General features: G+C 66.6%; 110 protein-coding genes (1 of these 110 cut by a window edge). 52 read left to right on the top strand and 58 right to left on the bottom strand.

The window, feature by feature from the left end:
• A protein-coding gene (locus ACO2Q5_RS03280) for an SCO family protein (RefSeq protein WP_423288163.1) crosses the window boundary here: on the bottom strand, positions 1-186 show its 5' portion. Its footprint begins 441 nt before the window's first position; 186 of the gene's 627 nt are visible here — the first part of the coding sequence; its start codon is at positions 184-186; its stop codon lies beyond the left edge, outside the window.
• A gap of 102 nt (positions 187-288) precedes the next feature.
• On the opposite strand from ACO2Q5_RS03280, the gene regB reads away from it, so the two are divergent.
• From regB to ACO2Q5_RS03225, 11 genes are all read left to right on the top strand, one after another.
• Entirely contained in the window at positions 289-1,674 is a 1,386-nt protein-coding gene (regB, locus tag ACO2Q5_RS03275; RefSeq protein WP_423288162.1) for a sensor histidine kinase RegB, read from the top strand.
• A gap of 117 nt (positions 1,675-1,791) precedes the next feature.
• The gene (locus ACO2Q5_RS03270) at positions 1,792-3,360 is read left to right on the top strand and encodes a PAS-domain containing protein (protein ID WP_423288161.1); all 1,569 of its coding nucleotides are present in this window, start codon (positions 1,792-1,794) and stop codon (positions 3,358-3,360) included.
• Positions 3,361-3,617: 257 nt separating this feature from the next.
• Entirely contained in the window at positions 3,618-4,097 is a 480-nt protein-coding gene (tsaE, locus tag ACO2Q5_RS03265; RefSeq protein ID WP_423288160.1) for a tRNA (adenosine(37)-N6)-threonylcarbamoyltransferase complex ATPase subunit type 1 TsaE, read from the top strand.
• Positions 4,094-5,110 (top strand): aminoglycoside phosphotransferase family protein, encoded by a 1,017-nt coding sequence (locus ACO2Q5_RS03260; RefSeq protein ID WP_423288159.1) that lies wholly within the window; start codon positions 4,094-4,096, stop codon positions 5,108-5,110. The genes tsaE and ACO2Q5_RS03260 overlap by 4 nt, the downstream gene beginning before the upstream one ends.
• Positions 5,086-5,790, top strand: coding sequence for a nucleotidyltransferase family protein (locus ACO2Q5_RS03255; protein ID WP_423288158.1), 705 nt, complete (start codon positions 5,086-5,088; stop codon positions 5,788-5,790). Before ACO2Q5_RS03260 ends, ACO2Q5_RS03255 begins: the two co-directional genes overlap by 25 nt.
• Positions 5,787-8,711, top strand: a complete 2,925-nt coding sequence (gene addB / locus ACO2Q5_RS03250) for a double-strand break repair protein AddB (RefSeq protein WP_423288157.1) — start codon at positions 5,787-5,789, stop codon at positions 8,709-8,711. Before ACO2Q5_RS03255 ends, addB begins: the two co-directional genes overlap by 4 nt.
• Positions 8,708-12,031: a double-strand break repair helicase AddA gene (addA, locus tag ACO2Q5_RS03245; protein WP_423288156.1), complete on the top strand. Its 3,324-nt coding sequence runs from the start codon at positions 8,708-8,710 to the stop codon at positions 12,029-12,031. Before addB ends, addA begins: the two co-directional genes overlap by 4 nt.
• Positions 12,032-12,087: 56 nt before the next feature.
• A complete protein-coding gene (gene trxA / locus ACO2Q5_RS03240) occupies positions 12,088-12,414 on the top strand; it encodes a thioredoxin (RefSeq protein WP_423288155.1) in 327 nt (108 codons plus the stop codon).
• Between the two features lie 102 nt (positions 12,415-12,516).
• A complete protein-coding gene (locus ACO2Q5_RS03235) occupies positions 12,517-13,074 on the top strand; it encodes a DinB family protein (protein ID WP_423288154.1) in 558 nt (185 codons plus the stop codon).
• Positions 13,075-13,159: 85 nt separating this feature from the next.
• Positions 13,160-15,193, top strand: coding sequence for a 3-hydroxyacyl-CoA dehydrogenase NAD-binding domain-containing protein (locus ACO2Q5_RS03230; RefSeq protein ID WP_423288153.1), 2,034 nt, complete (start codon positions 13,160-13,162; stop codon positions 15,191-15,193).
• Between the two features lie 131 nt (positions 15,194-15,324).
• Positions 15,325-17,292 carry a TonB-dependent receptor plug domain-containing protein gene (locus ACO2Q5_RS03225; RefSeq protein ID WP_423288152.1) on the top strand — a complete coding sequence of 656 codons (1,968 nt, stop codon included), beginning with the start codon at positions 15,325-15,327 and terminating at the stop codon, positions 17,290-17,292.
• Between the two features lie 60 nt (positions 17,293-17,352).
• Here ACO2Q5_RS03225 and ACO2Q5_RS03220 read toward each other — a convergent pair whose 3' ends face one another.
• Positions 17,353-17,838: a MarR family winged helix-turn-helix transcriptional regulator gene (locus tag ACO2Q5_RS03220; protein ID WP_423288151.1), complete on the bottom strand. Its 486-nt coding sequence runs from the start codon at positions 17,836-17,838 to the stop codon at positions 17,353-17,355.
• A gap of 133 nt (positions 17,839-17,971) precedes the next feature.
• On the opposite strand from ACO2Q5_RS03220, the gene hslV reads away from it, so the two are divergent.
• Complete coding sequence (hslV, locus tag ACO2Q5_RS03215; protein ID WP_423288150.1) at positions 17,972-18,529, top strand: ATP-dependent protease subunit HslV; 558 nt, start codon at positions 17,972-17,974, stop codon at positions 18,527-18,529.
• Positions 18,526-19,611, top strand: coding sequence for a hypothetical protein (locus ACO2Q5_RS03210; protein WP_423288149.1), 1,086 nt, complete (start codon positions 18,526-18,528; stop codon positions 19,609-19,611). The genes hslV and ACO2Q5_RS03210 overlap by 4 nt, the downstream gene beginning before the upstream one ends.
• A 22-nt stretch (positions 19,612-19,633) precedes the next feature.
• Here ACO2Q5_RS03210 and ACO2Q5_RS03205 read toward each other — a convergent pair whose 3' ends face one another.
• Positions 19,634-20,119 carry a pyridoxamine 5'-phosphate oxidase family protein gene (locus tag ACO2Q5_RS03205; RefSeq protein WP_423288148.1) on the bottom strand — a complete coding sequence of 162 codons (486 nt, stop codon included), beginning with the start codon at positions 20,117-20,119 and terminating at the stop codon, positions 19,634-19,636.
• 153 nt (positions 20,120-20,272) lie between these two features.
• On the opposite strand from ACO2Q5_RS03205, the gene hslU reads away from it, so the two are divergent.
• Positions 20,273-21,571 (top strand): ATP-dependent protease ATPase subunit HslU, encoded by a 1,299-nt coding sequence (gene hslU, locus ACO2Q5_RS03200; RefSeq protein WP_423288147.1) that lies wholly within the window; start codon positions 20,273-20,275, stop codon positions 21,569-21,571.
• A gap of 3 nt (positions 21,572-21,574) precedes the next feature.
• On the opposite strand, the gene ACO2Q5_RS03195 is transcribed toward hslU, so the two are convergent.
• The gene (locus ACO2Q5_RS03195; protein ID WP_423288146.1) at positions 21,575-22,336 is read right to left on the bottom strand and encodes an SDR family NAD(P)-dependent oxidoreductase; all 762 of its coding nucleotides are present in this window, start codon (positions 22,334-22,336) and stop codon (positions 21,575-21,577) included.
• 143 nt (positions 22,337-22,479) lie between these two features.
• Here ACO2Q5_RS03195 and ACO2Q5_RS03190 point away from each other — a divergent pair, with 143 nt between their 5' ends.
• Positions 22,480-23,604 (top strand): alpha/beta hydrolase, encoded by a 1,125-nt coding sequence (locus tag ACO2Q5_RS03190; protein ID WP_423288145.1) that lies wholly within the window; start codon positions 22,480-22,482, stop codon positions 23,602-23,604.
• A 254-nt stretch (positions 23,605-23,858) separates the two neighbouring features.
• Here ACO2Q5_RS03190 and ACO2Q5_RS03185 read toward each other — a convergent pair whose 3' ends face one another.
• Both ACO2Q5_RS03185 and ACO2Q5_RS03180 read right to left on the bottom strand, forming a co-directional pair.
• Complete coding sequence (locus ACO2Q5_RS03185; RefSeq protein WP_423288144.1) at positions 23,859-25,112, bottom strand: DNA polymerase IV; 1,254 nt, start codon at positions 25,110-25,112, stop codon at positions 23,859-23,861.
• 32 nt (positions 25,113-25,144) lie between these two features.
• On the bottom strand, positions 25,145-26,809 hold the full coding sequence (locus tag ACO2Q5_RS03180) for a thiamine pyrophosphate-binding protein (protein WP_423288143.1): 1,665 nt from the start codon (positions 26,807-26,809) through the stop codon (positions 25,145-25,147).
• A gap of 170 nt (positions 26,810-26,979) precedes the next feature.
• Here ACO2Q5_RS03180 and ACO2Q5_RS03175 point away from each other — a divergent pair, with 170 nt between their 5' ends.
• The 11 genes from ACO2Q5_RS03175 to ACO2Q5_RS03125 all read left to right on the top strand — a co-directional run bounded on the left by ACO2Q5_RS03175 (position 26,980) and on the right by ACO2Q5_RS03125 (position 37,648).
• On the top strand, positions 26,980-27,516 hold the full coding sequence (locus tag ACO2Q5_RS03175; protein ID WP_423288142.1) for a carboxymuconolactone decarboxylase family protein: 537 nt from the start codon (positions 26,980-26,982) through the stop codon (positions 27,514-27,516).
• Positions 27,517-27,535: 19 nt separating this feature from the next.
• Positions 27,536-28,324 carry a DNA-binding transcriptional regulator gene (locus tag ACO2Q5_RS03170; protein ID WP_423288141.1) on the top strand — a complete coding sequence of 263 codons (789 nt, stop codon included), beginning with the start codon at positions 27,536-27,538 and terminating at the stop codon, positions 28,322-28,324.
• A 43-nt stretch (positions 28,325-28,367) separates the two neighbouring features.
• Entirely contained in the window at positions 28,368-28,964 is a 597-nt protein-coding gene (locus ACO2Q5_RS03165) for a glutathione S-transferase family protein (RefSeq protein WP_423288140.1), read from the top strand.
• A 170-nt stretch (positions 28,965-29,134) separates the two neighbouring features.
• Positions 29,135-29,614, top strand: coding sequence for a TRAP transporter small permease (locus tag ACO2Q5_RS03160; protein WP_423288139.1), 480 nt, complete (start codon positions 29,135-29,137; stop codon positions 29,612-29,614).
• Positions 29,614-30,921: a TRAP transporter large permease gene (locus ACO2Q5_RS03155; RefSeq protein WP_423288138.1), complete on the top strand. Its 1,308-nt coding sequence runs from the start codon at positions 29,614-29,616 to the stop codon at positions 30,919-30,921. Before ACO2Q5_RS03160 ends, ACO2Q5_RS03155 begins: the two co-directional genes overlap by 1 nt.
• A 16-nt stretch (positions 30,922-30,937) precedes the next feature.
• Positions 30,938-31,939 (top strand): TRAP transporter substrate-binding protein, encoded by a 1,002-nt coding sequence (locus ACO2Q5_RS03150; protein WP_423288137.1) that lies wholly within the window; start codon positions 30,938-30,940, stop codon positions 31,937-31,939.
• 104 nt (positions 31,940-32,043) lie between these two features.
• Complete coding sequence (locus tag ACO2Q5_RS03145) at positions 32,044-33,024, top strand: VOC family protein (protein WP_423288136.1); 981 nt, start codon at positions 32,044-32,046, stop codon at positions 33,022-33,024.
• Positions 33,025-33,026: 2 nt separating this feature from the next.
• Complete coding sequence (locus tag ACO2Q5_RS03140) at positions 33,027-34,523, top strand: bifunctional 3-(3-hydroxy-phenyl)propionate/3-hydroxycinnamic acid hydroxylase (RefSeq protein WP_423288135.1); 1,497 nt, start codon at positions 33,027-33,029, stop codon at positions 34,521-34,523.
• 2 nt (positions 34,524-34,525) lie between these two features.
• Positions 34,526-35,368: a fumarylacetoacetate hydrolase family protein gene (locus tag ACO2Q5_RS03135; protein WP_423288134.1), complete on the top strand. Its 843-nt coding sequence runs from the start codon at positions 34,526-34,528 to the stop codon at positions 35,366-35,368.
• A 174-nt stretch (positions 35,369-35,542) separates the two neighbouring features.
• Positions 35,543-36,928: an FAD/NAD(P)-binding protein gene (locus ACO2Q5_RS03130; protein WP_423288133.1), complete on the top strand. Its 1,386-nt coding sequence runs from the start codon at positions 35,543-35,545 to the stop codon at positions 36,926-36,928.
• A 276-nt stretch (positions 36,929-37,204) separates the two neighbouring features.
• The gene (locus tag ACO2Q5_RS03125; RefSeq protein ID WP_423288132.1) at positions 37,205-37,648 is read left to right on the top strand and encodes a GNAT family N-acetyltransferase; all 444 of its coding nucleotides are present in this window, start codon (positions 37,205-37,207) and stop codon (positions 37,646-37,648) included.
• Between the two features lie 12 nt (positions 37,649-37,660).
• On the opposite strand, the gene ACO2Q5_RS03120 is transcribed toward ACO2Q5_RS03125, so the two are convergent.
• Genes ACO2Q5_RS03120 through ACO2Q5_RS03110 form a run of 3 tightly spaced genes read right to left on the bottom strand, consistent with a single transcriptional unit; the run spans position 37,661 to position 40,451 of the window.
• Positions 37,661-38,452, bottom strand: coding sequence for an HpcH/HpaI aldolase/citrate lyase family protein (locus ACO2Q5_RS03120; protein ID WP_423288131.1), 792 nt, complete (start codon positions 38,450-38,452; stop codon positions 37,661-37,663).
• Positions 38,446-39,282: an FAS1-like dehydratase domain-containing protein gene (locus tag ACO2Q5_RS03115; protein ID WP_423288130.1), complete on the bottom strand. Its 837-nt coding sequence runs from the start codon at positions 39,280-39,282 to the stop codon at positions 38,446-38,448. Before ACO2Q5_RS03115 ends, ACO2Q5_RS03120 begins: the two co-directional genes overlap by 7 nt.
• A gap of 8 nt (positions 39,283-39,290) precedes the next feature.
• On the bottom strand, positions 39,291-40,451 hold the full coding sequence (locus ACO2Q5_RS03110) for an acyl-CoA dehydrogenase family protein (RefSeq protein ID WP_423288129.1): 1,161 nt from the start codon (positions 40,449-40,451) through the stop codon (positions 39,291-39,293).
• 104 nt (positions 40,452-40,555) lie between these two features.
• On the opposite strand from ACO2Q5_RS03110, the gene ACO2Q5_RS03105 reads away from it, so the two are divergent.
• On the top strand, positions 40,556-41,503 hold the full coding sequence (locus tag ACO2Q5_RS03105) for a LysR family transcriptional regulator (protein ID WP_423288128.1): 948 nt from the start codon (positions 40,556-40,558) through the stop codon (positions 41,501-41,503).
• Between the two features lie 306 nt (positions 41,504-41,809).
• On the opposite strand, the gene ACO2Q5_RS03100 is transcribed toward ACO2Q5_RS03105, so the two are convergent.
• The 7 genes from ACO2Q5_RS03100 to ACO2Q5_RS03070 are packed head-to-tail and all read right to left on the bottom strand — an operon-like array spanning position 41,810 to position 47,657.
• The gene (locus ACO2Q5_RS03100; RefSeq protein ID WP_423288127.1) at positions 41,810-42,448 is read right to left on the bottom strand and encodes a glutathione S-transferase N-terminal domain-containing protein; all 639 of its coding nucleotides are present in this window, start codon (positions 42,446-42,448) and stop codon (positions 41,810-41,812) included.
• An 11-nt stretch (positions 42,449-42,459) separates the two neighbouring features.
• Complete coding sequence (locus tag ACO2Q5_RS03095) at positions 42,460-43,686, bottom strand: acetyl-CoA hydrolase/transferase family protein (RefSeq protein ID WP_423288126.1); 1,227 nt, start codon at positions 43,684-43,686, stop codon at positions 42,460-42,462.
• Entirely contained in the window at positions 43,683-44,885 is a 1,203-nt protein-coding gene (locus ACO2Q5_RS03090) for an acetyl-CoA C-acetyltransferase (protein WP_423288125.1), read from the bottom strand. The genes ACO2Q5_RS03095 and ACO2Q5_RS03090 overlap by 4 nt, the downstream gene beginning before the upstream one ends.
• On the bottom strand, positions 44,882-45,796 hold the full coding sequence (locus ACO2Q5_RS03085) for an MBL fold metallo-hydrolase (protein ID WP_423288124.1): 915 nt from the start codon (positions 45,794-45,796) through the stop codon (positions 44,882-44,884). Before ACO2Q5_RS03085 ends, ACO2Q5_RS03090 begins: the two co-directional genes overlap by 4 nt.
• 11 nt (positions 45,797-45,807) lie before the next feature.
• Complete coding sequence (locus ACO2Q5_RS03080; protein ID WP_423288123.1) at positions 45,808-46,290, bottom strand: nuclear transport factor 2 family protein; 483 nt, start codon at positions 46,288-46,290, stop codon at positions 45,808-45,810.
• Between the two features lie 22 nt (positions 46,291-46,312).
• Positions 46,313-46,960 (bottom strand): 3-oxoacid CoA-transferase subunit B, encoded by a 648-nt coding sequence (locus ACO2Q5_RS03075; RefSeq protein WP_423288122.1) that lies wholly within the window; start codon positions 46,958-46,960, stop codon positions 46,313-46,315.
• Between the two features lie 16 nt (positions 46,961-46,976).
• On the bottom strand, positions 46,977-47,657 hold the full coding sequence (locus ACO2Q5_RS03070; protein ID WP_423288121.1) for a 3-oxoacid CoA-transferase subunit A: 681 nt from the start codon (positions 47,655-47,657) through the stop codon (positions 46,977-46,979).
• Between the two features lie 181 nt (positions 47,658-47,838).
• Between ACO2Q5_RS03070 and ACO2Q5_RS03065 the strand changes: the two genes are divergently transcribed.
• From ACO2Q5_RS03065 to ACO2Q5_RS03045, 5 genes are all read left to right on the top strand, one after another.
• Positions 47,839-48,654 carry an IclR family transcriptional regulator domain-containing protein gene (locus ACO2Q5_RS03065; RefSeq protein WP_423288120.1) on the top strand — a complete coding sequence of 272 codons (816 nt, stop codon included), beginning with the start codon at positions 47,839-47,841 and terminating at the stop codon, positions 48,652-48,654.
• A gap of 359 nt (positions 48,655-49,013) precedes the next feature.
• Entirely contained in the window at positions 49,014-50,177 is a 1,164-nt protein-coding gene (locus ACO2Q5_RS03060; RefSeq protein ID WP_423288119.1) for an ABC transporter substrate-binding protein, read from the top strand.
• A gap of 72 nt (positions 50,178-50,249) precedes the next feature.
• Entirely contained in the window at positions 50,250-51,116 is an 867-nt protein-coding gene (locus tag ACO2Q5_RS03055; protein ID WP_423288118.1) for a branched-chain amino acid ABC transporter permease, read from the top strand.
• A 10-nt stretch (positions 51,117-51,126) separates the two neighbouring features.
• Positions 51,127-52,830 carry an ABC transporter permease subunit gene (locus ACO2Q5_RS03050; protein ID WP_423288117.1) on the top strand — a complete coding sequence of 568 codons (1,704 nt, stop codon included), beginning with the start codon at positions 51,127-51,129 and terminating at the stop codon, positions 52,828-52,830.
• Positions 52,827-53,537: an ABC transporter ATP-binding protein gene (locus ACO2Q5_RS03045; RefSeq protein ID WP_423288116.1), complete on the top strand. Its 711-nt coding sequence runs from the start codon at positions 52,827-52,829 to the stop codon at positions 53,535-53,537. Before ACO2Q5_RS03050 ends, ACO2Q5_RS03045 begins: the two co-directional genes overlap by 4 nt.
• Before the next feature lie 40 nt (positions 53,538-53,577).
• Here the strand turns inward: ACO2Q5_RS03045 and pcaF are convergent, their stop codons facing one another.
• Genes pcaF through ACO2Q5_RS03030 form a run of 3 tightly spaced genes read right to left on the bottom strand, consistent with a single transcriptional unit; the run spans position 53,578 to position 56,182 of the window.
• A complete protein-coding gene (gene pcaF, locus ACO2Q5_RS03040) occupies positions 53,578-54,777 on the bottom strand; it encodes a 3-oxoadipyl-CoA thiolase (protein WP_423288115.1) in 1,200 nt (399 codons plus the stop codon).
• A gap of 2 nt (positions 54,778-54,779) precedes the next feature.
• Positions 54,780-55,448 (bottom strand): 3-oxoacid CoA-transferase subunit B, encoded by a 669-nt coding sequence (locus ACO2Q5_RS03035; RefSeq protein WP_423288114.1) that lies wholly within the window; start codon positions 55,446-55,448, stop codon positions 54,780-54,782.
• Positions 55,448-56,182 carry a 3-oxoacid CoA-transferase subunit A gene (locus tag ACO2Q5_RS03030; protein ID WP_423288113.1) on the bottom strand — a complete coding sequence of 245 codons (735 nt, stop codon included), beginning with the start codon at positions 56,180-56,182 and terminating at the stop codon, positions 55,448-55,450. The genes ACO2Q5_RS03035 and ACO2Q5_RS03030 overlap by 1 nt, the downstream gene beginning before the upstream one ends.
• A 108-nt stretch (positions 56,183-56,290) precedes the next feature.
• Between ACO2Q5_RS03030 and ACO2Q5_RS03025 the strand changes: the two genes are divergently transcribed.
• A complete protein-coding gene (locus ACO2Q5_RS03025; protein WP_423288112.1) occupies positions 56,291-57,055 on the top strand; it encodes an IclR family transcriptional regulator domain-containing protein in 765 nt (254 codons plus the stop codon).
• Positions 57,056-57,128: 73 nt separating this feature from the next.
• Here the strand turns inward: ACO2Q5_RS03025 and ACO2Q5_RS03020 are convergent, their stop codons facing one another.
• Positions 57,129-59,444, bottom strand: a complete 2,316-nt coding sequence (locus ACO2Q5_RS03020; RefSeq protein ID WP_423288455.1) for a transketolase — start codon at positions 59,442-59,444, stop codon at positions 57,129-57,131.
• Between the two features lie 171 nt (positions 59,445-59,615).
• Here ACO2Q5_RS03020 and ACO2Q5_RS03015 point away from each other — a divergent pair, with 171 nt between their 5' ends.
• Positions 59,616-60,086, top strand: a complete 471-nt coding sequence (locus ACO2Q5_RS03015; protein WP_423288111.1) for an Lrp/AsnC family transcriptional regulator — start codon at positions 59,616-59,618, stop codon at positions 60,084-60,086.
• 9 nt (positions 60,087-60,095) lie between these two features.
• Here ACO2Q5_RS03015 and ACO2Q5_RS03010 read toward each other — a convergent pair whose 3' ends face one another.
• From ACO2Q5_RS03010 to cysQ, 6 genes are all read right to left on the bottom strand, one after another.
• The gene (locus ACO2Q5_RS03010; protein ID WP_423288110.1) at positions 60,096-61,505 is read right to left on the bottom strand and encodes a nodulation protein NodH; all 1,410 of its coding nucleotides are present in this window, start codon (positions 61,503-61,505) and stop codon (positions 60,096-60,098) included.
• 7 nt (positions 61,506-61,512) lie between these two features.
• Positions 61,513-63,210, bottom strand: a complete 1,698-nt coding sequence (locus tag ACO2Q5_RS03005) for a beta-1,6-N-acetylglucosaminyltransferase (protein WP_423288109.1) — start codon at positions 63,208-63,210, stop codon at positions 61,513-61,515.
• Entirely contained in the window at positions 63,207-64,208 is a 1,002-nt protein-coding gene (locus tag ACO2Q5_RS03000) for a glycosyltransferase family 2 protein (RefSeq protein WP_423288108.1), read from the bottom strand. The genes ACO2Q5_RS03005 and ACO2Q5_RS03000 overlap by 4 nt, the downstream gene beginning before the upstream one ends.
• 214 nt (positions 64,209-64,422) lie before the next feature.
• Positions 64,423-65,505 (bottom strand): glycosyltransferase family 2 protein, encoded by a 1,083-nt coding sequence (locus ACO2Q5_RS02995; RefSeq protein ID WP_423288107.1) that lies wholly within the window; start codon positions 65,503-65,505, stop codon positions 64,423-64,425.
• 4 nt (positions 65,506-65,509) lie between these two features.
• Positions 65,510-66,406 carry a UTP--glucose-1-phosphate uridylyltransferase GalU gene (gene galU / locus ACO2Q5_RS02990; RefSeq protein ID WP_423288106.1) on the bottom strand — a complete coding sequence of 299 codons (897 nt, stop codon included), beginning with the start codon at positions 66,404-66,406 and terminating at the stop codon, positions 65,510-65,512.
• Positions 66,407-66,577: 171 nt separating this feature from the next.
• Positions 66,578-67,369, bottom strand: coding sequence for a 3'(2'),5'-bisphosphate nucleotidase CysQ (cysQ, locus tag ACO2Q5_RS02985; protein WP_423288105.1), 792 nt, complete (start codon positions 67,367-67,369; stop codon positions 66,578-66,580).
• A 155-nt stretch (positions 67,370-67,524) separates the two neighbouring features.
• On the opposite strand from cysQ, the gene ACO2Q5_RS02980 reads away from it, so the two are divergent.
• Both ACO2Q5_RS02980 and ACO2Q5_RS02975 read left to right on the top strand, forming a co-directional pair.
• Positions 67,525-68,349: an ABC transporter permease gene (locus ACO2Q5_RS02980; protein WP_423288104.1), complete on the top strand. Its 825-nt coding sequence runs from the start codon at positions 67,525-67,527 to the stop codon at positions 68,347-68,349.
• Entirely contained in the window at positions 68,346-68,948 is a 603-nt protein-coding gene (locus ACO2Q5_RS02975) for a COG3650 family protein (RefSeq protein WP_423288103.1), read from the top strand. The genes ACO2Q5_RS02980 and ACO2Q5_RS02975 overlap by 4 nt, the downstream gene beginning before the upstream one ends.
• A gap of 9 nt (positions 68,949-68,957) precedes the next feature.
• On the opposite strand, the gene nrdF is transcribed toward ACO2Q5_RS02975, so the two are convergent.
• The 4 genes from nrdF to nrdH all read right to left on the bottom strand — a co-directional run bounded on the left by nrdF (position 68,958) and on the right by nrdH (position 72,784).
• Positions 68,958-69,932, bottom strand: coding sequence for a class 1b ribonucleoside-diphosphate reductase subunit beta (nrdF, locus tag ACO2Q5_RS02970; protein WP_423288102.1), 975 nt, complete (start codon positions 69,930-69,932; stop codon positions 68,958-68,960).
• Between the two features lie 76 nt (positions 69,933-70,008).
• Entirely contained in the window at positions 70,009-72,150 is a 2,142-nt protein-coding gene (gene nrdE / locus ACO2Q5_RS02965; RefSeq protein ID WP_423288101.1) for a class 1b ribonucleoside-diphosphate reductase subunit alpha, read from the bottom strand.
• Positions 72,132-72,548, bottom strand: coding sequence for a class Ib ribonucleoside-diphosphate reductase assembly flavoprotein NrdI (gene nrdI, locus ACO2Q5_RS02960; protein WP_423288100.1), 417 nt, complete (start codon positions 72,546-72,548; stop codon positions 72,132-72,134). The genes nrdE and nrdI overlap by 19 nt, the downstream gene beginning before the upstream one ends.
• Before the next feature lie 14 nt (positions 72,549-72,562).
• Positions 72,563-72,784, bottom strand: a complete 222-nt coding sequence (gene nrdH / locus ACO2Q5_RS02955) for a glutaredoxin-like protein NrdH (RefSeq protein WP_423288099.1) — start codon at positions 72,782-72,784, stop codon at positions 72,563-72,565.
• Positions 72,785-73,247: 463 nt separating this feature from the next.
• Between nrdH and ACO2Q5_RS02950 the strand changes: the two genes are divergently transcribed.
• Positions 73,248-73,772, top strand: coding sequence for a hypothetical protein (locus ACO2Q5_RS02950; RefSeq protein ID WP_423288098.1), 525 nt, complete (start codon positions 73,248-73,250; stop codon positions 73,770-73,772).
• Between the two features lie 3 nt (positions 73,773-73,775).
• Here the strand turns inward: ACO2Q5_RS02950 and ACO2Q5_RS02945 are convergent, their stop codons facing one another.
• Genes ACO2Q5_RS02945 through ACO2Q5_RS02930 form a run of 4 tightly spaced genes read right to left on the bottom strand, consistent with a single transcriptional unit; the run spans position 73,776 to position 77,316 of the window.
• Positions 73,776-74,531 (bottom strand): ABC transporter ATP-binding protein, encoded by a 756-nt coding sequence (locus ACO2Q5_RS02945; RefSeq protein ID WP_423288097.1) that lies wholly within the window; start codon positions 74,529-74,531, stop codon positions 73,776-73,778.
• Entirely contained in the window at positions 74,528-75,469 is a 942-nt protein-coding gene (locus ACO2Q5_RS02940) for an iron chelate uptake ABC transporter family permease subunit (RefSeq protein ID WP_423288096.1), read from the bottom strand. Before ACO2Q5_RS02940 ends, ACO2Q5_RS02945 begins: the two co-directional genes overlap by 4 nt.
• Positions 75,462-76,412 carry an ABC transporter permease gene (locus tag ACO2Q5_RS02935; protein ID WP_423288095.1) on the bottom strand — a complete coding sequence of 317 codons (951 nt, stop codon included), beginning with the start codon at positions 76,410-76,412 and terminating at the stop codon, positions 75,462-75,464. The genes ACO2Q5_RS02940 and ACO2Q5_RS02935 overlap by 8 nt, the downstream gene beginning before the upstream one ends.
• Before the next feature lie 4 nt (positions 76,413-76,416).
• Positions 76,417-77,316 (bottom strand): siderophore ABC transporter substrate-binding protein, encoded by a 900-nt coding sequence (locus ACO2Q5_RS02930; protein WP_423288094.1) that lies wholly within the window; start codon positions 77,314-77,316, stop codon positions 76,417-76,419.
• 126 nt (positions 77,317-77,442) lie between these two features.
• Between ACO2Q5_RS02930 and ACO2Q5_RS02925 the strand changes: the two genes are divergently transcribed.
• A complete protein-coding gene (locus tag ACO2Q5_RS02925; protein WP_423288093.1) occupies positions 77,443-77,733 on the top strand; it encodes a DUF2218 domain-containing protein in 291 nt (96 codons plus the stop codon).
• 4 nt (positions 77,734-77,737) lie between these two features.
• Here the strand turns inward: ACO2Q5_RS02925 and ACO2Q5_RS02920 are convergent, their stop codons facing one another.
• The 11 genes from ACO2Q5_RS02920 to ACO2Q5_RS02870 form a co-directional block, all read right to left on the bottom strand.
• Positions 77,738-78,820 carry a sn-glycerol-3-phosphate import ATP-binding protein UgpC gene (locus ACO2Q5_RS02920; RefSeq protein ID WP_423288092.1) on the bottom strand — a complete coding sequence of 361 codons (1,083 nt, stop codon included), beginning with the start codon at positions 78,818-78,820 and terminating at the stop codon, positions 77,738-77,740.
• 1 nt (position 78,821) lies between these two features.
• Positions 78,822-79,664: a sn-glycerol-3-phosphate ABC transporter permease UgpE gene (gene ugpE / locus ACO2Q5_RS02915; protein WP_423288091.1), complete on the bottom strand. Its 843-nt coding sequence runs from the start codon at positions 79,662-79,664 to the stop codon at positions 78,822-78,824.
• A gap of 4 nt (positions 79,665-79,668) precedes the next feature.
• Positions 79,669-80,625, bottom strand: a complete 957-nt coding sequence (locus ACO2Q5_RS02910) for an ABC transporter permease subunit (RefSeq protein WP_423288090.1) — start codon at positions 80,623-80,625, stop codon at positions 79,669-79,671.
• A gap of 66 nt (positions 80,626-80,691) precedes the next feature.
• Positions 80,692-81,990 carry an extracellular solute-binding protein gene (locus ACO2Q5_RS02905; protein ID WP_423288089.1) on the bottom strand — a complete coding sequence of 433 codons (1,299 nt, stop codon included), beginning with the start codon at positions 81,988-81,990 and terminating at the stop codon, positions 80,692-80,694.
• A 112-nt stretch (positions 81,991-82,102) separates the two neighbouring features.
• A complete protein-coding gene (locus tag ACO2Q5_RS02900) occupies positions 82,103-82,567 on the bottom strand; it encodes a PTS sugar transporter subunit IIA (RefSeq protein ID WP_423288088.1) in 465 nt (154 codons plus the stop codon).
• Positions 82,568-82,601: 34 nt separating this feature from the next.
• Positions 82,602-83,177 carry a ribosome hibernation-promoting factor, HPF/YfiA family gene (gene hpf / locus ACO2Q5_RS02895; RefSeq protein ID WP_423288087.1) on the bottom strand — a complete coding sequence of 192 codons (576 nt, stop codon included), beginning with the start codon at positions 83,175-83,177 and terminating at the stop codon, positions 82,602-82,604.
• Between the two features lie 212 nt (positions 83,178-83,389).
• On the bottom strand, positions 83,390-84,151 hold the full coding sequence (gene lptB / locus ACO2Q5_RS02890) for an LPS export ABC transporter ATP-binding protein (RefSeq protein ID WP_423288086.1): 762 nt from the start codon (positions 84,149-84,151) through the stop codon (positions 83,390-83,392).
• On the bottom strand, positions 84,151-84,630 hold the full coding sequence (locus tag ACO2Q5_RS02885; protein ID WP_423288085.1) for an LptA/OstA family protein: 480 nt from the start codon (positions 84,628-84,630) through the stop codon (positions 84,151-84,153). The genes lptB and ACO2Q5_RS02885 overlap by 1 nt, the downstream gene beginning before the upstream one ends.
• Positions 84,627-85,298, bottom strand: coding sequence for an LPS export ABC transporter periplasmic protein LptC (gene lptC, locus ACO2Q5_RS02880; RefSeq protein ID WP_423288084.1), 672 nt, complete (start codon positions 85,296-85,298; stop codon positions 84,627-84,629). Before lptC ends, ACO2Q5_RS02885 begins: the two co-directional genes overlap by 4 nt.
• A gap of 4 nt (positions 85,299-85,302) precedes the next feature.
• A complete protein-coding gene (locus ACO2Q5_RS02875; protein ID WP_423288083.1) occupies positions 85,303-85,917 on the bottom strand; it encodes a ribonuclease D in 615 nt (204 codons plus the stop codon).
• A gap of 119 nt (positions 85,918-86,036) precedes the next feature.
• Positions 86,037-87,344 carry a FliI/YscN family ATPase gene (locus ACO2Q5_RS02870; RefSeq protein WP_423288082.1) on the bottom strand — a complete coding sequence of 436 codons (1,308 nt, stop codon included), beginning with the start codon at positions 87,342-87,344 and terminating at the stop codon, positions 86,037-86,039.
• A gap of 82 nt (positions 87,345-87,426) precedes the next feature.
• Between ACO2Q5_RS02870 and ACO2Q5_RS02865 the strand changes: the two genes are divergently transcribed.
• From ACO2Q5_RS02865 to ACO2Q5_RS02825, 9 genes are read left to right on the top strand one after another with little or no spacing between them, the layout of a single operon-like run.
• Positions 87,427-87,798 carry a FlgB family protein gene (locus ACO2Q5_RS02865; RefSeq protein WP_423288081.1) on the top strand — a complete coding sequence of 124 codons (372 nt, stop codon included), beginning with the start codon at positions 87,427-87,429 and terminating at the stop codon, positions 87,796-87,798.
• Positions 87,799-87,806: 8 nt separating this feature from the next.
• Positions 87,807-88,187, top strand: coding sequence for a flagellar basal body rod protein FlgC (gene flgC / locus ACO2Q5_RS02860; RefSeq protein ID WP_423288080.1), 381 nt, complete (start codon positions 87,807-87,809; stop codon positions 88,185-88,187).
• Between the two features lie 11 nt (positions 88,188-88,198).
• Positions 88,199-88,486, top strand: a complete 288-nt coding sequence (gene fliE, locus ACO2Q5_RS02855) for a flagellar hook-basal body complex protein FliE (protein ID WP_423288079.1) — start codon at positions 88,199-88,201, stop codon at positions 88,484-88,486.
• A complete protein-coding gene (locus ACO2Q5_RS02850; RefSeq protein ID WP_423288078.1) occupies positions 88,483-88,749 on the top strand; it encodes a flagellar biosynthetic protein FliQ in 267 nt (88 codons plus the stop codon). The genes fliE and ACO2Q5_RS02850 overlap by 4 nt, the downstream gene beginning before the upstream one ends.
• Position 88,750: 1 nt before the next feature.
• Complete coding sequence (locus tag ACO2Q5_RS02845; protein ID WP_423288077.1) at positions 88,751-89,458, top strand: flagellar hook-basal body complex protein; 708 nt, start codon at positions 88,751-88,753, stop codon at positions 89,456-89,458.
• A 2-nt stretch (positions 89,459-89,460) separates the two neighbouring features.
• The gene (flgG, locus tag ACO2Q5_RS02840) at positions 89,461-90,246 is read left to right on the top strand and encodes a flagellar basal-body rod protein FlgG (RefSeq protein ID WP_423288076.1); all 786 of its coding nucleotides are present in this window, start codon (positions 89,461-89,463) and stop codon (positions 90,244-90,246) included.
• A complete protein-coding gene (flgA, locus tag ACO2Q5_RS02835; protein WP_423288075.1) occupies positions 90,246-90,662 on the top strand; it encodes a flagellar basal body P-ring formation chaperone FlgA in 417 nt (138 codons plus the stop codon). The genes flgG and flgA overlap by 1 nt, the downstream gene beginning before the upstream one ends.
• Positions 90,659-91,387 carry a flagellar basal body L-ring protein FlgH gene (gene flgH / locus ACO2Q5_RS02830; RefSeq protein ID WP_423288074.1) on the top strand — a complete coding sequence of 243 codons (729 nt, stop codon included), beginning with the start codon at positions 90,659-90,661 and terminating at the stop codon, positions 91,385-91,387. Before flgA ends, flgH begins: the two co-directional genes overlap by 4 nt.
• A gap of 3 nt (positions 91,388-91,390) precedes the next feature.
• The gene (locus tag ACO2Q5_RS02825) at positions 91,391-91,861 is read left to right on the top strand and encodes a flagellar basal body-associated FliL family protein (RefSeq protein ID WP_423288073.1); all 471 of its coding nucleotides are present in this window, start codon (positions 91,391-91,393) and stop codon (positions 91,859-91,861) included.
• Here the strand turns inward: ACO2Q5_RS02825 and ACO2Q5_RS02820 are convergent.
• From ACO2Q5_RS02820 to ACO2Q5_RS02775, 10 genes are all read right to left on the bottom strand, one after another.
• Positions 91,858-92,208 carry a hypothetical protein gene (locus tag ACO2Q5_RS02820; protein WP_423288072.1) on the bottom strand — a complete coding sequence of 117 codons (351 nt, stop codon included), beginning with the start codon at positions 92,206-92,208 and terminating at the stop codon, positions 91,858-91,860. The two genes, ACO2Q5_RS02825 and ACO2Q5_RS02820, sit on opposite strands and share 4 nt — an antisense overlap.
• Complete coding sequence (locus tag ACO2Q5_RS02815) at positions 92,195-93,280, bottom strand: EscU/YscU/HrcU family type III secretion system export apparatus switch protein (protein ID WP_423288071.1); 1,086 nt, start codon at positions 93,278-93,280, stop codon at positions 92,195-92,197. The genes ACO2Q5_RS02820 and ACO2Q5_RS02815 overlap by 14 nt, the downstream gene beginning before the upstream one ends.
• A 2-nt stretch (positions 93,281-93,282) precedes the next feature.
• A complete protein-coding gene (locus tag ACO2Q5_RS02810) occupies positions 93,283-94,044 on the bottom strand; it encodes a flagellar biosynthetic protein FliR (protein WP_423288070.1) in 762 nt (253 codons plus the stop codon).
• Complete coding sequence (gene flhA / locus ACO2Q5_RS02805) at positions 94,041-96,092, bottom strand: flagellar biosynthesis protein FlhA (protein ID WP_423288069.1); 2,052 nt, start codon at positions 96,090-96,092, stop codon at positions 94,041-94,043. Before flhA ends, ACO2Q5_RS02810 begins: the two co-directional genes overlap by 4 nt.
• Positions 96,092-96,748, bottom strand: coding sequence for a lytic transglycosylase domain-containing protein (locus ACO2Q5_RS02800; protein ID WP_423288068.1), 657 nt, complete (start codon positions 96,746-96,748; stop codon positions 96,092-96,094). Before ACO2Q5_RS02800 ends, flhA begins: the two co-directional genes overlap by 1 nt.
• Positions 96,749-96,817: 69 nt before the next feature.
• Positions 96,818-98,956 carry a hypothetical protein gene (locus ACO2Q5_RS02795; protein WP_423288067.1) on the bottom strand — a complete coding sequence of 713 codons (2,139 nt, stop codon included), beginning with the start codon at positions 98,954-98,956 and terminating at the stop codon, positions 96,818-96,820.
• A complete protein-coding gene (motA, locus tag ACO2Q5_RS02790; RefSeq protein WP_423288066.1) occupies positions 98,956-99,825 on the bottom strand; it encodes a flagellar motor stator protein MotA in 870 nt (289 codons plus the stop codon). The genes ACO2Q5_RS02795 and motA overlap by 1 nt, the downstream gene beginning before the upstream one ends.
• A 63-nt stretch (positions 99,826-99,888) precedes the next feature.
• The gene (locus ACO2Q5_RS02785; RefSeq protein ID WP_423288065.1) at positions 99,889-100,440 is read right to left on the bottom strand and encodes a MotE family protein; all 552 of its coding nucleotides are present in this window, start codon (positions 100,438-100,440) and stop codon (positions 99,889-99,891) included.
• On the bottom strand, positions 100,437-100,826 hold the full coding sequence (locus ACO2Q5_RS02780) for a DUF6468 domain-containing protein (protein WP_423288064.1): 390 nt from the start codon (positions 100,824-100,826) through the stop codon (positions 100,437-100,439). Before ACO2Q5_RS02780 ends, ACO2Q5_RS02785 begins: the two co-directional genes overlap by 4 nt.
• An 8-nt stretch (positions 100,827-100,834) precedes the next feature.
• Positions 100,835-101,311, bottom strand: a complete 477-nt coding sequence (locus ACO2Q5_RS02775) for a flagellar basal body-associated FliL family protein (RefSeq protein WP_423288063.1) — start codon at positions 101,309-101,311, stop codon at positions 100,835-100,837.
• 114 nt (positions 101,312-101,425) lie between these two features.
• Between ACO2Q5_RS02775 and fliF the strand changes: the two genes are divergently transcribed.
• From fliF to speB, 5 genes are read left to right on the top strand one after another with little or no spacing between them, the layout of a single operon-like run.
• Positions 101,426-103,006, top strand: coding sequence for a flagellar basal-body MS-ring/collar protein FliF (fliF, locus tag ACO2Q5_RS02770; protein ID WP_423288062.1), 1,581 nt, complete (start codon positions 101,426-101,428; stop codon positions 103,004-103,006).
• On the top strand, positions 103,006-103,608 hold the full coding sequence (locus ACO2Q5_RS02765) for a flagellar biosynthesis protein (RefSeq protein ID WP_423288061.1): 603 nt from the start codon (positions 103,006-103,008) through the stop codon (positions 103,606-103,608). The genes fliF and ACO2Q5_RS02765 overlap by 1 nt, the downstream gene beginning before the upstream one ends.
• Positions 103,601-103,870 carry a FliM/FliN family flagellar motor switch protein gene (locus ACO2Q5_RS02760; RefSeq protein WP_423288060.1) on the top strand — a complete coding sequence of 90 codons (270 nt, stop codon included), beginning with the start codon at positions 103,601-103,603 and terminating at the stop codon, positions 103,868-103,870. The genes ACO2Q5_RS02765 and ACO2Q5_RS02760 overlap by 8 nt, the downstream gene beginning before the upstream one ends.
• Positions 103,867-104,586 carry a flagellar type III secretion system pore protein FliP gene (gene fliP / locus ACO2Q5_RS02755; RefSeq protein ID WP_423288059.1) on the top strand — a complete coding sequence of 240 codons (720 nt, stop codon included), beginning with the start codon at positions 103,867-103,869 and terminating at the stop codon, positions 104,584-104,586. The genes ACO2Q5_RS02760 and fliP overlap by 4 nt, the downstream gene beginning before the upstream one ends.
• Before the next feature lie 51 nt (positions 104,587-104,637).
• Positions 104,638-105,597, top strand: coding sequence for an agmatinase (gene speB / locus ACO2Q5_RS02750; RefSeq protein ID WP_423288058.1), 960 nt, complete (start codon positions 104,638-104,640; stop codon positions 105,595-105,597).
• Here the strand turns inward: speB and ACO2Q5_RS02745 are convergent.
• The 3 genes from ACO2Q5_RS02745 to ACO2Q5_RS02735 all read right to left on the bottom strand — a co-directional run bounded on the left by ACO2Q5_RS02745 (position 105,594) and on the right by ACO2Q5_RS02735 (position 109,001).
• Entirely contained in the window at positions 105,594-106,646 is a 1,053-nt protein-coding gene (locus ACO2Q5_RS02745; protein ID WP_423288057.1) for a Gfo/Idh/MocA family protein, read from the bottom strand. The two genes, speB and ACO2Q5_RS02745, sit on opposite strands and share 4 nt — an antisense overlap.
• The gene (locus tag ACO2Q5_RS02740; protein ID WP_423288056.1) at positions 106,643-107,431 is read right to left on the bottom strand and encodes a ThuA domain-containing protein; all 789 of its coding nucleotides are present in this window, start codon (positions 107,429-107,431) and stop codon (positions 106,643-106,645) included. Before ACO2Q5_RS02740 ends, ACO2Q5_RS02745 begins: the two co-directional genes overlap by 4 nt.
• Positions 107,432-107,516: 85 nt before the next feature.
• Complete coding sequence (locus ACO2Q5_RS02735; RefSeq protein ID WP_423288055.1) at positions 107,517-109,001, bottom strand: acetyl-CoA hydrolase/transferase family protein; 1,485 nt, start codon at positions 108,999-109,001, stop codon at positions 107,517-107,519.
• Positions 109,002-109,053 lie beyond the last annotated feature (52 nt).

Below are 109,053 nucleotides of genomic sequence, written 5' to 3'. Positions count from 1 at the left end.
GACGGTTGCCCCGTCCTTGTTGACCAGTGTGAACGGCCCGCCGATATCGGCCCCGCCGACCTGGCCCGTGCGGCACTGGGCCAGCACATCGCCGTTCGATTTTCCGCCGAAGAACGCATAGCCGGCCATGCCGGCCAGTGCCACGACCGCCACCGCCGCCGCAGACAGCGCATAGACTTTGCTCATCCCGAATTCCTTTCGCATCGCAGACCGCGGGTGCCGGCCGGGATTGAACCCGGGCGCGCCGACCCTTAACACGTCAGATGACGGGCAGGGAACCCGGAGGCAATGCGGCAGATCGGCAGGGACGGCATCTTCGGGGCAGGGCGTGCGGGCGGGGCGATCCGTCTGCGCACGCTGATCCTGTCGCGCTGGCTTGCCATCGGCGGGCAGCTGGCCGCGCTTACCGTGGCAGAGCGCTGGTTCGGCCTGCGGCTGGAGCTGGGGCTGTGCTATTTGGCCGTGGGCGCCTCGATCATCGTCAACCTCGTCTCGGTCTTCATCTACCCCGAGAACAAGCATCTGTCCGAGCGGGAGGCGCAGCTGATGCTGCAGTTCGACCTTGCGCAGCTGTGCTTTCTGATCTTCGCCTCGGGCGGGCTTACCAATCCCTTCGCGCTCTTGATCCTGGCGCCGGTTACCATTTCGGCCAGCACGCTTGGCCTTCGCTCCACGCTGGTGCTTGGCGCCTCGGCGATCATGATGATCTCGGTGATCGGGCGGTTCGCCTATCCCATCCTGCTGGCGGACGGCACCCCGCTGACGGTGCCGCCGCTGTTCGAATTCGGCTATTGGCTGGCGATCGTCACCGGGCTGGTGTTCCTTGGCGTCTATGCGCATCGCGTGGCGACGGAGACGCGCGCCATGTCCGATGCGCTTCTGGCCACGCAGATGGCCTTGGCGCGGGAACAGAAGCTGACCGATCTGGGCGGCGTGGTGGCCGCCGCCGCGCATGAGCTGGGCACGCCCCTGGCCACGATCAAGCTGGTCAGCGCCGAGCTGATGAGCGAGCTTGAGGACCAGCCCGAGCTTCTGGAGGATGCCCGGCTGATCCGCGATCAGGCGGATCGCTGCCGCGATATCCTGCGTGGCATGGGGCGGGCCGGAAAGGACGATCTGCACATGCAGCAGGCGCCCCTTGGCACGCTGCTGCATGAGGCGGCCGAACCGCATCTCTCACGCGGCAAAGAGGTGATCTTCACCCTGACCCCCGGTCCCGGCGCCGAAGAGAAACAGCCCGTGGTGCTGCGCCGCCCCGAGATCGTGCATGGCTTGCGCAATCTGGTGCAGAATGCGGTGGATTTCGCGCAGGCCCGGGTCTGGGTCGATGCCGAATGGACGCGCACGGGGGTGACGGTGCGGATCGTCGATGACGGAGAGGGCTATCCCGCCAGCGTGATCGGCCGCATCGGCGATCCTTTCGTGCGCGCCCGCCGCGGCGATCAGGACCGCCGCCCGGAATATGAAGGCATGGGCCTTGGCCTTTTCATCGCCAAGACGCTGCTGGAACGCACCGGCGCGACGCTGACCTTTGCCAATGCCGCAGATCCGTTTCTGGCCCCGGACGAACGGCCCGAACGGCGCGGCGCCGTGGTGCAGGCCATCTGGCCTGCCAAGGAGATTCTGGCGCCTGCAGATTTGACAGCGGGGCCGAACAGGCTGATTCAGGACTGACCGGCGGCGACTGATTGGCAGCGACTGACCGGCGGCGACGGACAGACGGCCGGAATTAACGTCGCATTAACGATGCGTTCCCTAAGCTTTACCCAAAGCAAAGCCCCGGGGGACGGGATGGTGTTTGACTGGACGCTGGCCGTGGGGCTGGTGATCACTGCCACGCTGATCGCAATGGCCAGCCTTGCCGCGATTTCCGCGCTGGCGCTGCGGCAGGCGCCGACGCCGGTCTCGGTCTTTTCCGGTCCTGTGACGGGCACCGTCTTTCTTTTCGACGGTGAGGCGCTGGTTGATGCCACACCGGAAGGGCGGGCGCTTCTTGCCGGCGCGCTGGCCTCCGGCGGGCCGTGGTTCCGGTTGCTTGCGCGGCTGGAGCCCCTGTTCCCCGGCCTGACCCCCCGGCTGGACGGGCTGGGGCGGGAGGGCGGCTTTCTCCTGTCCTCGGCGCCGCAGGTGGACCCGCCGCTGCTGATCCGCGCAGAATCCCTGGGCGGGCTGACGCGGCTTACATTGCTGGAGGGGGGTGACAGGGGGGCCGCGCAGGTCGCGGCGGCGGCGCAGCTTGCGGTGGAGGCGGAGCTGGCTCTGCTGCGCCAGATCGTGAACCATGCGCCGGTCCCGGTCTGGCGCACCTCTGCCGGAGGCGAGGTGATCTGGGCTAATGCCCCCTATCTGGATGCCGCCGCCGCGCTGCTGCCGCCGGGCCGGGAACTGCCATGGCCGCTGCCCCGCCTGTTCGATACCGCGGGCCTGCAGCCGGTCCGGACGGCCGAGCGGCGTCTGCTGCGGCTGCCCGATGCTTTGCACTGGTATGACGTGATCTCGTATCCGGACGGGCCGGATCAGCTGCATTACGCTCTTCCGGCCGACCGGCTGGTTCAGGCCGAAACCAGCCTGCGCGATTTCATGCAGACGCTGACCAAGACCTTTGCGCAATTGCCCATCGGTCTGGCGATCTTCGACCGCAACCGCGTGCTGCAGATGTTCAACCCCGCGCTGATCGACCTGACCGGCGCGCCCGCGGAATTCCTGATCGCGCGGCCCACATTGGCGCTGATGCTGGATCACATGCGCGAAGGCGCGATGATCCCCGAACCGCGCGATTACCGCAGCTGGCGCCGTCAGATCGTCGAAATGGAAGAGGCTGCGGCCTCCGGCCTGTTCGAGGAGACATGGAGCCTGCCGTCAGGGCGCACCTATCGTGTGACCGGCCGGCCGCATCCGAACGGGGCACTGGCCTTCATGATCGAGGATATCTCGACCGAGGTGTCCCGCACCCGCCGCTACCGGGCCGATCTGGAACTGGGTCAGGCGGTCATCGACGCCATGGCCGATGCGGTGGTGGTCTTTGCCCAGGACGGGGCGGTGGCCATGACGAACACCGGAGCGCGGCGGCTGTGGGGCGATGAGATTGCCACCACATTCTCGGAGCGGGGTGAGCCTGCGGCCGTATCCCTCTGGCGGCAGATGACGGCGCCCACGCTGTTATGGAACGATCTGGCGGTGTTCATCGGCAGCTTCGCCCCGCGCGAGCCGTGGGAGGGAGAGGTCCGCCTGACCGATGGCCGCCTGCTGGAATGCCGGGTGTCGCCGCTGCCGCAGGGGTCGACGCTGGTGGTGTTCCGCAGCCCCGTTCCGCGCGGGGTCGCAGCGGGGGGCGAAGAGCAGGCCATCATGATCGCCTGATGCCGACGGCTACCTGTTGCCGCCGCTGCGGTCCGGCGACTGCCGATCCGGGTGATCGCACCGGGGCTGCGGCGCACGGGCCTGCCCGTCCTGCCCTGCGTCAAGGTCCTGACCCATGGCCCATGCCGGTCTTCCCCGCCCCGCAAGACAGGCGTTGTCTGCCCCGGTCCCGTGTCATTTCGGCGGGCCGGAGGGAAGGGCCGTCGCGGGGCCCCCGGCGGCTTGCGCCTGCGGATGCAGCGGCTAGACTCGGTATCATGTCCGCCAGCCCTACCCCTCCGGTCCTTGACCTCGTCCTGCCTGATGAAGAGGCTGCCCGCATCTTCGGTGCGCGTCTCGGGCTTTGCCTGCGGGCCGGGGATACGGTCCTGCTGTCCGGCCCGGTCGGGGCGGGCAAGTCACATCTGGCCCGCGCCGCGATCCGCGCCCGTGCCGGGGCCGAGATTGACGTGCCCTCGCCCAGCTTCACGCTGGTGCAGACCTATGACACCCCGGGTGCCGAGGTCTGGCATGCCGATCTCTACCGTCTGACCCATCCTTCCGAGGTTGAGGAACTTGGCCTGACCGAGGCCATGACCGCCGCCATCGTGCTGATCGAATGGCCGGATCGTCTGGGCGCCGCAACGCCGCCTTCTGCCATCCGGCTGGAGCTGAGCGTTGAGGGGGAGGGGCGGCGCCTGCGGCTTTGCGGTCCCGCGCGGCTGCTGGACTGTCTCAGGGCCGGGGCCTTGGCATGACCGCGGCGCGTGCGGCGCAGATTACCGCTTTTCTGGCGGCTGCTGGTTGGGGCAATGCGGCGCGCAGCCATCTGGCGGGCGATGCCTCGGCCCGGCGGTATGAGCGTCTGGCCCGCAACGGTGCCCGGGCGGTGCTGATGGATGCTCCGCCCGGCTGCGGCGATGATGTGGCGGATTTCGACCGCATCTCGCGCCATCTGGCGGGGCTGGGCCTGTCGCCGCCGGTGACCTTTGCCGTCGATCCGGCGGCAGGGCTGATGCTGCTGGAAGATCTGGGCGATGATCTTTTCACCGATGTGGTGGCGCGGGATCCGGCCGCCGAAGCGCCGCTTTATCTTGCCGCGGGTGAGGTGCTGCTGACCCTGCAGGCCGCCCCCCCGCCACTGCCGCTGCCCGATCTGTCGGCGGAAGACTGGGCCAGAAGTGCGTCTCTGGCCCCGGAATTCTATGCCCGCGCCGTCACCGGCACCGCACCGGAGGGGCACGGGCTGGAACAGGCGCTGGCCGCCGCGCTGCGCGCCCATGCCGACGGGCCGCGGGTTCTGATCCTGCGGGATTATCACGCGGGCAATCTGCTGTGGCTGCCGGAACGCCGGGGTGCGGCGCGTGTGGGGCTTTTGGATTTCCAGCTGGGTCAGCTGGGCCAGCCGGAATATGATCTCGTCTCGCTGTTGCAGGATGCCCGCCGCGATGTGGCGCCCGCGACCGAGGCTGCGGTGATGCAGCGCTTTGCTGCCGCGCGGGGGCAGACGGTGGAGGCGATTGCCCCGGCCTGTGCCGCGCTTGGTGCGCTCAGGGCGCTGCGCATTCTGGGGATCTTCGCGCGGCTGTGCCTCGTGGCCGGAAAAGACCGCTATCTGGTGCATCTGCCGCGGGTCTGGGATCAGCTGCAGCGCAACCTCTCCCATCCTGCGCTGGCGGATCTGCGGCAGGAATGCGCGATCCTGCCGCCGCCCAGTCCCGAAAACATCGAAAGAATCCGGTCCAGATGCGGCAGCGAACCTTCCCTCTGATGCTGTTCGCCGCCGGGTTCGGAACCCGGATGGGCGCACTGACGCAGACCCGGCCGAAGCCGCTGATCCCGGTCGCGGGGCGTCCGCTCCTGGACCGGGCGCTGGATCTGGCCGGGGAGGCCGGGGCCGCGCCGGTGGTGGTGAACGTCCACTACCTTGGCGCGCAGATCATGGACCATCTGGCGCCGCGGGCGGAGGTGCGGATCAGCGACGAAAGCGCGGAGATTCTGGAAACCGGCGGTGGCTTGCGCACGGCCCTGCCGCTTTTGGGTCAGGGGCCGGTGATGACGCTGAACCCCGATGTGGTCTGGCGCGGCCCCAACCCGCTGTCCCTTCTGGCCGAAGCCTGGGAGCCGGAGCGGATGGATGCGCTTTTGCTGGTGAAAGACCGGGCGGGTCTGCCCGGACGCCGCGGCAATGCCGATTTCACCTTGGCCGATGGCCACATCAGCCGCGCCACCGGAGAAGAGGGCGTGGTCTATCTGGGCGCACAGATTCTGCGGCCCGGTGGGCTTGCCGATATTCCGCAGCGGGTCTTCTCGCTCAACCTCCTTTGGGACCGGATGATCGCCGCGGGCCGGGCGTTCGCGCTGATCTATCCCGGGGACTGGTGCGATGTGGGCAGCCCCGAGGGGTTGGCCGAGGCCGAGACGATGCTGGCCCCGGGACCAACAGCATGAGGTTGGGCCCTGCGGATATGCGGCTGTTCGGCCTGCCGCCCGGCGCGGATTTTCCCGAGCGGCTGGCGACCGGGCTGCTGGAGCGGCTGTCGGGCACACCGCCCGAAGCGCTGGCCCGGGTGACGTTGTTCCTGAACACCCAGCGTCTTCGCCGCCGTTTGCGCACGGCCTTCATGGCGGGCGGGGCCACGCTGCTGCCCCGGATGCGGCTGGTGTCGGAGCTGGGGGCCGATCCGCTGGTGGCGCCTGCCGGGCCTTCGGTCTCGTCCCTTGGGCGGCGGCTGGAGCTGGCGGTGCTGATCGGCCGCCTGCTGGAGGCCGAGCCGGACCTTGCGCCGCGGTTCGCGCTATATGATCTGGGCGATTCCCTTGCCGCGCTGATGGATGAGATGCGCGCCGAGGATGTCCCGCCCGAGCGGCTGATGCAGATGAACCTTGAGGCACATGCCGCGCATTGGTCGCGGACGCGGCGGTTCATCGAACTGGTCGAACGGTTTTTCGGCACCTCGGCCGCCCCTGATGCCGAGGCACGGCAGCGGTTGGCCACGCTGGCGCAGATCGCGCGCTGGCGGGCAGCACCCCCCGCCGATCCGGTGATCGTGGCCGGCTCCACCGGGTCGCGCGGGACGACCGCGCTTCTGATGCGGGCGGTGGCGGGGCTGCCGCAGGGCGCATTGGTGGTGCCGGGCTATGATTTCGACCTGCCTGCCGCGGTCTGGGACAGTATGGATGCCGGGCCGGGAGCCGAGGATCATCCGCAGTTCCGCTATCGCAGGTTGATGCAGGCGCTGGATCTGGCGCCCGGTCAGGTGCTGCCGTGGCAGGATGCGCCGCCGCCCGATCCGCTGCGCAACCGGCTGGTCTCTCTGGCGTTGCGCCCTGCGCCCGTCACCGATCAATGGATCGCCGAAGGGCCGGGTCTGGGTGATCTGACACCGCTGGCCGACAGGGTCACGCTGGTCGAGGCGCCCGATCCCCGCAGCGAGGCGGGTGCCCTGGCCCTGTGCCTGCGGCAGGCGGTGGGGCAGGGGCGGCGCGTCGCGCTGATTTCGCCCGATCGCGATCTTGTCCGCCGCGTCACCGCCGCGCTGGACCGCTGGGGGATCCGGCCCGACGATTCCGGCGGACAACCGCTGCGGCATTCCGCGCCGGGGCGTCTGTTGCGGCTGGTGATGCGGGCCATGGGCACGCGGCCGATGGCGGATGAGCTGCTGGTTCTGTTGAAGCATCCATTGGCCTTTCGCGGCGGCGCCCGGGGGGAGCATCTGCTTCTGACGCGCAAGCTAGAACTGGAACTGCGCAGCAAAGGCCCGGCCTTTCCGGATCCGGCCTTTCTGCAAAGCTGGGCTGCGACCCAGCCCGAGGCGGATGCCGCCCTTTGGGGAGAGCGTCTGGGCCACTGGCTGGAGGATCTGGCGGCGACCGGCCCCGCCCCGCTGGCCGATCTGTCCGCCCGCCACCGCCGCCTGGCCGAGGCGCTGGTCCGCGGCACCGGAACCGAATCGGCGGCTTTGTGGGACCGTGCGGCCGGGCAGGATGCGCAGGCGGCGATGACGGAACTGGCGGAGCAGGCGCCTGCGTCGCTGGAACTGACGCCAGCGGCCTATGCCGAACTCTTCGATGCCATCCTCTCGCGCCGGCAGGTGCGCGAGGCGGTGACGGTGGATTCCAGGGTTGAGGTTCTGGGGGCGCAGGAAGCGCGGGTGCAGGGCGCCGATCTGGTGATCCTGTCCGGGCTGACCGAAGGCATCTGGCCCGCGCAGCCCGCGCCGGACCCGTGGCTGAACCGCAGGATGCGGATGGAGGCGGGGCTTTTGCTGCCCGAACGCCGGATCGGCCTGTCGGCGCATGATTTCCAGATGGCGATGGCGGCGCCCGAAATCGTGATCTCGCGTGCGGCGCGGGATGCCGAGGCGGAGACCGTGCCCTCGCGCTGGCTGAACCGGCTGACAAACCTGCTGGACGGGCTGTCCTCCAATGGCGGGCAGGCGGCGCTTGCGGGAATGCGGGCGAAGGGTCGGGCGCTTCTGGAACAGGCCGCTGCGCTGGAGCGACCGCTGCCTCTGCCGCGCGCGGGGCGCCCCGCGCCGCGCCCGCCTTTGGCCGACCGGCCGCAGCGTCTGTCGCTGACCGAGGTGGAGCGGCTGGTCCGCGACCCCTATGCGATCTATGCCCGCCATGTGCTGCGCCTGCGCCCGTTGTCGCCGGTGCGGCCCTTGGCCGATGCGCGGCTGCGGGGCGAGGTGCTGCACCGCGTGCCCGAGGCGTTCCTGCGCGGTGCCGTGCCTGCCGATCCCGCCGCGGCGGCGGACCGGCTGATGCAGATCACCGATGAGGTGCTGGCCGAAGCGGTGGCCTGGCCTGCCATGCGCGCGGTCTGGCGGGCGCGGATGGCGGACCTTGCGCTGCCCTTTGCCGAAAGCGTGCTTCAGGCCGGCCGGGTGCCCGTCGCGCTGGAGCGGAAGTATGAGATCGACATCCCGGGCCTGGATTTCCGGCTGGTGGGCAAGCCCGACCGGATCGACATGGGCGACGACGGCACCTTGCATATCGTCGATTACAAGACCGGCACCCCCCCCTCGCCCGAGCAACAGAAGAACTTTGCCAAGCAGCTGCATCTGGCCGCGGTGATGGCGCTTCTGGGTGCCTTCCCCGAAGTGGGGCCGCATGACCGGGTGGCCATCGCCTATGTGCAGCTGAAGCGGGACCTGAAGACCGTGGCCGCCACGCTGGAGGCGGAGGATCTGGCCCATGTGCTGGAGGAATTCCGGGCCCTGATCACCGCATGGCGCAATCCGCGCCGCGGCTATACCTCGCGCCGGGCGATGTTCGAAACCCGCGATCAGGGCGATTATGACGATCTGGCGCGCTATGGCGAATGGGATGTGACCGACGATCCCGCGCCCGAGGATGTGCCATGACCGCCGTTCCGCCCCCCGATCCCGCCAGCGCCGCGCAGATGGCGGCGGCTGACCCGTCGGCCAATGTCTGGCTGGTGGCCAATGCCGGATCGGGCAAGACCAAGGTGCTGACCGACCGGGTGGCGCGGCTTCTGCTGCGCGGCACCGATCCGCAGAACATCCTGTGCCTGACCTATACCAAGGCCGCCGCGGCCGAGATGCAGAACCGCCTCTTCCGCCGTCTGGGCGAATGGGCCATGGCCAGCGATGCCGCATTACGCGGCCATCTGGCCAAGCTGGGAGAGGGCAGGGCGCTGGCGCCCGAGGCGCTGGCGCTGGCGCGGCAACTGTTCGCCCGCGCCATCGAAACGCCCGGCGGCATCCGCATTCAGACCATCCACAGCTTCTGCGCAGGCCTTCTGCGCCGCTTTCCGCTGGAGGCGGGGGTCAGCCCTGCCTTTACCGAACTGGACGACCGTTCTGCCGCCCTGTTGCGCAGCGAGATTCTGGAGGAGATGAGCGAAGGTCCCGAGGCCCGGCTGTTCGAAGCGATCCTGTCCGAGGCGGGAGAGCGGGTGGATGACCTTCTGTCCCGCATCACCGCGCGCCGTGCCGATCTGCTGCAGGTGCCCGATGCGGGCGCGTTGCAGGCGGCCTTCGGCGTCCCGCAGGGGCTGGGGGCTGCGGGCCTTCTTGATCAGACCTTCGCGCCCGGCGATGCGCCCGCGCTGGCGGCGCTGATCCCGGCGCTGCGCGGCTCTTCCAAATCCACCGACCAGAAGGCCGGGGCGGTGCTGGCCGGGCTTGCCCCCCCCTGGGACATGGCGGATCTGGCCGTGATGGAGGGCGTTTTCCTGACCGGGGCCAGCGCGAAGGAGCCCTTCACCGCCAAGATCGGCAGTTTCCCGACCAAGGACACCCGCAACGGACTTGGCCCGGTGATGGACCAGATCGAGGGGCTGATGACCCGGATCGAGACGGCGCGTCCGCTGCGGCTGGCCTTGGCCGCGCAGGGCAAGGCACTGGCGCTGCACCGTTTTGCCGCAGCCTTCCTGCGCCGGTATGAGGCCGCAAAGGCCGTGCGCGGCTGGCTGGATTTCGACGATTTCATCAGCCATGCCACCGCGCTTCTGACCGATCCTTCGGTGGCGCCGTGGATCCTGTATCGGCTGGACGGCTCCATCGACCATGTGCTGGTGGATGAGGCGCAGGACACCAGCCCGCAGCAATGGCGGATCATCGCGGCGCTGACCGAGGAATTCACCGCAGGCGAAGGGGCGCGCGACGGGGACCGTTCGCTGTTCGTGGTGGGAGACAAGAAACAGTCGATCTATTCGTTTCAGGGCGCCGATGTGGTCGCCTTTGACGGCTGGAAAAGCCGCTTCGCCGGGGCTTTCGCGGGGGCTGGCCGTCCCTTGCAGGAAGAGCGGCTGGAATTCAGCTTCCGCTCCTCTTCGGCCATCCTTGATCTGGTGGACCGCAGCTTTGAAGGTCCGATGGAGACGGCTCTGGGCGGGGCTTTCCGGCACCGCCCCTTTCACAGCGCCATGCCCGGCCGGGTGGAAATCTGGCCGCCGGTGCCGAAGCCGGACAAGCCCGATCCCGCCGAATGGTTCGACCCCATCGACCTGCGGGGTGAGACGGATGCCGCCGTGGTGCTGGCGGGCCGGGTGGCGGACCGGATTGCCGGGCTGATCGCCGCGGGGGCGCAGATTCCCGATCCTGCCGCGCCGGGTGGGTTCCGCGCAGTCCGCGCCGGGGATTTCCTGATCCTTGTGCAGCGGCGCGGGGCGGTGTTTCAGGCGGTGATCCGCGCCTGCAAGGCCGCCGGTCTGCCGATTGCCGGGCCGGACCGGCTGTCCCTGACCGGGGAACTGGCGGTGCGGGATATCCTCGCGCTGCTGGCCTTCCTCGACACGCCCGAGGATGACCTGTCGCTGGCAACCGCCCTGCGCTCTCCGCTGTTCGGCTGGAGCGAGGCCGCGCTTTACCGGCTGGCCCGCCCGCGCCGCGGCTATCTGTGGGAGGCTTTGCGTCAGGCCGGCCCGTCCGAAACTTTGTCCGTGCTGGAGGACCTGCGCGACCACAGCGACTTTCTGCGGCCCTATGAGCTGATCGACCGGCTGCTTCTGCGTCACGGCGGGCGGGCGCGGCTTCTGGGCCGGATGGGCGAAGAGGTGGCCGATGCGATCGACGAGCTTTCGCAGCAGGCACTGGCCTATGAACGCACCGAAGTGCCCAGCCTGACCGGCTTTCTGGTCTGGATGTCGGCCGGCGATGTCGAGGTGAAGCGACAGGCCGAGGGCGAGGGGCAGGTGATCCGGGTGATGACCGTGCATGGATCGAAGGGGCTGGAGGCGCCGGTGGTCATCCTGCCCGAAACCGCCGACCGGCGGCTGGACGAGAAGGATACGATCCTGCCCCTTGCCCCCGGCGTCGTGACATGGGCCGGACGCAAGGCCGAAGACACCGGCGCGGTGGCCGAGATGAAGGCCACCCGCGCCGCCGCGCGCGAGGCCGAGAATCTGCGGCTGCTCTATGTTGCGATGACCCGGGCGAAATGCTGGCTGATGTTCGCGGGGGCGGGTGACTGCGGCGAAGGATCGTGGCATGGGATCATTACCCGTGGGGCGCTGGCTTTGGGCGCTGTGCCGGATGAGACGGGTGTGCTGCGGCATGAAACCGGCCTCTGGCCGGCCGACAGGCCCGCGGTAGAGCGGCCCGTGGCAGGAACCGCTGTGCCGGCTTTTGCCCTGACCCCGCCACCGCCTGATCCGGGGCCGCTGAAGGTGCATCTGCCCTCAGGCCTTGGCGGGGCGGCGGTGCTGGAAGGGGCGCTGCTGGGCCTGCCGGAAGAGGAGGATGCGCTGGACCGCGGCACGGCGCTGCATCTTCTTTTGCAGCACATGCCGGACCTGCCCGCGGAGGAATGGCCTGCGCTGGCTCTGCGTCTGGGGGCTTCGGAGGCGGTCCTTCTGGAGGCGCGCGCCCTGATCACCGCGCCGGATCTGGCGTGGATCTTCGGCCCCGGCAGCCTGCCCGAGGTGGAACTTTCGGTGCCCTGGGGCGGGGGGGTGCTGGCCGGGGCCGCCGACCGTCTGGTCGTGACAGCGGAGGTTGTCACGGTCATCGACTTCAAGTCGAACCGCAGCCTGCCCCCCACCCCCGAAGCCGTGCCCGAGGCTTATCTGCGTCAGCTGGGCGCCTATGCCCATGCGCTGGCGGCGATCTACCCCGGACGCAGGATCGAGGCCGCCATCCTCTGGACCCGCAGCGCGGTTCTGATGCCGCTTCCTCCCGCAATCGTGAGCGCGGCACTGGCGCGGGCCGCCATCGCTTGACGCGGCCGGGGGGCGTGCCTACCTTTCTGCCACTGCATCCCCACAGGAGAATGATCATGGGCGAGGCCACCGTCGCCGTCAGCGACGCCACCTTCGACGCGGAAGTCCGCCAGTCGGATATCCCCGTTGTCGTCGATTTCTGGGCCGAATGGTGCGGTCCGTGCCGCCAGATCGGTCCCGCGCTGGAAGAGCTTGCCGCCGAATATGCGGGCAAGGTCAAGATCGTGAAGGTCAATGTGGACGAAAACCCCGAAAGCCCTGCCGCCCTTGGCGTGCGCGGCATTCCGGCGCTGTTCATGTTCAAGGACGGCGCAGTGGTGTCCAACAAGGTGGGCGCCGCGCCGAAGGCCGCGCTGGCCAACTGGATCCGCAGCGCGATCTGATCTGCCATCCCCAAGCGGATGAAACGGGCCCTGCGGGGCCCGTTTGCAATTCGTCCGGTCTGTGCTTGGCTGCAATCGTCGATATCGGATCCGGAGGCCCAGATGACCGACCCCCTGCGCATCTTCCGCAAGCTGGCCCTGATGAACCGGCTGGCCAATGCCCGGCTGCACCGGGCCTGTGCCGCCCTGCCATCCGGCGCATATGAGGCGGAGCGGCCCTCCTTCTTCGGCTCTATCCGGGCGACGCTGAACCACATCCTCTTGGTAGACCGCTTCTATCTCAACGCGCTGGAAGGGCGGGGGCTGGATCGTGCCGATCTGGAGGAAGCACGGAATTGCCCGGATCTGCCGCAACTGGCGCTGTGGCAGGCGCAGTCCGATGACCGGCTGATTGCCTTTGTCGAGGGTCTGTCGCCGCCCGCGCTGGAGCGTATCGTCACCGTGGACCGCGGCACGCGCGCGCAGCATGACCGCTGTGACGATCTCTTGTCCCATGTCTTTCAACACCAGACCCATCACCGCGGGCAGGCGCATGGCCTTTTGTCGATGACGCCGGTTCCGCCGCCACAGCTGGACGAATTCATCGTGGGCGATGACGCTGCGGCCCGCGCTGCGGATATGGCGGCGCTGGGCTGGGACGAGGCCCGGCTGATGCAATAAGCCTTGCCTTCAGGCCCGCCCTGACGCAGCCTGCGCCGCAAAATCCTGCCGGGGCGAAGGTCTGGCCATATATTTGAGGTTTGAAATGTCTTCTCCTGTTTCCTTCACCCGGCGGGGCAACCTTGGGATCATCCTGATCGACAATCCCCCGCTGAATGTGACATCGCAGGCGGTTCGTGCCGGGCTTGAGACGGCGCTGGATGCCGCTTTGGCGGCGGGGGTCAGCCGGGTCGTGCTGACCGGGGCGGGGCGGACATTCGTGGCCGGGGCGGATGCGCGGGAGTTCGACGCCCCGCCGCAGCCGCCGCATCTGCCCGGGATTGCAGCGCGGATCGAGGGGTTTCCCGTGCCGGTGGTGGCCGCGATCAACGGGGCCGCTCTGGGCGGGGGGCTGGAGCTTGCGCTGGCCTGTGCGGCGCGGGTGGCGGCGCCCGGCGCGGTTCTGGGTCTGCCGGAAACGACTTTGGGCCTTGTGCCCGGCGCGGGCGGCACGCAGCGGCTGCCGCGGTTGATCGGCCTTGCCGCCGCGCTGGATCTGATCCCCGAGGGGCGCAGGATCCCGGCGGATGAGGCGCTGCGGCTGGGCCTTGTCGATGCGGTGGAGGCGGATGCCGTCGCCGCCGCTGCCGCTTTGGTCCTGCCGGCCCGGGCCGCCAGCGGGGCCCTTCCGCCGCCCGCGCCGGACGCTGCAAGGATCGAGGCCGCGCGCAAGGCCATTGCAAAGCGTCTGCCGGGCCAGACCGCCCCGCAGCGCGCCATCGACCTGATCGAAGCTGCCTGCACCCTGCCTCTGGCCGAAGGGCTGGCGCAGGAGCGGGCGGTGTTTCTGGAGCTGAAGGCCGGCGACCAGTCCGCGGCCCTGCGACATTTGTTCTTTGCCGAACGTGCCGCCATGGGACAGGGCCGCACTGGCGGGGCAGAGACCTGCACCGCGGTGGTGGTGGGTGGCGGCACCATGGGGGCGGGCATCGGCTATGCGCTGGCGCAGGCGGAGATTGTGGTCACGCTGGTCGAGACGGACGAAGCGGCGGTCGCCCGCGCCCGGGGCAATGTCCGCGGGCTGTACGATCAGGCGGTTGCCCGTGGCAAGGCCACAGCCGAAGCGGCGGCGCAGGAGATGGAAGCGCGCTTCACCTTCCGCGCGGGCTATGAGGACCTGCCACCCGCCGATCTGGCGATCGAGGCGGTGTTCGAGGACCTCGACGTCAAGCGCCGGGTCTTTGCCGCGCTGGATGCGGCTTTGCCCGAGACGACGATTCTGGCCACCAACACCTCCTATCTCGATCCGAACCGCATTGCCGAAGGATTGCGCAGCCCCGCCCGTTTTCTGGGTCTGCATTTCTTCAGCCCTGCCCATGTGATGAAACTGGTCGAGGTGATCCGCGCGCGCGACACCGCGCCGGAAACGCTGGCCACGGCGCTGCGGCTGGCGGGGCGTCTGGGCAAGATCCCGGTGGCGGCCGGTGTCTGCGACGGGTTCATCGGCAACCGCATCCTGACGCGCTATCGCCAGTGCTGCGATGTGATGCTGCTGGAGGGCGCGCTTCCGGCGCAGGTCGATGCCGCTATGCGCGGTTTCGGCATGGCGATGGGGCCTTATGAGGTGCAGGACCTGTCCGGTCTGGACATCGCCTATGCCAATCGCAAGCGGCTGGGATGGAAGACGAAGCCGGGGTTTCGGTATATCCCCATCGCCGACCGCATCGTCGAGGAAACCGGCCGTCTGGGCCGCAAGACCGGCGCGGGCTGGTATGATTACGGCGGGGGCAAACCTGTGCCCTCGGCGCGGATCGAGAAGATCGTGACCGAGGAATCCCTTCGCGCCGGAATTGCCCGGCGTGCCTTTTCCGATCAGGAAATCGTGGAGCGCGCCACGGCCGCCATGGTGGAAGAAAGCCTGCGCATTCTGGACGAAGGCATCGCCGCCGAAGGCGCGGACATCGACCTCGTGCTGGTCCACGGCTATGGCTTTCCCCGCTGGCGCGGTGGTCCCGTCCATTGGGCCAACCGGCTTGGCCTTCAGGTTCTGCGGCAGCGTATCGAGGCCTATGCCAAAGAAGATCCGTTGTCCTGGAGCCTGCCGGAGCGGTTGAAAGGCGCGGCACCTTGGGGCGCCTGATCGCGGTGCAGCGGAATCCTTAACATGCAGTTGCATGTTTAAGGCGGCCATGTTACCTGCCGCAAAAAGCCAGGCCCCACTCTTCCGGGTGATCGACCCAGCAATCCCCTCTTCCTTTCCGGAGATTGCCCATGGCCGCCCCGCTGCCCCGCCTTGCCCTGCTTCTGTCCGGCGCCGCTTTTGCCGCGATGCCCCTTCCGGTTCTGGCGCAGGAGCCGGTGCTGCTGGGGACCATCCTGCTGAACCCGGCCCACAGCCGGGCGCAGGATCCGGACGGCAATGCCGCGGACCGCGGCAACAGCCAGTATGTGGCCGAGGCGGAACTGGACCGGGCCCGGATGGGCGATCTGAAAGACCTGTTTGCAGGCATCGCCTCGGTCTCGGTCGGGGGGGCGATCCCGGTCGCGCAGAAAATTTTCGTCAATGGCGTGGACATGCTGAACCTTGCGGTGACGGTGGACGGCGTCAGCCAGAACAACCGGCTGTTCCACCACGTTTCGGCCAATGCCTTTGACCCGGGCCTGATGAAATTCGTCCGTGTCGACTCCGGGGCCGCGCCCGCCGATGCGGGTCCGCATGCCATGGCGGGCGCTGTGGTGATGGAGACGGTGGACACGGGCGACATTCTGGACGAGGGGCAGACCATCGGCGGCAATGCGCGGCTGTCCTATGGCGACAACGGCAATACGTTCGGCCGGTCGGCCACATTGGCCGGCCGCGCCGGCGGGTTCGAATGGCTGGCCTATGGCAAGCGGATGACCGGCGACGATTACCAGACCGGCGCCGGCACCACGATTGCGGGCAGCGCCGCCGATCTGACCACCGCGCTGCTGAAGCTGGCCTATGAGACGCCGGACGGCCACCGGTTCGAGCTTTCGGGCCAGCAGATGAACGACGACGCGCTGCGCCCCTATCGCGCCAATTTCGTCAGCGACGGCCGCCCCTTCCCTTTGCGCCGCTATGATACCGAGCGGCAGACCTGGGCCTTCAGCTATGAAAACACCAAGGCCGCGGGCCTGTGGGACCCGCGCTTTACCCTTGGGCATTCCAGTGTGGATCTGGGTGTGGATCAGCCGCTGACCCCCGCGCTTGGGGTCAGCCGGGGCAAGACCGACACCCTGTCCGGCAAGATCGAGAACCGCTTCCACCTGTCGGGCGAGAACACCGTCACCGTGGGTCTGGACTGGTATGATCGCGAAAGCCGCTACAGCGATGCCTCCACCTCCGGCATCACGGAAAGGGCACGGAACACCGGGCTGTTCGTCCAGGCCCGGATCGAACCGACCGAGACGCTGTCGCTGTCCACCGGCCTGCGCTGGGACCGGCAGGATTTCACCGGCACGAATGGCTGGAGCGATACCTTCTCGGGCTTCAGCGGCAATCTCTCCGCGGCCTGGCAGGTGACAGAAGCCGTGACCCTGCGCGGCGGTGTGTCCTCGGTTTTCGGCGGGGTGACCATTGAAGACAATTTCATCTTCAATCCGGCATGGGATTACAGCGCACTGACCGCCTCCCGGTCCGAGAACTATACCCTCGGCCTCGACTACGAAGCCGGTGATTTCAGTCTGGACGCCGAACTGTTCCTGACCCGGCTGAATGATGTGCGGCTGGCCAGTTTCCGGGTGAACGGCACCGGAGATGCCGAAAGCCGCGGCTATAATCTGGGTCTGGGCTACGGCTGGGACGGCGGCTATCTGCGGGCCAGCTATTCGCACAGCAAGATCAAGGTCAACGGCAGCGCCTCTGACAGCTATGCTGCGGTGGACCTGGGGGCGCCCCTCGGCGGGGTGCTGTCGCTGGAGGTGCAGCACACGCCCGACGGCAGCGCCTTCACCTTCGGCGGCAGCATCGACGCTGCCACCGGCTATGACGAACAGGCGGTCAATGCCGATCAGGGTCTGCCGGGCTATGCCGTGCTGAACCTCTTCGCCGAATGGGCGGCCCCGCAGATCGAAGGGCTGACGATCCGGGCCGAAGTCAACAACGTCTTCGACAAGCAATATGCCGACCGGGCGACCTATGGCGCGGATTATTCCAGCGTGACGCCGTTCTATGAACCCGGGCGCACGGTGCAGATCGTTGCCGCGATGAAGTTCTGATCTCCTCTCGGATCAGAGGTAAAGGGGCGGGCGCGGGGCAACCCGGCCCGTCCTTTGCGTTCATCCGTAAAGCCGGTTCAGCACCCGCAACAGGCCATAGGCCTCGTCCGTGGACAGCCGCGGACCAAAGGCATGCTGGATGCGGTCGTTATAAACCTTCCAGACCTTGGCATGCAGGCCCTGCGCGGCCGGGGTCAGGAACACCCTTTGCGCCCGCCCCGCCCCGGCCTGTGCTTCGCGGCGGATCAGCCCGGCCTTCTCCATCCGGGCAATATGGCGCGACAGCGTGTATTGCGGCAGGAACAGCCGTTTCTGCAACACCAGCATCTGGATACCCGCCTCGCCCGCCTCTTCCGCGGCAAGCAGGATTTCATACCAGACCGGATCGGCCAGCCCGAGCGCGCGAAGCTCTTTCTCGATTTCGGGCAAGGTGGTGCGCTGGATGCGCAACAGCGCAAAGAACACCCGGTTGTAGGCCGTCCGTGCATCGTCATCGCCGAATTGCGGCGGGCCGGGTGGCGGGTCCGGAAAGGGGCTGGCGGGCATAAAGATCCTGCGGCGGCTCTGGCCCGGCCTTGATAGGCGATCACGGCGCCGGGGGGGAGGGGTGGCTTTGCCCGCCTTGTGCCGCTGCGGCCCGGGCGCCATATAGGGCGGAACGGAATCCAGGGGGCGATCCATGGCCGAAGACAAATTCCCGGGCTGGCACGGCACGACCATTCTGGCCGTGCGCAAGGGCGGCCGCGTGGTGGTGGCAGGGGACGGTCAGGTCAGCCTGGGCCAGACCGTCATCAAGGGCACCGCGCGCAAGGTGCGGCGCCTGTCGCCGGGCGGGCGCGATGTCGTCTGCGGCTTTGCCGGGTCCACCGCCGATGCCTTCACCCTGCTGGAGCGGCTGGAGAAGAAGCTGGAATCCGCGCCCGGGCAATTGGCGCGGGCCTGTGTCGATCTGGCCAAGGACTGGCGCATGGACAAATACCTGCGCAATCTTGAGGCCATGCTGATCGTCACCGACGGGACCGATCTCTTCGTCATCACCGGCGCGGGCGACGTGCTGGAGCCGGAGCATGACGTGGCGGCCATCGGCTCGGGCGGGAATTACGCGCTGGCCGCCGCGCGCGGGCTGATGGAGACGGACCTGCCCGCCGAGGCGGTGGCCCGCAAGGCCATGGCCATCGCGGCGGATATCTGCGTCTATACCAACGGCAATCTGACGGTGGAGAGCATTCCGAAATGACTGCGCCCGAGCTGATGCCCGAAGACCTGCGCGCCGCCGTTCAGGCCGGCATCGTGACCGAGGCGCAGGCCGCCAGCCTGAAGGCACTGATCGACGGCCGCGCCGGGCGCCGCGCCCAGATGCCCGCCGAGGATGAGCCGTTCGAATTCTTCCGTGGCTTCTCGGAAATCTTCATCTCGCTGGGGCTGATCCTGCTGATGGCGGGGATCGTGGGCATTCTGGTGCTTGCCGGCGGGGCGGTGGTCCTGATCGCCCTGCCGCTGATCGTGGCGGCCATCGCCTTCTGGTGGGCCTTCTATTTCACGCGCAAACGGCGGATGAACCTGCCGTCCATGGTGCTGGCCATCGCCTATGGCAGCGGTGTCTGGCTGGGGATCTTCGCGATCCTCCTGTCGATGGATCTGCAATCCCGCGCGGTTGTTCTGGTGCCCTCGGTCGTTGCGGTGCTGGCGATGGCGGTCTGGTATCGCGTCTTCCGCCTGCCGTTCAGTGCCTTCATTCTGGGGCTGTTCGCGCTTGCGGCGGTCTATACGGCCACGGCCTCGGTCGATGCCTTGGGCGGGTTCATCGAAGGCAGCCGCACCGGGTTTGGCGGGTTCTTCGACCTGCGCGAAAGCCCGGCCTTCGCGTTGGCAACGCTGGGCTTTGGCCTGGCTGCCTTTGTCGCGGGCATGTGGTTCGACCTGAAGGACCCGCACCGGCTGGGCCGTCATGCGGCCACCGGCTTCTGGCTGCATATGCTGGCCGCGCCCGCGCTGGTGAACACTATTGCGCTCACGCTCTATAACACGGGCGGCGGTCTGGGGATCGCGCTGCTGGCCGGGGCGCTGGTGGCGATCACGCTTCTGGCGCTGATCATCGACCGCCGGTCGTTCCTGACCGCGGCCATCGGCTATATCGCCATCGTGATCACATGGCTGCTGGGGGGAGAGGATCTGGACACCTGGGTGGCTATCCTGATCCTGCTGGGCGCCTTCATCACGGCCATCGGCACATGGTGGGTGCAGTTGCGGGCGGCGCTGCTGCGGGCGCTACCCGACTTCCCCGGCAAGCGGCGCCTGCCGCCCTGGGCGGCCGCCTGAGCGGCGACCGCCGGGCGCGCGGTTACGACAGGCGGACCTCTGCCACGTTGTCACGGTAGCTTTGCTTCGGGTCGACCCCAAGGATGGCCTTGATTCCCGCCATCAGGCTGGACCCGTCGCGCCAAATCTGTGCCTCTTCCGGGTCGAACCGCAGCAGGGCCAGCGTCGGATCTTCCTTGCCGCCTTCATACCATGCGGCGATGAAGGGGTTCCACAGCCGCTCGATCACGGCGCGGTCGTTGTCCAGCACCAGACGGCCGTGGATGCAGGCAAACAGCTTGTGTCCCTTGTCCGCGAAGGTCGCCACGGCGCGGCTGTCCTGCCGGACCTGCTGCACCAGTTCGGTTTGGGTCGAGCTGAAGAACCAGATCGGCCCATGGTCCCCTTCGGTCAGGGCGGTCATCGGGCGGGTATGCGCCTCATCGACACCGGCCAGACCCAGCATCGTGGTGCGGTCGGACTTTACGGCTTTCCAGAGTTCACGGGTCAGGTCTTCGGGCGTCGGCATGGCGGCGGCTCCTTTGGGGTGAAACTGCCGGATCAACGGCCTGTCGCGGCAGAAGTTCCCCGCGCCGCGGCGCCCGCGGGCCGCATCGGTTGAAACCCGCCGGTCCGCGCAATAGGTATGGGGCTGCCGCAACGGCCAACCGAAGGGCCCCGCATGACCGACCTGACCCCCCGCGAGATTGTCTCGGAACTGGACCGTTTCATCATCGGCCAGCGTGATGCCAAGCGCGCCGTCGCCGTGGCCCTGCGCAACCGCTGGCGGCGCAAGCGTCTGGCGGATGATCTGCGCGATGAGGTTTACCCGAAGAACATCCTGATGATCGGCCCCACCGGCGTGGGCAAGACCGAGATCAGCCGCCGTCTGGCCAAGCTGGCCCGCGCGCCCTTCCTGAAGGTCGAGGCGACGAAATTCACTGAAGTGGGCTATGTCGGCCGCGATGTGGACAGCATCATCCGCGATCTGGTGGATGCCGCCATCGTCGACACCCGCGCCCATATGCGCGAGGAGGTCCGCGAAAAGGCCCGCCGCGCCGCCGAGGAACGGGTGATCGACGCCATCGCCGGCAAGGACAGCCGCGACCAGACGCGCGAGATGTTCCGCAAGAAGCTCCGCTCGGGCGAGCTGGACCAGACCATGATCGAGATCGAGGTCAGCGAACCCGGCCCCGCATTGCCGATGATGGGCGGCATGCCCGGCATGGAAAGCCAGATGCAGGGCCTGCAGGACCTGTTCGGCAAGGCATTCCAGCGCACGAGCCGCAAGAAGGTGACCGTGGCCGACAGCTATGAGCTTTTGATGGGGCAGGAGGCGGACAAGCTTCTGGAGGATGAGGCGGTGAAGCTCGCGGCGCTGACGGCCGTGCAGGAAAACGGCATCGTCTTTCTGGACGAGATCGACAAGATCTGCGCCCGCGCCGATGCCCGCGGTGCCGATGTCAGCCGCGAAGGCGTGCAGCGTGACCTTCTGCCGCTGATCGAGGGGACGACGGTTTCCACCAAATACGGCCCGGTGAAGACCGACCATATCCTCTTCATCGCCTCGGGCGCGTTCCATGTGGCCAAGCCGTCGGATCTGCTGCCCGAGTTGCAGGGCCGCTTGCCGATCCGGGTGGAACTGGGTGCGCTGACCGAGGATGACTTCGTCCGCATCCTGACCGAGACCGACAATGCCCTGACCCGGCAATATGCCGGGCTGATGGCCACCGAAGAGGTGGCGGTGACCTTCACCGAAGACGGGATTGCCGCCATTGCCCGCATCGCCGCCGAGGTGAACCGCAGTGTCGAAAACATCGGCGCCCGGCGGCTTTACACCGTGATCGAGCGGGTGTTCGAGGATCTGTCCTTCACCGCGCCCGACCAATCGGGCATGGCGGTGGTGGTGGATGCGGAATTCGTCGAACGGAACGTGGGTCAGCTGGCCCGCTCTGCCGATATTTCGCGCTACGTGCTCTGACGCTCAGGTCAGCGGCGGCAGCCCCGCCGCTTCCCTCAGGGCGGGGGTGCGCACATCCAGCTCCTGCCCGATCAGCCCATCGGCCGCAGCCGTGCACAGCCAGGCCACCATCTGCGCGGGCTGTTCCGCGGGGGCCAGCGCCGACCGCGGCATCTGCGACACCGGATTGATCCCCGAAGCCCGGATCTGCCCCTGCATTCCGGTGTCGATGGTTCCGGGTGCCAGACCGAAAACGCGGATGCCCTGCGCGCCATATTCATGGTGCACCGATTTCGTCAGCATCGCCAGCGCGGCCTTCCCCGCGCAATAGGCGGCCCAGCCCTCTTGCGGGCGATGCGCCGCGCCCGAGGAGATGTTGACAATGCTGCCCCGTCCCCGCGCCAGCATGGCGGGCAGCGCCAGCCGGATGGCGTCGAATTGTGCGGTGACATTGGTATCAAGGCTGGCGGCAAAATCCTCGGTCGACAGATCGGTGATCCGGCCGATGGGCGTGACGACTGCGGCATTGTTTACAAGGATGTCAAAGCCCGCCGACAGGACCTCTGCCAGCCCCGGCCGGTCGGTGATGTCGCAGACCACGGCCCGGGCGCCGGTGTCCGCCAGATCGGTCAGCGCCTTGTCCCGGCTTTCCGGTGTCCGCACGGTAAAGGTCACCTGGACGCCAAGCGCGCTCAGCGCCCTGACACAGGCCAGACCCAGCCCGCGGGCCCCGCCGGTGACAAGCGCGGTCTGGCCGGAAAGCGGCCCGGAAGAGGGGGTGTTCATCATATGATCCTGTATTTTCCGTCCGGGTTTAGCCCGCCTCTGGGCAAAGGTCACCTGTTTTGCCGCGGGGATGTTTCAGCCGCGTGATCGCCGCCGCGCAGCCCGGGCTTGACCCGGGACCGAAGCCCGGCAATGCAGGAGGCATGAAGTGGCTGGTCAAGATTCTTCTGGTGCTGTCCCTTGCCGCCTGCGCGCCGCGCGGCAGCTTTGTCAATGTCGCTGACCTGGCCCCCGACGTGGCCGCCCGCGCCGTGGAGACCGGGGTGCCGGAACAGATCTTCGTCGGAACCTCGCGCAAAGAGGATGCCGGGGCCTTCGGCTATGGCCGCTCGGATATGGCCAGCTTCCTGCGCTATGACATTCTGGTGCCTCAGGATCGCAAACTGGGCGAGGTGACCTGGCCGCGCAACGCGAAGCGGGCCGATCCGTCAAAGGACTTTCTGACGCTTGCGGATCAGGAATATGCCAATGCCGCCGCCTTCCGCAGCGACCTGCGCGCCGCGATGACCCGGCGTGGTCAGCGCGAGGTGGTCGTCTATGTCCATGGCTTCAACAACACCATGGCCGAAAGCGTCTATCGCGTGGCCCAGATGCACCACGACCTGAAGGTGCCGGGCGTTGCGGTGCATTACGCCTGGCCCTCGCGCGGCTCGGCGCTGGCCTATGTCTATGACCGCGATTCCGCCCTGTTCGGCCGTGACGGGCTGGAACAGCTGCTGTCCGAAGTGGCGGCCGCAGGTGCGACCCGCATCTTCATCGTGGCCCATTCCATGGGCGGCGCCCTGACGATGGAGACGTTGCGGCAGGCGTCGATCCGGGGGGATCGCCGGGTGATCGACCGTCTGGGCGGTGTCATCCTGATCTCGCCCGATCTTGACGTGGACCTGTTCCGGTCGCAGGCGCGGGCCATGGGCAAGCTGCCGCAGCCTTTCCTGATTTTCGGCAATACCAAGGACACCGTGCTGAACCTGTCCTCCAAACTGTCGGGCCAGCCCGACCGGCTGGGCAATCTGAAGGATCTGACCCCGCTGGCGGATCTGGAGGTCACCTATCTGGACACCGCCGCCTATTCTCAGGGGTCGGGGCATTTCAATCTGGGCACGTCGCCCGCGCTGATCCAGCTTTTGGGCGGTATTTCCAATATCGACGCGGCCTTCCGGGCCGAGGCTGCCGCCCGTGTGGGGCTTTTGCCCGGGGTTGTGCTGACGGTACGCAACGCCACGGCGATCGTCCTCGCCCCGGTCGAGGCGGTTGCCACCGGGAACTGATCCTCCCGCCGCGCCTGCGGCGGCTGGAGGCGCCTCCGGCGGGGATATTTGGACCAGTATGAAAAGCTGACCCTCCGCTTCGGGCCGGGCGTCGCGCGCCACCCGGGGGAAGCGGAGGGCCTTTCACACTGGACGGTCATCGGCGTCCCCGCCTGTACCGTGCAGGAAGGCTCTGCGATTCGTCTTTCATACTGGTTAAAATATCCCGGGGGTGAGGCGCTTTGCGCCGAGGGGGCAGCGCCCCCTTTCGCCGGTCAGCGCAAGGCGCGGCCCTTGATGATGGCATCCTTGCCGAACTTTTCGCGGATCGCATCCGTCGCCCGTTCGGCGGCGGCGCGGCGCCCGGCCTGCGGGTCCAGCAGGTCGCCGCCGCGGTCGGCCTCCGCCTCGGGCGCAAGGTCCGAGATGCCGACACCGATCAGTCGGAACGGTCCCTGCGTTCCGGCCTGATCCAGCATCGCCCGGGCCGCGCGATAGATGCGGTCGGCCAGCTGGGTGGGATCGTCCAGCGCGTGGCGCCGGGTGATCAGCCGGAAATCGCCGCGTTTCAGCTTCAGCGTGACGGTGCGCCCGGCCAGAGCCTTGGCCTTCGCGCGATCCGCCACCTGCTCCGACAGCCGCCACAGATGGCCGTCCAGCAGGTCGGGGTCGGAGGTGTCCTCAAAGAACGTCGTCTCTTTCGAGATCGACTTCAGCGCGGCATCCCTGCTCACGCGACGCCGGTCTTCGCCCCGCGCCAGATGCCACAACCGTTCCCCCATCTGGCCGAAGCGGGCGGTCAGGTCGGGCTTTTCCCAGCGGCGCAGGTCGGCGATGGTGCGGATGCCTGCACCTTCCAGCGCCGATTGCATCGCGGTGCCCACGCCCCAGATGATCCGCACCGGGCGGGGCATCAGAAAAGCCTCGGTCTCGGCACGGCCGATCACCGAAAACCCCCGCGGCTTGTCGAGATCCGAGGCGATCTTGGCGAGAAACTTGTTGTGGCTGAGCCCGATGGAGCCGGTGACGCCGATCTCCTCCTCCATCCGCTTCGTCAGCTGCGCCAGCAGGACGGCGGGCGGCGCGCCATGCAGGCGTTCGGTGCCGGACAGGTCCAGAAACGCCTCATCCAGCGACAGGGGCTCGATGGCGGGGGTCAGCCCCTCCATCAGCGCGCGGATCTGGCGGCTGACCTCGACATAGACCTGCATCCGCGGCTTCACCACCACCGCCTCGGGGCAGAGTTTCAGCGCCTGAAACATCGGCATGGCCGAGCGCACGCCCTTGATCCGCGCCAGATAGCAGCAGGTCGAGACCACGCCCCGCTGCCCGCCGCCCACGATCAGCGGCTGGTCCCGCAGCGCCGGATTGTCGCGCTTTTCCACGCTGGCATAGAAGGCATCGCAATCCATATGCGCGATGGACAGGCTGTTCAGCTCGGCATGTGCCACCACACGCGGCGACCGGCAGCCCGGGCAGCGGGTGCCGGTGTCGAAACGGGTCAGGCAATCGCGGCAGAGGCTGGGCATGGGGCCATCATACGCCTGCGCCGCGCGGGTGCCTAGCGGGCTGCGGCCTCGGCGGCGGCGCGGATCTCGCTCAACGTGGCGGAGGCGGTCAGCGCTTCGGGGTCCAGCCGCAGTTCGATGACGGCGGGCAGACCGGAGGCCCGGGCCCGGGCGAAAGCCTCGGCGAAACCGGCCGTTTCGGTCACCGTCTCGCCATGGCCGCCATAGGCGCGGGCCAGCGCGGCGAAATCCGGGTTCGCCAGGATCGTGCCGGAGGTGCGGCCGGGATAATGCCGTTCCTGATGCATGCGGATGGTGCCGTAATGGCCGTTGTTCGCCACCACCACGATGGGCGTGGCGCCATGCTGCACGGCGGTGGACATCTCGTTCAGCGTCATCTGGAAACAGCCGTCCCCCGCAAGGCAGACCACCACCCGGCCCGGCGACAGAAGCGAGGCCGAGACGGCGGCGGGAAAGCCGTAGCCCATGCTGCCCGAGGTGGGCGCCGCCTGCGTGGCCCAGCCCTTGAAGCGGAAATAGCGGTGCAGGAAGGCCGCGTAATTCCCGGCGCCGTTGGTCAGCACGGCATCTTCGGGCAGGTTCTCGGACAGCCAGCGGATCACCTGTTCCATCTGCACCGCGCCGGGGGTGGGACGGGGGGTCTGCCACGCCTCATATTCGGCACGGGCGGCGGCGGTCCATGCTTGCCAGCGCGCCTTGGTGTCCGCGGACGGGGCGGCGGCCAGCGCGGCGGCCATCTGGGCCGCGGGGACGGCGATCCCCAGATCGGGACGCCAGACGCGGCCCAGCTCATCCGCGTCGGGGTGGATGTGGATGATCCGGCGACCGGGGGCGGCGGGCGTCATCAGCTCATAGCTGCGGGTCATGCTGTCCGAGATGCGGCAGCCAAGCGCGATGAGCAGGTCACAGTCCTGCAACCGCCGGCCCAGTGCGGGGTTCATGCCGACGCCAAGATCGCCGGCATAGGCCGGGTGACGGTTGTCGAAATGCCCCTGCCGCCGGAAGGACACCGCGACCGGCAGGCCCCAGCTTTCGGCGAAGCGTTGCAGATCGGCAGCCGCTTCGGCCGACCAAAGACTGCCACCCACCACCAGAAGCGGGCGTTCGGCGGTGGCCAGCATATCGGTCACCGCCTGCACCTGCGCAGCCGAGACGGCGGGCGGCACCGGGGCGGGCGGCGGCAGGTCCGCCACATCGGCGCGGGAGGACAGCATATCCTCGGGCAGGGCCAGCACCACCGGGCCGGGGCGGCCCGAGGTGGCGATGTGGAAGGCGCGGCTGATGTATTCCGGCAGGCGGGCGATGTCGTCGACCTCCGCCGCCCATTTCGCCAGCGGGCCGAACATCGCGCGGTAGTCCACCTCCTGAAACGCCTCGCGGTCGCGGTGGCTGCGGTCGATCTGTCCGACGAAGAGGATCATCGGCGTCGAATCCTGCCGTGCCACATGCACCCCGGCCGAGGCATTGGTGGCCCCCGGCCCGCGGGTGACAAAGCAGATGCCGGGCTGCCCGGTCAGCTTGCCCGCCGCTTCGGCCATCATCGCGGCGCCGCCTTCGTGGCGGCAGACCACGTTTTCAATGCCGGAGGCATAAAGCCCGTCCAGCGCGGCCAGAAAGCTTTCCCCGGGAACCGAGAAGACGCGCGTGACCCCATAGGCCTTCAGGTGATCGACCAGAATCTGTCCGCCATGCCGCATCTGCCTGCTCCCTCTCCGGACGCCGTTCTCCCATGGCTATCGCCAACGGCAGGCGGGGTGAAGGGGGATCTGCCCGCAGGCTGTCCGGCAAGCGGACACCCCGGTCACTGCGGCCTTCGCCCGGCCCGGCAGACGTGCAAGGGTGCGGGACAGCGCGACAGGAGAAAACCATGCTGGACCCGATTCCGCCCGAGGGTTGGCCCGAAGATCTGGCGGATCTGCGGCAAGGCTTTGCCGGACGGCTGAATGTCTACGGGCTGATGGCGCATCACCCGGCGCTGCTGCGGGGCTGGGCAGGGTTCCGGGCGCATGTGGTGGTGGAGACGGCGCTGACCCCGCAGCACAGCGAGGTGGTGATCCTGCGCTGCGGGCATCGGCTGGGGTCCGATTACGAATGGGCCCATCATGTCAGCCGCGGGCGCAAGGTGGGGCTGACCGATGCCCGGATTCTCTCGCTTCGGGGTCCGGTGGAGGCGATGGCAGAGGATGACCGCATCCTGTGCATCGCGGTGGATCAGCTCTTCGACCGCCGCGGACTGGACCCGGCCACGCAGCAGGCGCTGGCCGCGCTGACGGGTGTGCGGGGGATGCTGGACCTGATGGCCACGGTGGCGCATTACAGCCTTCTGGGGTTCCTGCTGAACAGCTTCGGTGCCCCCCTTGATGCCGATGTGGCCGCGGAACTGGCGGCCAATCCCATCGGCTGACCGCCGGGGAGGGCGCGGCATGGCAAAGACGGGCGAAGGCGGGCAGGGATCGGACGGCGTGCGCGCGCTTCTGCGCGGGCTGGAGATCCTGCGCCATGTCAACGCCCTGGGCGCCGCCCGGCCCGGAGAGATTGCCCGTGCGTTGAACATCCCGCGGCCCACCGTCTATCGCCTGCTGCAGACGCTGGAGGAGGCGGGCTATGTCGCCTTTTCCGCCAGTTCCAATCTGGCCCGGGTGACGCGGCTGGCGGCATCCTTGGGCGAAGGCACCGCCATGGACAGCGAATTGTGCCGGGTGGCCGCGCCGCTTCTGGCGGAATATGCCGCGCGGCTGGTCTGGCCGCTGGACCTGACGGTCTATGACAATGCCGCCATGGTCATTCAGGAAACCACCCATGGCCGGTCGCCGCTGTCCATCGACCGGGCGATGATCGGCTACCGGCTTCCGGTGCTGCGCACCTCTGCGGGGCGGGCGTATCTGGCCTTCTGCCCCGAGGCCGAACGCGCGCTGATCGTGGATCATCTGCGCCGTCTGGGTGATCCTGCCGACATGTTCTTTCTGGAGGGCAGCTGGCTGGACCGCATGATGGCCGAGACCCGCGCCCGCGGCTATGCCCTGCGCGATGCCGGGGAATTCCGGGCCCAGACCGCCTCGCTTGCGGTGCCGGTGCGGGCGGGCGGGGCTGTGCTGGGCTGCGTATCCCTTATCTGGATCCGCACGGCCCTGAAAACCGCCAAGGCCGTCGAGACGGCTGCCGAACCTCTGGCCGAGCTTGCCAACCGGATTGCGGCCGCGCTGGAGGCATGATGTTCTGATGCGGTGCTGCGGCGCCCCCCATCCGGAGAAGACGATGAAACTCTTCCATTCCCCCGGCTCTTGCTCGCTCGGGATCCGTATCCTGCTGGAACTGGCAGAGGTGCCGTTCGAGACGGTCACCGTCTCCATCGCGCAGGGTGCGCATCGGGCGCCGGAGTATCTGGCGCTGAACCCCAAGGGCAAGGTGCCTGCGCTGTTGCGGCCGGATGGCACGCTGCTGACAGAATTTCCGGTGATCGCGCTGTGGATCGTCCGCACTTTCCCCGAGGCGGGGCTGCTGCCCGGTGGCGATGATGAATATCGCGCGCTGGAGATTGTGGAATATGTCGTCTCGACCGTGCATATGCGCGGCGCCACGCTGGCCATGCGGCCCGAGAAATTCGCCGCGGATCCGGCCGCCCAGAAGGAAGTCCGCGCCCACGGTCTTGCCGTGGTGGCCGAGGGGCTGGAGGCTCTTTCGGCCCGGCTGGACGGACGCGACTGGTTCTTCGACCGGCCGGGGCTTGCCGATGCGGCCGTGTTCTACCTGCTGAACTGGAAAGACCGGATGGGTGTGACGCTGCCCGCCAATCTGGCGGAATTCCATCAGCGGATGGCCGCTTTGCCCGCGGTGGCGCGCGCGCTGGCCTGACCAGAACTGTCCGTCACGCGGACAGATTCGTCGCCCGTCTGGCCGCGGCCTGCCGGCCTTCCTAAAGCTTTGCCCGGGAGTTGGAATTTACCGGGGGAAGCCATGCGCGCATCAGCGGCACAGCATTTTGACCTGCGCGCGCGCCGCCGCAGGACCGGGGGGCACGGTTGATGGCCGCCCGCATTCTGCCGCGGCTTCAGTCGCTGCTTCTGGGGGCTGCCGCCTCGTGCTTTCTGGCCGGGGCAGGGGTGACGGTGGCGGATGTCGCGGCGCGCGGCCTGTTCGGTGCCAATGTGCCCGCCGCGATAGAGGTGACCTCGTTCCTGATCGGTTTCGGCGCGCTGTTGTCTATGCCGGTCTGCTATGAGCGGCGCAGCCATGTCTGCGCGCGCCTGCTGTCCGAAGTGAACCCGGACCGATTTCTGCGCCCGCTCGGGATGCTGGGGGCCGTGGCCTCTGTCCTGTTCGCCGGGCTGATGGTCTGGATCCTGTTGGCCAACACGCTGGGCAAGATCGAATCACCCGAGACGACGCGGGATCTGGGCCTGCCGATGGTCGCCCTGCTTTGGATCGTCACCGGAACGCTGGTTCTGGCGCTGCTGGGCGCAATCGTCGGCCTCTGGCGCCAGTTCAGCGGGAGGGAAAGCTGATGGAGGGTCTTCTGCTGGGCGGTCTGGGCTTTGCCGCAACGCTGGTGCTGATCCTTCTGGAAGTGCCGGTCGGCGTGGCCATGGGGCTGGTGGGCATCCTTGGCGTCCTTTTCATCCTTGGCCCCGAAGCCATGGTGGCGATGAGCGCCACCTCGGTCTGGGAGTCGGTCACCAATTATACCCTGACCATGCTGCCGCTGTTCGTGCTGATGGGGAACCTTGCGGTTCAGACCGGGCTTTCGACGCGCCTTTTCCGGTCGATGACGGTGCTGATCGGGCACCGGCGCGGCGGGCTGGCACTGGCCACCATCGGTGCCAGCGCGGGCTTCGGGATGATCGCGGGATCGTCGCTAGCGACCACCGCCACCATGGGCCGTATCGCTTTGCCCGAGATGGAGCGGGCGGGTTATCCCCGCAAGGTGGCCGCGGGGACCGTGGCGGCAGGCGGCACGCTGGGCATTCTGATCCCGCCCTCCACCATCCTTGTGATCTATGCCTTTCTGGCCGAGCAGTCGATCCGCCAGCTGATGCTGGCCACGGCGGGGCCGGTCGTGCTGGCCATCGTGCTTTACGGCCTTGCCGTCTGGCTGCCGCTGGTCTTTGGCAAGTCCGGCTTTTCCGGCATCAGCCGCGACAAGGCGAACGGGGCCGAAAAGCGCGCCGCCATTCTGGACATGTCCCCGGCGATCTTTGTCTTCGGGCTGGTGATGGGCGGGCTTTACACCGGCATCTTCACCGCGAACGAGACGGCCGCCGTGGGCGCCGCGGTGATGCTGGCCTATGGCATCCTGTCCCGGCGGCTGAGCGTGAAGGATTTCATCGCCGCCGCACTGGACACCGCCACCACCTGCGGTGCGCTGTATCTGGTCCTGATCGCAGCCAATCTGTTCAACGGTTTCCTTGCGCTGACCGGGCTGCCCTTCCTGCTGACAGGCCTGTTTTCCGGCATCATGGACAGCCCGTTTCTGGTGATCCTGATGATGACTGCGGTCTATTTCGTCCTTGGCATGCTGATGGACGAACTGGCCATGCTTCTGCTGACCATCCCCTTGTTCGTGCCGATCTGCCAGATGGCGGGCGTGGATCTGGTCTGGTTCGGCATCTATGCCGTGGTCATCGTGGAACTGGGCCTGATCACACCCCCGGGCGGCATGAACCTGTTCGTGCTGAAGACCACCAATCCCGAATACACCATGCTGGAGCTGTGGAAGGGCGTCGTCCCCTTCATCATCGCCGACCTGATCCGTCTGGCGCTGCTGGTGGCCTTCCCGGCCATCGTGCTCTGGCTTCCCCATACCGCTTTCTGATTTCTGGGAGGATATCATGATGCTGAAGACCCTTCTGCGCAGCGCCGCCGTGGCCCTTGCCTTCGCTGCCCCCGTGGCCGAGGCGCGCGAACTTCGGGTGTCGTCGTTCGAACCGCCGCAGGGCTTCTACTCGGCCAAGATCCTGCAGGCCTGGATTGACGAGGTCAGCCCGAAGCTGACCGGTGGCACCACGTTGCGGCTGTATCCCGGCGCCATTCTGGGGGCGCCGCCCGCGCAGGCCGAGCTGGTCAAGGCGGGCGTGGCCGATATCGCGCTGGTGGTGCCGACCTACACGCCGGGCCTGTTCCCGCTGTCCGGCGTGGTCGAGGTGCCGGGGCTGGTCCAGACCTCGGCCGAGGGGACGGCGGTGCTGAACGCCCTGTCCGAAGGGGGCATGCTGGACGCCGAATATGCCGGTTACAAGGTGCTGGCCCTGTTCACAACGCCCGGCTACCGTTTTCTGATGACGGGCGACGGGGTGACGAAACCGGCCGATCTGGCGCGCCTGAAACTGCGCACGCCGTCGCCCTTCGGATCGGAACTCCTGGCGATGCTGGGCGCCTCGGGCGTGGCGATCCCGGCGCCGCAGGTCTACGAAAATCTGGAACGCCGCGTGGTCTCCGGTGCGGTCTGGGTGATGGATGCCTACAAGACCTTCCGTCTGGATGAGGTGGCACCCACCGTCACCTCGCTGCGGTTCACCTCGCAGCCGATGGCGATCCTGATGAACAAATCCACCTGGGACAGCTTGCCTGACGAGGACCGTAAAGCCCTGGAGGCGGCCTCGGGCCGGGTGATGGCGGAATGGATCGCCGGGGTGGTGGATGCGACCGATGCCGAGATCGAACAGGGTTTCCGCGAGGGCGGGTCGGTGACGTTCATCGACCTGGACGAGGCTGCCGCTGCCGAATGGACCACTGCACTGGCCCCCGCCACGGCGGCGTGGATTGCCGGGCAACCGGATGGCGCAACGGCACAAGCCGCGCTCGACACCGCCCGCGCCGCTTTGGGCAACTGAACCGCCGCCCTGTCCGCCAACCGGACGGACAGGGCGCCGCCTCTGGGGCACAGGCCCCGGGTGGCGCAGACTGAACCCCCGCCATTTTCCAAAGGAACCTGACCATGGCCATCATCGCTCTGGGTTATCTGGGTGTGCGGTCGGACCGGCTGGACGACTGGTCGGATTTCGCGGGCAAGATCCTTGGCATGCAGAAGATCGACCGCGGAGGCCGCGCGCTGGCCTTCCGGATGGACGACCGGGTGCAGCGTCTGCTGGTCTCGGACGAACCGGGCGAGACGCTGGCCTTTCTGGGGTTCGAGGTCGAAAGCCGCGACGACCTGCAGCACTACGCCGCCCGGGTCGAGGCGGCGGGCTATCCGGTCCATCTTGGCCGCGGTTCATTGGCCGATCGCCGGTTCGTCGGCGATCTGATCTGGTTCCGCGATCCGATGGGCAACCGGGTGGAGCTGTTCCATGCGCCTATGATCGCCGCCGATCCCTTCGTTCCGGGCCGCCCGATCGACGGGTTCCGCACCGGACCGCTGGGCATGGGGCATGCCGTTCTGCATGTCCGCGATATCGGGGTGATGATGCCCTTTTACCGCGATGTGCTGGATTTCCACGTCACCGACTACGGGCTGAAGCCTTATGGCCTGTATTTCTTCCACCTGAACGACCGCCACCATTCCTTTGCCATGGTGGGGTCCGGGCAGGAAGGATTCCACCATTTCATGGTGGAATTCCAGAATCTTGATGATGTGGGGCAGGGCTATGACCTTGCCCAGCAACGCGAAAACGGCGTGGCCTATACGCTGGGGCGGCACACCAACGATTACATGACCAGCTATTACGCCAATTCTCCCTCCGGGTTCTTCGTCGAAAACGGCTGGGGCGGGCGGCTGATCGACCCTGCCACGTGGGAGCCGCATGAAACCCATGACGGCCCCAGCTTCTGGGGGCATGAGCGGCTGTATCTGACCGAGGAAGGGGGCCGCAAACGCCTGCGCGACATGCGGCTGGAGGCGGCGGCGCGCGGGGTGCGCGCCCCGCCGGTGGCGGATTGCCCATGGCTTTACGGTGAACTTGCAAAGGTAGGACGGTGACGATGGATGCGTTCGACGTGGTGATTTCGGGCTATGGCCCCACCGGCGCCACGCTGGCCCATCTTCTGGGCCAATGCGGGCTGCGGGTGCTGGTGCTGGAACGGGAAAGCGCCGCCTACCACCTTCCCCGCGCGGTGCATTTCGATGCCGAGGTGATGCGGGTGCTGCAATGGATCGGCATTGCTGACGCGATGGAGCCGCTGACTGCCCGCCATCCCGGCATGCGCTTTGTCGATGCTGCGGGGCGCCTGCTGCTGGACTGGCCGCGCCCGCAAGAGGTGGGTCCGCAGGGCTGGCGGTCGAACTTCCGCTTCCATCAGCCGGATCTGGAGCGTCTTTTGCGCGGCGGGATGGCGGCGCTGCCGAATGTGACGGTCCGCACCCGCTGTGACCTGTTCCTCGTTGAGGAGGATTCCGAAGGCGTGACCCTGCGCTATGAGGACATGGCCCGTGGCAAGGTCGAACGGGTCCGCGCGCAATATGTCGTGGGCTGTGACGGGGCGCGGTCGCTGATCCGGCGGTTTATCGACACCGGCATGGAGGATTACGGGTTCCACGAACGCTGGCTGGTGGTCGATGTGATCCTGAACCGTGAAAAGCCGGAACTCGGTGATCATTCCATCCAGTACTGCGTGCCCGAGCGGCCCGCCACCTATGTCCGCGGCCCCGGGCTGCGCCGCCGGTGGGAGATCACCGTCCGGCCGGGCGAGGATGCCACCGATATCGCCCGGCCGGAACGGGTCTGGGAGCTGCTGTCGCCCTGGCTGAAGCCTGAGGAGGCGACGCTGGAACGGACGGCGGTCTACGTCTTTCACTCGCTTGTGGCAGAGGACTGGCGCCGGCGCCGGCTGTTTCTGGCGGGCGATGCCTGCCACCAGACGCCGCCCTTCATGGGGCAGGGCATGTGCGCGGGCATCCGCGATGCGGCCAACCTGTACTGGAAACTTGCGCTGGTCTGTCAGGGCAAGGTGCAGGGCACCGCGGCTGAGGCGCTGCTGGACAGCTATGAGAGCGAACGCAAGCCCAATGCCCGCGAATATATCCAGACCGCAGTGCGTCTTGGCGGGCTGATCAACACCGCCGGGACCGAAGCCGCCCTGCGCGCCGCCCTTCCGGCGGCGGACGGCAGCGCGCGGATGGAAAGCATCGCCCCGCCGCTTGGCCCGGGACTTGGCCGCGGTGACAAGGCCGGGCACCTGTTCGGGCAACCGCGGATGGCCGATGGCGCGCTGATGGATCAGGCTTTGCGGCACCGCTGGGTTCTGGTGGCCGAGGAGGCGCTGGCCGCCGGGGCCGATCTTCCCGCCGGGCTGGCGCTGGTCACGCCCGCAACCTCCGCGGATGCCGCGGCCCATCTGGCCCGGCTGAACACCCGCGCGGCGGTGCTGCGCCCCGACCGGCACACGCTGGGCACCGCCGAGACCCCGGCAGAACTGGCCGCCCTTCTGGCGCTGGTCCTGCCCGCCCCGATTGACACGCACGAACCGGAGATGGCCTGACCATGAAACTATGTTCCTTCACCACCCAGGGCACCGCCAGCTGGGGCCTTGTCACGCCCGGCGGCATCGTCGATCTGGGCAAGCGCGGGATCGCACCCGACCTGCGGGCCTTTCTGGCCGCGGGCGACCTTGCCCCGGCTGCGGCGCTGGTTGCGGCCCCGGCGGACCATGGCTTTGACGCGGTGCAGCACCTGCCGGTGATCCCGAATCCGGACAAGATCATCTGCGTCGGCCTGAACTACCATGACCACATTCAGGAAACCGGTCGGGAAGAGACGCCGAACCCGGTCCTGTTCGCGCGGTATGCGGGCAGCCAGATCGGTCATGGCGCAGCTTTGGTGAAGCCGCTGGAATCCGACATGTTCGATTATGAGGGCGAGCTGGCGGTGATCATCGGCCGCGAAGGCCGCCGGATTTCCGAGGCCGACGCCCTGTCCCATGTCGCGGGCTATGCCTGCTACAATGACGGTTCGGTCCGGGACTGGCAGAAGCACACCCATCAGTTCATGCCGGGCAAGACCTTTGCCGGGACCGGCGGCTTCGGTCCGTGGATGGTGACGGCGGATGAAATTCCCGATCCGTCAAAGCTGCATTTGCAGACCCGGCTGAACGGGCAGGTGGTGCAGGACACCGACCTGACGCTGCTCATCGCCTCGATCCCGCGGCTGATCGCCTATTGCTCGACCATCCTGCCGTTGCTGCCGGGCGATGTGATCGTCTCGGGCACTCCGGGCGGTGTGGGCGCGCGGCGCAACCCGCCCTTGTGGATGCGCGACGGCGATGTCTGCGAGGTGGAGATTTCCGAGATCGGCACCCTGTCGAACCCGGTGCGGGCCGAGGCCTGATCCCTTGCCCCGCCTTGCGCAGGCCGGAAGGCGGGGCACCGGAAATTCTACTTCGGTGGCAGGAAGCGACAATATTTTTCCGGATCACGGTATTTTATGGAAACTGGTTCCGGGTTTTCATGATAGTCAGGGACAAACGGCCGGGCCGATGCGAGTCCGGCAGGAGGTCCGGATATGAGTTTTGAACCTGCGGATCGCAGCTTGCCCTTCCCGCGTCAGGAAGGGTGGCGTGATGTGCTGGTCATCGGTGGCGGGGCCAGCGGTGTGCTCTTCGCGGCCAATCTTCTGCGGCAGGACACCGATCTTCGGGTGACCGTGGTCGAGGGACGGCATCTGCTGGGTTGTGGCATCGCCTATTCCACCACCGATCCGGACCATCTGCTGAACACCCGCGTCCATAACATGAGCGCCTTTCCCGAAGACGAAGGGCATTTCCTGCGCTGGTTGCAGGACCTGCCCAATGGCGCCGATTATGACCGCGGCAGTTTTGTTGGCCGGGCAACCTATGGCAGCTACCTGTCCTGTCTGCTGTCGCCCTGGCAGGCCTCGGGGCGCCTTTTGTGCCTGAAAGCTGATTGCGTCGAGATTCATGAGCGTGATGGCGGGGTAAAGGCGCGGCTGGATGACGGCCGGGTGTTGAAGGGGGCCTATGCCGTGCTGGCCACCGGCCATGTCGTGCCGAAGGCCGATCCGTCGGGCCTTGTCTCCGGTGCGTGGGACACGGCCGCGCCGCCTGCGCCGGGCGCGCCGGTCCTGATCATCGGCACCGGGCTTTCGATGGTCGATCAGGTGCTGTCGCTGGAACGGTCGGGGCATAGCGGACCGATCCTTGCCATCTCGCGCCGCGGGCTTCTGCCGCGGACCCATGCGGCGGGGACGCCCCTGAAGGTCACGCGCGAAGACCTGCCCCTGGGCGCGCCGGTCAGCCGTCTGCTGCACTGGCTGCGCGCATTGGCCCGGCAGGCCGAGGGGGCGGGCGGCACCTGGCGCGATGCGCTGGACGGCATCCGCCCCTGGGTCAGCACCCTGTGGCAGGGGATGGACACAGATCAGCGCAGCCGTTTCCTGCGCCATGCCGCCACCTGGTGGGAGGTGCACCGCCACCGCATTCCCCCGGCCTCCGCCGCGCGGCTGGAGGCGGCGATGGCCGCGGGGCAGCTGCTGATCCTGAAGGCGGCCTTCCGCCGGGCGGAACGGGCCGCGGATGGCGGGACGCTGGCGGTGATCACCCCGCGCGGACAGCGGGCCGAGGACCGCCTGCCGGTGGGCCGGATCATCGACTGCCGCGGCATCCGCAACGATCCGGAAAAGAATGCGCAGCCGCTGATCGCCGGGCTGCTGGCCGAGGGCGCGGCCCGTGTGGACCCCTTGCGCATCGGGCTGGATGTCACGGGAGAGGGGCGGCTGATCGGGCGGGACGGGCGGGCCTCCGGCCGGCTTTTTGCCCTGGGTCCGGTGTCGCGGGCCACGTTCTGGGAGATCACCGCCATCCCCGATATCCGGGTGCAGGCGGGGCAGATGGCGGCGCATATTGCAGAGATCGAGACGGCGGCAGGCTGATCCGCCGTCACCGGGTGGGAGCGTCTCCCGGCGTCCGGTTGACGGAGGGTTGCGCCCGGCCGGGGCCTGTGGCCATCCCGATAGGCTGCGGCTGCGCTGTTCGGAGGGTGCGTCAGTCGGGGTGCGCGATGTGGTCTCTGATGCAGGGGCTGAAGCGCCGGGCATTGCCTATGAACGGGTGCTTCCGGAGCGGGTTTCGCTGCCGGATCCGATGAAATAAGCGCGACAGAGCGGATCGGGCGCCATCGCCCGGCCGATCCTTCGGAAAGGAAGACCATGCCAGAGATCATGATCCGCCCGCTTGCCGCCGCGGATGAGGCCGAGTGGCGGCGTCTGTGGACCGCCTATCTGGACTTCTATCAGACCAGTGTCGCGCCGGAGGTTTATGACAGCACCTTCGCCCGGCTGCTGGGCAATGACCCGCAGGATTTCAGCGGGCTGATTGCCACGATGGACGGGCAGGCCATGGGGCTGACGCATTACCTGTTCCACCGCCACGCGTGGAAGATCGAGAATGTCTGCTACTTGCAGGACCTGTACGTGTCGCCGGAGGCGCGCGGCACCGGGTTGGGGCGCAAGCTGATCGAGGCGGTCTATGCCGCGGCAGATGCGAACGGCACACCCACGGTCTATTGGCTGACGCAGGAGTTCAACACGACGGCCCGGCAGCTTTATGACCGGATTGCCAAGGTGACGCCCTTCATCCGCTATACGCGCTGAGGGAATCCGTCCTCAGCCCGCCGCCGCCAGAATGCCGCGGGCGCGGAGGCGGACGGGTTCGTCCACCATCGCCCCGTCCACCGCCACCGCCCCGTCGCCCGAGGCGAGGACGCGCCGCGCCCAATCCACCTCAGCCTCGGTGGGCAGGAATTCGCGGCGCACGGCGGCCACCTGCCGGGGATGGATGCACAGCTTGCCCGTCATCCCAAGGGCGCGGGCATGGGCGGCATCCGCGGCGGCGGGTGCCGCATCGGCGATCTCGACCGTGACCCCGTCCAGCGGCGGCGCGATCCCGGCAAGGCGCGAGGCCAGCACCAGTTCCACCCGTGCGGGCAGCAGCACCTCGCGCAGATGGGCACAGCCCAGATCGGCACAGAAATCGACCGAACCGAAGGCCAGCCGCGCCACGCCCGCCGCGGCCACCGCGCGGGCCTGGGCAAGGCCAAGCCCGGTTTCCACCAGCGCGATCACGGGCATGTCGTCCAGCGCCGCGGCGACAGCAGCCACGGTCGCCGCATCCTCGGCCTTGGGCAGGATCACCGCGGCAAAGCCCCCGGCGCGCGCCGCGGCCAGATCCGCGGCATGCCACGGCGTGCCCGCGGGGTTGATCCGTAGCAGGACTGGCAGCCCGGTGAACCGGGCCTGCACCTGCGCGCGGGCCGCGTCTTTCGCCCCGGCGGCCACGGCATCCTCCAGATCAAGGATCACCGCATCCGCGCCGGAGGCCGCGGCCTTGGCAAAGCGGTCGGGCCGGTCGGCGGGCACGAAAAGCGGCGCGCGGATCGTGGCGGCGGCGGTCACCATTCGACCCGCGCCTCCATCGCCACCGGCCCGCCCTCGGCGGCGGACCAGAGGGTCATGGCAGCGCCGTCCTGCACCGCATGCAGCGCGAAGGGCGCCACGTCGAACAGCGGCGATTTCGCCCGCACCGTCACCCGCGATGGCCGCATACCGCGCAGATCCTGCGCAAAGCGGGTCAGCAGGGTGGCCTGCAACGGGCCATGGACCACAAGACCGGGATAGCCCTCCATCCCGCGGGCATAGGGCGCATCATAATGGATGCGGTGGCCGTTGTAGGTCACGGCGGAATAGCGGAACAGGAAGGGCGGTGTCGGCAGCACGCGGCGGATTTGCGCGCCCGCGGGCGCCGCTTCGGGCGCGGCCGTCGCCTGCGTCCCGGCCTCCGCCTCGCGGTAGACGATGTTCTGCCGTTCCGTCAGCGCCGGGCGACCGCCCGAGGCATAGCTGTGTTCCAGCGTCAGAAAGCACAACAGGCCCGACCGGCCCTCTTTGGCGGTCACGTCCAGAATGCGGGTGGTGCGCGTCACCACCTCCCCGATGTGGATTTCTCCGGTGAAGTCCAGCGTGCCGCCCGCCCACATCCGCCGTGGCAGCGGCACCGGGGGCAGAAAGCCGCCGCGCGCGGGATGCCCATCCTCGCCCAGACCCTCCGTGGGAGCGGCAGGCTGGCACAGGCAGTAATGGAACATCACCGGCGCGGCGGCCCCGTCCGACAGATCTGTCTCGCTGTCGAAGATCGCGTTGAACCGACGGACGGTTTCGGGCGCCACCCGTTCCGAGGACTGGTCCTCGCGCCCGATCCAGCGGCGCAGATGGTCAAGGTCAAGCGGCATGGCGTCCCTCAGAAGCTGCGCGGCAGGCCGAGGATATGCTCGGCCACATAAGACAGGATCAGGTTGGTCGAGATGGGGGCCACCTGATAAAGCCGTGTCTCGCGGAACTTGCGCTCCACATCATATTCGCAGGCAAAGCCGAAACCGCCGTGGAATTGCAGGCAGGCATTGGCGGCTTCCCAGCTGGCCTTGGCCGCCAGGTATTTGGCCATGTTGGCCTGCGCCCCGCAGTCAAGGCCGGCGTCATAGCGGCGGCAGGCCTCCCATCGCATCAGATTGGCGGCTTCCACCTCGATGAAGGCTTCGGCGATGGGGAACTGCACGCCCTGATTCTGCCCGATCGGGCGGCCGAAGACCCGGCGTTCCTTCACGTAAGACGTGACGCGGTCGGTGAACCAGTAGCCGTCGCCGATGCATTCCGCCGCGATCAGCACCCGTTCGGCATTCAGCCCGGTCAGGATGTATTTGAACCCCTTGCCCTCTTCGCCGATCAGGCTGTCCTCGGGCAGCTCAAGACTGTCGAAGAACAGCTCGTTCGTCTCATGGTTCACCATGTTCAGGATGGGGCGCACCTCCATGCCCCTGGCCATGGCGGCCTTGATGTCCACAAGGAAGATCGACAGCCCCTCGGACTTCTTCGCCACCTCCGACAGCGGCGTGGTGCGGGCGAGAAGGATCATCAGGTCGGAATGCTGCACCCGGCTGATCCAGACCTTCTGGCCGTTGATGACCCAACGCCCGTCCTTCTTCACCGCGGTGGTTTTCAGCTGGGTCGTGTCAGTGCCGGTCGTCGGTTCGGTCACGCCCATGCTCTGCAGGCGCAATTCGCCGCTGGCGATGCGGGGCAGGTAGGTTTGCCGCTGCGCCTCGGACCCGTGGCGGATCAGGGTGTTCATATTGTACATCTGGCCGTGGCAGGCGCCCGAATTCCCGCCCGAGCGGTTGATCTCTTCCATGATCACGCTGGCCTCGGTCAGGCCAAGGCCCGATCCGCCGTATTCCTCGGGGATCAGTGCGGCCATCCAGCCCGCGCGGGTCAGCGCATCGACGAATTCCTCGGGGTAGCCGCGGGCCTCATCGACCTTGCGGTGATATTCGTCGGGGAACTGCGCGCACAGGGCGCGCACCGCATCGCGGATGTCGTGGTGGCTGTCGGAAAGGGTCTGCATGGTCTGGCCCCGGATTGTGCTGCTGGCCTTGGTGTGCCGGGCAATATGATATAAATCAAATATGCATTGTTGCTAATGGACATATCGAAAAGTTATGATCAGCCATGGATATCCGCCAATTGCGCTATTTCGTCGAGATCGTGGAACTGGGATCGCTGTCGCGGGCGGCGCAGCGGCTGAACGTGGCGCAGCCCGCGCTGTCCATCCATCTGCGCAACATGGAGGCCGAGACGGGCACGCCGCTTCTGCTGCGCGGTCGCTCCGGCGTGACGCCGACCGAGGCGGGAGAGATCCTGCTGCGCGCGGCGCGGTCCATCCTGAACGAACAGGCGGCGGCGCTGGACGACATCCGCAGTCTGGGGCGGGAACCTTCGGGCGAGGTGCGGATCGGCCTGCCCGGCACCATCGGTGATGTTCTGGCCCTGCCGCTGATCGAAGCCGCCGCCGCCCGGTATCCGCAGGTGCGCGTCACCCTCTCCGAGGGGATGAGCGGATTTGTCGCCGACTGGCTGCGCGAGGGGCGGGTCGATCTGGCCGTGCTTTACACCCTGCCCGAAGATCCTGCCCTGTCCGCCCTGCCTTTGCTGGAGGAAGAGCTGGTCGCCGTGGCCGCCCCGCGCCATCTGCGCGCGCCGCAGGTGGATTTTGCCGATCTGGCCCGGATGCCGCTGATCCTGCCCAGTCGGCAGCACGGGCTGCGGGTGATGCTGGACGGCGCGCTGGCCCGCCAAGGATTGCGGCTGGAGCCGAAAGTGGAAGTCGATTCCTACAACACGATCAAGGCGTTGCTTCTGCGGGCGGCGGGCGTGTCGATCCTCCCGCGCCACACGGTCGCGCGCGAACGGATTGCCGGGTCGCTGGAGTTGCGGCCCTTTGCGCCACCGGGCTTGTCACGCCGGGCGCATCTGGTCTGGCGTGGAAGCCGGACGGTGCCGCGACATGTGCAGGCGATCCGGACCCTCCTGGACGAGACGGTGCGCAGGCTGGTGGCCGGGATGCAGTGGCCGGGCGCGACACTGCTGCCGAAGGCGCCCGGCGGGCGGGGGGATTAACCCGGGCAGAGCCTGTCTGTCCTGCCGGATGACGGCGCCCCATTGCGCCCCGCACCCCGGGGGCGGCCGGGAAGCTGGCCTTTGGGCGGCGATGACTGGCACGGCGACGGGCGCGCCGGACATGACCGCGCGGCCTGTCCTGATGCTGAACGGCATGACGCACACGGTGCGGTGTTCCACGACACCTTCGCCCGCCTCTCGGTTCGGAACGCCCGCTTGCGGGCCGCGCCCGCCGTGCGGCGGACCGGGGCCATCGGCGATTCGGTGTCAGGTCAGGCAAGGAGCTGAACCGGATGGTCCGGCGGGTCAGGTTGCCGGGCGTGGATCGTCGCGGAATTCCGTCGCCCTGACAGAGGGTCTGTTGCAGAAATCCGCATGCCATGCCGCCAGTTGCGGCCTCTTGCCCGGCCAGTCCTCAGCGGCGAAGCGGAAGTTCAGATAGCAGAGCGCGACGCCGATCCCCAGATGCCCCACGTCGAAGGGCCGGGGGGCGATGGTGGTGATATTCGCCTCCAGCCAGTCCAGAACGCTGGTCATCTTGCGGCGGTTCGCGGCGATCAGCGTCTCGCTTCGCTGCGCGGCGGGCCGCATGCGGGTTTCGATCAGCAGTGTCAGGGCAATGTCCAGAAGCCCGGTTCCCGTCGCCTCGTCCCGCAGGGCCAGAAGCCGCGTCTCCGGATCGGCCGGGAACAGCCGGGGGCCGCTGGGCCCGGTCAGATCCGCCCATTCGCAGATCACCCGCGAATCCCAGAGCGCCGGGGCACCGTCGCGTTCCAGCGTGGGAATCTTGGACAGCGGGTTCACCTCCATCAGCCCCTCATGCGGGACCATCGGATCGGCGGCGGTGCGCAGGGTCTGCACCTGATCGGCCAGACCCTTTTCGTGCAGTGCTATCATGGCCTTGCGGACATAGGGAGAGCGGGGGGACCAGTGAAGCATGGGCATGGGTTCCTCCATCAAAGCGGGGCCGCGTCCAGGGCGGCACGATGTTCGGGGGCGGCAATGTCGATCATCCGGCGGCGGCGCTCGCGCAGGGTGCAGCCGCGCAGATCGGCCACGCCATGTTCGGTGACGATGATCCCGGCATCGGCCCGCGCGGTGGACACAGGACCGGACAGTCGCGCCACGATCCGGTTGGCGCCGGTCTTCGGCACCACGGCAGGCAGGGCCACGATGGGCAGCCCCCCGCGCGACCGGGCCGCGGCGCGCAGAAAATCCCCGGCCGCGCCGACGGCACCGACATAGATGCCGCCTGCCACCTCGGCATTGATCTGGCCGGTCAGGTCCACCTCGATGGCGGCATTGATCGCGGTGAACCGCTCCTGCGCGGCCAAGGTTTCCGGCGCGTGGGTGTAGGAGGTAGGGGCCAGCCACAGCTGCGGATTGTCCGCGGCCCAGTCCCAGCTTTCAGGGCCGCCCATCACGGCACCGGTGACGGTGCGGCCGCGGTCAAGGGTTTTGCGGGCATTGGTGATGACGCCAGCCCGCGCCAGCCGGGCCACGCCATCGCCCACGGTTCCGGAATGAACGCCAAGGTCGTAATGCCCGGACAAGGCGGCCAGAACAGCCTCGGGCAATTGGCCGATGCCCAGTTGCAGCGTGGCGCCATCCTCGACCAGCCCGGCCACATTTCGGGCGATGCTCTGCATTGCCGCATCGGGCGGGGCGGCGGGCATGGCTTGCAGGCGGCGAGAGGTCCGGATCGTCAGCGCGATCTCATCGGTGCCGATGCTGCGGGCGCCATGGGTGGCGGGCATCCTGTCATTCACCTCGGCCACGATGCGGCGCGCATGGGGGATCAGATCGGCGATATATTCCGCCACCAGCCCCAGCGAATGCCGCCCGTCCGGCCCGGCCGGCGGCAGGTGCAAGAGCAGCAGATCGACCGGCGCCAGCGCCCCGGCGAACTGGCCATAGGTCAGCGGCAGGATGTCCAGCGCGTCCGCCTGCGCCAGCCGCCGGTTCATCGCCCCGCCGGTGTAGGAGGTGAAGGCGACGCAATCGGCATGGTCGGGCGACACCGCGCCGGACAGTACCAGCCCCACGCCCGCGCGGAACCCGCCGATCCGGTGCCGCGCGGCCATCAGGCTTTCGGTCAGGGTCAACGGCTCTCCCGCGGCCTGCCCCCAGACCACCCTCCCGCCCGGCGGCAGAAGGGCGGGCCAGTCGATCCCGGCGCTCATGCCTCTGCCCGTTCGAAGACCGCGGCGATGCCCTGACCGCCGCCGATGCACATGGTTTCCAGCGCATAACGCCCGCGGCGGCGCTGCAATTCGCGCAGGAGCGTAGTGGCAATCCGCATCCCCGTGGCCCCAACCGGATGGCCCAGAGAGATGCCCGAGCCATGGACGTTCAGCCGGTCCGGGTCATTCCAGCCCCAGCCCTTCAGGACCGACAGAACCTGCGCGGCAAAGGCCTCGTTCACCTCGACCAGCGTCATGTCGTCGAAACTCAGGCCGGTGCGCGCGAACAGTTTCTGCACCGCGGGCACCGGGCCGATGCCCATGGTCGCAGGCTCACACCCGGCTGTGGCCCAGCTGTGGAACCACGCCAAGGGTTCCAGCCCCAGCTCGGCCAGCCGGTCTTCGGCCACCACCAGACAGGCCGCGGCGGCATCGTTCTGCTGCGCCGCATTGCCGGCGGTGACGGTGCCGCCGGGGATGACCGTCCGCAGCCCGGCCAACGTTTCCGGCGTGGTCGTGCCCCGGACCCCTTCGTCGCGGTCAAGGATCAGCGGCGCGCCCTTCTTCTGCGGCACGGTCACCGGCACCACCTCATCAGTGAAGATGCCGCTGTCCCATGCGGCGGCGGCGCGCTGCTGGCTGCGGGCGGCATAGGCGTCGGCCTCGGCCCGGGGGATGGCATAGTCGCGGGCGAGGTTTTCTGCCGTCTCGATCATGCCGGAAATCTTGCCGAACCGCTCCTCGGGTTGGGAGCGTTCGCGCCCGCGGTCCAGCCGGTCATACATCCGCACATTGCCCGCACGGGCGCCCCATCGCAGGTCCGTGGTGTAATATTCGATGTTCGACATCGACTCGACACCGCCCGCCATGACCACATCGGCGGCCCCGGTCTGCACCATCATCGCCGCGGTCACCAGCGCCTGAAGCCCGCCGCCGCAGCGCCGGTCCAGCTGCATGCCCGAGACGGTGATCGGGAACCCGGCCTCCAGCGCGATCCAGCGGCCGATGCAGGGCGCTTCGGAATTGGCATAGGACTGGGCGAAGACCATGTCGTCGATCCGCCCGGGGTCGATCCCGGTGCGGTCCACCACCGCCTTGGCGATATGGGCGCCCAGCTTTTCCGCCGTCAGTGGCCGCAGCGTGCCGCCAAAGGCCCCCACGGGGGTGCGCAGCGGCATGACGATGGCGGCGCGTCTCATGCGTCGGCTCCGGGCAGGGTCAGCGGGGGCCAGTCGGCGCCTTCGAAGGCATAGCCATCTGCGGTGCGGCGGATGTAGCCGCAGCAGGGCGCACCGAAATGCATGGGCATCAGCAGGGTGCCGCGGTCCGCCGCCTGTTCCAGAACACGGGCGCGGGTGGCGCGGGCCACCTCGGGCAGGGCGCAATAGGCGGTATTCAGGTCGGGATAGACGATCTGCAACGGCGAATGGAACACATCGGCGCAGAACAGCCCCTCCTCTCCGTCCGCCCGCAGCCGGTAGGACAGCATGCCCGGCGTGTGGCCCGGCACGGGTTCCACGGTCAGGCAGCCGAGGATTTCGCCAGCATCCTCCGGGATCAGATCGGCCAGACCGGCGCGGACGACAGGCATCACGCTGTCATGCCAGCTGTCATCCATCACCGCATCGGGCGCACCCTGCAATGCAGCCTCGTAATGCAGGAAATCCGTCTTCGGCATCAGATAGCGGGCGTTCGGGAACGTGGGCACCCACATCCCGCGGTCCAGCACGGTGTTCCAGCCGGTATGGTCCATGTGCATATGCGTCTGGATGACATGGGTCACCGCCTCACGCGGGGCCCCCGCAGCGGCCAGCCATTCCAGCACCCGGTTGTTCAGCCGGTTCATCCGCGCCGCGGCGCGGGGCTTGTCATTCCCGACGCCGGTGTCGATCAGAATCACCTTGTCGTCGATCTGCACCACCCAGATCTGGATCGTCACGATCAGCCGGTTCATCGACGGAATGTAATGGTGCGGCGCCAGCCATCCGACCTGTGCGTCGATCTTTTCCTGCGGCAGCGCGGGGAAAAGGAAGGCCGGGTCATGCGTCGGCGCGGCATATTCAACCACGCGCGTCACCCGCGCCCGGCCGATCCTGCGGGACTGGATCATAGCGGTTCTCCTTACGCCCGCGTGGGCAGCGGCACGCCTTCGGGCGTGATGTATTGCGGCTGTCCGGTAAACCCTTCGGAAAGCGGTGCGAAATAATAGAAGGTGATCCGGCGCTTGCGGAATTTCCAGACGCCGTTCTCGCGCTGCAGTTCATCATCGTAATGCCCGGCCGAGACGTAGGACACGCCCTTCTTGACCGACAGATACTGCATCGAGATGCGGCCCGTGGCCGTGTCGCCCGCCAGATCGGTCGTGGCATTGGTGCAGAAATGCCAGAACCCTTCGGCAAGGTTCTGCACTGTGGTGCTGAAGAAACGGTGGATCGCGGCGCGGCCCGTCACATGGGCCAGCCCCTGAAACTCGCCATCTTCGGTGAAGAGATCGGCCAGATCGTCCCATTGCCGTGCATCCAGCACATGGCAATAGCGACCGCGCAGGTCGGAAATCGCCTGCCGGTCCTCGACGGCGCGCAGCCGGGCTTCCAGATCGCTCATTTCGGTTTCCTCCCCAGGAATGTCAGGCCAGATGCAGTGGTGCGCCGGTCATGGCCTGCAGGCTGTCCAGCGTCATGCCGGACACCATCTCGACCACGGCAAGGCCCTGCGGTGTCACGTCGATCACCGCAAGGTCGGTATAGACGCGATCCACCGCCGCAGGCGCGGTCAGCGGATAGCCGCAGCGTTCCACCAGTCGCGGCGCGCCGTCCTTGGTGACGTGGTTCATCGCCACCCAGACCCGTTGCGCCCCGACCGACAGGTCCATCGCCCCGCCCACGGCGGGCGCAGTGTCATGCTCCGACGTGGCCCAATTGGCGATATCGCCGTTTGCCGCCACCTGATAGGCGCCCAATACGCACAGATCGAGATGCCCGCCGCGGATCATGGCAAAGCTGTCGGAGTGGTGGAAGTAGGACCCGCCCGGCAGCAGCGTGACATATTGCTTGCCCGCATTGATCAGCCAGGGGTCCACCTCTGCCTCGTCCGGGGCGGGCCCGATGCCAAGGATGCCGTTTTCGGCGTGAAACACCACCTCGCGGTCCTTCGGCACCTCATCCGCCACCAGCGTGGGCACACCGATGCCAAGGTTCACATACCAGCCGTTCGGAATGTCCTGCGCGATGCGGGCGGCGATCTGGCGGCGGCTGAGCGGGGTCCAGGATGTCATGGGTCTCTCGGAAAGGTCAAAGCCGCGGCGGGCCGTATTCGATATGCACCACCCGATCGACAAAAATGCCGGGGGTGACGATGACTTCGGGGTCCAGCATGCCAAGGGGGGCAAGGTGCTGGGTCTGGGCGATGGTCAGCTTTGCCGCCATGGCACAGACCGGGTTGAAGTTGCGCCCGGCGGCCCGGTAGGTCAGGTTCCCCCAGCGATCGGCGGCCCAGGCTTCGATCAGCGCCACATCGCCGTGCAGCGCCTGTTCCAGCACGCAGGGGCGCCCCTGAATCTCGCGCACTTCCTTGCCCGCGGCCAGTTTGGTGCCCACGGCAGTGGGGGTATAGAAGGCCGGAACCCCAGCCCCCGCGGCACGCATCCGTTCGGCCAGCGTGCCCTGCGGCACCAGCTCCAGCTCGATCTTTCCGGCTTTGTAGAGTTCCTCAAAGATGGTGGAGCCGACGATCCGGGGATAGCTGCAGATCAGCTTGCCCACCCGGCCCTCTTTCAGCAGCCGCGCCAGCCCGACCTGTCCGTAGCCCGCATTATTGGCCACCACGGTCAGGCCCGAAACGCCGGTTTCCAGCACGCCTTCGATCAGATGGGTGGCTTGCCCCACGGCGCCGAACCCGCCCAGAAGCAGCGTCGCCCCGTCGGACAGGCCGGAAAGCGCCTCGGCAACGCTTGCCACGGTCTTGTCGATCATATGTTCCGGAGCCTCCCTGCACCGCAAACGTCCACAATGCGAACGTTTGTCCATAAAATGGCGGATTCGATTTGTGCTGTCAAGCGGGCGAATGTCCGTCATGCGGACTTGCCGTCATGACCGGCAGCGCGTAGCCTGTGGTGCGCGGGGCAAATCCCGATCAGAACCAAGGGGGATCAGCATGTCGGCGGATGAGGCGGAACGGGATGGTCAGGCTGGCGAAGCGCGCTCGACCGATTTCGTCGAGGCTTTGGCCCGTGGCCTGCGGGTGCTGGAAAGCTTTACCCTGCCCGCCGCCGAACCGCAGCGCGGGCGGATGACGCTGACCGATGTGGGGCGGCTGACCGGGCTGACCCGCGGCACGGCGCGGCGCCTGCTGCTGACGTTGCGCGACATGCATTATGTGGACACTGACGGAAAGCTGTTCTGGCTGACACCGCGGGTCCTGCGCTTGGCCGAGGGGTTCCGCATGCCCATCGGGCTGGGTGACCGGGCGGCGGCGCTGCTGCACGAACTGACGCGGGAAATCAACGAATCAGCCTCAGTCGCCATGCTGGAGGGCGAATCGATTGTTTATATCGAGCGGGTGGAGGTGCGGCGGATCTATTCCTCACGCATCGTGAACGGCACCCGGCTGCCTGCGGCCTGCAGTTCCATCGGCCGCGCGCTTCTGGCCAATCTGTCGACCGAGCAGCTGGAGATCTGGCTGGACCGCTACCCGCTGCCGAAGATGACCGAGACGACCATCACCGAGCGCCCCGCTTTTCTGGCGGAAATCGCCCGCATCCGCGCGCAGGGCTATGCGATCATTGATGAAGAGCTGGAAATCGGCATCCGGTCCATCGCCGTGCCCATCGTCAGCCCGGCAGGGCGGGTGGTGGCGGCGCTGAACGCCTCGACCTCGACGGCGCGGCATTCGGTGGATGATCTGCGTGAGGTGTTCCTGCCGCAGCTGCGCAAGACGGCCTCGGCCCTGGCCGATAATATGGATTGGTGAGGTCCGGGCCTCAGCCGCTTGCTCCGTATGGGCAAGCAGTCCTGCAAGGCTGATCGCATCGGGCGAATGATCGGGCATGCCGCGCTGCTGGCGGGCGGGTGATCCGCACAATCTGCTCCCCTTGGCGAAGCGCAAATCATTCCGGTTCAAGGACCAGCCCTGCCGCGAAGGCGCGGGCGGGGTCATTGCGCCTGCTTCGGGACGGGTGCCGGTTTCAGCTGTCCAATGGTGTGAATCGTCAGCCGCTGCTGTCGTCAGGGGCTGCATGCGGCCACAAAAGCTTGGTTGATCCGCGTCTGCATATCTGCTATATGAACATATGTCCGTCAGACGGACTTGATGAATCTGGGAGGAGCATCATGCGCAAGTTTATTGCTGCCGCAGCCACGGCTGCGGCAATCGCCCTTGGTTTGCCTGCCGCCTCGCAGGAGCCGCCGAAGGACCCGGAGGTCTATCGCTTCGGCGCGATCCTTGCGATGAGCGGAAAGGGCGACTGGTACGGCAAGGTCATGAGCCAGGGCATCCTGCTGGCGGTGGAAGAGATCAACGCCAAGGGCGGGATCGACGGCATCCCGCTGGAAGTGGTGATCGAAGACCACAAGAGCGGCGTCGCCAAGGAAGGTGTTTCGGCCATGACGCGGCTGATCAACATCTCGGGCGTTCAGGCGGTGCTGACCTCGTTCTCGCCGCCGACGCAGGCCATTGCGCCGATCGCCGATGAGCAGGGCATCCTTGTTCTGAACGGCGGCGGCACTTCGATGGCGCTGCTGGGTCTGACGGACATGATGTTCCACAACCGCACGCTGGCCTCGGACCTTGCCATTGCCGCGGCGATGCGGGCGGAAGAGCTGGGTCTGGGCGACATGTCGCAGCTGGTCTGGAAGAACGATGCGGGCGAGAGCATGATCGCCGCGGCCGATCCGTTCTGGGAAGCCAAAGGCAAGAAGATCCTTGCCACCGAATATATGGAAATCGGCGCTTCGAACATCGACACGCAGGTGGCCAAGCTGCGCGCCTCAAGCCCCGACTGGGTGGCCCTGTGGCTGTTCAGCCCGGAAACCGGCCTTGCCATCAAGAAGATCCGCGAATTCGGCATAACCGCTCCGCTGGTCGGCATCGAATACACCGCGGATGTGAAGGAACTGGCCGGGGCCGCGGCCGAGGGCTATGAATATGCCACCGATTTCTTCGCCCCTTCGGCAGAAAATCCGTGGTCGGAAGACTTCGCCAAGGCCTATGAGGCCAAGTATGGCGAAAAGCCCGAGTTCTATGCGGCGAACTATTACGAAAACGTCTACGTTCTGGCCGAAACCATCCGCCGCGCCCGCGCCATGGGCGGTGACTATTGGGATGGCCGCAAGCTGGCCGAGACCATTCGGGAGAACCCGACCTTCCCCAGCGTCTATTCCGCTGAGATGACCTATCAGGACAACAATGTGGCCCTGAAGCAGGTGGGTGTGTTCCGGATCGAGAATGGTGAACAGAAGTTCATCGAATTCATCGACCTGAACGCCGCCAACTAAGCCAGGCCCGCCGGGTCACGCCTGCAGCTTGCGCGTGCCCCGGCCCTTTTCCGCACCGTCAGGGGACCCAAAATGGACCTGTTCCTGCAACTTCTGGTCAACGGGCTCATCAACGGCAGCCATTATGCGCTGCTGGGTATCGGCTTTGGACTGATCTTCTCGACCACCGGCATCGTGCATTTCGCCTATGGCTCGGTCTACACCTTTGCCGCCTATGTGGCCTGGTTCACCGCCAGTGCCTGGGGCTTTTCGCTTCTTCCCGCGATGGCTGCGGCCATCCTTGGCGCGGTCATTCTGGGCGTGCTGTGCTATACACTGCTCTATCGCCCGCTGGAATTGCGCCGGGCGCCGCCGCTGATCCCGCTGATCGCCTCGCTGGGGCTGAACATCGCGCTGGAGAACCTGAACGCAATCATCTTCGGATCGGGTGCTCGGACGGCGGATTTCGGGTCCTCGGTCATGTTTCTGGGGCCGGTGTTCTTTACCACGGTCCATATCTGGCAGGTCGTCTCCTGTGCAGTGATCCTTGCCGCGCTGGTGCTGTTCCTGCGCAAGACCCGCTATGGCCGTGCCATCCTTGCGATGACGGACGATCCGCATATGGCCCGCGTCGTCGGGATCGACACGCAGCGGATTTCCTATCTGGTCTTCGCGCTCGGCTCTGCCGTGTCGGCGGTGGCGGCGACGCTGATCCTGATGAAGGACGGGGCATCCACCCACATGGGCTTTATCGCGGTCTTCATGGGTTTTGTCGCGGTCATCGTCGGCGGGGTCGGTTCGCTGAAAGGCGTGGTCGCGGGCGGCTTTCTCCTGGGCATCGTCGAAAGCCTTGGCCTGTGGAAGATATCGACCGAATGGCAAAGCTCGATCGCGTTCATCGTGCTCTTCATCATGATCATGCTGCGGCCGCAGGGCCTGTTCAGCATCGCGCGGCGCTGAGGAGGCGCGCATGGAATATATCTATCACATCGCGGTGCTGTTCTGCCTTTACGGGATCCTGACGATTTCCTTCAATCTGCTGGTCGGCTTTTCGGGCATGTTCGCCCTGTCGCATGCCGCGCTTTATGCCATCGGCGCCTATACGACGGCGATCCTGACCACGAAACTGGGCGTGCCTTTTCCGCTGGATATGATCGCCTCGGTTCTGGTGGCGGCCGTCATCTCGGCGGTGATCGCGCTGCCCGCGTTGCGCGTGACGGGGCATTATCTGGTGATCGTCTCACTGGCGCTGCAGATCATCGTCCTGCAGGTGATCCTGAACTGGAAATCGCTGACCGGGGGCACCGACGGGATTTCCGGCGTGCCCAGCTACAACCTGTTCGGATTGGCCATCACCACGCCCCTGTCCTTCCTGGCCGTGGCGGGCACCGGTCTGGTGGCCTGCTACTGGTTCACCCGGCGGCTGGTCCGGTCGCCCTTTGGTCGGGCCCTGCGGGCGATGCGTGAAAATGAATCCGCCGCACAGGCGGTGGGGTTGAACATCCTTTACATGAAGCTGTCCACCTTTGCGATTTCGGCCGCGCTGGCGGCGGTGGCCGGATCTCTCTTCGCCCGATACTTCCGCTATGTCGGCGTGGACAGCTTCTCGATCAACGAGACGATCTATGTACTGGCCATGGTCATTCTGGGCGGGCTGGCCAACCTGCGCGGCTCGCTTCTCGGGGCGGCGATCCTTGTGGCCTTGCCGGAGTTGCTGAAATTCGTGCCGCTGCCGGTGGATATGGCCGACAAGATCCGGCTGATCGTCTACGGCGCCGTTCTGATGATTATTCTGCTGGTGCGTCCGCAGGGCATCCTGCCGGAGCCGCGCGGCAAGAAGGCCATGGTGGTTTCGGTCGAGGATGAGGGTGCGCCGTCCGATGCTGACCGCCTGCTGGAAGGGCAGGGCGGGGCGCCGGATGAGGTAGTGCTGGAGGGGCGCAACCTGCGCAAGCAGTTCGGCGGCGTCACCGCGATCAAGGATTTCTCCATCGCGCTGAAGCGGGGGCGGATCACCGGGCTTTTGGGGCCGAATGGCGCGGGCAAGACCACCGCCTTCAACCTGCTGACGGGTTTTCTGAAACCGACGGATGGGGTGATCACGCTGAAAGGCCGCAGCATCGCCGACCGTAAACCGCATGAGCTGGTGTCGGCGGGTGTGGCGCGGTCGTTTCAGGACCTGCGGCTGTTCACTAAGATGACGGTGATCGAGAATGTGATCGTGGCGCTTCCCGGGCAAAGCGGGCACCGCTGGCAGAATCTGTTCCTGCATCCCGCGCGTGTCCATGCGCAGGAAAAGGCCAATGCCGCCCGCGCGATGGAAATCCTGCGCTTCGTGGAACTGGACGGCAAGGCGCATGAAACTGCCGCCGACCTGTCCTATGCCGAGGAAAAGCTGCTGGTCGTGGCGCGCCTTCTGGCCACCGGGGCCGAGGTTCTTCTGTTCGATGAACCCATGTCGGGGCTGGACCAGACCACGTTGCAGGACATCTTCCCGGTGATCCGGCGGCTGGCTGAACACGGCAAGGTCGTCTGCATCATCGAGCACAACCTCGATGTGATCAAGGAGCTCTGCGACGAGGTCTATTTTCTGGACGAGGGCCGCACCATGGCGGTGGGCACCCCGGATGATCTGATGAACGACCCGGAGCTGGCGGAAAGGTATTTCAAATGAGCGAGCCGATCCTTCAGGTCCGCGGGCTGGTGGCGGGCTATGGCAAGAAGAAAGCCGTCCATGGCATCGAACTGACCCTGCACAAGGGCGAGACGCTATTGATCCTTGGCCACAATGGTGCGGGCAAGACCACGCTGATGCAGTCGATCTTCGGGCTGATCCCACCGATGGCCGGGCAGGTCCGCTATGAAGGCCGCGACATCACCGGCCGCAATCCGGCGCTGAACGTGGCGGATGGCATTGCCTTCGTGCCGCAGGGCCATGGCATCTTTGCCAGCCTGACCGTGCGCGACAATCTGGAACTGGGCGCCTTTGTGGAAGGCGACCGGGCAAAGGTCGCGCGGCATCTGGACGACGTGTTTTCGATGTTCCCGATCCTGAAAGAGCGGGAAAACCAGATTGCGGGCACCTTCTCGGGCGGGCAGAAGCAGATGTTGGCCATCGGCATGGCGCTGATGCACGGGCCGCGGGTTCTGATCCTGGACGAACCCTCCATCGGGCTTGCGCCCAATCTGGTGGACCGGGTGATGAAATCGGTGGCCGAGATCAAGACGCGCTTTGACGCCTCGATCATCATTGTCGAGCAGAACGTGAAATATTCACTGCCGGTGGCCGACCGGGCGGTGGTGCTGAAAACCGGGGGCATCGTCTATGAAGGCGCGCCCGCGCCACTGATGGACCACAAGAAGCTGATCGAGTTCTTCTGACATCCGGCGGCGCCTGCGGGCGCCGCCGCCTTTTCCGGGGTCAGACCCGCTCGGTCGCCACGGCGATGCCCTGACCCACGCCGATGCACATGGTGGACAGCGCGCGCCGCCCGCCGGTCAGCGCCAGTTGCAGCGCTGCCGTCCCGGTGATCCGCGCGCCGGACATGCCAAGCGGATGGCCAAGCGCGATGGCCCCGCCGTTCGGGTTCACCCGCGGGTCGTCATCGGCAATGCCCAGTTGCCGCAGGGTGGCGATCCCTTGGGCAGCGAAGGCCTCGTTCAACTCGATCACGTCGAACTGGTCCTGCGTCAGGCCAAGCCGCGCCAGCAGCTTCTGGCTGGCGGGGGCCGGACCGATGCCCATGATCCGCGGCGGAACACCGGCCACCGCGCCGCCCAGAATGCGGGCGATCGGAGTCAGCCCGTGGTTCTTCGCCGCGGCTTCGCTGGCGATGATCAGCGCCGCGGCGCCGTCATTCACGCCCGACGCATTTCCTGCGGTGACCGAGCCATTGGGGAACAAAGGCCGCAGCTTGGCCAGCGCCTCGGGCGTGGTGGCGCGCGGGTGTTCGTCGCGGTCCACCGTGACCGGATCCCCCTTTTTCTGCGGGATCGTCACCGGCGCAATCTCCTGCGCCAGCCGCCCGTTGGCCTGTGCCGTGGCGGCCTTGGCCTGCGAGGACAGCGCCATTGCATCCTGCGCTTCGCGACTGATGCCATAGTCATCGGCCACGTTCTGCCCCGTCTGCGGCATGGAATCGGTGCCATAGGCCTTGTGCATCGCCGGGTTCACGAAGCGCCAGCCGATGGTGGTGTCATAGACCGCGTTGTCGCGGCTGAAGGCGCTTTCGGCCTTGGGCATCACGAAGGGCGCGCGCGACATGCTTTCGACGCCGCCGGCGATGTAGATTTCGCCTTCACCCGCCTTGATGGCGCGGGCCGCAGTGATGACCGCATCCATGCCCGAGCCACAGAGCCGGTTCATCGTGGTGCCGCCGATCTCCAGCGGCAGGCCCGCCAGCAGAAGCGACATGCGCGCCACGTTGCGGTTGTCCTCGCCCGCCTGATTGGCGCAGCCGAAGATCACATCATCGACGGCGGCCCAGTCCACACCAGTATTGCGGGCCATCAGCGCCCGCAGCGGCACCGCGCCCAGATCATCGGGCCGGACCGAGGACAGCGACCCGGCATAGCGGCCAATCGGCGTGCGGATGTAATCGCAGATATAGGCTTCGGTCATGGTCATACCTCCGGGCAGATCAGGTCGGCCACCGGGCCGGGGATCAGAAGTTCGGCGCCGGTCACGGCCTGCAGATCGGCCACCGACAGCGAGGGCAGCTTTTCGCGCAGGACGAAGCGACCGCCTTCGATGTCGATCACCGCCAGCGAGGTATAGACGCGGGTGACGCAGCCCACCCCGGTCAGCGGCAGGGTGCAGCGTTTCAGAAGCTTCGGCTTGCCGTCCTTGGTCACGTGGTCGGTGATGACCGCCACACGCTTTGCGCCATGGACCAGATCCATCGCACCGCCCACGGCAGGCACGCCTTTCGGCCCGGTGGACCAGTTCGCCAGATCGCCGTTCTCGGCCACCTCATAGGCGCCCAGAATGGCCACATCCAGATGGCCGCCCCGCACCATGGCAAAGCTGTCGGCATGGTGGAAGAAGGCTGATCCGGGCTTCAGCGTCACCGCCTTCTTGCCCGCATTGATCACGTCCCAATCCTCGGCCCCCTTGACCGGGCTTTCGCCGAAATCAAGGATGCCGTTTTCGGTGTGAAAGATCGCTTCGCGCCCGGGGGGCTGGAACTGCGCCACCTTTTCGGGGAAGCCGATGCCAAGGTTGACATAGGCGCCATCGGCAATGTCCTGCGCCGCGCGCCATGCGATCTGGTTGTTCGACAGCTTTTCCATCAGCGGGCCTCCAGCGGATAGGCGGCTTGGGCGCGGTTCAGGTCTTCTTCCTGCACCGGGTTTGCAACCTCGACCACCTTCTGCACGAAGATGCCGGGGGTGATCACCTGCTCGGGGTCGATGGTGCCGGGCGCCACCACCCGGCGGGCCTGCACGACGGTCTGCGCCGCGGCCATGCACATCAGCGGGCCGAAGTTCCGCGCGGCGGCGCGGTAGGTCAGGTTGCCATGGGTGTCGGCCAGTTCCGCCTTCACCAGCGCGACATCGGCCTTCAGCCAGCGTTCGCGCACGTAAGAGCGGCCCTCGAATTCCTCGACCGGCTTGCCCTTCGCCAGATCGGTGCCGAAACTGGTGGGCGTGTAGAAGGCCGGGATGCCCGCCCCGCCCGCACGGATGCGTTCGGCCAAGGTGCCTTGCGGCACCAGTTCCAGCTCGATCTTGCCGGCGAGATAAGCCTCGGTGAACACCACCGGATCGGCCGAGCGCGGGAAGGAGCAGATCAGCTTTCGCACCATCCCGGCCTCGATCAGCGCGGCAAGGCCGACATGGCCGTTCCCGGCGTTGTTGTTCACGACGGTCAGGTCTTTGGGATGGCCGGTCGCGCGAAAGCGGTCGATCAGGGCGTGGATCAGTTCGATCGGCGAACCGGCGCCGCCAAAGCCGCCGATCATCACCGTCATGCCATCGTCGATCCCGGCCACGGCTGTGGCAAGGTCGGGCAGGGTCTTGTCCATGGAAACCTCCTCTGGGCTGACCTTGGCATAGGCCCGCGGGCGGCTTGCCGTCCATCCGGTTTGTGCGATATGCTGCATTTGTTGACATATCGCACATGAGGCCCACCGATGACTGCCACGATTTCGGACCGCGACATCATGGGCGGGCTGGCCAAGGGGCTGGCCGTGATCGAGACCTTCACCGCCGACCGGCCGCGCCAGTCGATTGCCGAGGTCTCTGCCGCCTCGGGCCTTGACCGGGCCACCGCGCGGCGCTGCCTGCTGACGCTGGCGCAGCAGGGCTATGCTGATTGGGACGGCAAGTTTTTTACCCTGACGCCGCGGGTGCTGCGTCTGGGCACCGCCTGTCTGGCCACGATGCCGCTGCCGCAGATCGTGCAGCCGTTTCTGGACGAGGTGTCCGAAGCCGTGGGCAAATCCTCGTCCGTCTCCATTCTGGACGGGGATGAGATCGTCTATATCGCCCGCGCCGCGCAGAAGCGGGTGATGTCGATTGCGCTGATGCCGGGCAGCCGCCTGCCCGCCTATTGCACCAGCATGGGCCGGGTGATGCTGGCGGCTCTGCCCGAGGGGGAGGCGCGCGCGTTGCTGGGCCCCGGCCCGCTGCCCGCCCGCACTGCCCACACCCTGACCGATCCGGAGGCGGTGATGGCGGCGCTGGCGCAGGTGCGGATGCAGGGCTATGCCCTGAACGATCAGGAGGTGGAGGAGGGCCTGCGCTCCATCGCCATGCCGGTCCTGAACGCGCGCGGCAGGACGGTGGCCGGACTGAACTTCGCCCTGCCCGCGACCGAGCCGGCCGAAGAGATCACCACCCGCTATCTACCCGCCCTGCGTGAGGTGCAGGCCCGGCTGAAGCCCCTGCTGCGCTAAAAGCCGAAGGCAATCAAGCCGCTGGCTTTGGCCTTTCGGTCCGAGCGGGCGAACCCGCCCGGACGAAACCGCTTCAGGCGCCGTAACCCGTCACCAGCCGCGCGCCCGAGGTCATGTTCGACACCGCCCGCACGATCCCGGCGCTGTCGATGCCGAAATGGCGGTAGAGATCGCCGATGGTCCCGGTCTGGCCGAAATGTTCCACCCCAAGCGCGATGGTCCGGTGCCCCGCGACCGCGCCCAGCCAGGACAGGGTGGCGGGATAGCCGTCGATCACCGTCACAAGATGGCAATGCCGCGGCAGGGGCAGCAGCAGGCGTTCCACCTGCGACAGGGCCTCGGCCCGGCCCAGACGACGGCCGTGCTGCGCCGCGGTCCAGCCCGCATGCAGCCGGTCGGCCGAGGTGACGGCCAGCACCGCCACCTCGCGCCGGGCCTGACCGATCAGCCCGGCGGCGGCAATCGCCTCGGGCGCGACGGCGCCCTGATAGGCGATCACCACCTCGGTGTTCGGCCCCGGCGGACGCAGCCAATAGGCGCCGTCGATCACCCCCTGCGCCAGCCCGTCCCGCGGCAGGGCCGCCTGCTCGATGGGCCGCGTGGTCAGCCGCAGATAGACCGACCCGCCCTTGGCATCGCGCAGCCATGTGCGGGGGTCCACCTCCGCCTCGCCATCGCGCTGCATATAGTCGAAGGCCCATTCCATGATGATCGACAGTTCTTCGGCAAAGGCCGGTTCGAAACTGGCCAGCCCGTCTTGCGCCATGCCGATCAGCGGGGTCGAGATCGACTGGTGCGCCCCGCCTTCCGGTGCCAGCGTCACACCCGAGGGCGTGCCCACGATCATGAACCGCGCATCCTGATAACAGGCGTAGTTCAGCGCATCGAGGCCGCGGCACACGAAGGGGTCATAGACCGTGCCGACCGGCAGCAGCCGCTTACCGAACAAAGAATGTGCCAGCCCCGCCGCGCCCAGTTGCAGGAAAAGGTTCATCTCGGCGATGCCCAGTTCGATGTGCTGGCCTTCCGGCGTGAAATCCCATTTCGCGGTGGACGGGATGTTCTGCGCCCGGAACAGATCGGCCCGCGCCTTCCGCGCCCAGAGCTTGCGGCGGTTCACCCAGGCGCCAAGGCCGGTGGTGCCGGTAACATCGGGCGACATGGTTACGATGCGGCGGGCCAGTTCGGTCTCGCCCCGGGCCAGGTCGTCCAGGATCCGGCCGAAGGTGGCCTGGGTTGAGGTTTCGCGTTCCGCATTCACCGGCAGGGCGGGGACGGACAGCCGGTCGTCCTGCATCCGCCGGGGACCTGCGGCAAAGAACGGCACGGTGCGCAGAAAGGCGCGCAGCCCGTCAGTGTCGGCCACCCCGGCCAAAGGCTCCCATTCCTGCCCCTCCGGCACGCCCATATGTGCCTGCCATCCGGCCATCTGCGCCTTGGTCATCAGCCCGCCGTGGTTGTCCTTGTGCCCGGCAATCGGCGTACCCCAGCCCTTGACCGTATAGGCCAGGAAGCAGACCGGGCGGCTGTGGTCGATCCCGGCAAAGGTCTCGGCCATGGTTTCCACGCAATTGCCGCCAAGGTTCTCCATCAGTGCGGCCAGTTCGGCATCGCTGCGCCGTTCGATCAGCGCGGTCACATCGCCCTGATCGCCCAGATCGTCCAGCAGGCGCTTGCGCCATTCCTTGCCGCCGGTGAAGGTCAGCGCGGAATAAAGCTGGTTCGGGCAATCGTCGATCCACTGGCGCAGTTTCGCGCCGCCCGGTTCATCAAAAGCGGCGCGTTGCAGCACGCCGTATTTCACCTTCACCACATCCCAGCCGAAGGCTTCGAACAGCCGCTCGATCCGCGACCACAGGCCTTCATGCACCACGCCGTCCAGCGACTGGCGGTTGTAGTCGATGATCCACCACACATTGCGCAGATCGTGCTTCCAGCCTTCCTGAAGGCATTCGTGGATATTGCCCTCGTCCATCTCGGCATCACCCATCAGGGCGATCATCCGGCCGCGGGTGATGTCGCGGCCCCAGCTTTTGTCGGCGATGTAATCCTGCACCATCGAGGCGAAAGAGGTGATGGCCACGCCCAGCCCCACCGAGCCGGTGGAGAAATCCACGTCATCCACGTCCTTGGTCCGGCTGGGGTAGCTTTGCACCCCGCCATAGCCGCGGAAGTTCTTCATCTTCTCGACGTCCAGATTGCCCATGAGATATTGCATCGCATGGAACACCGGCCCGGCATGCGGCTTGACCGCCACCCGGTCCTCGGGCCGCAGGGCCGAGAAATACAGCGCCGTCATGATCGACACCATTGAGGCGGAAGACGCCTGATGGCCGCCGATCTTGATGCCGTCCGACTTCTCGCGCAGGTGATTGGCATTGTGGATCATCCAGTGCGACAGCCACAACAGGCGGCTTTCAATGGTCTTCAGATGCGGCTGGCTCACGGCATGTCTCCTCTTCTCGCGCGGAGTGTAGTGCCGAATCCGCTGGTGAGTCCCGGCGATCTGTGGGCAGATCGGCAGGGTCTGCGCCGGAAAAATCTGTCTTTGGGTCTTATCATGCCGGAATCCGCCAATCTGGATGAATTCGATGTCAGAATCCTTCGCATTCTGCGGGAAGAGGGCCGTATTCCGGTGCAAGAGCTGAGCGAGCGGGTCGGCCTGTCGCCCACACCTGTCGCCCGCCGGATGAAGGCGCTGGAGGCGGCGGGCATCATCACCGGCTATGCCGCCATGATCGACGAGGCAGCGCTTGGCTATCCGGTATCGGTCTTCGTCTCGGTCAAGCTGGACCGGCAGGTGGATCGTGCGCTTGCGGATTTCGAAGCCGCGGTGCGCGATTTCCCCGAAGTGGTGGATTGCTGGCTGATGACCGGAAATCGCGACTATCTGCTGCGGGTGGTGACGGATGGTCTTGCCGGGTTCGAGGCCTTTCTGACCGGGCGTCTGACCCGGTTGCCCGCAGTGGCCAGCATCGAAAGTTCCATCCCGTTGCGGCGGGTGAAGGCGGGGGTCAGCCGCCAACCCTGAGCGGGCGCGTCAGTCGCGGCGCCATGGCCCGAAGCCGAAGCCCATGTAATCGCGGGTATAGGTGTCCTGCGCGGCGGCCTCGACCTCAGCCGACCAGATGGCATCCAGCGCAGCGGGGGCGGCGGTATCCGGGGCGATGGCCACCGGGGTCAGCCCCAGTTCGGCCGTCAGCCAGTTCAGACCTTCGGCCAGGCGCTCTTCGCGGATCACCAGATCGGGCCCCTGAAAATTCGCAAAGCCCTGCAGGACGGCGCTTTGGCTGGCCCAATGCGGGTCGACCTTCTGGCCGGTCTGGCCTGAGACCGACAGTTTCGCATAACGCAGGAAAACCAGAAACGCCTCCCGCTCCTGCGCGGCGTCAAGGAAGGGCTTGCCGGGCGGCGGCAGGTCGGCCTTGTGGGCGCGGATCAGGGTCTGGCGGTGGTCGGCCAGACGGCCCGATACGATCATCTGATGAAAGGCGGCGTGTGCGCGCAGCAAAGGGTGGCGCACCACGGTAAAGCTGCGGTGGCCGGGGTTCGCCCGCTTCCACTGGCGCAGGCTTTTCTGCACGAAGTCGCGGGTCAGCCCGCCACCGATCTGCTGCAGCCAGTCCAGGACCACGCCCTCCGGTCCCGAACGGACCGGCATGTAAAGCAGCCCGGCCCCGCTGGCCGCCACGAAAGAGGGAATGGCCGGCGGGCGGCGCGGTTCGAAATTCGGCGTGCGCGACAGGTTGAAACGGTCCAGCCGCGCCAGCGCGGTTTCCATCTGGGCGGGGTTGATGACCTTTTCGGTCACGCCTTCGGGGTTCTGCTTCTTCAGCGTCTCATCCGGGGCGGACAACTGCGCCTCTACCCCCAGAAAACGGGCCAGACCGTTCAGGACAGCAACATCCTGAATATCCTCATAATCAAGGTAGAACGCCGTCTGTCCGCTGGCCTGCAAACCGTGCAACAGGCGGATCTGAAAGGCCTGCAAGGCCTCCATATGCCGCTCGAACTCTTCGGGGTCGAAGCGGACCTGTGCGGTCTTCAGGTTCTTGGCATTGGTCAGCTTCCACTGTCCCGTCGCCTGCGCGATCTTCCAGCTGACATAGCTGTCGATCGGGTTGCGCGTCAGGATGATCTTGGCGCAGAGCGGATCATCCAGCACCTCGGTCAGGATGCGCGGGTCGTGGTCATGGAAATAACGGAAACCGGCCAGCCCCTCGGTCTGCTGGCGCAGCCGGCGCAGAAGGATGCCGGGGTCCTGTTCGCGCAGCGCAAGGTCCACGCCGAACATCTCGGTCTGGTCCTTCTTGCCGATGAAATGCGGGTTGAACACCTCTCCCAGACAGGACACGCCGGGCAGGGCGTTCAGGTTCGCCTCAAGGAAGTTGGACCCCGTCCGCATCTCGGCAAACAGGACGAAAGAGGTAAAGCGCGGGGCCGGGCTCATGCGGAGGTTACTTCACCAGATAGGGACGGGCGCGGCGGCCGCTGGCATTGGGCAGGTCGCCGCCCACCGGGAAATCGCCCATCAGCACGGGCTGCATGCCCTGATTGCGCAGGTTCTGCAGGAACTGGCCAAAGCCGGTCAGATCGGCCAGCCGCGGCACCTCGGTCAGGCGGCGCAGCGACCGGGGGCTGATCTCATCCACGATGGTCTGCAACGGCTCCATCGGGGATTCCACGAATTCCGCCAAGGACCAGATGCGGACCCGCGCCTTGACCCATGGCGCGCGCAACACGGTGACAAGCTCGGTCTCGATCCGTTGCAGTCGCGCGGCTTCGGCCCGGATGTCGCCGAAATTGCGGTTGGACTGGAACAGCGGCACCGCAAAGGCCCCGGTGATCACCGAGATCTGAGCATTCGGATCGCCCGCGATGAAGGCGGCGATCTTCTGGTTGTCGTCGGGGCCGAACTGGAAGCACTGGCGTTCCCCGCGGGTGTTCCAGATCAGGCTGGTCAGGAAGGACCGCGGATTGTAGTCGCGCAATCTGGCGCTGTCGGACAGGGCACCGTTGTAGACCTGTGCCCCGCCCGAAAATTCCACCCGTTCCGGCGCGAAAAGATGGCCGTGGACACGGGTGCCTGCGACCTTGCTGAGCCAGGTGTCAAAGCCCTCGAACAGCTCGGCAAAACCCTCGAACACGGAATAGGGCGCGGCGGTGCGGCCGTTTTCCCATTCCCGGTTTGGAAAGCGCGACTGCATGTAAAGCCCCGCTCGGCCCGAGGTGCGCCGCTCCACCGCCTTGGCGAAGAGACGGTCGATCTTGCCGGGGTTCGGCTCTGCCCGGGGCTGGCTGGCGGCATCGGGCGACAGGAACGCCTCATACAGCTTTTCGGCCCGTGGCCAGATCTTGCGCGCGACAAAGCAGTCCGACCGGCGCAGCAGCTGCAGGTGATCGTCGTAGAAGATATGCGGCTTGCCCTGATAGTCGAACTTCGACAGCGTCAGCGACCGGCTTTCCACATTGGAGGAAACCATCCGCACCAGCGACTGGAAGTAGCTTTCATCCGGGATCCAGACCTTTCGGAAATAGCGGTCGAATTCGCCGCGCTGCGGGCCGTCCAGAATGGCGGACAGGGTCTGCCGTGTCAGGCACCACCATTGGCTGCCCAGATGCGGGACCAGCCCGTCGGGCAAGGCCCGGCGCACGCGGAACCTGCGCTGCACCTCGACATAGGTGTCGAACAGCCAGCGGTTCTTGCGCCAGCTGAACGGGAACCGCAGGGTGAAGCGTTCGGCATTCAGCCCGCCCACCGTCCAGCCCACATCCGCGGTGGTCACGCTTTCGATGAAATCGGTGCGGGGGCGGGCGTCCAGATAGTCCCGCAACTCCTCGACCGGGCGCAGGGGCAGGCAGGAACCGGAGGCGAGGTAGACATGCCGCACCTGCGGGAAATCGGCCAGCATGATGGCGGCGGCGGCCTGCGTGGCGGCGACGATGCCCCAGGTCCCCCATTCGCAGGCATGGCGCGGCGAAAAGCGGATGTTCGGCAGATCGGCCAGATCGGCCTTCAGCTTTTCCACACCTGCATCGGCGGTGCGCTTGTCGACATGGATGACGACGGGGCAGTCGCGCGTGGCCCAATAGCGGGCGGTCTGGGCCGCCCGGTCCAGCGCGGTATGGCACAGCATGACAAAGCCAAGCGTCACGCCCAATTCCCCTTGGACATCAGCCCCAGAATTTCCAGCTGGCGCCAGTTGATGTATTTCTCGCTCCACTTGCACCAGAAATCCGGCTGATCTTTCAGACCCTCCTGGTAGGCGCGGTATTCGCGGCTTTGGGCGTAATGTTCGCCCCGGGCCATCTCCTCCCGCGCCTTGACGGCGAAGGTGTCCAGAAACTTGGCATGCAAGAGACAGCCGGAGGCTTTTTCCCCGCCCCATTCATCGAAGACAAGGTTCAGCCCGCGCGGCAACAGCATATGGGTGGAGCTGACATAGGCATAGCTGCGGTCCCATTTCACCAGCGGCACCTTGTTCAGGGCAGGTGCGGAACGGGGATTTCCGGCAAAGAAAGTGCGCGTCCGCGGGCCGCCCTGAATCCACAGGTTGCCATAGGCCCAGTTGCGGCTGATCGTGTAATTGCCGCTGTCGAACCACTGCGCGATCTCGAACGGATTTTGCCCCTCGTGATAGGGCTGATCCTGCAGCGGGCCTTTGGGATACATGTCCAGAAGCATGGCCGAAAAGGCCCGGATCCCGCCTGCATCCAGCCAGTCCGTCAGCGCGCGCAGGGGCCGCGTCTCGCAAAACGGGTAGATCAGGAATTCGTCCACATCCACCGTCAGGCACCAGCGGCCATGGCCATAACGGCGCAGAAGCGCCATCATCCAGTCCACCCCGAACCGGCTGCGCTTGTAGCTGGCAGGGGTGGTCCACAGGCTGACATCGGGCTGGCGGGCCAGATATTCCCGGCTGCCGTCATCGCTGTCATTGTCGACGATCAGGAAGTGGTTGACCCCCAGATCGCGGTAATACTGCAGGAAGTAGGGCAGCCGCACCTTTTCGTTGCGCAGGGTCGCAAACAGCAGCATCGGGTCGCCCCGCAGGCTGTCCGCGCGGACCGACACCGGGCGCAGCTCTCTCCGCCGCAGCAGGGAACGGGCCAGCAGCCGCTTTCTGCGCCAACGCAGCCGGTATGACTCCATCACGCCCAAACGCGGCACCCCATATCAACGGACTGGCCCTGCAGAGCCTTGCCGGAAAACGGTTGACGAAGCGTTTCCCGCTTCCTGTCGCCCTGCGTCCCTTTTGGCCAAGGCTGCGTCATTGTTTCCCGGTCCGGCATTCCGTGGAAAAATCTACGCGGCAGGCGCAGATATGTAAACAATTCCACATCTTTTTTCGCCGGGATGAGTCCTTTCAGACCCACCCGCCGCGCGACATCAGGCCAAGCGCCTCCAGCTGGCGCCAGCCTGTGTAACGGCGCGAGGTGGGGCAGTGCAGCACCGGATCGGCGATCAGCGCGTCATAATAGCCGCCAAAGCGCGACGGATCGGCGAAATGTTCGCGCCGTTCTTTCTCTTCAGCCGATTTCTCGACGATCGTGTGCAGGAATTTGGTGTGCAGCAGCACGCCCGAGGTCCGCTCCCCCCCGGTTTCATCGAAAACCGCATTCAGACGCGGCGGCAGCGCGGTATGGGTCGAATTCAGCCAGGCATGGCGCCAGTGCCATTTCACCAGCGGTGTCTTGTTCAGCGTAGGGCCGCGGCGGGGGTCATCGGCGAAGAAGGCCCGTGCCCGGACGCCGCCCTGAATCCACAGGTTCCGCATCCGGGGCTGCACCTGCAGGATGTAATTCCCGCTGTCGAACCAGCGCAGGATCCGCAGCGGATCGTCCCCCGCGCGGTATTCCTGTGCTGACAGCGGGCCTTCGGGATAAAGGTCCAGCATCATCGCCGGGAACGCCTCGGCCCCCTGACTGTCCAGCCAGTGGGTCAGCGCGGGCAGGGGGCGGGTTTCCCAATGCGGATAGACCAGCAGCTCATCCGCATCCAGAACCAGCACCCAATGGCCGTGGCCGTGCCGCAGCAGCAGCCAATTCACCCAATCCAGCCCAAAGCGCGATTTCTTGTAACTGGCTGCGGTGGACCAGAGCGAAACATCGCGCTGGTCGCGCAGGTAATCCGCGGTGCCGTCGGTGCTGGCATTGTCCACGATCAGAAAGTGGTCGACGCCCAGCCTGCGGTGATGGTCCAGGAAATAGGGCAGCCGCACCGCCTCGTTCCGGACGGTCATGGCGCAAAGGATCTGGCCCTTGCGGATGGCATGGCTGCGGTCGGCGACGGCGCGCAGTTCCCGCCGTTTGCGGATGGCGCGGGCGATCAGCTTGCGCCGTTCCGCCCTGAGCCTATAGGCCTGCCAAAGCCCGCGCAGCGACAGGCGCGCGGGCGGCAGTTCGGCAATGGACCAGACGGCGGCGGCCTGCGGCCTCTGGTCATCCATGATCTTATTGGGCCGCCTTCTGCTGGGCGACGATCTCGTTCAGATAGACTGAGAATTCCTCGTTCAGATCCGGGCGCGACAGGCCGAAGGCCACGGTGGCCTGCAGGAAACCCGCTTTCGAGCCGCAATCGTAGCGCATCCCGCGGAAACGGTAGCCGAAGACGCCACCCTCACCGCCGACTTCCTCGGCAATGGCATCGGTCAGCTGGATTTCCCCGCCGGCACCCTGCTTCATGCGGTTCAGGTTGGTCAGGACCTTGGGGGTCAGGATATAGCGTCCGATCACGGCCAGGTTCGACGGCGCCTCTTCGGCCTTGGGCTTTTCGACCATGCCCTTCGCCTTGACGATGGAGCCCATGTCCTCTTCGATATCCAGCACCCCGTAAGAGCTGGCCTTGGCGGGCGGAACCTCCATCGCGGCGACCATGCAGCCGCCGGTCTGCTCATAGGCTTCGACCATCTGCTGCAGGCAGGCCTTGTCTGCGGCAATCACGTCATCGGGCAGCAGAACGGCAAACGGCTCATCCCCGATCAGGCGGCGGGCACACCAGACCGCATGGCCAAGACCCAGCGGGCGCGTCTGCCGCATATAGGCAATGGCGCCCGATTCCATGTTGGTATCCTTCAGGACATCCAGCAGGTCAGTCTTGCCCTTCTTGCGCAGCTCGCTTTCCAGCTCGGGCGCGTTGTCGAAATAATCTTCCAGCGCGGATTTGCCACGGCTGGTGACAAAGATGAATTCCTTGATCCCGGCGGCCCGCGCTTCGTCAATCGCATATTGGATCAGCGGCCGGTCCACCAGCGTCATGATCTCTTTCGGGATCGACTTGGTGGCCGGCAGAAAGCGGGTTCCCAGTCCTGCAACGGGAAAAACAGCCTTGGTAACTTTCTTGGTTTTCATATCTCAATCTCGATTGGCGTTGGGGCCTGATGCGGCGCAGGATAGCGGCTGAACGATTGCATGCCAGACGATTTTGTCATCATTCCGGCAGAGCCGGACCAGTCGGCGAAAATGCACTCAGAAATTGCTGCGATGGCACGGTTCGCCGCTGCATGGCAGAGGCGACATGCCTTATTTTAGCACAACCCCGGCGGCATAGGCCAGAAAGAAGGGGTTGTCCCAGCCCGGCTTGCCATAAGCCAGCGGCTGATGATCGTCGAGCCGCACGACATGCCCGCCCGCGCCGCGCAGCACGGCATCGCCCGCGGCAGTGTCCCATTCCATGGTCCGGCCAAGGCGCGGGTAGAAATCGGCCTCGCCCGTGGCGACAAGGCAGAACTTCAGGCTGGAGCCCGCGCTGCGCGCATCCTTCACCGCATAGCGGCCGATGTAATCGTCGGTCGCCTGATCGCGGTGGGACTTCGACGCCACGACCATCAGCGCGGTATTGTCCGGGATGGCCACCGCCAGCGGGGTCAGCGGACCGGGAGTGTCCTTGTCAAAGGCGCCCGTCTCCTCCACCGCGGCGCCTTCGTCCGTGGTGTAGAACAGCCGTCCCTGCGCCGGGGCATAGACCACCCCGCGCAGCGGCACGCCGTCCTGCACATAGGCGATGTTCACGGTGAAATCGCCGCGGCGCTGGACGAATTCCTTGGTGCCGTCCAGCGGATCGACGATCAGGAAGGTCTGGGCCATCAGCGTGTGGCTGGCCGCCTGTTCTTCGGTGATCAGCACCAGATCGGGAAATTCCGCCCGCAGCCCGGCCGAGATCAGCGCATCCGCCGCCTCGTCCGCCTCGGTCACCGGGCTCTGGTCGCCTTTGGAGCGCACCGCGAAATCGGGACTTTCATAGATTTCCATGATCTTGTCCCCCGCCTGAAGGGCAAGTCGGCGCATGACGGAGACAAGACGGGTGAAATCCATAAGATACTCCTGCATCGGAACCAGACAGGGCGGTTGCCACGCAGCGCCCATGCCCTTATCCTTTGCCGGAAAGGGAACGGCAAGGTTTCCCGCCGATATTCGGCAAACGGCATCGGCAGACGCACAGGCAGACAGCATCAGGCAAGGGGCAAGGCATGTTCCGACCGCAGGCGACCCGACCGTCGCGGCTCCGCTCGGGGTTCGAGCTTCTGGAGCTGATTTTCCATGCCACGGTGCGGGCCTTGCGCAAGACCCATGGCAATGCCGTGGTCGGTCTTGTGATGAGCGTCATTCAGGCCGCCATCGTTCTGGTGGTCTTCGTGGTCATGTTCGACATTCTCGGCATGCGCCGCTACGCGATCCGCGGCGATTTCATCCTGTATGTGATGTCGGGCGTCTTCATGTTCCTGACCCATACCAAGGCGCTGGCGGCGGTGGCGGCGGCGGATGCCCCGGCCTCGGCGATGATGATGCATGCGCCGATGAATCCCATCGTTGCGGTGACCTCTGCCGCGCTGGCCTCGCTTTACCAGCAGACGCTGGCGGCCTGCGTCATCCTGCTGTTCTATCACACGCTCTGGACGCCGATCAGCATTCATGACCCGATCGGCACGCTGGGTATCTATCTGCTGTCGTGGTTCTCAGGCGCGGGGATCGGGCTGATCTTCTACGCGGCCAAGCCGTGGAATCCGGATGTGGTGACGATCCTGTCCACCATCTGGCAGCGCGCCAATATGATCGCCTCGGGCAAGATGTTCGTGGCGAACACCGCGCCGGTCTATCTGCGCAACATGTTCGACTGGAACCCGCTGTTCCACACCATCGACCAGGGCCGGGGAGAGATTTTCCTGAACTATCACCCGCGCTTCACCTCGATCGACTATCCGGTCTATTGCGCGCTGGTCTGCATCATGATCGGGCTGATGGGGCAGTTCTTCACCCGCAAATATGCCTCGGCCAGCTGGGGGAAACGCCGGTGATCCGCGCCGCATTTGCAGTATTCCTGATGTGTTCTGCCGCGCAGGCAGAGCCGTTTCCCGCCGCCTATCAGGTGCAGGGCGTGGCCGCGGATGATGTGCTGAACATCCGGGCCGAACCCTCGGCCTCGGCGCCGGTTCTGGGTGCGCTTGGCCCCTTTGACATCAATGTCGAGGTGCTGCGCCTGTCCGAGGACGGAAAATGGGGCCTGGTTTCCCTGGCCGAAGGGGCAGGCTGGGTGGCCATGCGCTTTCTGCGGGCCACCCCGCCCGATGACCCTTCGCTGATCCCGCGGCCTTTCCGTTGCGTGGGGACAGAACCCTTCTGGTCGCTGACCTTGCCCGCCCGTGGCGGTATGGAGTGGAGCACGCCCGATACGCCCCGCACCGACCTGACCCTGACCGAAGAGCATGTGGCAAGTCAGGGCTATCTGGTCCGTGCCAAGGAAGGCACGACGCGAATCTACAGCCTGACGGTCACCCGCGAATGGTGCAGCGACGGCATGTCCGACCGCGAATTCGGCTTTCTGGCAAAGCTGTTCATCGAACAGCCGGACGGCAATCTGCTGCTGTCCGGCTGCTGCACTCTGGATGCGCGGTAGCGCCGCGGATCAGAAATTCCAGTCTTCATCCTCGGTCGCCACCGCCTTGCCGATGACATAGGAGGAGCCAGAGCCGGAGAAAAAGTCGTGGTTCTCGCTGTCAGGCGACAGCGCGGCCAGAATGGCCGGGTTCACTTCACAGGCAGTCGGCGGGAACAAAGCCTCATAGCCCAGGTTCTGCAGCGCCTTGTTGGCGTTGTAATGCAGGAAGGCCTTCACGTCTTCGGTCAGGCCGATGCCGTCATAGAGTTCCGCGGTATATTTCTGCTCGATGTCGTAAAGGTCGAACATCAGGGCAAAGGCGAAATCCTTCAGCTCCTGCCGCCGGTCTTCGGGCAGGGTCTCCTGCGCGCGCTGGAACTTGTAACCGATGTAATAGCCATGCACCGCCTCATCGCGGATGATCAGGCGGATCAGATCGGCGGTGTTGGTCAGCTTGGCGCGGCTGGACCAATACATCGGCAGATAGAAGCCGGAGTAGAACAGGAACGACTCAAGGAACACTGACGCGATCTTGCGCTTCAGCGGATCCTCGCCCGCGCGGTATTTCTCCAGCACGATCCGGGCCTTGGCCTGAAGATGCGGATTCTCCTCGCTCCAGCGGAAAGCCTCGTCCACCTCCTTGGTGGAACACAGCGTCGAGAAGATCGAGGAATAGCTGCGCGCGTGCACCGATTCCATGAAGGCGATGTTGGTCAGGCAGGCCTCTTCATGCGGCGTCACCGCATCGGGCATCAGCGACACGGCGCCGAGCGAGCTTTGCAGCGTGTCCAGAAGCGTGAGCCCGGTGAAGACGCGGATCGTCAGCTCCCGCTCCTCGGGGCGCAGGGTGGACCAGCTTTGCACGTCATTCGACAGCGGCACCTTTTCCGGCAGCCAGAAATTCACCGTCAGCCGGTTCCAGACCTCAAGGTCCTTGTCGTCCTGCATCCGGTTCCAGTTGATCGCCTTCAGCACGGTGCGGCTGGCCACATGATCCTTCACGGCGAAGGCTCCCTCATTTTCTGTCTAAAAATATCCCGGGGGGTCCGGGGGGCTGGCCCCCCGGCGCCTGCCAGCCTCACAACGTGCAGGAGACGCAGCCCTGCACTTCGGTGCCTTCCAGCGCGGTCTGGCGCAGGCGGATGTAGTAGATCGTCTTGATCCCCTTCCGCCAGGCATAGATCTGCGCCTTGTTGATGTCGCGGGTCGTGGCCTCGGCCGGGAAGAACAGCGTCAGCGACAGGCCCTGATCCACATGCTCGGTCGCTGCGGCATAGGTGTCGATGATCTTTTCCGGCCCGATCTCATAGGCGTCCTTGTAATATTCAAGGTTGTCGTTCGACATGAAGGCGGCCGGGTAATAAACGCGGCCGATCTTGCCTTCCTTGCGGATCTCGATCTTCGCCACGATCGGGTGGATCGAGGAGGTCGAGTTGTTGATATAGCTGATCGAGCCCGTCGGCGGCACCGCCTGCAGGTTGCGGTTGAACATGCCGTATTTCATCACGTCTTCACGCAGCGCAGCCCAGTCGTCGCGGGTGGGCAGGGTGATGCCGTCGAAGACGCGCGCCACATCGGGCAGCGTGGGCAGCCAGTCGCGGCTGGTGTATTTCTCGAAGAACGACCCGTCGGCATATTTCGACTTGTCGAAATCCTTGAAGGTCGCGCCCCGTTCCTTGGCCAGAAGGCAGGAGGTGCGGATGGCATGATAGGCGATGGCCGCGAAATAGACGGAGGTGAACTCCACCCCCTCGGCGCTGCCATAGTGGATGCGTTCGCGGGCAAGGAAGCCGTGCAGGTTCATCTGCCCCAGACCCACGGCATGCGCCTCGTCATTGCCGCGGCGGATCGACGGGACGGCGTCGATGGCCGACATCTCGCTGACAGCGGTCAGCGCCCGGACCGAGGTTTCCACCGTGGCGCCGAAATCCGGCCCGTCCATGGTGGCGGCGATGTTCAGCGACCCAAGGTTGCAGGAGATGTCCGTGCCCAGATGGGAATAGGACAGGTCCTCGTTGAACTCGCTTGCCTCGTTCACCTGCAGGATTTCGCTGCAAAGGTTCGACATGGTGATGCGCCCGTGGATCGGGTTCGCCTTGTTCACCGTGTCTTCGAACATGACATAGGGGTAGCCGGATTCGAACTGGATCTCGGCAATGGTCTGGAAGAATTCCCGCGCGTTGATCTTGCGCTTCTTGATGCGCTTGTCGTCCACCATCTCGGCATATTTCTCGGTGACCGAGATTTCCGAGAAGGGCACGCCATAGACCTTGGCCACGTCATGGGGCGAGAAGAGGTACATATCCTCGTTCTTCTTGGCCAGTTCAAAGGTGATGTCGGGGATCACCACGCCAAGCGACAGCGTCTTGATGCGGATCTTCTCGTCCGCATTCTCGCGCTTGGTGTCAAGGAAGCGCAGGATGTCCGGGTGGTGCGCGTTCAGATAGACCGCGCCCGCGCCCTGCCGGGCACCCAGCTGGTTGGCGTAGGAGAACGAGTCTTCCAGCAGTTTCATCACCGGGATCACGCCCGACGACTGGTTCTCGATCCCCTTGATAGGCGCACCAGCCTCGCGCAGGTTGGTCAGCATCAGCGCCACGCCGCCGCCGCGCTTGGACAGCTGCAGGGCCGAGTTGATGGAGCGGCCGATGCTCTCCATGTTGTCTTCCAGCCGCAGCAGGAAGCAGGAAATCAACTCGCCCCGCGATTTCTTCCCGGCGTTCAGGAAGGTGGGGGTGGCGGGCTGGAAGCGCCCTGCGATGATCTCTTCCATCAGCGCCATGGCCAGCACTTCATCGCCGCGGGCCAGCGTCAGGGCGACCATCACCACGCGGTCTTCGTAGCGTTCCAGATAGCGCTGCCCGTCGCGGGTCTTCAGCGTGTAGCTGGTGTAATATTTGAATGCGCCCAGAAAGGCGGGGAAGCGGAACTTGCGGGCATAGGCCTCATCCCAGATGCGGCGCTGGAAATTCTTGGAATACTGGTCCAGCACCTCGGGCTCGTAATAGCCCTCATCCACCAGATAACGCAGTTTCTCATCCAGATTGTGGAAGAAAACCGTGTTCTGGTTGACGTGCTGCAGGAAATACTGGCGCGCGGCCATGCGGTCGGCGTCGAACCGGATGTTGCCCTGATTGTCGTACAGGTTCAGCATCGCGTTCAGCGCGTGATAGTCGAGTGTTTCCTTGGTCCCACCCGCCTTCACACCGTGGTCGAGCATTCCATCCCCCAGAATTTGGCAAGCCCGGACTGCACCCGGGCGACATCGGTTTCAGTTCCGGCCAGCTCGAATCGGTAGAGCACCGGAACGTTGCACTTGGCCGATATGACGGCCCCGGCGCAAGCATAGGTCGCGCCGAAATTTCGGTTCCCGCCGGCGATGACGCCGCGGATCAGCGCCCGACGCGCGGGGTCGTTCAGAAACCGTATGACCGGCTTTGCAACGGCACCGCGGCCCATGCCGTCGGCATAGGTCGGGCTGATCAGAACGTAGGGTCCGGAAGGTTCGGGCAGCGGATCATCCGGATGGACCGGGATTCGCTGCGCGGGCAGGCCCAGACGGGCCACGAAACGCGCCGTATTGCCGGAGGCCGATGAAAAATAGATCAGCCCCCCCACGGCGCGGCGGCCCCTCAGGCCAGACGGCCGATCATGTCGGGACGGAATCCGGCCCAATGGGCTTCGCCGGCGATGACGACGGGGGCCTGACGATAGCCCATGGCCATCACCTTCTCCATCGCTTCGGCATCTTCGGTCAGGTCGATCAGGCGATAGTCCAGACCTTTGGCATCCAGTGCGCGGGTGGTGGCGGTGCACTGAACGCAAGCGGGTTTGGAGTAAACTGTGATGGTCATGCCTTCTGTCCCCATGTTCGTTTCTTCGGGCGGATAAAAGACCGTTCCGGCAAGCACAGGCCTGCCGGTTGATCGGCCCGCGCCCGCCGCGCGGTTTGACTTCGGTGCTCCGGCCATGTGCCTCAGGCCGCGGTGCAAGGGACTGCGGATCTTCACAGGGTGTCCCTCCCCGGTGAAATTCCAGCAGTGCTGTTCACTTGCACGCGCCGGGCGCCGGCGGTTTTGTGGCCGCGCCGCCCGCTGTCCATCGAGTCGCCCCGATGGGCCGGAACACCACAAATAGGAAGCAGACGGGGGGCGGTGTCAAGATGTTGTTAGGGTCTGACGGCGCATCCTATCTGTAGCGTGGCGTCGCTGCCGTGTAGAGAGGCTTTGTCGGGGCTTGTATATTTCCGATAGAAATACTATGAAATCCGGGATCAAGCGGAAGGCCAGATCGCGAACCCTGTTCCGGAGCATGCGCATGGCCCATGATCACCGCCCGTCCGAAGATGCCTGCCCGCTGGAAATGCTGGACCTCGACCCGTTCGAGACCGGCCTTCTGTCGGTGCTGCGCCACCTGCTGACCGCCTTTTCCCGGCCCGAGACGCAGGCCTGGCAGACGGGCTTTTCCATCGCGACCGAACGCTGGGGCATCGCCCGCGGCCCACAGATCGCGCAATGCCTGTTGTCGGTGGTGCAGGCCCTGCGGCAGGCGCGGCAGTCCGACTTCCGCTTTGCCAATCCTTTGTGTCCGGATTGCCGCACCTGGGCCACCGGGGAAGAGGCCGCCTTCTGCCGCATGTTGCAGGCGATGCGGCGCGACCGCCCCGATCTGGCCCGCCCGGCGGTGATGGATCTGGCCGAAGGGGTGATGGACCCGGTGCTGATTCAGGCCGGGCTGGCCTTTGCGGCCCGCTTCCCGGCCGAGGGCGGGGACCTGCGCCCCATGCCCGCCGCAGAGCCGCATCCGCGCCCCACGGCCCGGCACCTGCGGCTGGTGCACTGACCCTCAGAGGTGATGCAGGACGAGGGGGCGCCCCTCCACCTCCTGCACGCGCAGGGGCATGTCATAGATCCGGCCCAGGGTGTCCGGCGTGAAGACCTGCGCCGGGCTGCCTTCGGCCGCCACCCGCCCGTCCTTCAGCGCGACCACGTGGTCGGCCCAGGCGGCGGCAAAGTTGATCTCATGCACCACCATCACGATGCTGCGGCCCGTGTCGCGCAGCACGGCCAGCCGCTGCATCAGCGCCCGGCCATGCGCCATGTCCAGCGCGGCCAGCGGTTCATCCAGCAATAGCCACGGCGTGTCCTGCGCGAAGGCCATGGCCAGATGCGCGCGCTGCCGCTGGCCGCCCGACAGCTCATTCAGAAAGCGGTGGCGCAGGGGCAGAAGCCCGAACGCCTCCAGCGCGGTTTCCACCTGCGCGGTATCGGCCGGGCCGGGGCGGCCCTGATGATGCGGCCAGCGCCCGAAGGCCACCAGTTCCGCCACGCGCAACCTGCTCATCACCGCGGCATTCTGCGGCAGGATCGCCATGACCCGCGCCAGCGCGGCCGAGGGCGTGGTCGTGACATCGTGCCCCGCCACGGTGATGCGCCCCGCCTGCACCGGCGCCAGCCGCGCGATCAGCGACAGGAGCGTGGACTTCCCCGCCCCGTTCGGCCCGATCAGCGCGGTGATCCGCCCTTCGGGCAGGGTCAGCCCGATATCGCGCAGGACATCGGCCTTGCCGATGCGGTGAGAGACGCCCTCGACCCGGATCATCGCACACGCCCTTTCAGAAGGAGGAACAGGAAGACCAGCCCACCCGCGAATTCCACCACGGCGGGCAGGGTGGACTGTCGGGAGAGCACCCGCTCGAACAGCCATTGTCCGGCCACCAGCATCAGGCAGGCCACGGCGATGGCATGGGCCATCAGTGGAACATGGCGGTCTGTTCCCGCCAGAGGCCGGGCCAGCGCCACCACGATCAGCCCCAGAAAGGCCATCGGCCCGACCAGCGCCGTTGCCACCGCGACCAGCACCGCCACCAAAGCCAGCGCCCCGCGCAGCACCCTGTCATGCGCCAGCCCCAGCGACACCGCGGTCGTGCGGCCAAGTGCCAGCACATCCAGCCGCAGCGCCATCAGGAAGGCGGCCATGATGGCCAGCAGGCTGAACCCCGCGGCCCAGGGCAGCAGGCCCGCCTGCACCTTGGCAAAACTTGCCTGTGACTGCGCCTGCACCACGGCAAAGGCGTTGGGGTCCATCACCCGGGCCAGAAACCCGCTGGCTGAGCGGAAAAGGACGCCAAGGATCACCCCGGTCAGGATCATGCGCGGCACGTCCTGCGCGCCACGTCCCATCAGCGTGCCGAACAGCAGCAGCGCCGCTGCCACCAGTAGACCGACCTCCGCCGTGAATTTCGCCGCCGCGGGCAGGCCGGCAAAGCCCACCGGGCCAAGCCCCGCGACCAGCGCTGTCTGCACCAGCACGAACAGCGCGTCAAAACCCATGATCTGCGGCGTCAGAATGCGGTTGCGGCTGACGGTCTGGAACAGCACCGTTGCCACGGCCACCGCTGCACCTACCACCAGCATTCCGGCCAGCCGGGTGGCCCTTAGGCCAAGGACGAACTGCCATTTCGGCCCCAGACCGGGCAGCAGATACAGGGCCGAGGCCGCCAGAAGCGCCCCGCCCAACAGAAACAATCGCCTATCCATGCCGCGGCGCCCGCCACAACAGGACCAGGAACAAGAGCGCACCCAACACACCCAGAACCGTGCCCACCGGCACCTCATAGGGGTGGATCACCAGCCGCCCGGTGATGTCGCAGGCCAAGAGCAGAACCGCCCCGCCCAAGCCGGTGACGGGCAGGCTGGCCCGCAGATTGTCGCCCATCAGGCGGCTGACGATGTTCGGCACCACAAGGCCCACGAAAGGGATCATCCCGACCGTCGCCATCACCAGCGCGGTGACCAGCGAGACGACGACCAGCCCCAGCCGCATCACCGCCTTCGGGCTGAGGCCAAGGCCGGTGGCCATCTCATCCCCCAGACCCAGAATGGCAAAGCGGTCGGCGGCGAACAGCGCCAGCACGGCGGCGGCGCCCGCGATCCACAACAGCTCATACCTTCCGGCGATCACACCGGAGAATTCGCCGGTCATCAGCCAGATCTGCACGAACTGGATCAGATCGGTCTGCCAGCCGATGTGCAGGACCAGCGCACCCAGAACCCCGGACCAGACAAGGCCCGCCAAGGGCACCAGCATCACCTCTTGCGGGGGCAGGCGGCGGATCAGCCGCAGAAAGACCGCGGTGCCCAGAAGGCCCGCCCCGGCGGCCACCGCCATCTTGACCCAAAGCGCCGCGCCGGGGGCCCAGAGGCTGACCGCCAGCAGGCCAAGCGCCGCGCTTTCGCCGGTGCCCACGGTGCCCGGCTCGACAAAGCGGTTGCGGACGATCTGCTGGATCACCACGCCCGAGACTGCCAGCGCCGCCCCGGTCAGCACCACCGCCAGCGTGCGGGGCAGGCGTGAGATCCAGAAGATCATCTGCGCCCGGCCGTCCGTGGCCATGGCGGCGCCCAGATCGGCCGCGCCGACCGCAAGGCTGATCCCGCACAGCAGGATCAGAACAAGGATCAGCGCCACCGTCAGCTTCATCGGATCAGCCGCCGAAGCCCTTCAGCAGCTCGTCCAGTGTGGTGGACAGCGAGGTATAGCCGCCGCCCGCCACATAGATCGGAGCCGAGGACAGATAGATGATCTGGCCCTTCTGGCCGGCGGTGGTGGCGGCCACCAGATCGTTCTTCAGCGTGTCCGATGCGCTGGCCGGCTCGCCGATGGCGGCAGAGCGGTCCACGACGATGATCCAGTCCGGGTTCACCTCGGCGATAAATTCAAAGGACACGGCATCGCCATGGGTGTCGGGGTTCAGGTTCTCGAACGCCTCGGGGATCGCTAGCGCATCATGCAGCCACGAGAAACGCGAGCCCTTGCCATAGGCGGCCACCTTCGGCCCGTTGGTCATCAGGATCAGCGCGCGGCCCTTGCCCGCGGCGGCGTCCTTCACCGCCGCGATCTTGGCATCCAGCGTGGCGGTCAGCTCGGCCGCCTTGGCTTCTTTGCCGAACAGCGTGCCATAGGCGGCGATGCGGGCGCGGGCCTCGCCCACCAGATCTTCCCAGATCGTCATGTCGATGGTGGGGGCCACGGCGGACAGTGCCTCAACCTGCGTGGAGGACCGGCCCCCCGCGATGATCAGATCCGGCGACAGCGCGGCCAGCGCCTCCAGATCCGGTTCGAACAGGGTGCCGACGACCGGCACCGCCCCGGCCAGCGGCGACAGGTAATCGACATAAAGCTTGTCCGGCACACCCGCGACTGGAACGCCAAGCGCGTTCAGCGTGTCGATGGCGGCAATGTCCAGCACGGCCACCGTGGCGGGATGGGCCGGCAGCGTCACCTCACCCGTGGCGGTGGCAATCGTCACATCCTGCGCCAGGGCGGCGGTGGCGGACAGGGAAAGGGCCAGTGCAAGGCCAGCCCGGCGCAGCGGGGTCAGCATGGGAATGCTCCTCTGTCTGTGGTCTGGCGTGTGGCTGGAAACTGGCTTCACGACTTTGCGCTGACTAACGCCTTGCGCCACGGGAATCCAGCGCATATTCCGGGTAAAACACTAGGGAATATGCCGATGCGCTCCACCGCCCGCTATCCGACCCAGCATGCCTCGAAATACATGCAACAATTGCTGAAGCACTTCGCCCACAAGGTGGAGGTTCAGTATGACGAAACGCATGGCACCGCTGCCCTGATGACAGGCCCGGCCGAGTTGTGGGCCGATGCCGAGGGGCTGACCGTCACGGTGACGGGTGAGGATGCCAAGGCGGTCATTCAGGCGCGTTATACGATCGACAGCCATCTCGTGACCTTTGCCCATCGTGAAAACTTCACGGGGCTGAGCTGGACAGTCGATCCGGCCTGAGCCTTCAGGCCGGAACCGTCGGGCTGTCCTGCAATGCGGGGGTGGGCAGGCGGCGGCCGCTGAATGTGTCGAAGAAATGCGCGGCACCACGGCCGATGGCCAGCCGCATCTCATCGGCAAAGGGGGCCTGCGGGGGCAGGGTCAGCGTCAGGGGCTGACCCTCGACATGGCCGTGGATCAGCCTTTGCGCCCCCAGCTCCTCGATGAAATCCACCCGGAACGGCAGGCCCTGCGCGGCGGGGTGCAGATCTTCTGCCCTGAGGCCCAGCGTGACGCTGCCGCGGGCATGGGGCAGGGCAGGCAGGTCCAGTACCGTGGCGCCGATTCGCAGCCGCCCGCCGTCGATTTCGGCATCCAGAAGGTTCATCGCCGGTGATCCGATGAAACTGGCCACGAAGGTCGAGGCGGGGCGGTGGTAGATTTCCAACGGGGCGCCCACCTGCTCGATCCGGCCCCCGTTCAGCACGACCAGCCGGTCGGCCAGCGTCATCGCCTCCAGCTGGTCATGGGTCACGTAAAGCGAGGTGGTGCCCAGACGGCGCTGCAGCCGCCGGATTTCTCCCCGCATGCTGACCCGCAGCTTGGCGTCCAGATTGGACAGCGGCTCGTCGAACAGAAAGGCCGCGGGCTTGCGCACCACGGCGCGGCCCATGGCCACCCGTTGCCGCTGCCCGCCGGACAAGGCGCGCGGCTTGCGGTCCAGATAGGGCGCCAGTTCCAGCATCCGAGCCGCCTCGGCCACACGCGCCTCGATCTCGGCCGCGGGGGTTTTGCGGTTCTTCAGCCCATAGGCCATGTTTTCCCGCACGGTCATGTGGGGGTAAAGCGCGTAGTTCTGGAACACCATGGCAATGTCGCGGTCGGCCGGGTCCACCCGGTTCACCACACGGTTGGCAATCCGCACCTCACCGCCGGTGATCTCTTCCAGCCCGGCCACCATGCGCAGAAGCGTGGACTTGCCACAGCCCGAGGGGCCGACCAGCACGATGAATTCGCCATCGCGGATGGTCAGGTCGATGTCGGCGACCGAGGGGGCGCGCGCCCCGGGATAGGTCTTTGACACATTGGAAAGGGTGATCGCGGCCATATCACTTGTCGCTTTCGGTCAGGCCCTTGATGAACCAGCGCTGGAACAGCACCACCACCAGAACGGGGGGCAACAGCGCCAGAACGGCAAGGGCGAAGGCTTCGTTGTAATCGGGTATCTGGCTGCCGACCCAGACCTGCAGGATCTGCTTGATCCCGCGCATCAGGGTGAAGAACCGCTCTTCCGTGGTCATCAGCATGGGCCAGAGATACTGGTTCCAGCCATAGACGAACATGATGATGAAGATCGCGGCCATCATGGTTTTCGACAGCGGCACCAGCACGTCGAGGAAGAATTTCACCGGCCCGGCCCCGTCGATCCGCGCCGCCTCCAGCAGTTCATCGGGGACGGAGCGGAAGAACTGCCGGAAGTAGAACGTTCCGGTGGCGGAGGCCAGCAGGGGAACGATCAGACCGGTGTAGCTGTTCAGAAGCCCCAGCTCCGACATGACCTGATAGGAGGGCATGATCCGCACCTCCAAGGGCAGAAGGAGGGTGGTAAAGATCACCCAGAACATCGCCGTGGCAAAGCGGAAGCGGAAATAGACCAAGGCATAGGCCGCCAGCATCGACAGCACGATCTTGCCCACGGCAAAGCCAAGGCCAAGGATTAGTGAGTTCATCATCATCGTGGCGCCGGTCACCTGCCCGGAGAAACCGCCCTTGCGGGTCAGCACATCGGTGTAGGTCTCGGCCCCGTGGCCGCCGGGGGCCAGCGACAGGCCGTTCATGTGGATGTCGGCCGCGGTATGGGTCGAGGTGAAGACGGCCACCACCACCGGCATGAGCATGAAGAGGCAGCCCAGGATCAGGATCAGATGGTCCAGCGGACGGATGCGGTTCATCGGGTCACCCGTAATGCACGCGGCGTTCAAGAAAGCGGAACTGCGCCACGGTCAGCACCAGAACCACCAGCATCAGGATCACCGACTGCGCCGCCGATCCGCCGATATCATTGCCGCGGAACCCGTCGAGGTAGACCTTGTAGACCAGCGTCATCGGGTTGTTCGCGGGCTTGTCCTTCACCATCACGTCGATCACGGCAAAGGTGTCGAACAGCGCATAGGTGATGTTGATGATCAGCAGGAAAAACGCGGTCGGCGCCAGGAGCGGCAGAATCGCGGTGCGGAACCGGCGCGGCCCGCTGCGGCAATCCAGCACGGCAGCCTCGCGCACGGCGGCGGGGATGGCCTGCAGGCCCGACAGAAAGAAGATGAAATTATAGGGCACCTGCTTCCAGACCGAGACGAGGGTCATGGCGAAGGCGGTGTCCCAGTAGTTCAGGCCCACCTTCATCTCCCAGCCGAACCAGCCGGCCAGCGTGACGAAGGGGCCGATGTGCTGGTCGAACAGCATCATCCCCATCAGCCCGGCCACCGGCGGCGCGATGGCATAGACCGAGATCAGCGCCGTGCGATAGGCGCTGCGGCCACGGATCACCGCATCGGCCTTCACCGCCAGCAGAAGACCCAGCCCCAGCGACAGCGTGGTGACGGCGGCGGTGAACAGGGCCGTGAAGCCTGCGATCCGCTGATATTCGCGCGAGGACAAAGCCTCGGCATAATTGTCCAGACCCACGAAGGTGGCGCCGAAGCCGAACGGGTCTTCCAGATAGAACGACGATGAAATCGCCTGCACCGAGGGCCAGTAGAAGAACACCGCGATCACCGCCAGCTGCGGCAGAAGGAACAGCCAGGGCAGCAGCGGACGGTCGAACTGAACGCGCTTCGCACCCTCTGGCGGCGGGGCCAGACGGGTGCGCAGGCGGGCAAGCCGCGAGGGCAGGGGGGCAGGCAGGTCGGTCATGTGGCGTTCCGAAAAGGGGGGCGGCCGGGCCCGCGGGAGCAGGCAGACCCGGCGCCGGTCCGGGCCTTAGCCCGAGGTCTTGGCGAAGCGGGCCAGAAGGGCGTTGCCCTCGGTCTCGATCGCTTTGAACGCCTCTTCCACCGTGGTCTCACCGGCGAAGATCTTGTTGTATTCGCGTTCCATGATCGACCGGATCTGCGGGTAGAAGCCCAGACGATAGCCCTTGGACCATTCGCCCTGCGGCAGCAGCAGTTGCTTGATCCCCACTTCGGCGACCGGCTTCTGCTCATACCAGCCATCGGCTTTGGCGGCCTCATAGGCAGCCTTGGTGATGGCGACGTAGCCGGTGGCCTCGTGGTAGAACTTCTGTACTTCGGTGGTGGTCAGGAAGGCGAAGAAATCGGCGGTGCATTTGTTTTCCGCGTCAGGCTTGCCCGAGAAGGCGAAGAGCGCCGCGCCGCCGATGAAGGACGAGGTGCCCGCGCCTTCGATCGACCCCCAGTAAGGCAGGAAATCGGCCGAGAACGGCATGACAGCGGTTTTCGACAGCCCGCCGAAGGACCCCGAAGAGCCGATCCAGAGCGCGACCTTGCCCTCTTCGAAGGGCTTCTGGTTGTCGGCCCAGCCCGCGCCGTAATAGGCGTAAAGCCCCGCGTCCGACCAGTCTTTCAGCTTCTGGAACATCATGATCAGGTTCGGATCGGTGACGTTCAGCGTGGTGCCATCGAACCCGTCATAGCCATTGTTGTTCGAGGCGAACTGGATGTTGTTGCGCGAGAAGAAATTCTCGGTGAACTGCCAGGTCAGCTGGCTGGCGGTCAGCGGGATATAGCCCGCTTCTTTCAGCGCGGGCGCGGCGGCCTCGAACTCTTCCCAGGTCTTCGGAACGGAGACACCGGCCTTTTCAAAGGCTTCGGTGTTCACATACATGATCGGCGCCGAAGAGTTGAACGGCATGCCGATGAACTTGCCCTCGGCATCGGCATAGAAATAGCGCACGCCGTCGATAAAGGCGTCGCGGTCCAGCGTGTGGCCGTTCTGGGTCAACAGGTCTTCGGCCGGGATGGTGGCGCCCGGCGCGTTGATGATGGTGGCGGCACCCGCATCGAAGACCTGCAGGATGTTCGGCTGTTCGCCCGAGCGGAAGGCCGCGATGCCCGAGGCCAGCGCCTCTTCATAGGTGCCCTTCGACAGCGGGGTCAGCGCGCAGGCGGTCTGGGCTTCGTTGAATTTCTGGGCGACCTGATTGATCACCTCTTCATTCGCGCCGCCCATGCCGTGCCACCAGGTGATCTGCACCGTTTCGGCGAAGGCGGCATTGGCGCCAAGCGCCAGAACGGCGGCGGTGGAAAGGACCTTTTTCATCTGGGGTTCCCCGTATGGAATTTACGGGGCGGACCCTAGTTGCGGCGGGTCACAGGAAAGCTGCGCTTCCGTGTCGGTTTTCTGACGATCCGCGATGGCTACCTGCGGCCTGTCAGGCGGCCTGCGTCGCGCGCGATTCCACCAGAATCGCATAAAGCTTGGCCGGGTCGTTGTTCGCCCGCAGCTTCTGGACAATGGCCTGATCGCGCATCGTGCGGCTGACCAGCGCCAGCGCCTTCAGATGGTCCACGCCCGAATCCTTGGGCGCCAGCAGTCCGAAGATCAGATCCACGGGCTGTCGGTCGACACTGTCGTAATCCAGCGGCTTTTCCAGCCGGATGAAGATGCCGGCAATCCGGCTCAGGTCTTCCAGCCGCGCATGGGGCAAAGCGATGCCATGCCCCACGCCGGTAGGCCCGAGCGTTTCTCGCTCCTGCAGCCCGTCAAGGGCCAGACCCCCTTCGATCCCGTAGGCCTGCTGGGCAATTTCCCCCAGCTCCTGAAACAGCCGTTTCTTCGACGTGAACTGGCCGACGACGCGGACGGCTGCGGGAACGAGAAGTGAGGAAATATCCATACGGGGGGATCCTGAGGCCGCATCGGGGCGGCGCTTACCTGCTGTTGCGGGGGTCGATCCAGCCGATGTTCCCGTCTTCACGCCGGTACACCACGTTCACGCCCCCATGGCCTTCGTTACGGAAGACAAGCATCTTCTGCCCAGCCAGTTCCATCTGCATCACGGCCTCGCCCACGGTAATGGAGGGAATCTTCGTCTCCATCTCGGCGATGACCACGGGTGCAAGCGTATCAAGCTCGGCATCCTCGGCTTCCTCGGATGGGGCGAGGATATAGGACGCTGCGGCGCCGAATTCAACCGGGGCCTTCCGGTCGACGTGATGGTTGCGGATGCGGCGCTTGTAGCGGCGAATCTGCTTGTCCATCCGTTCGCGGCAGGATTCGAAAGCGGCATAGATTTCGGTCGCGGCACCCTTGGCCTGCACCGAAAGCCCGGTGGACAGGTGGATCGCCGTTTCGCAAATAAACTCATGCGCGGACTTGGAAAAAACCACGACGCATTCGGTCGGACGCTGGGCGTATTTCTCCACCACCTCGCCGATCTCGGCCTTGACGTGGGTTGTCAGGGCCTCCCCGATGTCGATATGTTTCCCGCTGATCTGATAGCGCATGATACCTCCTCTTCGGTATGCGCCGGGCTCCGTAACGTCACGTCACGGATACCGGGTCTTCATCATCACTTGGGCAGAGGCTGGGCGGTCCGCAAGGGCGGGGCCGGGCTGCGGGGCAGCCGCCGGGACCGGGATGCAGGGGGCGAAACGGGCGCTCATGCAACCATTTGGTGACAGCCGCGCCGGGCTGTCAACAGAATCGAGCGGGCGGCTCAGATGATGCGGAAATTCTCGCCCAGATAGACGCGGCGCACGGTTTCGTCGCGCACGATCTCATCCGTGGTGCCGGTCATCAGCACTTTGCCGTCATGCAGGATATAGGCGCGGTCCACGATCTCCAGGGTCTCGCGAACGTTATGATCCGTGATCAGGACGCCGATGCCGCGGCCCTTCAGATCCTGCACCAGATGGCGGATTTCGCCCACGGCGATCGGGTCCACCCCGGCAAAGGGTTCGTCCAGCAGCAGGTATTTCGGATCGGCCGCCAGACAACGGGCGATTTCCACCCGCCGCCGTTCCCCGCCCGACAGCGCCAGCGCGGGGGCCTGCCGAAGATGGGTGATTGAGAATTCGCCCAGCAGCTCCTCCAGCCGCTCCCGCCGCTTGTGGCGGTCGGCATGGGTGATTTCAAGCACGGCAAGGATGTTGTCCTCGACCGAAAGGCCCCGGAAGATCGACACTTCCTGCGGCAGGTAGCCAATGCCAAGGCGTGCGCGGCGATACATCGGCAGTGCCGTCACATCCTTGCCATCGATCAGCACTTGCCCGCCTTCGGGCGTGACCAGCCCGGCGATGGAGTAAAAGCAGGTGGTCTTGCCGCTGCCGTTCGGGCCAAGCAGCGCCACCACCTCGCCCCGGTTCAGGTCCATGGACACGTCGCGGATCACCGGGCGCTTCTTGTAGGACTTGCGCAGGGCACGGATCGACAGGCCCGGAGAGCCATCGGTCACCGTCAGATCGGGTTTCGCCGCCATCAGTTGCCGCCCGGCACGAATGTGGTGGAGACGCGCCCCTCCATCACCCCGGTGCCGTCCTTCAGGTTCAGCGTCAGCTTCTGGCCGGCCATCGTGCTGGGACCCTGGGTCAGCAGCACATCGCCGGTCAGCACCACCGTGCCGCTGTCGATGGTATAGACCGCTTCGCGTGCCTCGGCCGCATCGGCGGCATTGGCGATCAGCACCCCGCCCGAGGCATGCAGCCGCGCAATGGCCTTGCCGTCGGGGGCATATTCCACCCGCACCTCGGCCGCGGTCAGCCGCATCTCGCCCTGCACCACTACGACATTGCCGGTAAAGACCGCGGTGCCGTCGCCGTTGTTCACCGACAGCGTGTCCGCCTCCACATTCACCGGCAGGCTGGTGTCCTGCGACAACCCGCCAAAAGCCACCTTCGCCTGCTGCGCAAGGGCGGGGGTGGCAAGGGTCAGGCAAAGCGCGAGGACAACGAATTTCATGGCGAGGGTTCCGCTGGGGAGGTTTCCGGTTCGGGCGCAGCCGGGGCCGATGCAGGCTGATATACCAGCTTAACCCGGCCCGAGAAAACCAGAAGATAGGGTTTTACCGCCCCGGAGGCCGCCGGATCGGTCTTGTTCCCCCGCGTCAGGGTGAAGCTTTGCGCCTCGATCCGGCCCGCGGGGCCTTCGGCGGCTACCGGCCCGGCGCTTGCCATGGCGGAACGGTCCAGCTCGGCCGTCAGGCCATCCGTCGTCACCCGGTAGCCAGAGGAGGTGCTGACCGTCACCCCTCCGGCCAGCGCAAGCTGTCCCGCGGCCGTGTCCAGCCGCGCGGTGGCGGCGCTGACATCGGTGCTGCCGCCCCCGGGCATCGTCAGCGTGACGGAAATCCCCTCCGCCTCGGCGACGCGGTTGCCGGTAGCGGGGCGGGCAGCTTCGGCGGTCAGCGTCAGCGCCGCCCCGTCCGAGGTGGTGCCTGCATAGGCGGGGGCGGTCATCCGCGGATCGCGGGCCAGATCCTCGACATCCACCTTGGCATAGGGGATCGCGGCTTCGGGGTCGATGCGGTCCGCCACCAGAAACAGCGTGGACAGCAACACCAGCGCCGCCAGCGGCAGCGCCACCTTCAGCCAGCCCACGATGCGCGAATGGCGGTCGGTCCCGGGCATGGCGTCAGTGGCGGTAGATGTCGTTCAGATCGTCCCAGCCAAGGAGATCCATTTCGGCCCGGACCGGCAGGAAGGCGAACAGTCGCGCGGCCAGTTCCAGCCGGTCCTCGCGCGCCAGCCGTTCCTCCAGCACCGCCTTCACGCGGTGCAGATACAGCACGTCCGAAGCGGCATATTCCTTCTGCGCCTCGGTCAGCTCGGCCGCGCCCCAGTCACTGGTCTGCTGCTGCTTGGAAATGTCCACGCCTACCAGATCGGCCAGCAGGTATTTCAGCCCGTGCCGGTCGGTGAAGGTGCGCACCAGTTTCGAGGCGATCTTGGTGCACCAGACCGGCGCCGTGGTCACCCCGAAGGCGCGTTTCATCACCGCAATGTCGAACCGGCCGAAATGGAACAGCTTCAGCACCGCAGGATCGGCCAGCAGGCGTTCCAGATTGGGGGCAGAGGTCTGCCCGCGGGCGATCTGCACCAGATGGGCATTCCCGTCGCCCGAGGACAATTGCACAAGACACAGCCGGTCGCGCCGCGGGTCAAGGCCCATGGTTTCGGTGTCGATGGCCACGACAGGGCCAAGGTCCAGCCCGTCGGGCAGGTCGTTCTGGTAGAGGTGGATCGCCAAGGCGCGTCTCCGCTGTTCCGGGGGGAAGGTGACCGGGGATCAGGCCGGATTAGACCCCGGCGCCGGGCCGGTCAACCGCCCGTATCCCGTGGCGGCGGCACGACAGCGTGTTCGCGGCGTTATCCGACCAGACAGGCGCGCAGCCGGTCGAAGCTGGCAGGCGGCCCGCCCTGCGGCGCGGTTTCCGCCAGGAACCCGTCCAGCTTTGGCCAGAGGCGGATGGCCCGGTCCACCGCCGGATCGCTGCCCGCCATGTAAAGCCCGGCCTGAATCATCATCTCGGCCCGGTCATAGGCGCCCAGCACCCGACGCGCATCGGCGATCAGGGCATTTTCCGTCTCGCTGGCGGCGCCCGGCAGACTGCGCGAGACGGAGCGCAGCAGGTCGATCGCCGGATAGCGCCCGCGTTCGGCAATCTTGCGGTCCAGCACGACATGGCCGTCCAGCGTGCCGCGGATGATATCGGCCACCGGCTCCTCCATGTCGGACCCCGCCACCAGCACGGAAAAGACCGCGGTGATATCCCCCGCGCTGCCCGCCCCCGGCCCCGCGCGTTCCGCAAGTCCCATGATCGCGTGCGAGGTCGAGGGCGGATAGCCGCGAAGCGAGGCCTCCTCCCCGGCGGACAGCGCCACCTCGCGATGCGCCTCGGCAAAGCGGGTGACGGAATCGATCAGCAGCAGCACATGCAGCCCCTGATCGCGGAAATATTCCGCCACCGTCATCGCTGACAACGCACAGCGCCGTCGCATCAGCGGCGACTGGTCCGAGGTGGCGGTGACCACCACCGACCGCGCCATGCCCTGCGGGCCCAGCACCCGTTCGGTAAATTCGCGCAGCTCGCGCCCGCGTTCGCCGACCAGGCCGATCACCGCCACATCCGCCGCCACGCCGCGGGCAAACCGCGCCAGAAGCGAGGACTTTCCGACCCCCGAACCTGCGAAAAGCCCGATCCGCTGACCGCGGACCAGGGGCAGCAGCGTGTCGAACACCGCAACCCCGGTGGAGATCCGCGCGCCGAACCCCCGCCGCTGCGCGGGGGCGGGGGGCGGGCCCGCCATGCTGCGCTGGTCCGCCCCCATCAGCAAAGGCCGCCCGTCCAGCGGACGGCCCAGCGGATCGACAATCCGGCCGAGCCAGCTGCGGTCCGGCGCGATGCGCACCGGACCGATCAGTTCCACCCGTGCACCGATGGCAAGGCCGCCCGGATCATCCTCGGGCAGGACCCGCGCCGCGCGGGGGGAAAGGCCGATGACCTCGGCCCCCAGGGGGCCGGCGCCGGTCTCCACCTCCACCCGGTCGCCCAAGGCGGCCACGGGCAGGCCGGTAACGGACAGGGTGCCCCGCGCGGTTTCACTGATCCGGCCGATGGGGCGGCAGGCCGTGATGGCGTCGATCTGCGCCTGAAGGGGGGTGAAGATGCCCATCGGTATGTCCTGTTTTGTTCCTCATCTTTTCTAAAGGAATCACTCTTAAGCCTTGGTGAAGCAGCACGAGGGAGAAGCCCCGATGTTTGAAACGCTGGAACTGACACGCATGGCTCAGGGCCTTGCCGCCCATGCCGGGGCGCGGATGGGGGTCATCGCCCGCAACGTCGCCCATGCCGATACGCCCGGCTACAAGGCGCAGGATCTGCCGCCTTTCGCCGCGGTGTATGACGGGGGGGCGATGCGCAGCACCCGCCCCGGCCATCTGGGCGCAGGCCCCGCGGCGGCGGCTGTCCCCATCCTTGCCGGTGGGTCTGAGGCGCCGAACGGCAATTCCGTCTCGCTGGAGATGGAAATGGTGAAATCCGCGGGCGCCCGGCAGGAACATGACATGGCGCTTGCCATCTACCGCGCCACCTCGGGCGTGATCCGTGCATCGCTTGGCCGGGCGTAGGGGGCATCATGGACAATCTGACCACCACGCTGTCTTTCGCGGCTTCCGGGATGGAGGCGCAGGCCGACCGGCTGCGCCATGTCTCCGAGAATATCGCCAATGCCGATACCCCCGGCTACCATCGCAAGGTGGTGTCGTTTGAATCGGCCATGGGCTCCGGCCTTGTCGAAACCGGGCCGGTGCGGCTGGACCGGACCGAACTGCCGCGGGTCTATGATCCGGGCAACCCGCTGGCCGATGAGGCCGGTTATTACGACGGGTCCAATGTGGACCTTGTGATCGAGATTGCGGACGCGCGAGAAGCGCAGCGCAGCTACGAAGCCAACCTCAGACTGTTCGATCAGGCGCGGCAGATGACGCAAAGCCTGTTCGAACTGCTGCGCCGATAGGGAGCGCCAGAATGGACGCTGTTTCCAGCATTGCAGCCCGGACCTATGCGCAGGCCAGAACGGCCGCAGCGCCCGGCCCGTCCGGGGGAGAGGGATTTCAGATCGGGTCTCTGGTCGGCGATTTCGCCGCGGCAATGACCCGCCACGAAGACACAGCCCGGGCCGCCATGACCGGCGGCGCCGATCCGCATGCGCTGGTCGAGGCTTTGGCCTCGTCACAGCTGGCGGTGGAGACGGTGGCCACCGTGCGCGACCGCGTGGTTGAGGCCTATCAGGAGATCCTGAGGATGCCGATATGACCGAGGCCGCGATCTTCGACGTGCTGCGGCAGGCGCTTTGGGTGGCCGTGCTGATCTCGGCGCCGCTTCTGCTGGTGGCGCTGGTCGCCGGGGTCACCATCGGTCTCTTTCAGGCGCTGACCGGGGTGCAGGAGATGACGCTGACCTTCGTGCCCAAGGTGGGGGCGATGATGGCCGTCTTCTGGGTTTCGATGAGTTTCATGACCGCGACGCTGGTCACCTTCTTCACCGGCACGGTGCTGCCGGCCATCACGGGGGGATAGGATGGACGCCGCGGGTTACGTCGCTCTGGCCCGCCAGTCGGGACTGATGCGGGAAATGCAGATCGTGGCGAATAACATCGCCAACATCTCCACCACCGGCTTCCGGCGTGAGGGGATCGTCTTTGCCGAACATGTCGCCCGGCTGGAGGGAGAGCCGTCCCTCTCCATCGCCCATGCCAGCGGGCGGCTGGTGGATCTGACCCAGGCCGGGCTGGTGCCCACGGGTGGCAGCTATGACCTTGGCATTCAGGGCAATGGTTTCTTTCTGGTCGAAACGCCCGATGGCGACCGGCTGACCCGCGCGGGCAGTTTCTCCCCCAATGCCGAGGGCGAACTGGTGACGCCCGAAGGCCACCGCCTGCTGGACCTTGGCGGCGCGCCGGTCTTCGTCCCCGCGGGGGCCACCGTCGCCGTGGGCGCGGATGGCACCGTTTCCGCGAATGGCGCCGCGGTCGGGCAGATCGGCCTTTGGCAGCCGGCGGATCCGCTGGCGCTGCGCCACCAGTCCGGCACTTTGTTCGACGGGGGCGCGGTGGAACCCGCCGAAGGGGGCACGATCCGGCAGGGCTTTCTGGAGGAAAGCAACGTCAATCCCGTGGCCGAGATTGCCCGCATGATCGAGGTCCAGCGCGCCTATGAGATGGGGCAGAAGTTCCTTGAAACCGAGGATACCCGCGCCCGCACCGTCATCCAGACCTTGGGACGATAAAGATGAAAGCGCTTCACATCGCAGCCACCGGCATGGCGGCCCAGCAGATGAAGGTCGACGTGGTGTCGAACAACCTCGCCAATATGTCGACCACCGGCTACAACGCCCGCCGGGCCGATTTCGCCGATCTGCATTATCAGCAATATGCCGCGCCGGGCACGGTATCCGCCGCGGATGGCACCATGCTGCCCACGGGTGTGCAGATCGGCCTTGGCGTGCGGCCCACGTCGGTTTCCATCGTGCTGGCGCAGGGGTCCTTGTCACAGACCGGGGGCGATCTGGACCTGGCCATCGACGGCGCGGGCTATCTGGAGGTGACGCTGCCCTCGGGTCTCTCGGCCTATACCCGGGACGGCGGGCTGAAACGCTCGGCCGACGGGCTGATCGTCACCTCGGACGGCTATCCGGTGGCGCCGGGGATCACCATCCCCTCGGACGCCCGCAGCATCGCCATCAATGCCGCGGGCGAGGTCTATGCCTATTTCAACGACCGGGTGGAGCCGGAGCAGCTGGGCCAGCTGACCCTGACCGGCTTTACCAATGAAAAGGGGCTGGAGGCGATCGGGTCCAACCTGTTTCTGGAAACCGCCGCCTCGGGCGGGCCGCTGACCGGCACGCCGGGGGTGGACGGTCTGGGCACGCTGCGGCAGGGCTATCTGGAGGAAAGCTCGGTCGATCCGGTGCGCGAGGTGACCGAACTGATCAAGGCGCAGCGCGGCTATGAGCTGAACGCCAAGGTGATCACCGCGGCCGACCAGATGCTGTCGGCCACCACGCAGGTGCGTTGATGTGGCGGGTGTTTCTCCTGCTGGTTCCGCTGCCCGCGCTGGCCGACAGTCTGGTCGCGGCCCGCACCTTGCCCGCGCAGACCGTGATCGGCCCCGCCGATGTGATGCTGGTAGATGCCGATATTCCCGGCGCGCTGTCCGGGGCGGAGGGGGCTGTCGGGCTGGAAACGCGGGTGGCCATCTATGCCGGGCGCCCGGTGCGCGCGCAGGATATCGGCGCGCCCGCGCTGGTGGAGCGGAATGCGATCGTGACCCTTGTCTACAGCGGCGCGGGCCTGTCCATCCGCACCGAAGGGCGGGCGCTGGCCCGTGGCGGGGCGGGCGACACAATCCGCGTCATGAACCTTTCGTCGAAAACCACCGTCTCGGGCATCGTCGGCCCCGACGGGATGATCCAGGTCGGAGCTTTGCCTTGAACCCCGTCCCCGTTCTTCTCTGCGCCGCGCTGGCGGTCCCGGCTTGCGGCAAGCTTTCCCAGGTGGGCCGCGCGCCGGATTTCAGCCCCCTGGAGGGCAGCTATCAGCATCACGCGATCTATTCCGCGCCGATGCCGGACATTGCCGATCCTTCCGGCCCGACCGATGCCTCCTCGCTCTGGACCGCCAGTTCGGAATCCCTGCTGGGCGACCGGCGCGCGGCGCAGCGGGGCGATATCCTGACCGTGGTGATCGAGATCGACGACAGTGCCGAAATCTCCAATTCCACCGGCCGCCGCCGGACCGGCTCCACCAAGAGTTCGATCCCGCATTTCTTCGGCATTCCGCAGAGGCTGGATGAAAAACTGCCCGAAGGCGCCAGCATGGGCAGCGCGGTCGAGACCGGGGGATCTTCGACCTTCGCCGGCAGCGGCGATGTTTCGCGCTCCGAACAGCTGACGCTGCGGATCGCCGCCACGGTGGTGGAGAAGCTGCCCAACGGCGTGTTGCGGATCGAGGGGCAGCAGGAGGTGCGGGTGAACAACGAACTGCGCGAGCTGATCGTGACCGGCTATGTCCGGCCTGCGGATATCTCGCGCCAGAACGAGGTGACCTATGACAAGATCGCCGGGGCGCGTATTTCCTATGGCGGCCGCGGCCAGATCACCGATGTGCAGGAGCCGACCTATGGCCAGCAGATCACTGACATCCTGACCCCGTTCTGAGCGATGATGCGCAAGATCCTCCCCCTGCTTCTTGGACTGATCGCGTTGGCCGGCGGGGCCGGTGCGGGCTATTTTTTGAGGCCCGCCGGAGAAAGCCGGCAGGCGACCGCCCGCGAGGATCAGGCCGCGGCAGAGGCCGGTCCCGCGGTGCAGCCGGAATATGTGCGGATGAACAACCAGTTCATCGTGCCCATCGTCGAAGGCGGTCGTGTCGTGTCGATGGTGGTCCTGTCGCTCAGCCTGGAGGTCACGCCGGGCAGTTCGGAAACCGTCTATGCGCGCGAGCCGAAGATCCGTGACGCCTTTCTGCAGGTCCTGTTCGACCATGCGAACAGCGGCGGTTTCCGCGGTTCTTTCACCGACGGGTCGAACCTTGTCCTTTTGCGCCGGGCGCTGGCCGAACAGGCGCGGCTGGTGCTGGGCGCGGCCGTGACCGATGTCCTGATCACTGAAATCGCCCGGCAGGACAGCTAGTCCCGCCCGGGGATCTTCCGCGCCGGATCGGCCAGCCGCGCCAGCACCTGGTTGCGGCCGAAGGCCCGCCGCGCGGCCTCCATTCCCTGCAGCCATTCCGCCTGCCGCCGTGCCAGCTGCGCGTTCAATTCGCTGCGCCGGACCGAGGCCCAGCTTTCATAGATCATGGCCTGCCGCATCATCGCGGGGTTCTGCCGGTCCTCTTCGGCCACCGGGCGCAGCAGGGCGCTGATCTGTGCCCGGACGGCATCGCGCGCCTCGGCCGCGCGGCGCAGCTCCGCGCTGCGGGCCTCGAACAGCAGGTCGGCCATCCGGGTCAGGCGGATCATCTTCTCATCCCGGCTCATCCCTGCGTCCTTTCGCGGTGCGTCGGCGCAGCCCATCGGCAAAGCGGATGGCGGCGGCCACCGCCGCATAATGTTCACGCCGGATTTCATCGCCCACCTGCAGCGCGGCGTGAAGCATGCGCGCTGTCGGCGGGTCACGGCGGATGGGGACGCCGGCCGCCATAGCGCGTTCACGGATGCGGGCGGCCATCTCGTCCACCCCGCGGGCCAAGCAGACCGGCGCGCGGTTGCGGGCGCGGTCCCATCGCAGCGCCACGGCGTAATGGGTGGGGTTCACGATCACCACATCGGCCTTGGGCACATCGGTCAGCATCTGCTGCGTCGCAATCTCCTGCGCGCGGCGGCGGCGGTCTGCCTTCAGATGCGGGTCGCCCTCGCTGTCCTTCATCTCATCGGTCATTTCCTTGCGCGTCATCCGGTGGCGTTGCAGGAACTGATGGCGCTGGATCAGGAAATCCAAGCCCCCGAAGACCAGTGCGACGGCCATCATGATCGCCAGAAAGGCCAGCAGCATCCTGCCCATCAGCAGCGCGATCTGGCCCGCATCCAGCTGCAGGGCGGCAAAAACCTCATCACGGCGGCTTTGCAGGAACAGGACAAGGATCAGCCCGGTCACCACCATCTTCAGGCTGCGGCGACCAAAGTCGAGCAGGCCCTGCATCCCGAACTTCTGCCCCGCATTGGCGATCACCGACAGGCGCGAGAGCTTTGGGGTCAGGCGGGACGGGGCGAAGACGATCCCGCGCGACACGATCAGCCAGATCAGCACCGCGACCGCCGCGCCGCCGAGAAGCGCCAGCCCCGGCAGCGCCATCCTTGCCACTGCCCCTGCCAGCGCCGGTCCGTCCTTCAGCGACATGCGGTCGGGCTGATCCAGAAAGCTGCGGCCGATCGCGCCGGTCTGGCCGATGACCCAGCCCCCGCCCGCCAAGAGCGCCAGAAGAAAGCCCGCCGTGGCCGCGGCGGTCTGAAGCTCTTCGGACCGGACGGCATCGCCGTCCTCGCGCGCGCGGTCCAGCTTCCGCTGCGACGGGTCGAATTCCTTGGCATCGCGGTCTTCTTCTCCGGCCATGATCAGGGTCCGAAGGGCTGTGACAGCGCCTGCGTCGTTGCCGCCTGCCAGACCTCCAAAAGGAGGGGGGCCGTCAACGCCGTCAGTGCCAGACCGCCCAAGGTCAGTGCCGGGGCGCCCACGAAGGACACCATCAGCGACGGCATTGCCCGGTTGATGACCCCGAGAGCAAGATTGTAGAGAAGCGCCGCAAGGACGAAGGGCGCGGCCAGCGTGAAGGCCAGCGCGAAGCTGTGCCCGATGCGGGCGACCCCCCATTGCGCCAGCATGCCGGGATCGGGCGGTTGTCCGGGCGGGATCACCTCATAGGACAGGACGAGCAGGGCCGCGGCCCGCGCCACCCCGTCCGTGGCCACAAAAAGCGCCAGCCCGGCCATGGTCAGCGCATTGGCCACAATGGGCTGCGGCTCCGGCCCGGTGCCGCTGAACATCTGCGCGAGCGAGACGGATTGCGCGGCGATGGTGCCTGCCATCTGCAGGGCCAGGATCATCAGCCGCAATCCGGCGCCAAGCGCCAGCCCGGCGGCGGCTTCGGCCAGAAAGGCCGCCGGTCCGGGCGCCGGCCCCTCCGGAACGGCAGGCGCCACGACCATGGTCAGCGCGACAGCCGCCGCCAAGCGGATGCGCTGCGGCAGCAGGATCTCCCCCACAGCGGGCAGCAGAAACACCGCCGCCCCCACACGCAGAAAGACCATGGCCATATGCAGGATCGCCCCTTCGGCCAGCCCGGCCGCCTGCGTCAGCCCGGTGAGCAGTTCGGTCATGCGACCACCTGCCCCAAAAGGGCGGGGCGGCTGTCGAGGCCCAGCTCCTCATATGAAAGTACCGGCGTGGACAGGCCCTTGGCCTGCACCACCGTGCGCAGAAAGCGCCGTCGCGTGGCCGAGGTGACCAGCGCAGGCGCCGCCCCGCTTTCGGCCGCGACATTCAGCCGTTCGGCGATGCCATTGGCCAGCTTTGCAAAAACATCGGGCGGCAAGGCCACGTCACGGGCGCCATCCAGCTGATGGGTCTGAAAGGTCCGCTCCCATTCCGGAGCCAGCTGGATCAGCGGCAGCGCGCCATCGGGGCGACGGTAGTCGCTGACGATCTGAAAGCCGAGGCGCTGCCGCACATGTTCGCAGACCATTTCGGGCGCGCCCATGCCGCGGGCTTCGGCCGTAGCCTCAAGGATCAGCGGCAGGTTGCGGATCGAGACGCGCTCCTCCAGCAGCAGGCGCAGCACCGCATGCAGCAGGTCCAGCGGCACCCGGTCCGGGATCATCTCGTCCAGCAGCTTGCGGTTGGCATCGGCCCGGCCCCGGTCCGACAGGTTGACGAATTCATCCAGCAGCCGGCGCAGCCCGCGCAGGGACAGCAGCCGCGCCAGATTGCCTTTCAGCAGTTCAAGCAGATGGGTGGCCAGAACCTCGGCCGGTGATACGACGGTCAGACCCGCGATCACCGCATCCTCTTGCAGATCGGGGCGGATCCAGCGCGCCGGGGCGCCATAGACCGGCTCGCGCACGTCTTCGCCCTCGGGCGCGGGAATCCCGTCGTTCAGCAGCACCAGCACCCGGTCGGGCCGCAGGCGGTCGGCCACCCGTTCCACGCCCTGAAGGCGGATGCGATACTGGCCGGGAGGCAAGGCCGCCTCATCGGTCAGGCGGATTTCCGGCAGGATCAGACCATAGGCCGCCGCAATATGGTTGCGCATCGAGGAAATGCGGCCGTCCAGCCCGGTGGCCGGATCCAGCGCCATGGACACCAGATCGGGGGCGAATTCGATGTGGATTTCATCGAAATCCAGAATGTCACCCACTGGACGGCGGGCAGGCGGTGCCTCGGGCAGGGGGGCTGCGGTCGGTGCGGGTTTCGGTCGCAGCCCGGCCCAGGCGGCCAGCCCAAGGCCGGCTGCCGCTGCGATGAAAGGCAGGAAGGGCATCCCGGGCACCAGAGCGAAGAGCACCATCAGCGCCGCTACGGTGGCCAGCGCCGCGGGGTAGCGGTTCAGCTGGGCAAAGAACGACACATCCGCCGCGCCTTTGGTTCCGCCCCGCGACAGCAGCAGCGCCGAGGCGACCGAGATGATCACCGCGGGAATCTGGCTGACGAGGCCATCGCCCACGGTCAGGATCGCATAGGTCTCAAACGCGCGGACCATGTCCATGCCATGCAGGCCGATGCCGACGATCAGTCCGACGACGATGTTCAGCGCGGTGATCAGCAGACCTGCAATCGCATCGCCCTTGACGAATTTCGATGCCCCGTCCAGCGAGCCGAAAAAGGTCGTCTCGGCCAGTTCCGTCTCGCGTCGTCGCTTGGCCTCCTCATGGTCGATGGCCCCGGCGGACATGTCGGCGTCGATGGCCAGCTGCTTTCCCGGCATCCCGTCCAGCGCGAAACGGGCGCCCACCTCGGCCATGCGGCCTGCGCCCTTGGTGATGACCATGAAGTTCACGATCAGCAGGACGATGAAGATCACCAGACCCAGGACGATGTTGCCGCCCATGATGAAATTGGCAAAACCTTCAATGACATGGCCCGCGGCATCGGTGCCGGTATGGCCCTGGCCGATGATCAGCTTCGTCGAGGAGACGTTGAGCGCCAGCCGCAGCAGAAGCGAGGCGAGGAGGATCGTCGGAAAGGCCGAGAAATCCAGCGGCCGTTCGATGAACAGCGTGACCGTCAGCATCAGGATCGCCAGCGCGAAAGACAGGGCCAGCCCCACATCCAGCAGCCCGGCAGGGACCGGCAGGACCATCATGGCGATGACCGACATCAGGGCCAGCGCCAGCAGGACGGTGGGGCGGAAGACAGTGCGGAGCTGCATCACGGTGCCCCGAACAACGGACCGGCGCCATCGGACCGCGGAACCAGCGATCCGGCCGCCCCGGCCGGGCCGGGCCGCAGCAGCGCAAAGCGGTTGGGCCTGTCCTGCGGTTCCGGCTCCGGCAGCGGAGTTTCGAGCAGGGTTGCCAGAATGGGCGTGAACCGTTCCAGATACCGCTCCGCCTTTTCGGGCGTGGCCGAATGGAACGCGCCCGCGGCGCTGGTCCAGCTGCCGCTGCGGTCGTAATGTGCGGCGACCAGCTCGGCGGCGTAACGGGCATTGGCCTCCGGTTCCAGCATGGCGGCGACCGAGGCGAAACTCGCGCCATGCCAGCGCCAGTTCAACTGAAAGCAGCCCAGATCCACATTGGTGGCCCCGCCTGCGAGGATTTCGGTGACGATCCCCTCTGCTTCTGCTGAATCCCGGGCCCATTGCCCCGCCCCCGCATGGTTGACCGCCCAGGGCCAGGGTTCCATCGCGGAACCGGCTCCGCGGCCGGTTTCCGTCAGGGTCAGCGCAAGCAGCACCTCCTCCGGTACCCCGGTTTCGGCGGCGGCCAGATGGGCGGCCCTTCGGCAAAGATCGGCGGGAGTTGCGCCCGCCTTTGCGGGGAGCAGAGCAAGCAGCGCAAGCAGGGTCAGGCGATGGCGGGTCATTCTGATCCAGGAGATTCGGCCTTTGGCCGGGGTCTGTGGCAGCTTGCGACAGCTGTCCTTTCCAAAGGGTTACGGCGACAGGGGCGGCAGGCTGTCCAGCAGGATTGTCACGGCAGAGACGGCCTGCGCGGCCTGATCCGCCTGCGCTGTCGCATGGGCCAGCATCGGCGCATCCGGGGCGCGCGGTGCGGCCGGTGTGCCATCGCGGGCCAGCTTGACTGCGGCCTGCCAGGGATCGCCGGGCGGCAGGTCCAGCCCGTCCCAAAGCCCCGCGATCCGAAGGGCATCTTGCCGTCCCGCCTCATCCCCCGCCCGGCCAAATGCCGCCGCGGCCGCGGCCGCATCGCCCAGCTGGAGATAGGCCCGCGCGCGCAGCAGGTCTGCCGCCGGATCAGTGGCACCTGACAGGGCCAGCACCGTGCCACGGGCATCGCGCAGGGCCAGCCGCGCTTCTGCCGTCAGGAGCTGTGGCGCCGGGTCGGGCGCATCAGTCAGCGGAGCGATCCAGCGCAGGGCCTGATCCGGAAACCCCAGATCAAGGAGCCGCCGTGCCACGATAAGCGCCGTATCCGCTGCTGTTACCCCAGGAAAATCTTCAGGTATGGCATGTCTCATCAGGACCCCAGGATCCGCAGTCGCCGCCAGGATCTGCCACAGATCGGGCAGATCCGCGGGAGAATCCTTCGCGGCGGTGAACGCACCTTCGGCATCCCCGGTCATGGCCAGCGCCAGAACCAGCGCGCGGCGCAAAGGTGCCTCGCGCGCTGTGCCGCGTGCCTCACCCAGATAGGCCGCAAGGTCGGCGGGCAGGGTCGCCGGCACCTTGCGGTTGCCCCGGAATGCCGCTTCGGCCAGTGTCACCGCCGCTTCGGCTGCGGTGGTGCCGCCTGCCTCCATCGCCTTGCGGGCCGTGCGGGCTGCCTCTTCGGCTTCGCCAGTGCCCAGCTGATAGCGCGCTTCGGTCAGGGCGGTTTCGGCGGGGGCGTCCACCGGCGCCCGCAGAATGGCATCGCGCAGGCGCCGTGCCGCTTCGGTCTTGCCGCGGGACAGCGCGAAATCCACCAGTACCGGACCCAGATGGGTCCGCAGATGCGGTGGCAGTGCCGCAAAGGCGCGGGTGATGGCCTTATCGTTGATCCGTTCCGGTGCGGGTGCGCCGGACAGAGCCAGCGCCAGCCCGGCCCACAGCGCCGCCGCGCTGTCACAGCTTTCCATCCGGGCAAAGGCATTTTCCGGCGGCGGATCAAGATCCACCAGATAGGAGAAGGTGCGCAGAACGGCCACCTCCGGGATGGCTGCCTCCATCAGGGCCAGTGTCTGCCGGGCTTCGGCGCCGAAGCCGAGAGCGATCTGCGCCTTGGCGCTGCGCAAGATGTTCGCCGTTACAGGGGCGTCGAATTCGGCCAGAAGGTCATGCCGCACCAGACCGAGCGAGGCTGCGGGCGGGCCGGGTGCCAGCCAGCTGCCAAGGTTCAAGGCGGTGTCCGGCAGACAGGTGGCGCCTTCGGCTGTCACGGGCGCGGGCGGGGTGCCGGGCGTGGCCGCGATCATTCCGGGAAGATCGCCCAAGGTGATGCGCAGCCCGGCGACGGGCCTGTCCTCTGCGGCAGGGGCCTCCGGGGGGCGTTCGGCGGGCCGGACGATGCCCTCGGCGACCCCCTCGCTCAGCTCGCGGAGCAGCGCATCGCGCAGGGCGCCCGCGGTTGCCGGGTCCAGCGTCGGCGGTCCCTGGTCCGGCGCTCCGGTTTCCTCAAGCCGGGCCGCCAGCCAGTCATACTCCGCCATCCGGGGCGCGGCAGGCGCGCGGGGAGAGGTCTGCGGGTCCAGCGGCATTTCGAACCCGGACCCCGCGGGCGCCGGACCGGGCCTGACGTCGACCACAACCATGCCGGGCCGGAATTCGAAGGCGATGGCATGACAGTCACAGGCCAGCGCCAGATGCAGCCGCCCGCTGGCAGGGACCCGCCAGAGGCCCGAGACGCGGCTGCGCGGAATGCGGTCGAAGGCCCGGCTGAGATCGTATCCCGTCACCGCCGCTGCGGCCTGCAGCTCATAACCCTCCGTGACCCGGCCGAAACGCCAGTTGCCCAGACCCGGTGACTGGATCACGAGCCGGGTGAAATCCGCATGCTCCCCTCCGGTGACGCGGGCAACCTCGGCCCATGCAGGGCTGGCCAGCAGGCAGAGTGCGATCAGCAGGCGGTGCATCAGGCGGCCTCCTGCTTCAGGCTGCGGAGCGCCTCTTCCAACGCGCCGAATTCGGGCCGGACCCGGTGGGGCGCGTTCTGGCGGCCCACCTCGATACAGATATTGGCGGGGTGGCGGTGGAGATTGGCGATCAGCACCTCGCGGATCAACTGATAGAAGTGGCCGTCTTCCTCGACCACGGTCTTCACCCGGGCCGCGAACGGGCCCATCAGCCCATAGGCCAGGAAGACCCCCAGAAAGGTGCCGACCAGCGCGCCGCCGATCATCTTGCCCAAAACTTCGGGCGGCTGGTCGATCGCGGCCATGGTCTTGATCACGCCCAGAACCGCAGCCACGATGCCAAGCGCGGGCAGCCCGTCGGCCATGGTCTGCAGCGCATGGCTGGAGTGCAGGGCGTGGTGCATCTGCGCCTCCATCCTCTTGTCCAGCACCTCCTCCATCTGGTGGGGGTCGTCATAATTCATCGAGGCCGCGCGCAGCGTATCGCAGATCAGATCCACGGCATCATGATCGGCCAGAATCCGGGGGTAGCGGGCGAAAATGGCCGAATCGCCGGGCGCCTCCACCTGCGCCTCCAGTGCGACGGGATTGGCGCGGGCCAGACGGATCAGTTCGAACAGCAGGCACAGCAGGTCGCGGTAATCGGCAGGCTGCCATTTCGGACCTTTGAAGACCTTTCCGATGTCGCGCAGCGTCTGCCGGATCGCAGGCATGTCGTTCGAGATGAGGAAGGCCCCCACGGCGGCGCCGCCGATCATGGTCAGCTCAAAGGGCAGGGCGTGCAGAATGATGCCCAGCTTGCCCCCGGCGGCCATGTAGCCGCCGAAGACCATGACCAGAATCACGACGATACCGACTATTCCGAACATCCGAACCTTCCCGTCCTGCTGCGGCGATCCTGCGGGCGGGGGGTTAAGAAACCCCCAATCCGCCTATTCCTTCGGAACGCCGGCGTTGCGCCCGGCCAGGATGGCGCTGACGGCATAGGCCTTGTCCGGCGACATTCCGGCCATCACTGCCGCAGCGGATTCGGGGCGCATCCGGCCCAGAAAACCGGCGGCGAAATCCGCCTCCATCGCGTCGAACAGGACCGCCGCCTCCTTGGGCTTCATGGTCTCATAGACCGCGGTCAGCCGGGCAAGGTCCGCCTCCGCCGCCCCATCGGCCAGCGCGAGTGTGGCCCGCAGCTCTGCCTCGGCCGCGGTGACCGCCTCCAGCCTGCCGCGGAGCAGGTCTTCGGCCAGGGTCAGTGCGGCCGCCCGTTCCGACACCGCACTTTCCCGCGCGGCAAGGCGTGCTTCTCGTGCGGAAAAGGCGGCGGCCAGCTCTGCCGGAGGGGTACAGCCTTCTGCGGGCGGCGGCGGGGCGGGGCCTTCGGCGGCACGGGCATAGCTGCCCAGCCCGTCCCCCAGCCGGAGCGCCGCCGAGGACGCAAACATCAGTGCGATCAGCATCAGCGTGCCGCGCCCGGGCCGTCGTGTCATTCCGCGGCCTCGACCGTTTCGGCGCGGGCCATCCTGCGGCGGATGAAGCGCGGGCGGCGGGCGTCTTCCGTCGGCCCTGTTGGCGGGGGCGCGCCCGCGGGTTCCGGCAGGTCGTGCAGCGAGGCCACAAGAAGCTCCAGCTGCCGTGCCAGCCCCTCGGCCCGGTTCGTCAGTTCGGTCAGGCGCTGTTCGGACTGACCAGCCACCCCCTGCGCCTTTTCCAGGGCGCGGGTCATGTCATCGACCTGTGCCGACAGGACCGCAATGGCGCCGCCCATGCCCGATTCCAGCGTGGTGAACCGCCGCAGCCGGGCCGCCAGCACATAGCAGTAGATGGCGGCGCCCACGGTGGCCGCAAACAGAAGCGAATCGGCGATGAGTTCCATGTCCGGCCTCAGTTCAGGATGAATTCGGTGACCAGAAGGTCGCGGACGCGGCCCTCGCCTGTCACGATCTGGATGCGGCGCAGCAACTGCGCCCGGATGCGGGTCAGGGCGGCCGGATCCTCGATCTCGGTCACCGGAATAGCCCGCAGATAGCTGTTCAGAACATCCAGGATTCGCGGCAAGAGCAGCGTCACCTCGGCCGCATGGGGGCTGGACACCTCCAGCTGCGCGGTCATCCGCAGATGGCGGCTGTCCGCCGCGGGGCCAAGGGCGACCACCACCGGATCGACCGAGACGAAGGCGATGTCGGCCAGTGGCGCCACCTGAACAGAGGGCGCGTCCGGGCCGTCATGCGGGGCAAGGATCAGCCCGGACCAGGTGACGTAGAATCCCCCTGCGCCCAGAACGGGCAGCAGCAGCGCGATCAGCAGCATCAGCCTTGATTTCTTTGGTTTCGCCCCTTCGGGCGCGGCAGTTTCGGACATGCCGTCCTCCATTCCGTGACGGGAACGAAACTAGACCGAATGTCACTAACCGATTGTTAATACGAACAGCTCAATTCTCCGGTGCAGCGGGAAGAATCCGGCAGGAGAGGCGAAGTGCAGAATGTGATCTCGGTCTGGGCGGGGCTGCCCCTGCGCCGCAAGGCAATTGTTGCGGGGGCGACGATTGCGGTGTTTCTGGCGGTGCTGCTTCTGGCGCGGATGTCGGGCGGAACGCAGAAGGCGCTGCTTTATGCCGGGCTGGACGGACGTTCGGCCGGAGAGGTCATTGTCGCGCTGGACCAGCGCAATGCCGTCTATGAGGTGCGGGGCGATTCGATCTGGGTCGATGCAGGTGCGCGCGATGCCTTGCGCATGACATTGGCCGGAGAGGGGCTGCCTTCGGCCGGGGGCGCGGGCTATGAGCTGCTGGATTCGCTGACGGGTTTCGGCACGACGTCGCAGATGTTCGATGCGGCCTATTGGCGTGCGAAAGAGGGGGAGCTGGCGCGAACAATCCTGGCGGTGCCGGATGTGCGCAATGCCCGTGTCCATATCGCGCAGTCCTCCGCCGATGCCTTCCGCCGTGATACCCGGCCGACGGCCAGCGTCACCGTGACCACCGCCTCCGGCCATATGTCGGCGGAACAGGCCCGCGCGCTGCGGCATCTGGTGGCGTCGGCCGTGGCCGGGATGCGGCCCGAGGATGTGCAGGTGATTGACGCGGTCGGCGGGCTGATCGGCGGGCCCGAAGATGCCGCCGCCGCCCCGGGCACCGCCGCCGCGGCCCGGGCCGAGGAAATCCGGCGCAGTGTCGAACGGCTTCTTGCCGCACGGGTCGGCGCGGGCCGGGCCGTGGTGGAGGTGGCTGTCGATCTGATCACCGAAAGCGAACAGATCAATGAGCGGAAATTCGACCCGCAGGGCCGCGTGGCCATTTCCTCGGAGACCGAAGAAAAGGCCAATCAGGCGACCGAGCCGGGCGGCGACGTGACCGTGGCCTCGAACCTGCCCGAAGGCGCGGCGGCGGGCGGCAGCGGCAAGTCGCAAAGCACCGAAACGCGCGAACGGGTGAATTATGAGGTGTCCGAGACCAGCCGCGCCCTGGTACGCGGGCCGGGCGGCATCCGGCGGCTGACGGTCGCCGTGCTGGTGGACGGGCAGATGGTCATGGCGGCAGACGGGACGCAAAGCTGGTCCCCGCGCAGCGACGAGGAGCTGGCCACTTTGCGCGATCTGGTGGCCGCCGCCGTGGGCCTTGATGAGGCGCGGGGGGATGTGCTGATGCTGAAGTCGCTGGAATTCCAGCCGGCTCCGGCCGCGGGCACGGTGGCTGAGGCCGGGTTCCTGCCCGCCTTCGGCCCGGTGGATACGATGCTGGCGATCCAGATTGCCGCGCTGGCGCTGGTGGCGCTGATCCTGGGCCTTTTCGTGCTGCGGCCGATCCTTGCCTCCTCGCGCCGGGCGCTGACCGCGGCAGAGGCGCCGCTGGCGCTGCCCCCCGCGGGAACCGATCTTCCCGCCCTGACCGGAGAGATTCAGGACGATTATCTGGTCGAGGATGTGGAGCAGGCGGCGTTCAGCGTCTCGCCGCCCGAAAGCCCCGCTGAACGGCTGCGCCGTCTGATCGGGGAACGGCAGCAGGAATCGCTGGAAATCCTGCGCGGCTGGCTGGACCCGGATGAGGAGCGGGCGTGATGGCACGGCTGCGGCTGGAAGAATTCGACCCCGGCAGTGAGGAAGACTCACCTCCCGATCCCTCGGCACAGGCGCTGACGGCGGCCGAAGAGGCGAAGCTGGCCGGATATGAGCAGGGCTATCAGGCGGGTTGGGACGATGCGGTTACCGCGCAAGGGGAAAACCAGTCGGTCCTGAAGACCGATCTGGCGCGCAACCTGCAGGCCCTGTCTTTCACCTGGCAGGAGGTGCGCGCCCATATGCTGACCGCGCTGGAGCCGCTTCTGACCGGGATGGTGGACCGTCTGCTGCCGGAAACCGCGCGAGAAACCCTTGCGCCCGTGGTGCTGGAGCAGCTGATGCCCTTGGCCGAACAGGCGCTGGACGAACCCGCTGTCCTTGTCCTGAACCCCGTCGTGCGCGCCCCGGTGGAGGCGCTTGTGCGGGAGGCGACCGGTCTGCCGCTGCGGATCGAGGAGGAGCCGACCCTTGCCGAAGGGCAGGTCTATCTGCGCCTTGGCCCAGCCGAGGCGAAGGTCGATCTGACCCGCGCGATTGCCGAAATCACCGCCGCCGTGCGCGGCTTCTTCACCCTTGCACAGGAGCGTGGGGCCGATGGATGACCTGACCGAGACCAACCCGTTCGCGCAGGTGCCGATTGAGATCACCATCTCGGTCGGCCGGGCGCGGCCTGCGGTGAAAGACCTGCTGCGCCTGTCGCGCGATGCGATCCTGCCGCTGGACCGGCGGGTGGACGACCCGGTGGAGCTGTATATCGGCGACCGGCTGATCGCGCGGGGCGAACTGACCGAGGTCGAGGGCGATCCGGCCGGGCAGCTGGCCGTGCGGGTGACCGAGGTGGCCAGCATGAAGGACGGGTTGTGAGGCTCCTTCTGCCCCTTCTCCTGCTCTTTCTGCTGGCGCTTCCGGCGGGGGCGCAGGACCTGACGCTGGATCTGGGCGGCGGCGATACTCTGGCCGGGCGCTCGGTGCAGCTTCTCCTGCTGATCACGCTGCTGTCGATCGTGCCGGGCCTTGCGGTGATGGTGACCTGCTTTCCCTTCATCGTGACCGTTCTGTCGATCCTGCGGCAGGGGATCGGTCTGCAATCGGCGCCACCCAATATGCTGATGATCACGCTGGCCTTGTTTCTGACCTGGTATGTGATGGACCCGGTCTTCACCGAGGCCTGGGTGAACGGAATCGGCCCGTTTTCCCGCAACGAACTCGACGTGACGCAGGCGCTGGCTGAGGCGGCACGCCCGTTCCGCGCTTTCATGACCGCAAGGATGGATGCCGAAACCTTTGCCACGCTGGATGCCCTACGCCCGCGCGAGCCCACCCCCATGACTGAGGCGCCGCTGTCGGTGCTGGTGCCTTCGTTCCTGCTGTCGGAAATCCAGCGCGCGTTCGAAATCGGCTTTCTGGTCTATCTGCCGTTCCTGATCATAGATCTGGTGGTTTCGGCCATCCTGATGTCCATGGGGATGATGATGGTGCCGCCCGCCGTCGTCTCCCTCCCGTTCAAGCTGGCGTTTTTCGTTGTGGCCGACGGGTGGAGCCTGCTGGCCGCCGCACTGGTGCGGAGCTATGCGACATGAGGCTTGCCTGAACCGCCCCCCTGTGGCCCACTGCCCGGAAAGGAGGCCGCGATGCCCTTCAACCAGCCCCTTGGCGGGAATGAGATGCCGCGGTTCGGCGGCCCGGTCACCTTCATGCGGCTGCCCGCGCAGGCCACGGCCGAAGGGCTGGACGTGGCTTTCGTGGGCGTGCCCATGGACATCGGCACCTCCAACCGGCCGGGCACAAGGTTGGGGCCGCGGCAGATCCGCGATGAAAGCCGGATGCTCAGGCCCTACAACATGGCCACCGGTGCCGCGCCCTTTGACCATCTGCAATGTGCCGACACCGGCGATGTGCCGATCAACACCTTCGATCTGAAGAAATCGGTGGAGATCATCGCTGCCCACCACGCCGGAATTCTGGCCGCCGGGGCGATCCCGCTGACCATGGGCGGCGACCATACGCTGACATGGCCCATCCTGCGGGCGATGCGCGACCGGCATGGTCCGGTGGCGCTGATCCATGTCGATGCCCATGCCGATATCAACGATACGATGTTCGGCGAAAAGGCCGCGCATGGCTGCCCCTTCCGCCGCGCGTGGGAGGAGGGCTGCCTGCTGAACGACCGGGTGTTCCAGATCGGGCTACGGGGCACCGGCTATGGCCCCGACGATTTCGACTGGGGCCGCGACAAGGGCTGGACGGTGGTGCAGGCCGAGGAGTGCTGGCACCGCAGCCTGACCCCGCTGATGGCGGAGATCCGCGCGAAAATCGGCAATGCGCCGGTCTACCTCAGCTTTGACATCGACAGTCTGGACCCCGCCTTTGCGCCCGGCACCGGCACGGTGGAGCCGGGCGGCCTGACGATCTGGCAGGGGCTGGAGATCGTGCGGGGCTGCGCGGGGTTGGCCCTCGTGGGCGGCGATCTGGTCGAGGTCTCGCCCCCCTATGACCCTTCGGGCAATACCGCGCTGATCGGGGCCAATCTGCTCTATGAGATGCTGTGCGTCCTGCCCGGCGTGCCGCAGCGGCGCCGGACAGGCGGTTAAAGCGCGATCGCCCTGGCGCCCGTGGCGGCGCTGGCCTCGGCCGCGTCCAGCAGGTGCTGCAGTTCCGCTCCGCGGGCGAAGGTCGGCTCGGCCACGCCCTCTCCGCGGATGGCGGCGATGAAGCGTTCATAGACGGTGGGCAGCAGGGGGCAGTCGACGGGACGCCATGTCGCGGTCAGCCGGTCGTCGCCCAGACAGGCCGACAGCTCGCTGATGGCATTTTCGAACCGCACCTCCAGCCCGCCCAAAGTGCCATAGATCCGCAGCCGCAGGTCGTTCATATGGCCGGTGGCAAAGCGGGTGGCATGGACCACCCCAAGCGCGCCGCCCGACAGCCGGACCTGCATCGTGGCACTGTCATTGGCATCCAGCACATAGTCGCCGATCCGCCCGCCGGGCGCCTTGTCGAAAGTGGCCAGCCGGGCCGAGACTTCGGTGGCCGCTTCGCCCGCGATGAAAGTTGCGAAATCAAGGATATGAATTCCCACATCGCCCAGAACGCCCTTGGACCCGTGGGCCGAGGACAGCCGCCAAAGCCACTGGCTTTCGGTCTGCCAGTCGCCCCAGGCGGGCTGGGTCAGCCAGCTTTGCAGATAGCTCGCCTCGAAATGGCGGATGGGACCCAGGGCGCCGTCGCGGACCATGGCAGCGGCCTTTTGCAGCGCGGGCACGTTGCGGTAGGTCAGGTTGACCATGTTCACCACGCCCGCCGCCGCCGCCGCCGCTTCCATCCGGGCGGCATCGCCGGCATGGGTGGCAAGCGGCTTTTCGCACAACACATGCTTGCCCGCGGCCAGAAGGGGCAGGGTGGTGGCGCAATGCACCGCGTCGGGTGTCACATTGGTGGCCGCATCGAACTGGCCCCACGCCAGCGCGTCGTCCAGCGTGGCGAAGGCATTCGGGATGCCGTGTTTCGCGCAGAATTCGGCCAGCGGCCCGGGCCGCATGTCCACGCCCGCCACCAACTCCACGCCGGGGATTTTCGCAAAGGCCTCGGCATGGCTGTTCGCCATGCCCCCGGTGCCAAGAATCAGCAGGCGGATGGTCACCGGAACCCCTCCTCGCCATGGGCGTGCAGGCTGGGGCCGCGGTGCTCAATCGGTTCCAAAGCGCTTTCAACCGGGACGTTCGGCGCGTCGGACGGATCGGCCAGCCGCGGGGCGGGATTGAAGGCCCATTCCACCGCATTGCGGATCACCCGCTGCACATTGGCGTCGTGATAGGTCGGGTAGGTTTCATGCCCCGGGCGGAAATAGAACACTTTCCCTGCGCCGCGTTTGTAGGTCACGCCGGAGCGGAACACCTCTCCTCCCTGGAACCACGAGACGAAGACGGTTTCCATCGGATCGGGGATGCCGAAGGGTTCACCATACATCTCTTCCTGTTCCAGTTCGAAGTGATCCGGCAGGCCTGCGGCGATCGGATGATTGCGCGAGGTCAACCAGAGCCGCTCCCGCTCACCCGCTTCGCGCCAGGTCAGGTTGCAGGGGGTGCCCATCAAGCGTTTGAAAGGTTTTGAGAAATGGGCTGAGTGCAGGAAGATCGCGCCCATGCCGGACCAGACGGCCTCGGTCACCCGCTCCACCACTTCGTCCCTCACCTCGCCATGAGCGCAATGGCCCCACCACAGAAGAACGTCGGTCTCCTCCAGCCGCCCGGGCGGCAGGCCGTGGTCGGGCTGGTCCAGCGTGGCGGTGGTGGCGGTGATGCCCGGCGCGCTGTTCAGCGCATCGGCAATGCACTGATGCATGCCGGCGGGATAGATGCCGCGCACCACGTCATTCGTGCGCTCATGAACGTTTTCACCCCAGACGGTGACGCGGATCTGCGGCATGACGAATCCTCCTGCCCTTGCCTTCGGGCAGGTTACAGTTCTTCAAACCGCTTTGAAAGTGGCAATGTAACCGATTACATTGACGTTACATCCGTCCGGTCTTGCGCAGGCGGACATGCCAGCTCAGCGCTTCCTCCAGAATGTGCGGCGTCTGCCCGCCGAAGCTGACGGCACGGTCGAAATAATCGGCCAGACTGGCCTTCCAGTCGGGATGGGCGCAGTTTTCGATGATCCGCACCGCGCGTTCTCGGGGCGCCAGACCGCGCAGATCGGCAAGGCCCTGCTCTGTCACCAGAATATCCACGTCATGCTCGGTATGATCGACATGGCTGACCATCGGCACCACCGAGGAAATCGCCCCGTTCTTGGCGATGGATTTCGTCACGAAGACCGACAGCATGGCATTGCGCGCGAAATCGCCCGATCCGCCGATCCCGTTCATCATCTGCGTGCCCATGACATGGGTGGAGTTCACATTGCCGTAGATGTCGAATTCCAGCGCGGTGTTGATGGCGATCAGGCCAAGCCGCCGCACCACCTCGGGGTGGTTGGAAATCTCCTGCGGGCGCAGGATCAGCTTTGGCTTGAAGCGGTCGAACTGCGGCATCACCTGCGCGTTCTTCTCCGCCGACAGGGTGATGGAGGAACCGGAGGCGAAGCTGAGCTTGCCCGCCTCCATCAGGTCGAATGTCGAATCCTGCAGGACTTCGGAGTACATCCGCAGATCCTCGAACGGGCTGTCGATCAGCCCGTGCAGCACGGCGTTTGCAATCGTGCCGATCCCGGCCTGCAAGGGCGCCAGACGGCGGGTCAGACGCCCGGCGGCCACCTCGGATTCGAAAAACCGGATCAGATGGCCCGCAATGGCACGGGTGTCGTCATCGGGCGGGCTGATCGCGGCGGCGCTGTCGTGTTTTTGCGTGATCACGATGGCGGCGATCTTGTCAGGGTCCACCGGAATCCACGGCAGGCCGATGCGGCTGTCCGGCGTCACCACCGGAATGGGCATGCGGTTCGGGTAATAGGTGGGGATGAAGACATCGTGCAGGCCTTCGAACGCCAGCGGCTGGTTCAGGTTGATCTCGACGATCACCTTCTTGGCCAGAATCGCAAAAGAGGCGGAATTGCCGATGGAGGTGGTGGGGATGATCCCGCCGTCCGAGGTGATCGACGCCGCCTCGATCACCGCCACATCCACGCCGGGAATCTGGCCGCGGCGCAGCTGTTCCACGGTTTCGGACAGGTGCTGGTCGATGAACATGACCTCACCCGCGTTGATGGCGCGGCGCAGGCCGGGGTCGGACTGGAACGGCATCCGCCGTGCGGTCACATGCGCCTCGGCCAGGATCTTGTCCAGGTCATGGCCCAGGCTGGCACCGGTCATCAGGGTGATCTTCAGCGGGTCGGTCTTTGCCCGCTCGGCCAAGGCCAGCGGCACGGCCATCGCCTCGCCCGCGCGGGTAAAGCCCGACATGCCCACGACCATGCCGTCGCGGATCATCGCGGCCGCCTCAGCGGCGGACATGATCCGGTCGCGCAGGGCGGGGTGGCGGATGCGGTCTTCAAACATCGGTCTCTCCGTGCTGGGTGGGGCAGGGATAGGATGCAGAATACGGTCACGC

It is taken from the genome of Neotabrizicola sp. VNH66 (assembly GCF_049445895.1).
Taxonomy (GTDB): Bacteria; Pseudomonadota; Alphaproteobacteria; order Rhodobacterales; family Rhodobacteraceae; genus Pseudogemmobacter.
Note: the sequence above shows the minus strand (reverse complement) of the source record. Positions and strands in the feature narration are given on the sequence as shown.

Excerpts from the sequence above, each read along its gene's own strand:
- ACO2Q5_RS02905 (WP_423288089.1), bottom strand. The coding sequence starts at position 81,990 with ATGAAAAAGGTCCTTTCCACCGCCGCCGTTCTGGCGCTTGGCGCCAAT.
- nrdH (WP_423288099.1), bottom strand. The coding sequence starts at position 72,784 with ATGACCATCACAGTTTACTCCAAACCCGCTTGCGTTCAGTGCACCGCC.
- ACO2Q5_RS02910 (WP_423288090.1), bottom strand. The coding sequence starts at position 80,625 with ATGACCGACCTGCCTGCCCCCCTGCCCTCGCGGCTTGCCCGCCTGCGC.
- speB (WP_423288058.1), top strand. The coding sequence starts at position 104,638 with ATGCCCTTCAACCAGCCCCTTGGCGGGAATGAGATGCCGCGGTTCGGC.
- lptB (WP_423288086.1), bottom strand. The coding sequence starts at position 84,151 with ATGGCGGCGAAACCCGATCTGACGGTGACCGATGGCTCTCCGGGCCTG.
- cysQ (WP_423288105.1), bottom strand. The coding sequence starts at position 67,369 with ATGGATTTCACCCGTCTTGTCTCCGTCATGCGCCGACTTGCCCTTCAG.
- ACO2Q5_RS02930 (WP_423288094.1), bottom strand. The coding sequence starts at position 77,316 with ATGCTGACCCCGCTGCGCCGGGCTGGCCTTGCACTGGCCCTTTCCCTG.
- regB (WP_423288162.1), top strand. The coding sequence starts at position 289 with ATGCGGCAGATCGGCAGGGACGGCATCTTCGGGGCAGGGCGTGCGGGC.
- ACO2Q5_RS02920 (WP_423288092.1), bottom strand. The coding sequence starts at position 78,820 with ATGGCCGCGATCACCCTTTCCAATGTGTCAAAGACCTATCCCGGGGCG.
- ACO2Q5_RS03070 (WP_423288121.1), bottom strand. The coding sequence starts at position 47,657 with ATGATCGACAAGACCGTGGCAAGCGTTGCCGAGGCGCTTTCCGGCCTG.
- pcaF (WP_423288115.1), bottom strand. The coding sequence starts at position 54,777 with ATGACCGAAGCCTATATCTGCGATTACATCCGCACGCCGATTGGCCGC.
- ACO2Q5_RS03160 (WP_423288139.1), top strand. The coding sequence starts at position 29,135 with ATGGCCGCCCGCATTCTGCCGCGGCTTCAGTCGCTGCTTCTGGGGGCT.
- ACO2Q5_RS03050 (WP_423288117.1), top strand. The coding sequence starts at position 51,127 with ATGGAATATATCTATCACATCGCGGTGCTGTTCTGCCTTTACGGGATC.
- flgA (WP_423288075.1), top strand. The coding sequence starts at position 90,246 with ATGTGGCGGGTGTTTCTCCTGCTGGTTCCGCTGCCCGCGCTGGCCGAC.
- ACO2Q5_RS02795 (WP_423288067.1), bottom strand. The coding sequence starts at position 98,956 with ATGCACCGCCTGCTGATCGCACTCTGCCTGCTGGCCAGCCCTGCATGG.
- ACO2Q5_RS03020 (WP_423288455.1), bottom strand. The coding sequence starts at position 59,444 with ATGATCCACAATGCCAATCACCTGCGCGAGAAGTCGGACGGCATCAAG.
- ACO2Q5_RS02800 (WP_423288068.1), bottom strand. The coding sequence starts at position 96,748 with ATGACCCGCCATCGCCTGACCCTGCTTGCGCTGCTTGCTCTGCTCCCC.
- ACO2Q5_RS03000 (WP_423288108.1), bottom strand. The coding sequence starts at position 64,208 with ATGGAGTCATACCGGCTGCGTTGGCGCAGAAAGCGGCTGCTGGCCCGT.
- ACO2Q5_RS03145 (WP_423288136.1), top strand. The coding sequence starts at position 32,044 with ATGGCCATCATCGCTCTGGGTTATCTGGGTGTGCGGTCGGACCGGCTG.
- ACO2Q5_RS03255 (WP_423288158.1), top strand. The coding sequence starts at position 5,086 with ATGCGGCAGCGAACCTTCCCTCTGATGCTGTTCGCCGCCGGGTTCGGA.
- hslV (WP_423288150.1), top strand. The coding sequence starts at position 17,972 with ATGGCCGAAGACAAATTCCCGGGCTGGCACGGCACGACCATTCTGGCC.
- flgG (WP_423288076.1), top strand. The coding sequence starts at position 89,461 with ATGAAAGCGCTTCACATCGCAGCCACCGGCATGGCGGCCCAGCAGATG.
- ugpE (WP_423288091.1), bottom strand. The coding sequence starts at position 79,664 with ATGAACCGCATCCGTCCGCTGGACCATCTGATCCTGATCCTGGGCTGC.
- ACO2Q5_RS02850 (WP_423288078.1), top strand. The coding sequence starts at position 88,483 with ATGACCGAGGCCGCGATCTTCGACGTGCTGCGGCAGGCGCTTTGGGTG.
- ACO2Q5_RS02945 (WP_423288097.1), bottom strand. The coding sequence starts at position 74,531 with ATGATCCGGGTCGAGGGCGTCTCTCACCGCATCGGCAAGGCCGATGTC.
- ACO2Q5_RS03235 (WP_423288154.1), top strand. The coding sequence starts at position 12,517 with ATGACCGACCCCCTGCGCATCTTCCGCAAGCTGGCCCTGATGAACCGG.
- motA (WP_423288066.1), bottom strand. The coding sequence starts at position 99,825 with ATGTTCGGAATAGTCGGTATCGTCGTGATTCTGGTCATGGTCTTCGGC.
- ACO2Q5_RS02810 (WP_423288070.1), bottom strand. The coding sequence starts at position 94,044 with ATGACCGAACTGCTCACCGGGCTGACGCAGGCGGCCGGGCTGGCCGAA.
- ACO2Q5_RS03260 (WP_423288159.1), top strand. The coding sequence starts at position 4,094 with ATGACCGCGGCGCGTGCGGCGCAGATTACCGCTTTTCTGGCGGCTGCT.
- ACO2Q5_RS03025 (WP_423288112.1), top strand. The coding sequence starts at position 56,291 with ATGACTGCCACGATTTCGGACCGCGACATCATGGGCGGGCTGGCCAAG.
- fliE (WP_423288079.1), top strand. The coding sequence starts at position 88,199 with ATGGACGCTGTTTCCAGCATTGCAGCCCGGACCTATGCGCAGGCCAGA.
- ACO2Q5_RS02825 (WP_423288073.1), top strand. The coding sequence starts at position 91,391 with ATGATGCGCAAGATCCTCCCCCTGCTTCTTGGACTGATCGCGTTGGCC.
- hslU (WP_423288147.1), top strand. The coding sequence starts at position 20,273 with ATGACCGACCTGACCCCCCGCGAGATTGTCTCGGAACTGGACCGTTTC.
- ACO2Q5_RS03085 (WP_423288124.1), bottom strand. The coding sequence starts at position 45,796 with ATGATCCAGTCCCGCAGGATCGGCCGGGCGCGGGTGACGCGCGTGGTT.
- ACO2Q5_RS03125 (WP_423288132.1), top strand. The coding sequence starts at position 37,205 with ATGCCAGAGATCATGATCCGCCCGCTTGCCGCCGCGGATGAGGCCGAG.
- ACO2Q5_RS03010 (WP_423288110.1), bottom strand. The coding sequence starts at position 61,505 with ATGAGCCCGGCCCCGCGCTTTACCTCTTTCGTCCTGTTTGCCGAGATG.
- ACO2Q5_RS03270 (WP_423288161.1), top strand. The coding sequence starts at position 1,792 with ATGGTGTTTGACTGGACGCTGGCCGTGGGGCTGGTGATCACTGCCACG.
- ACO2Q5_RS02815 (WP_423288071.1), bottom strand. The coding sequence starts at position 93,280 with ATGGCCGGAGAAGAAGACCGCGATGCCAAGGAATTCGACCCGTCGCAG.
- ACO2Q5_RS03165 (WP_423288140.1), top strand. The coding sequence starts at position 28,368 with ATGAAACTCTTCCATTCCCCCGGCTCTTGCTCGCTCGGGATCCGTATC.
- ACO2Q5_RS03230 (WP_423288153.1), top strand. The coding sequence starts at position 13,160 with ATGTCTTCTCCTGTTTCCTTCACCCGGCGGGGCAACCTTGGGATCATC.
- ACO2Q5_RS03225 (WP_423288152.1), top strand. The coding sequence starts at position 15,325 with ATGGCCGCCCCGCTGCCCCGCCTTGCCCTGCTTCTGTCCGGCGCCGCT.
- ACO2Q5_RS02885 (WP_423288085.1), bottom strand. The coding sequence starts at position 84,630 with ATGAAATTCGTTGTCCTCGCGCTTTGCCTGACCCTTGCCACCCCCGCC.
- ACO2Q5_RS03205 (WP_423288148.1), bottom strand. The coding sequence starts at position 20,119 with ATGCCGACGCCCGAAGACCTGACCCGTGAACTCTGGAAAGCCGTAAAG.
- ACO2Q5_RS03130 (WP_423288133.1), top strand. The coding sequence starts at position 35,543 with ATGAGTTTTGAACCTGCGGATCGCAGCTTGCCCTTCCCGCGTCAGGAA.
- ACO2Q5_RS03105 (WP_423288128.1), top strand. The coding sequence starts at position 40,556 with ATGGATATCCGCCAATTGCGCTATTTCGTCGAGATCGTGGAACTGGGA.
- ACO2Q5_RS03155 (WP_423288138.1), top strand. The coding sequence starts at position 29,614 with ATGGAGGGTCTTCTGCTGGGCGGTCTGGGCTTTGCCGCAACGCTGGTG.
- ACO2Q5_RS03140 (WP_423288135.1), top strand. The coding sequence starts at position 33,027 with ATGGATGCGTTCGACGTGGTGATTTCGGGCTATGGCCCCACCGGCGCC.
- ACO2Q5_RS03075 (WP_423288122.1), bottom strand. The coding sequence starts at position 46,960 with ATGACATCCTGGACCCCGCTCAGCCGCCGCCAGATCGCCGCCCGCATC.
- ACO2Q5_RS02940 (WP_423288096.1), bottom strand. The coding sequence starts at position 75,469 with ATGGATAGGCGATTGTTTCTGTTGGGCGGGGCGCTTCTGGCGGCCTCG.
- ACO2Q5_RS03180 (WP_423288143.1), bottom strand. The coding sequence starts at position 26,809 with ATGCGGCATGGCGGACAGATTCTGGTCGATCACCTGAAGGCCTATGGG.
- ACO2Q5_RS03190 (WP_423288145.1), top strand. The coding sequence starts at position 22,480 with ATGAAGTGGCTGGTCAAGATTCTTCTGGTGCTGTCCCTTGCCGCCTGC.
- ACO2Q5_RS02765 (WP_423288061.1), top strand. The coding sequence starts at position 103,006 with ATGGCACGGCTGCGGCTGGAAGAATTCGACCCCGGCAGTGAGGAAGAC.
- ACO2Q5_RS03035 (WP_423288114.1), bottom strand. The coding sequence starts at position 55,448 with ATGGAAAAGCTGTCGAACAACCAGATCGCATGGCGCGCGGCGCAGGAC.
- ACO2Q5_RS03120 (WP_423288131.1), bottom strand. The coding sequence starts at position 38,452 with ATGGTGACCGCCGCCGCCACGATCCGCGCGCCGCTTTTCGTGCCCGCC.
- galU (WP_423288106.1), bottom strand. The coding sequence starts at position 66,406 with ATGAAAACCAAGAAAGTTACCAAGGCTGTTTTTCCCGTTGCAGGACTG.
- ACO2Q5_RS03100 (WP_423288127.1), bottom strand. The coding sequence starts at position 42,448 with ATGCCCATGCTTCACTGGTCCCCCCGCTCTCCCTATGTCCGCAAGGCC.
- ACO2Q5_RS03150 (WP_423288137.1), top strand. The coding sequence starts at position 30,938 with ATGATGCTGAAGACCCTTCTGCGCAGCGCCGCCGTGGCCCTTGCCTTC.
- ACO2Q5_RS02925 (WP_423288093.1), top strand. The coding sequence starts at position 77,443 with ATGCGCTCCACCGCCCGCTATCCGACCCAGCATGCCTCGAAATACATG.
- ACO2Q5_RS03080 (WP_423288123.1), bottom strand. The coding sequence starts at position 46,290 with ATGAGCGATCTGGAAGCCCGGCTGCGCGCCGTCGAGGACCGGCAGGCG.
- ACO2Q5_RS02780 (WP_423288064.1), bottom strand. The coding sequence starts at position 100,826 with ATGGAACTCATCGCCGATTCGCTTCTGTTTGCGGCCACCGTGGGCGCC.
- tsaE (WP_423288160.1), top strand. The coding sequence starts at position 3,618 with ATGTCCGCCAGCCCTACCCCTCCGGTCCTTGACCTCGTCCTGCCTGAT.
- ACO2Q5_RS02980 (WP_423288104.1), top strand. The coding sequence starts at position 67,525 with ATGTTCCGACCGCAGGCGACCCGACCGTCGCGGCTCCGCTCGGGGTTC.
- hpf (WP_423288087.1), bottom strand. The coding sequence starts at position 83,177 with ATGCGCTATCAGATCAGCGGGAAACATATCGACATCGGGGAGGCCCTG.
- addA (WP_423288156.1), top strand. The coding sequence starts at position 8,708 with ATGACCGCCGTTCCGCCCCCCGATCCCGCCAGCGCCGCGCAGATGGCG.
- ACO2Q5_RS03015 (WP_423288111.1), top strand. The coding sequence starts at position 59,616 with ATGCCGGAATCCGCCAATCTGGATGAATTCGATGTCAGAATCCTTCGC.
- ACO2Q5_RS03045 (WP_423288116.1), top strand. The coding sequence starts at position 52,827 with ATGAGCGAGCCGATCCTTCAGGTCCGCGGGCTGGTGGCGGGCTATGGC.
- flgC (WP_423288080.1), top strand. The coding sequence starts at position 87,807 with ATGGACAATCTGACCACCACGCTGTCTTTCGCGGCTTCCGGGATGGAG.
- ACO2Q5_RS02845 (WP_423288077.1), top strand. The coding sequence starts at position 88,751 with ATGGACGCCGCGGGTTACGTCGCTCTGGCCCGCCAGTCGGGACTGATG.
- ACO2Q5_RS03090 (WP_423288125.1), bottom strand. The coding sequence starts at position 44,885 with ATGAGACGCGCCGCCATCGTCATGCCGCTGCGCACCCCCGTGGGGGCC.
- ACO2Q5_RS02870 (WP_423288082.1), bottom strand. The coding sequence starts at position 87,344 with ATGGGCATCTTCACCCCCCTTCAGGCGCAGATCGACGCCATCACGGCC.
- ACO2Q5_RS03185 (WP_423288144.1), bottom strand. The coding sequence starts at position 25,112 with ATGCCCAGCCTCTGCCGCGATTGCCTGACCCGTTTCGACACCGGCACC.
- flhA (WP_423288069.1), bottom strand. The coding sequence starts at position 96,092 with ATGCAGCTCCGCACTGTCTTCCGCCCCACCGTCCTGCTGGCGCTGGCC.
- ACO2Q5_RS03135 (WP_423288134.1), top strand. The coding sequence starts at position 34,526 with ATGAAACTATGTTCCTTCACCACCCAGGGCACCGCCAGCTGGGGCCTT.
- ACO2Q5_RS02785 (WP_423288065.1), bottom strand. The coding sequence starts at position 100,440 with ATGACACGACGGCCCGGGCGCGGCACGCTGATGCTGATCGCACTGATG.
- ACO2Q5_RS03175 (WP_423288142.1), top strand. The coding sequence starts at position 26,980 with ATGCTGGACCCGATTCCGCCCGAGGGTTGGCCCGAAGATCTGGCGGAT.
- ACO2Q5_RS02760 (WP_423288060.1), top strand. The coding sequence starts at position 103,601 with ATGGATGACCTGACCGAGACCAACCCGTTCGCGCAGGTGCCGATTGAG.
- ACO2Q5_RS02900 (WP_423288088.1), bottom strand. The coding sequence starts at position 82,567 with ATGGATATTTCCTCACTTCTCGTTCCCGCAGCCGTCCGCGTCGTCGGC.
- addB (WP_423288157.1), top strand. The coding sequence starts at position 5,787 with ATGAGGTTGGGCCCTGCGGATATGCGGCTGTTCGGCCTGCCGCCCGGC.
- ACO2Q5_RS02735 (WP_423288055.1), bottom strand. The coding sequence starts at position 109,001 with ATGTTTGAAGACCGCATCCGCCACCCCGCCCTGCGCGACCGGATCATG.
- ACO2Q5_RS03210 (WP_423288149.1), top strand. The coding sequence starts at position 18,526 with ATGACTGCGCCCGAGCTGATGCCCGAAGACCTGCGCGCCGCCGTTCAG.
- ACO2Q5_RS02740 (WP_423288056.1), bottom strand. The coding sequence starts at position 107,431 with ATGCCGCAGATCCGCGTCACCGTCTGGGGTGAAAACGTTCATGAGCGC.
- ACO2Q5_RS03030 (WP_423288113.1), bottom strand. The coding sequence starts at position 56,182 with ATGGACAAGACCCTGCCCGACCTTGCCACAGCCGTGGCCGGGATCGAC.
- ACO2Q5_RS03095 (WP_423288126.1), bottom strand. The coding sequence starts at position 43,686 with ATGAGCGCCGGGATCGACTGGCCCGCCCTTCTGCCGCCGGGCGGGAGG.
- ACO2Q5_RS03195 (WP_423288146.1), bottom strand. The coding sequence starts at position 22,336 with ATGAACACCCCCTCTTCCGGGCCGCTTTCCGGCCAGACCGCGCTTGTC.
- ACO2Q5_RS02995 (WP_423288107.1), bottom strand. The coding sequence starts at position 65,505 with ATGGATGACCAGAGGCCGCAGGCCGCCGCCGTCTGGTCCATTGCCGAA.
- ACO2Q5_RS02935 (WP_423288095.1), bottom strand. The coding sequence starts at position 76,412 with ATGAAGCTGACGGTGGCGCTGATCCTTGTTCTGATCCTGCTGTGCGGG.
- ACO2Q5_RS03170 (WP_423288141.1), top strand. The coding sequence starts at position 27,536 with ATGGCAAAGACGGGCGAAGGCGGGCAGGGATCGGACGGCGTGCGCGCG.
- ACO2Q5_RS03110 (WP_423288129.1), bottom strand. The coding sequence starts at position 40,451 with ATGCAGACCCTTTCCGACAGCCACCACGACATCCGCGATGCGGTGCGC.
- nrdE (WP_423288101.1), bottom strand. The coding sequence starts at position 72,150 with ATGCTCGACCACGGTGTGAAGGCGGGTGGGACCAAGGAAACACTCGAC.
- ACO2Q5_RS03065 (WP_423288120.1), top strand. The coding sequence starts at position 47,839 with ATGTCGGCGGATGAGGCGGAACGGGATGGTCAGGCTGGCGAAGCGCGC.
- lptC (WP_423288084.1), bottom strand. The coding sequence starts at position 85,298 with ATGCCCGGGACCGACCGCCATTCGCGCATCGTGGGCTGGCTGAAGGTG.
- ACO2Q5_RS02950 (WP_423288098.1), top strand. The coding sequence starts at position 73,248 with ATGGCCCATGATCACCGCCCGTCCGAAGATGCCTGCCCGCTGGAAATG.
- ACO2Q5_RS03060 (WP_423288119.1), top strand. The coding sequence starts at position 49,014 with ATGCGCAAGTTTATTGCTGCCGCAGCCACGGCTGCGGCAATCGCCCTT.
- ACO2Q5_RS03220 (WP_423288151.1), bottom strand. The coding sequence starts at position 17,838 with ATGCCCGCCAGCCCCTTTCCGGACCCGCCACCCGGCCCGCCGCAATTC.
- ACO2Q5_RS02865 (WP_423288081.1), top strand. The coding sequence starts at position 87,427 with ATGTTTGAAACGCTGGAACTGACACGCATGGCTCAGGGCCTTGCCGCC.
- ACO2Q5_RS03115 (WP_423288130.1), bottom strand. The coding sequence starts at position 39,282 with ATGCCGCTTGACCTTGACCATCTGCGCCGCTGGATCGGGCGCGAGGAC.
- ACO2Q5_RS02775 (WP_423288063.1), bottom strand. The coding sequence starts at position 101,311 with ATGTCCGAAACTGCCGCGCCCGAAGGGGCGAAACCAAAGAAATCAAGG.
- ACO2Q5_RS03055 (WP_423288118.1), top strand. The coding sequence starts at position 50,250 with ATGGACCTGTTCCTGCAACTTCTGGTCAACGGGCTCATCAACGGCAGC.
- ACO2Q5_RS02820 (WP_423288072.1), bottom strand. The coding sequence starts at position 92,208 with ATGAGCCGGGATGAGAAGATGATCCGCCTGACCCGGATGGCCGACCTG.
- trxA (WP_423288155.1), top strand. The coding sequence starts at position 12,088 with ATGGGCGAGGCCACCGTCGCCGTCAGCGACGCCACCTTCGACGCGGAA.